Consider the following 85,178-nt stretch of genomic DNA (forward strand, 5'->3'; position numbering starts at 1 on the left):
TTTTAAAGAGAAGCCGATTGATAGCTATCTACAGATTATCCGTATTATCCTGATGATCCTGGGTGCGGTAATTATATTTTCTACATTGACGGGAAAATCACCTGTGGCGTTTTTTACTGCAATGGGTGCCTTATCAGCAGTGTTGCTGTTGATGTTTAAAGATACCATCATGGGCTTTGTAGCAAGCATACAGGTAAGTGCCAATGACATGGTCAGAATAGGTGATTGGATTACCATGTCTAAATACGGAGCTGACGGTGATGTCATTCAGATTAATCTTACTACGGTAAAGATTCAGAACTTTGATAAAACGATCACTACGATTCCAACCTATGCGCTGATCTCAGACTCCTTTCACAACTGGCGGGGGATGCGTGAATCCGGGGGGAGAAGGATCAAAAGGGCCATCTATATCCGTCAAACCAGCATACGCTTCATTAAACCAGAGGAGCTGGAGGAATTTCGTAAGATACAGTCGTTAACCAGCTACATTGATCATCGGCAGAAAGATATTGACAAGAGTAATGCCCGGAATGGCGTTGATAAAAGCTTGTTGGTAAATGGACGCAATCTAACGAATGCGGGTCTTTTCCGTAAGTATATTGATAGTTATCTGGCTCATCATTCTGGTACGAACAAAAAAATGACGATGATGGTACGGCAGTTAGCCCCAACCCCAACAGGATTGCCCATAGAACTTTATGTATTTACGGGTACGACCAAATGGGTAGAATACGAGCATATTATGGCGGATATATTTGACCATCTTTTGGCTGCAGCGACCTATTTTGACCTTAAGATCTATGAACATGAAGGCGTTACCATGAACGATTAAGAGGATTATGGTTCCTGGTTGTTCTCTTCACGATCATCCCAGTCTTCTTTTTGTTCCTTTTCACGATCCTGGCCACCAAAGCGATAGCTGAAGGTTAACATTGCCATACGCAAGGACCTCCGGTCACGGAAGTTACGGATAAACTGTTCTGTTTGCGTGTAGCCGCCGAACCGCCGTTGATTGAACACGTCACGTACATTTAGCAGAAGGCTACCTTTGTTATTCAATATACTCCAACGCAGTGCTGCGTCGGTGGCAAAATTGCCGATTGAGCGTCCTTGTGCCAATACCCTTGGTGCGGAATAATCCGCTCTGATCTGGGCAGAAATATCCTTTGATAGGCGGATGTTTGTAGAAAGGTTTGCATCCCAGTTTATACCTTCACGGGCCGGCAGGTTAAATTCTGGAGCACCTTTGAATTTGTTGTAAAAGACGTTCAGGTTGCCGGTAAGATCAACTGCTTTGCCGATGCTACTTTTTGATATTAATTCAAAGCCTGTCGATTCATTTTTACTGATGTTACGCCATTCTGATATCGTTGCTGCATTTGTGCCTTCGATGCGTTGGGTGATACTTTGGATAACGTCGTTCACCCTGCGGTAGTAGATCGAAGAGGTGAGGGTGGTGGTGCCGATTTCGCGTGTATAACCAAGTTCAAAGGAATGGATGTCTTCTGGTTTTAGATTCGGATTTCCCTGGCGGATGTTCAAGGGATCTGAAATATTGATAAAGGGATTTACCTGCCAGCCATTAGGGCGGTTTACACGCCTGGTATAACTGAGTTGTAGTTGCTGATCCTGTGAAAATGACTGCGTCAGAAATATACTTGGATACAGCCGGAAGTAATCCAGCCTACCTGGCGTAAAACGCTCATTTTCCGGCGTGGCTGGATCTACGTTCTCCGTGATCGTATTGAGGTAGGCCTGTTCTGCACGTAATCCGACCTGATAGCCTAGATTTTCGTTGATCCTGTTCTGGTAATTGAAGTAAGCGGCATGTACAATTTCTTCCAGGTCGAACTTATTGCTAACGTTATAGTCTGGTTGGAAATTCCCACTTATCGGATCGAAGCGCCTTGAAATTTGAGATTCATCATCTTTTTCAATGGTGGTACGATATCCTGCTTCGAATTTGCTGTTTTCACTGATCGGTCGGATATAATCAAGCTGAACATTAATGTTATCGCCACGTTCGTAGGTGTCGTTGATCTGACGATCCGCTGGACTTAGTGGATTACTGAAGGTTTGATTAAAGGTATTCACCCCGTCTTCTTTATTCTTTCCGTACGCGCCATTGATGGTCAATACCTCGCCCTCCCGTTTAAATTCTTTTTTAAAATCTAAATTTAAGTCGTATCCAAAATCATCTTCAGTTTGCCTTGCATACCGCGTACTTGTGCCATCGAGATCAGGAAGGTTCTCATAACGATAAAAGATGTTTTCATTCCGCTGGTTGTCCCGTACACTTATGTTTCCAGACACACCGATAGTAGTCGTCTGGTTTATAAAATAGTCTACACCGAGTTTAGCGGTATGGCCGGTACCTGAACGGTCACCTTCATTTTCGTTATTTATCAGTCCGTTATTTTCAAAGTACCTGGTGTCGCTGCGGCCTTCGCTAAGTCTCCTGAACTTCCTAAAATCATAGTTTCCATAGTAATTGAAGCTGCTGTCGCGATAGTTTAGGGCAATTCCTCCGTTGTAATTTCGATAGGATCCCCCGGAGGCCGTAACCGCCCCATTAAGGCCGGTGCGTTGGTTTTTCTTCAGTACGATATTAATTATACCAGACTGCCCTTCTGCGTCGTATTTCGAAGAGGGGTTGGTGATGACCTCAACACGCTGCACGGAATTAGACGGGAGGGACTGTAGCACCTGGGTGATGTCACTGCCTGCCATCGCTGAAGGCTTACCATCGATGAGTATGCGGACACTGCTGGATCCGCGCAAGCTTACTCCTCCGTCGGCATCAACAGAGATAGATGGAATGTCACTAAGCAGATCAGTAACGGATCCACTCTGTGAAACCAGGCTCTGATCAACATTAAACACTTTTCGATCAATGCCGATCTGCATATCGGGCACGCTGCCCTCCACCACAACTTCTTTTAAAACGTTCGCACCTGATATGCGTAATTTAATCTCGTTTAAATTGAGGGGTACATTTGGATCAACTTTGATTCCTCCACGTTCGTAGGTCTGATAGCCCACAAAGCCTACGCGAAGAATATAGGTGCCGGCTGGAACTGCTTTGAAGTTGAAAATCCCGTTTTCATCGGTTTGGCTCCCATCAACGGGTTTACGATCAGCCTGGTTCAGCAATGCCACGCTAGCGTAGTTCAACGGTTTTCTGCTAAGGGAATCGACTATTTTTCCGCTTATCCCTGCGTTAGTTTGTGCGTAGGTTTTGAGCAGCGAAACCGCGCTCAATAAAAAGGTTATTACAAGAAATCTGGCCATATATATCGAGCTTTCAGTTTATTCAACAAGCCCGAAGGTATAAGGTTCATATTATGATCGTTACATTCAACCTACTGGAGTATGATATCATCAGAAAGCTCAAAAAAATCTTTGAATATTCCGGATGTATGTGGATGAAATCTGAAAGTTTATTTAGTATTTTTAATACGGGGTTAGGATGATTAGCAAACAGACGTTACATATTCTAATTCCGCGAAAATGTCTCTAACAGGCGCCCTCCAACAACAGCTTTTAGATTTCCAATCAGGTATCTTTTGTTTAGGCAATCAGGTTGGAAAACAATCCTTAACGCTTACAGATCTTTGCGACTATATTCCTGGCAGTGTCATGATTCAGGATTTAGATGCTATGACAAATTTGTACATGAATAAATTTGGCTGTGACATCCTGCACCAAAGTAGCGAAGAGCTCACGTCACTTGGCGCAGAATACTTCAGAAAATTTTTCCCGGCCGAAGAGCTACTGGCGCATAAGGCTGCACTTACTGAATTCCTTGCGCTTAATGATCCTGGCAAGGTTCATTCTTTTTTGCAGCGCGTACGTCCGGATGTGGATTCTGAATACGGTTGGTATTTCACAAGCTCACGTCTGATTGCTGCTCCAGAGCATCCATCAACCACAAATCTCGTTCATATTGCTGTTCCAGTGAACACGCTAAACCTGGCTGGTTTTCGAATTGGCACAATGATAACGCATGACGATTATATTCGAAGAAACTTCCACAAGTACAATACACTAAGCACCAGAGAAAAAGAAATCATTGTTTTGATCGTGGAGGGAAAGAGCAGCTATGAAATTGCCACATTACTATTTCGATCCATACACACGATCAATACGCACCGCAAAAACATCATTCACAAGCTTGAAGTCAACTCGCTGGCGGGCCTGATCAAGTTTGCAGTAGCTTTCAATCTGGTATAAACTTCAAATGCCGGCCTTAGAATATGTCGTTGTCTGGCTTATTAAGGCTAAGATCATCCTCCGCAGTATGATTAAGTCCAGGATCCTCGGGGTCTTCAGTCTTCGTTTCGTTTGTCCCTTCGACATCCAAGGGTGTTGCATCGGCACTACTATCAGGTGCTGAGTCCGGATCTTCCGGATCAGCAGACTCATGAAAGTTTGGATCCAGTTCGTCTGTTTCTCCCGTTTCGTTTTCATTGATGATCACCGTCTGCTTGGCAGCGCTGTTGATCTTGTTCTGCTCATAATCTTCTATCGGATTTACCATGGCCATATTCAATAGATTTTAGGTTCTTAATCATTAACACTTTGGACTGGATAGGGTTTGAATTTCCTTTCTTAAGACGGAATTTGCGTATGGCTTGAAATTTCGTCACAGATTTTCTACATGCTTCTACTCGAAATTGAGTCAGAAATTCAAACTAGGAAATGGATTTTCCATTAACTTCGAAATGAACGAGAAAGTTGTTCATTCCTAATCAAATTATAAATACTAATGAACGAAAACCAACAAAACTCCAGAAGAGACTTCATCCGGAAGTCGGCGATAGGACTTGCCGTTTTCAGCATTGTGCCTAGGCATGTACTGGGCGGGCAGGGGTTTATTGCACCTAGCGACAAACTTACTAAAGCTGTAATTGGCGTGGGCAGCATGGGCAGAAACCATTTCCCATACGACGGCACGCAAGTGGTAGCCATTTGTGATGTGGACAAGCGACATATTGCAAAGTCACTGACCATGTTAGATAAGGGTGTTAAAACCTTTAGCGACTACCGGGAGATGATCAAATTGCCTGAGGTTGACATCGTACACATTGCCACCCCGCCGCACTGGCATGGGATTATGGCTGTAGATGCTGCGAATGCCGGTAAAGACATCTGGTGCGAAAAGCCGATGACCCACACCATTGGTGAGGGAAAGCGGGTTATGGAAGCTGTACAGCAACATGGAAGGATATTCCGGCTGAACACCTGGTTCAGGTTTAAAGACAATTTCTATGGAATGGGCACTCCGGTTCGGCCGATCAAAAAGCTGGTCGATAGTGGGCTATTAGGCTGGCCGCTGAAGGTCACGGTGAGCAAACACACCGGTTTCGACTGGAAATTTTACTGGATAGGTAAAGATAACCTGGCACCAGAACCAGTTCCTGCAGAACTGGACTATGAAGCATGGCTTGGGCCAGCACCCTATAAACCGTATAATGCACATCGCGTACACCAGACCTTCCGGGGCTATTGGGACTATGATGGTGGCGGATTGAGTGATATGGGACAACATTACCTTGATCCAATCCAATACTTTTTAGGTAAGGATGATACCAGTCCGGTTTCGGTGGAAATTGATGCGCCACAACAGCATACAGATGCTGTGGGCATCTGGAATAGAATCACATACACCTATGCTGATGGCTGCCAGATTATACTGGATGGGGAAGGTAAAGATGCAAATGTGCCATACATCGAAGGACCTAAAGGAAAATTATACCCTGGATTCAAATCGGATATTCCAAATCTGGAGCGCAAACTTGCGGCATTTCCGGAACCACCAGAGCAAGTGACTGACTTTTCTCAGGCGGTAAGAACCAGGAAGCAGTTTGCCTTAAACGAGCAGAATGGGCATCGTTCATGCACCCTGATCAATATAGGACTTGCGGCACTTCGGCTGGGGAGATCATTAAAGTTTGATCCCGAACAACAAGTGTTTGTAGATGATGATGCAGCAAACCGGATGATCAATCCAGTGATGCGTGCGCCATATATTATATAAGGCTGTTCTCCATTCAGACAATCCATTAAAATACCTTACAATAGAATCATGTTTAAAAGATCAATATTCTTAATGCTGGCATTGGCCTCCTTCCAAATTTCTGTACATGGACAGGCGAGTTCAGACCAGCGTACGGTTACGACTAAGGTGGCCGATCTACTGGCACAGCTGCCCGCCCGGGATGCGAAGCAACTCCAGGGCAATATGCTCGAGATTGAGCAGCTTGGACAAGAGGGTTTTCTGACCCTTATCTCTGGACTTTCCAGTGCGGGGCAGGGCAATAATGCGACCCTCGAATATGCCATCGGTGGTTACTCCGCCTTTGTGACACAAAGAGGCAAAGAAGCCCAACGTGGCCAAGCCGTACAGGCTTACATTACGGCCTTAAGTAAGGCGGGTGATCAGCAGGTTAAATCATTCCTGATCAGCCAGCTTGAACTCATAGGCAAAGAGGATGCAGTCACTACGCTTCAGCAATATTTAAATGATGAAATGCTTGCAGATCCTGCTTCAAGAGCATTGGTGAAGATTAACACCCCAGGTGCAAAAGCGGCCTTGCTTGCCGCACTGCCGACGGCTCAGGGGGCAGCTAAACTTTCCGTGATAGAAGCTCTTGGCCTGAGTGGCAACAAAGAAGCGGCAACGGCCTTGAATAAATTAGTTCAAACTAACGATGTGAAACTACAGAAGGTGACGCTCGCTGCTTTGGCAGATCTTGCTGACCCTTCCTCTGCAGATTTACTTTTTTCAGCTGCAAAAAACGCAAACTTTCACTATGACCAGGGCGGATCAACCGCGGCCTTGCTTGAATATGCGGCTAACCTGCAGAAACAGGGGAACAATGCTCTGGCTTTAAATACTGCTAAGAAGATACATGAGCAGGTACAGGCAGAAAACCAGTTACATGTACGTACTGCAGCCTTAAACATCATGTATCTTGCGGATAAAGCAAAAGGCATGGAGCTGCTTCTTGATGCTATGGGGGATAAGCAAATGGAATACAAGGCTGCTGCATTGAAGTTTGCAAGCGCTGATGTAAGTGAAGCGAATAGCGCTTTGTGGACCAAGAAGATGGGTAAAGCTGATGACCAGACCAAGGCCGCTATTGCTGCTATGTTAGGTCAGGCAAATGCAAAGGCGGCGCTACCTGCACTGGTTAAACTCATGAAAAATAAAGATGCAGGTGTAAAGCAGGCAGCGATACAAAGTGCCTCGCAGCTTGGTGGTGCCTCGGTGATACCAGATTTGTACAATGTGATGCGCAAGGGAGACAGTGCTTCGATCACGGGAGCATCAAATGCTTTATTACGCATGAAAGGCGATGGCATAACCAATCAGTTGGTTGGGTATCTTCCGAAAGCAAAACCAGCGGTGCAGGTGGCACTATTGGATGTGCTTGCAGCAAGAGGAGCTAATGAGCATATTGAAGCAGTTTATACTTACCTGGAAGCAAAAGATCCTGCTGTACGCAGCGCTGCGTTTGCTGCACTGAAACATGTAGCATCAGAAAAGGATATTCCACAACTGTTCAGCCTGCTAAAACAGCGGCCGGCAACGTCAACGGAATCCGTAGCCCTTCAGGACGCAGTGATTTCCGCATTAAAGGATACACAGCAGACCGAAGCACAGCTTGCTGTGGTGCTGCAAGAGCTGGCATCGGCTGCTCCGGAGCATAAGCCTGCCTATTACCGTATCCTTGCTGCCCTCGGCGGAACTAAGGCACTTGAAGCGGTTTCTGCCGCTTATGCCTCAGGAGATGAAACAAGTAAAAACGCGGCAATTTTAGCCTTAGGCTCTTGGAAAGACTTGCAGTCGCTACCAGAACTGCTGAAGATCAGCAGAATGGCGACAAGCACGCAGGCCTTGGATCAGGCATTAACCGGATATCTGCGTCTGGTGCGTCAGGCAGCTTTTACGCCGGAGCAAAAATATCTTAAATTAAATGATGCTATGTCAGTGGCAAAAACAAACCAGCATCGCATGGCGGTCCTTGCTGATCTGGAACAGGCAAAAACCTTCAACGCGGCGGTATTAGCGGGGAAATTTCTTGATGATCCGGAACTGAAACAACGGGCTGCATCAACGGTAATGTCCATCATTCTCGCCGATAGCATCTATCATGGCAGCATCATCAAAGATCTGCTTAATAAAACCATGAATACCCTTCAGGGTGGCGACAGTGAATATCAAAAGCAAGCCATTGTAAAATACATGAACGAAATGGCAAAGGGAGAGGGCTTTGTACCGTTGTTTAATGGTAAAGACCTCACTGGCTGGAAGGGCTTGGTTGAGAACCCCATTAAGAGAGCCAAGATGGATGCTAAGACCCTTGCTGCCGCCCAGGCTAAAGCGGATGAGCTGATGCATAAAGGCTGGAAAGTGGAGAATGGTGAGCTGCGCTTCCAGATCCATGGTGATAACCTGGCTACGGTAAAGAAGTATGGTGATTTTGAAATGCTGGTAGACTGGAAGATCATTGACGATAAAAAGCAAAATGGAGATGCCGGTATTTACCTTCGCGGCACCCCACAGGTGCAGATCTGGGATACGGCACGGGTAAAGGATGGCGCACAGGTGGGCTCCGGTGGCCTGTACAACAACAAGATTCATCCAAGCAAACCATTGAAAGTGGCCGACAATGCCCTTGATGAATGGAATACCTTCCGTATCCTGATGAAAGGTGACCGCGTAACGGTTTACCTGAATGGAGAGCTGGTGACCGATAATGTGATCCTGGAGAATTACTGGGACAGGACGCTGCCGATATTTGCTGAAGAGCAGATTGAACTGCAGGCTCATGGCTCACCCGTTGCCTATCGAAATATCTACATTCGCGAAATACCAAGAGTTAAACCTTTTGAACTTAGTGCAAAAGAGAAAAAAGAAGGTTTTAAAGTACTTTTTGATGGCACCAATATGCATGAATGGATCGGAAATACAACCGATTATGTGATTGAAGATGGCGATATGGCCATCCGCCCGAAACCAGGTAAGGGTTCTGGTGGCAACCTGTTCACAAAAGATCAGTACAGTGACTTTATCTTCCGATTTGAATTCCAATTAACTCCCGGAGCAAACAATGGTTTGGGCATCCGGGCACCGCTTGAAGGCGACGCCGCATATGAGGGTATGGAGTTGCAAATTCTTGATAATGATGCTCCAATTTATAAAGACCTGCATGTATACCAATATCATGGGTCCATTTATGGAACGGCTGCTGCCAAACGTGGCTTCCTAAAGCCAACTGGTGAGTGGAACTATGAGGAAGTTATCGTAAAGGGACCTAAGATCCAAGTGATCCTAAACGGCACCAAGATCCTGGATGCTGATATTACTGAGGCACGTAAGAATGGTGCTGCTGATGGTAAGCCACATCCGGGCCTTAAGCGTGACAGTGGACATATTGGCTTTTTAGGTCACGGTTCGCCGGTGAAATTCAAAAATATCAGAATCAAAGATCTAAGTAAAAAATAATCACCCGATAAATAGAAATCGTTAAAATGACTGAAAAGAAAGAAGATTCAGCTTTAAGTTCAAGAAGAAATTTCATAAAAACAGCGGGTTTGGCGGCCGCTGGTTTTATGATTGTGCCAAGGCATGTACTTGGCGGAAACGGCTTTACGGCACCTAGCGACCGGCTTCAGGTCGCTGGAGTTGGTGTTGGAGGCAAAGGTCAAAGCAACATTGCCAACATTTATAAAGGCGGAAAAGCCGACATCTCATTCCTGTGTGATGTTGATGACCGTCGTGCCGCTGCAACCGTTAAAAACTTTCCTAATGCAAGGTATTATAAAGACTACAGGGAGATGTTAGATCGTGAGGGCAAAAACATAGATGCTGTGGTGGTTTCAACGCCAGACCATAACCACGCGATGATTGCGATGGCTGCCATGCAGCTGGGTAAACATGTTTATGTAGAAAAGCCCTTGACGCACGACATCTATGAAGCACGTAAACTGACGGAAGCGGCTGCGCGTTACAAGGTTGTTACCCAGATGGGTAACCAGGGTGCCTCAGGTGACGGCGTTAGGCAACTACAGGACTGGGTAAATGGCGGTGTCATCGGTAAGGTAAAGGACGTTTACTGCTGGACTGACCGGCCTTCCTGGCCCCAGGGAATTTTGTGGCCACAAACATCTGGGCAGGTGCCCTCCGAATTAGATTGGGATCTTTGGTTGGGCAGTGCGCCCTACCGCCCCTATGTAGAAAAGCTGGTGCCATTTAACTGGCGCGGCTGGTGGGATTTTGGCACCGGGGCAATCGGGGATATGGGTGCACACCTTGTAGAGCCCCCGTTTCGCATTCTCGAACTTGATACGCCAATAGAAGTACAATGCAGCGTTGGAAGTATCTATGTTGATGAATTTAAACGTGGCTATTTCCCAGACAGTTGTCCACCTTCAAGTCATATAATCATGACTTTCAAAAAAACGAAAAAGACTAAGGATGATCTGAAAATCCACTGGATGGATGGGGGTATCAAGCCCGAAAGACCTGAGGAACTTGCCCCAAACGAGGCGTTCGGAGCAAATGGCGTGCTTTTCGAAGGTACCAAAGGCAAAATGATCTGTGACGTATACGGGGCAAATCCACGACTGCTTCCTTTATCACGCACGAATGAGGTGCGGGTAAAACAAAGCGTGGAACGTGTTCCAGGTAGCGTTGACGGACATTATTGGTCCTGGGTGGAAGCTTGCATCGCCGGCTATGGCAAAATGCAGTTAAGTTCTCCATTTGAGATCGCTGGCCCACTTACCGAAACCTTATTGATCGCAAACCTGGCCATCAGGGGAACAGACGTTCAAAAGCCAACAGCGGATGGAAAGCGGTTTACTTATCCTGGTCGTGACATCAAACTACTGTGGGATAAGGAAAATCTACGGGTAACGAACTTCGATGAAGTAAATCAATTTGTTAAAAGAGAATACCGCCAGGGTTGGAGCCTCGGCGCATAAAAGCATAATATGGAACAAGAAATTAAGAACCTTAGGGTACTGGTTGTTGGCTGCGGAAACATGGGTGCATCACATGCCATGGCATACCACCTTTTGGATGGCTTTGAAATCTGCGGTCTGGTGTCAACCGGCACTAGCAAAAATAAACTAAACGACAAGTTGGGCGGGGGATATGAATTGTTCTCCGACTTTGAGACAGCCATTATTGCAACAAAGCCCGATGCAGTTTGTATTTCAACTTATCCGGATACCCATGAAGCTTTTGCGATCCGGGCAATGGAACAAGGTTGTCACGTGTTCATTGAAAAACCACTGGCAGATTCCCTTGAAGGTGCTAAGCGTGTGGCAGCGACGGCAGTTAAATTTAATCGTAAACTTTTGGTAGGGTACATTTTACGCTATCATCCATCCTGGCAAAAATTCATTGAGGTTGCACAGGAAATGGGTAAACCTTTAGTTATGCGGATGAACCTAAACCAGCAAAGCAAGGGTTCTAAATGGACAGTTCATCGTAATCTGATGAAGAGCTTAAGTCCTATCGTTGACTGCGGGGTTCACTACATTGATGTTATGTGTCAGATGACGAACTCGAAACCCGTGGAAGTTACTGCAATTGGTGCACGTTTAACAGAAGAAATCCCGGCTGGAAATTACAATTACGGACACCTGCAAATTCGCTTTGAGGATGGTTCTGTGGGTTGGTATGAGGCAGGGTGGGGGCCGATGATCAGTGAAACGGCTTTCTTTGTAAAGGATGTGTTTGGACCAAAAGGCGCAGTATCCATCGTGGCAAAGCAAGCAGCATCCGCTGGAAACTCAGATGTTATCGATGCACATACCAAAACAGAATCGCTGAAAGTTCATTACGCAGATCTGGATGAGCATGAAGAGTTCTCCAGACCAGATGATTGGATTGATCTTAGTGATGAACCAGACCATCAGGAACTCTGCAACAGGGAACAGCGTCACTTCTTAAAGGCAATAAAAGAAGATCTTGATCTTAGTCAGCCGACGGCAGACGCGATCAATAGTTTGATGGTTGCATTTGCAAGTGACGAGTCTGTAAAAACAGGCCAGGTTGTTCGCTTACATTAAGCAAACATCACAACCAAAATATTAGCGATTAGTGGCAGATGGTCCTACAGCTGACTGATGTAACCACTAATCGCTAATCCCAAACGTTCTACCAGCTCATCTTCTACAAGTCCGTCTGTTTGTTCCCAACATTCAGGTGCATCACAGGTCTTCTGCAGCGTACAGAGGTGTTCATCACCCGAAACCACGATATAGGTGTCATTACATGGTACCACCAATAAGTTACTATGATCACCTGTTTCATAGAGATCTACCTCAATATGAAAAGCCTCTTCAGGTTGTTCTGAAGCTTCAAACTCAAATTCGTCCATTTCGTTCATATTTCGATAACAGTTAAGTTTTTAAATAGTTCAACTTAAATCCGGTCAAGCTGTTTATCCAGTTCCAAGGCTGCACTGATCAAGGCCAGGTGGGTAAAAGCTTGAGGGAAGTTACCGAGGTGTTCACCGCGTTTTCCAATCTGCTCACTGAACAGGCCCAGGTGATTGGCATATCCAGTCATTTTTTCAAAGTACTCCAGTGCTTTGTCGGTTTCCTTGTTCTTGGCAAGTGCTTCTATAAACCAAAAAGAACACATATTGAAAGTGCCTTCCTTTCCATTGAGGCCATCTTCACTATGATAGCGATAAACCAGCACGTCTGTGCTAAGCTGTTCTTCAATCACGCGCATGGTGGAAAGCCACCGCGGTTCGTCAGCAGTTATAAAGTGTGTAAGTGGCATGAGCAGGGCAGAAGCGTCCACAACTTTTGCGCCTCTATATTGCACCCAGGCACCGAGTTCTTCATTCCAGAAACCATCATAGATATCTTTATAAATTTTGTCGCGGATGGATTTCCATTCCGGACCTGGATAAGGGAAGGAGCGATCTGTGGCTATTTTAATTGCGCGATCCATAGCTACCCAGCACATCAGCCGGCTGTGCAAAAACTCTTTTTCTCCATTTCTAAACTCCCAAATACCATGGTCGGGTTTCTCCCAGTAATCGATAACACAGTCGATGTGTTTTTGAATGGTAAGCCAAAGTTCATAATTGATCTTCGTATGATTCTTATTATAGATGTAGATGGTGTCTATAAGTTCGCCATAGATATCCATCTGAAACTGGTCACGTGCGGCATTTCCAATCCTCACCTTTCCACGCCCCATATAGCCTTCAAAGTTCTCCAGCTCAGTTTCTTCCATGACCTTTTCGCCATTTATGGCATACATCAGGTGCAGCACCGGATCGGCTGAACGCAGCTGAATCCATTTAAGAAAACTTGCAGCTTCTTCAGTGAATCCCAGGCGAAGAAAGGCATACATGGTAAATGCAGCGTCTCGAATCCAGGTAAATCGGTAGTCCCAATTGCGATCTCCTTCCATGCTTTCCGGGATGCTGAATGTAGGTGCAGCGACCATGGAGCCATGCTCAGTAGAGGTTAAAAGCTTCAGTGTAATTGCTGAGCGTACGACGAGATCTGTGTACCGGCCGGAATAGGTAGATTTGCTGATCCATTTTTTCCAATAATGAACCGTATCCTGATAAGATTTATGTTGATAAAATTCCAGATCATGTAAAAGATCTGACTGTGTTCGTTTTACAGATTCCAGCACAATGAGCGCTTCTTCACCGTGATTCAGCGTGACCTCCGCGAAGCCGTCTCTTTCATTGTGCTGCAATGGAAAGTCTGCGAGTAGTCGAACCATAGCGTCGCCGTCGTTAACCGCACAAAAATTCAGTTCGTTAGCACCTTTTTGGTGAATGTCGTGTGCTGCACGGGCATAATCGAACCGAGGTTCACATCTGATTTTATAGGTAACTTTCCCCCTGATGGTTTTTATTTTACGTACAATGGCGCAGAAGCTGTTTCCATTATTTCCAGTTACCGGCATGTAATCGGTGACTTCAGATATCCCTTCATCGGAGAAAAATCTGGTTAGTAATATTGCCGTACCTGGAATATAGAGTTGTTTTGTTCTACTAAATCTAAGTTGTGGGGTAACAGAAAAACTACCGCCATTATCATGATCCAACAGCTTGGAAAATATTGTTGGGGAGTCAAAACTCGGGAAACACATAAAGTCTATTGCGCCCTCTAAGGAGACAATTGCAACGGTTTTCATATTCCCGATAATCCCGTAGTCTTCTATAGGAAGGTAGTTCTTTGTCTTTGCCATAGTTAAAAGTTAACATCCACGAAAACAAATTTGTTTGCGGAAGCCGAAGGGCGGGATCTGGCATTCCAGCAGGACTTGGTTTATTTTAAAATATTTGTAATTTAACCAACCATTTACCGACCCAAATAAACCAGATATTTCATGCGTCAACGGCGTTTCGTCCTACTGCTATTTGTCTTAACGACTGTACTTATTGTCATTGTACAATGCACACAAATACAAAGCAGCGATCCACGAGGGGTGGCCTACGCCGGGAGTACGGCCTGCATGAAATGTCATCAGGACCTCAGTAGCAATTTTGCTCATAATGCTCATTTCAGAACTTCCAGGGATCTGCTGGCTGACAGTGGAACGGTAAGAGATGGTAAATATCTGGACAGTTTAGCCTTACCGGTAAGTGAGTTTATTTTTAATGCAGGCACAAGAGTGGGCATTGAGAAAAGGAATGGCAGCCTGTACCAGGTTGCGTACGTGAATGGTCGTGAAGTTAAAGCGGAGCGTACTGAAGTTGTTTTTGGATCTGGCAACCGGGCTTTCACTTTTGGTTTCTGGTATGGAGATCAGATGATGCAAATGCCACTGAACTACCTGAGCAGAGCACATCAGTGGGTAAACAGTCCTGGTTTTCCTGATGACCAGATCTACTTTGGACGGCCGATAATTGCACGTTGTTTAGCGTGTCATAGCTCCTATATTGAACAAAAGCCACAGCAACCGGATAGATTAAACGCAGAAGAGCAATTTGTAAAAGGCTCAATGATCTCAGGTATAGATTGCGAGCGGTGCCATGGCCCTGCTGCCGAACACGTAGAATTCCACCTTGATAATCCAGAAGAGAAGCGGCCATCGCACATGATCAGCTATAAGGATCTGCCTTTAAGTCGAAGGTTAGACATGTGTGGTTTATGCCATTCAGGTACTGAAGTTCAAGCCAACGGATCAAAGTTCGCCTTTGAGCCGGGAGATACACTGAACCATATCCCCCAGTTTAACACCTTTAATGGCGGTGAACCCGATGTACACGGCAACCAGATGCAACTGCTCAAAGCCAGTCCCTGCTTTATTGTTGGGAAGGCCGACTGCATTTCCTGCCATGATATCCATGATGATAAGCCAAAGAACATTGCCCTATATTCGAACAAGTGTATGACCTGTCATGAGGCTGACAACCATCCCAAGTTAAAAGGTGTAGGGGAGGCGGTGCTCAAGCAAAACTGCATTGACTGCCATATGCCAGAAAAAAGCTCTAGTGTAATTGGGTTTCAGAAAAGCGACAGTAAAGAGAAGATCCCTTATCAGCTCAGAACCCATCGAATTGCGATATACAAAGATCTCGTAAAATAGCTGACCCGGACCGGTTAACGGCTTTGAATAACATCTAAGTCTACGATTTGTGCCTTGTAATCCTTAGGAAGAATAATGTTCCTCAAGCGTTGATCCAGCTTAAATAGTCTGCTGAATTTATACAGCACCAACATTGGCTTTAATAGTTGTAACCTGCCCAAGTTGAGTTCCCCACGAACCTTTTCAGGCACCACCAGCAATTGTGCTTGCTTTAAGATCCAATACCGGATTGTACCAAGGTGTTTTCGATACTGCTTATACAGGTCTGTAGTTAGGCCGCTTTTCTGAAGATCCTGCTGCAGATGTTGATGCCGTGCGGGTAACCATTCGTGATAACTAGATGGTAAGTTCTCTATCCCCATCCGCATACCCATACGATTGAAGACCTCGAAAACCTCTTCCTTTTCCTCGGGCTTAAGTTTCCGCTCCAGTAGTTCAAAAGATCTAATGGAATAGTCAATCAACATGAATAAGACATCGCGATAGGCCCATGCTGGTATTTCTGCTCCACGGCTATTTTCAACTGTTTTGTGAATGTGGGAGATCCTGTCTATAACCTGCAATGCTTGCTCATATTCAGCGAAAACAATGCCGCGCGCGTAAGAAACGGTTGAGAACAATCTGCCCAGTGGATCCGCAGGGAGACGACCTGTAAAGTACAGCCAATCTACAGCCTTGTTTAGCGCAAATTCGGCAGAAGCACCAGCGAAAATAAATAATATGGTGTCGCCTTTACCCCATATTCTTCGGACAATAGAATTTTCATCTACAAAATAGCTCATGACCAATCGTTTGCAACTTGTTCCAATGTATATGCCAAATTCAATTAACGACCTCCAAATTGGACCTGTACTTATATCAATTATGTATATTGAACATCAAATTTAAATTACAACAATATGCGTTCATCTTTTTACTTCATTCGAAAACTCTTGCTGTGGATTGCGTTACTGGGAACGGGCAATTTAGCTCTTGCACAGCTCCGCCTGCCGAGGGTTTTCAGTGATCACATGATTCTGCAACGGACCAAGCCGATCCCGGTCTGGGGGAGTGCAAAAGCTGGTGAACGAATTACCATTGAATTTGCTGGGCAGCGTTATCATACAAGAACTGGAAGAGATGGCAAGTGGCGGGTACAAATGGCAGCAATGAACGCAGGGGGGCCATATGTAATGTCGGTGTCTGGGGAAGAAAGTACAAAGGAAGCTTTGACATTTAAGGATATTTTAATTGGGGATGTATGGATTGCTTCAGGTCAGTCCAACATGGAATGGCAAGTGTCGCAGAGCCAAAATGCGGAGCAGGAAATTAAAAACGCCAACTATCCAGCAATACGGTTTTTCAATGTGCCACATGCCAAGCAAGTAGTCCCACAGGATACATTGGCTGGCGGATCCTGGGTTTCGATGGATACTGCTGGTATTAAGACTGCATCGGCGGTCGCATATTTCTTTGCACGATCGCTGCATGGAAACTTAAAGGTGCCGATCGGCATTGTGCAGTCAACCTGGGGTGGCACACCGGTTGAAGCCTGGACAAGCAGGCCCAAATTGCTCGAGTCGCCCATAACAAAGTCGCGGGTGATGACGAACGATTCTATTACAGCGGCTCATTTTGTCAAAGACAGCCTGGATCTTCTTAAATTTTGGGACATTGTTTATAAGGCCGACACTTCGATTGTCAGCAGCGTAACTGGTATGGCATACAACGATAGCCATTGGAGAACCATCGAGATGCCAGCAACACTTAAGGACATGAATATGCCGGGCTATGAAGGCATTGTCTGGCTTAGAAAAGAGCTAGCTGTGGGCGCCGATATACCAGAGGCACCAGAGGCAGTGGACCTGAGCATTGAACTTGGACATCCCGAGATGAACTACTCTGTGTATATCAACGGGCAGGAGATCGCAAAAACGGTATGGAACGCCAATCTCAGTCATAAGTATACCATACCGAGAGGCTTGCTTAAGAAGGGCAGAAACGTAGTCGCCGTACGAATGGCTTTCCTATGGGGCGGAGGCGGCTTTAATCCCGCTTCCGATGGTATGTACGTTAGCGCCGGAAATACCCGGTTCAGTTTGGCAGGCACCTGGAAATTCATGACTGATTTGGAGGCATCTCTACCGACCATAAAGAACTATCATCGCTATCCAAGTTACCTGTACAATGCGATGATCAATCCCATTGTTTCGTATGGTGCAAAAGGATTCCTTTGGTATCAGGGAGAAGACAATGCATCTGCTCCAGATGAATATAGAAGTTTATTTCCAATGATGATCAGAGACTGGCGCGAAAGATGGGGCCAGGGTAATTTGCCATTTTTGTATGTACAGCTCGCAAACTACATGAAACGCCAGGAGATGCCCGGCGAAAGTGACTGGGCAGCGTTACGGGAGGCACAAACGATGACGTTATCGGAACCTAATACGGGGATGGCTGTAATTATCGATGTCGGTGCGGCCGATGATATCCATCCAAAGAACAAACAGGAGGTTGGGCGGCGCCTGGCGTTGCTGGCTAAGAAGCAGGTTTATCAGCAGAATATACAGGCACAAAGCCCGGTTTACAAAAACCATCAAATTGAAGGGCAGCGGCTGCGTGTTACTTTTGAAGAGACAGGGAAAGGATTGAAGACCAGCGATGGCAAAGAAGTAAAGGGTTTTGCTATAGCTGGCTCTGACGGCAAGTTCCATTGGGCGGAAGCAAGTATACAAGGTAATAATGTGATTGTGTCCGCACCCGGCGTAGCCAATCCCGTAGCGGTAAGATATGCTTGGGCAGACAATCCTGTCTGCAACCTGGTTAATAGCGCCGGACTTCCTGCGGTACCGTTTCGTACAGACCCGCCAAAAAATAAGTAAATTATAGCGCAGCTTTAACACCTGGTGATTAGCGCCTTCGGATCTGTGAAGATCATCATAGAGCGAAATGGCTGCTGTAAGTTTGTGGTGTTCAATTCAGGATTGTTATCTTGCAGCAAAACTTAATGAATATACATGTTTGACCCCAGTGCCAGAACCCAAACCCTTCCGTCGAAACATCATTTTGACACCTTAGATGGATTACGCGGGGTGGCCGCGATAGCGGTTGTAATCTTTCATTTTATGGAAATCATATACCCGGATCCCAGCCAGAATTTTATCGGGCACGGATTTATGGCGGTTGATTTCTTCTTTTGTTTATCGGGATTTGTTATGGCCTATGCTTACGATGACCGGCTTAAAAAAATGGGTTTGTCGACCTTTTTTAAGGCAAGAATAATCAGGTTACATCCTTTGGTTGTATTTGGATCGGTTTTAGGATTATTGGCCTTTTTGTTTGACCCATTCGGCGGAAATCCAGAAGCTTACAGTGCTGGTCGGCTTATGTTGATTTTTATCTGCTCGATGCTGATGATTCCTTTTCCAGTGATGGAAGACCGGTTTTTTAACCTGTTTGGCTTGAATGCGCCTTCATGGTCATTGTTCTGGGAGTACATTGCGAATATTGTTTATGCATTAGTTTTGGTTAGACTGCCTCGCAAAATCTTGTTGATTTTGCTCGTATTCTCGGCAGCTTGGCTGTATTATGTTGCATCCAGTGCCGGCTCGCTGTTAGGTGGATGGGCTGGATCAAACTTTTGGGATGGCGCAGCTCGGATTTCCTATTCTTTTCTGGCAGGCATGCTCATTTTTCGTTATAACCTGATTCTTCGAAACGGACTCGGGTTTCTGGGTATGACGGTTTTGTTGAGTATTGCATTTCTGATGCCTTCAAACTGGGGCTGGCCAGCGGAGCTTGCCATTGTTCTGGTATATTTTCCGCTGATGATTATGTTGGGTGCCGGTGCAATAACGGGCTTGGCGGCTAAGAACATATGCAAGTTATCTGCAGACATATCTTATCCGCTATATATGACCCACTATGCCGTGATGTTTATGTTTTTGCATTATTACACCGCTAACAAACCTCAGGGATTTTTTCTTGGCGTTATAGTTATCGTTGGATTGCTTTTGCTGCTGCTTTTTGCGTACTTGACCATGAAGTTTTATGATCTTCCAGTTCGACGATATTTGAGTGATAAAATAAAAAAGTAAAATGCAATTAATTTGCCTCGGAGATATTCGTAATTACCTGTGTAAGTTCCTCTGGCAGTTGTTTGCTCGCAGCAATTACACTTTCCTCTTCACTTTCAGTCGCCGGAGTATAGAGGATGTAAAAAGCATATTCAGCTTTTGCGCTGTCTGAATGAATGCCCCTGCTTGCAGAAGTCAGGCTCGTTAAGTTGGTTTCGAGAATATGAACATCTTTGTTTTCAGCCAACCAGCTGTTAATATCAGCCTGAAGCATTGCCGTATCAAGGGAGGAGAAAAGCTTGATTTTTTTCATGGTATAGGTGTTAGTTGTACCTGTATTTCACAATTTTCAATCCACTTTGCTGGAAATAAATTGGATACATACCACGTTAGCCAACAAAGTGCCAAGTTTTACGTTAAGTTATAATATTTACAGAGGCCTATATAAAAATTGAGAACGTATGAAAAAGATTTATCTTTTACTTTTTTCATTTATCATGTTCAGTTGCAACAATCAGGAAGCGCAGCAAATGAAAGCTCGAGGCATTGCGCTTGAAAAACTGCGGGACTCGCTTTTGGTTAAGGAACGCGAGCTTGATCTTAAAGCTCAGGAGTTGGAAAAACGAGAGCAAATGTTGGATACTACAAACAGCAATGTTCCTGAAGGCATTATTAACCCAAACCTTACCGGCAAATGGCAGGTTAAGATGACCTGTGTTGAGACCAATTGCTCCGGCTCAGCAATAGGAGACGTAAGGAATGAGCAATGGAATTTGTCGTACAGAAATGACCTGTTCATTGTTGAGGGGATGACTAATGGGGCTGTAAATACGCTTTACACCGGACTCTATAACGGGAGTGAATTGCAGTTGAATGCGGACAACCAGGCAACCGGAACTGTAATTTCAATTGTCCTGACACCAGCTGAAGGTGGAGTCATGGTTGGACGCCGCGAGGTTACCCAAGCAGGAGGATGTAAGATCTTCTACAGGCTAAACTTGAATAAACTATAGAATCGGATATTTATGATATTATTGAACATAGACTATTCGTTGCCATTTGCAAACCCGGTGATCATTTTCACCATTGTACTCTTTATAATTCTTTTTGCTCCGATCATCTTTAGTAAAATTAAGGTTCCTCATATTATTGGGCTGATTTTAGCCGGGGTGATCATCGGTCCGCATGGTTTGAATCTCCTTAGGCGGGACAGTAGCATTGTATTATTCGGTACCGTTGGTTTGCTGTATATCATGTTCCTCGCTGGATTGGAAATTGATCTCTCGGAGTTCAAAAAAAACCGGAACAAGATTATTTTCTTTGGGCTTACTACATTTGTGCTACCCTTAACGGTCGGGATCTTAGCCTGCTACTATATACTTGGTTACGGATTTCTTTCTGCGCTGCTTCTTGCATCGATGTTTTCTACCCATACGCTCGTATCTTATCCAATTGCCAGTCAGTATGGACTTGCCAGTAAACAGGCTGTCACGCTTACTGTAGGGGGGACGATGATCACCGACATTTTAGCTTTACTTATCCTTGCAGGTGTTGCGGGCATTACAAAAGATGATGTTTCAGGAGCTTTCTGGATTCAGCTTGGCCTTTCCTCAATAGTGTTCGTTTGTATTGTATTCTTCTTATTTCCGGTCGTTATCAGATGGTTTTTTAAGAAATATGAAGATAGTGTTTCACAATATGTGTTTGTACTTGCCACGGTCTTTCTGGCTTCTTTCCTGGCCGAAGCCGCTGGACTGGAGGCAATTATCGGGGCGTTCTTTGCGGGGTTGGTTCTAAACAGCTTTGTTCCACATTCCTCTCCGTTGATGAATCGTATTAACTTTGTTGGGAATGCCTTGTTCATACCATTTTTTCTCTTAGGGGTTGGAATGCTGGTTGATGTATCTATAATTGTACGCGGTTGGGGGGCGATGAAAGTTGCGGGGGTGATTACCGGGGTAGCTATAATAACCAAGTACATCGCTGCTAAAGCAACTCAAAAGGCATTCAAGCTAAGTAAAACAGAGGGTAACTTGATATTTGGACTGAGTACCTCGCATGCTGCAGCGACATTAGCCATTATACTCGTTGGCTACAACATTATCATTGGAGAAGCACCAACCGGTGAACCAATAAGGCTCTTGAACGAAGATGTATTAAACGGAACAATTTTACTGATTCTGGTAAGTTGTGCGGTAAGTTCCTTTGTCGTAGAAAGTGCATCGAGCAAACTAGTATTAGAAGCCAATGATGTTCAGGAGAACATTCCCCAATTAGGCGACAGGAAGATACTACTTTCGTTGGCTTATCCAGACAGTGTCGCGAGCATCGTAGACCTTGGACTTATGCTGAAACCTAAGAAAGCCATGAGCGACATCTTTGCCTTGCATGTGGTAAATGAAGAAGCTATAGATGGTGCAAGCCATGAAAAAGGGAAAAAGCTACTCGATCGAGCAATAAATCATGCTTCTGCTACAGATAATACGATCATTCCCCTTACCCGATTTGATGCAAGTGCGAGCAATGGTATTGTATATACGATTAAGGAATACAACATCACGGATGTCGTCATTGGATTACACCAGAATGCCGGCAGAGATGATTTCCTAGGGCTTAAAGCAGAAAACATTTTGAAACGAGTACGCGAAACAGTTCATATCTATAAGCCACATCAGCCCATAAATACCATAAAGAGGATGCTGGTTGTGGTGCCGCCAAATGCGGAACTGGAACCTGGATTTATCCACTGGCTCAGCAACATTATTACCTTGGCTGAACACAGTGCGCTTTCGACAACATTCTATGGGGCGGAGCGGACATTAACGCAAATTCGGCAGGCCGGGCTGCGCATTTCCCCTCAACTTTCCATGATGTTTAAAGAATTTAATGACTGGGATGACTTCTTAATCTTTTCTCGTGAAATCAGAAAGAATGATTTGTTTGTTATTGTATCCTCGCGGAAAGGTCATGTTTCCTATTTGAGGCAGCTAAATAAATTGCCTCATTATTTGATCACCTACTTTGATCAAAATAGCTTTTTAATTATCTATCCAAAGCAGCTGGATATGGGGCTTGACCTTGCGGATATTCAGCCTGCAAAGGACAATGTGATCGAAAGTATCGGAAACAGACTTGGCACCTTGGGTAGATTCAGGCGCGTGATTCAAGGTCGACTTGGCAGAAAAGAGAAGCGGCAATGATCTCCGACCATTACCGCTCCATTTAATTAACGCTCTCGTGTAATATTACGCCGGATAAACATCAATATTATATCAGATGCAAAATATATTTTGAATTATTTTACCGGGCGTCAGTCGATGTCCTGATTTGCTGCTGGCAGTGTTACCTGGTGTTCCAGGTAATCTCTGCTAAGACAAAGATTTTCTTGCCGGCATATTTGCAACAGCTTGTTTGGTGATAATCCTGTGAAGTATCTAAAATCCTTGATCATATGGCTTTGATCATGATAGCCAAATCTCAGGACGAGGTCCATCCAACTGAATTCTGATGTATGATTAACGACTAGCCATGCGATCAGCCGCTTGAAGCGAAGATACCGAAGTAAAGCCTTAGAAGAGTATCCGGCATATTTTTTAAAGCGCATCTGAACTGTGCGCGATGACACGGAAGCTTTAGCAGCAACGACATCAACAGGATTCAAACTGGAATGATGGATTTCTGTAATGCTGTCTACCAATGAATGAACTTCCGGATCCGATGAAGCGGCATGAGCAAGCAGGTACGCATTTAGTACATCTATCCGGTCTTCATCCTGAAATACCTCCTTCAAGGCACTCCAAAGGACATTCAATTCATCCAATAGTTTACTGGAGCCTATCGAGGATTCAAGTCGATAAAAACCATCATTGATGAAACAACAAACCAGCAAATCAGATCCCGGAGTAAGCAAGGCATTGAACATCTGACGCACTGGCCCTAATATCACAACGCGGGCGGAAACATCCTTAAAAGCTGCGTCTGGACCCGCCGCACATTGATAGGTGCTGCCAAAGCTGAATACAATCATTCGCTCCAAGCTTGGCGCGATGTGATAAAGCTGTGCTTCTGCATGATCAGGGATAGAGATCGTATAGATGTATTCTATCAATGCTGAAAGAGCTGCCGATGCGGTGTATTTATGACCAGCATATTTCATAGATCATTCGTTTTCTTACAATTTCGATGTTGACCTTACTTGTAGATTTGTAAAGTAACAAACAAAAGTAACACTTTAATTTACAAGAACATGGGACTTCATACTTTACTTGGTGCCAATGGCACCATTGCAAATGCACTCTTTCCAATTCTAAGTGCGAAAGGACATCAGATCAGATTGGTATCCAGATCATCGAGATCAGTACCGGGCGTGGACAACATGTCGGCTAACCTGCTTAACCGGGAGCAGGTCTTTAAGGCTGTTGAGGGATCGGAAATCGTTTATCTACTTGTTGGAATAACCTATAATGCTAAGGTATGGCAAGCAGAATGGCCTGTAATAATTCATAATGTTATAGAGGCCTGTAAAGCATCAAACGCCAAGCTAGTATTTTTCGATAACGTTTATATGTATGGTAGAGTAGATGGTGTGATCACGGAAGAAACACCTTATCATCCATCGAGTAAAAAGGGGGCAGTTAGAGCGGAGGTGGCAGCAACCTTGCAATCAGAAATGCGAGCGGGCAAAATTAATGCGGTTATTGCACGGGCGGTTGATTTCTACGGACCTGAAGTCGTAGACAAAAGTGCCGCAGGGCTTCTTGTCTTTACGAATATGGCTAAAGGGAAAAAAGCACAATGGTTTATAAACCCAGATGTACCAAGGTCCTACAACTACATCCCGGATGCCGCTCGTGCATTGGACATTCTAAGCCATGATGAAAGTGCCTATGGACAGGTCTGGCATCTGCCTAGTGTCCAACCAGCTGCAACCGGTAGACAGTTCATTAAAATCGCGGCAAAATATATGAACGCTTCAGATAAGGTAACGGTGTTACCTAAATGGCTGTTAAAGATGATCGGCTGGTTTAACCCATTTATGCGTGACGCTTATGAGATGAACTATCAAGATGAATTCCCATTTCTATTTAGTTCTGCAAAATTCGAAAAGGCCTACGGATTTGTTCCAACTCCCTATGAGGAGGCAATTAAAACAACAGCAGATTGGTTTAAGCTTAATTATCGACCATAAATATCTATATTGTTGTGCTAAAGCTCTTGCATAATGCGCACGATTAAAGGATTATTTCTGTTCTATAAAAGGATTGTTTTCCCAGCGCTCCTATTTTCTGCTGTACTCTCAAGTTTCGGTATGACCCTGGTTAATTTTTTCGGCGGGCTTGGTTTCTCCTTTTTCTTTTTACTTCCACTATTCCATTATTTGAGCTATGAAATCAGATATCCTGGAGAATACTATTTTTACCACAACCAAGGACTTAATAAGCCTTTTCTTTGGTTAACTACAGTTGTCATCAGTTCGCTTGTGGGATTGAGTTTTATGCTATTATGAACGGGTTACATGTCGATAGTGTTAGGAAGCACTTTGGGGACACACAGCTTCTTAGCGACATTTTTCTTTCATGTAAAACCGGGCAGATTGTCGGGTTGCTTGGACGAAATGGTTCAGGGAAGTCGACTTTGATGAAGATCATTTTTGGGACAATCAGGGCGGAGAACAGGTTTGTTTCTGTGGATGGTGTTAAAGTCGGCTCGTTGTATAATAGCCATAAAATGATACAATACCTTCCACTTGAAGGCTTCCTACCAGGTCACGTGAAAATTAAGGATATCATTAGCTGCATTTGTACCGAGGCATCAAGACAGCGAGTCAAGCAGAACGAGTTTGTTAGGCCCTTTTTGAAGCATAAGCCTGGACAGTTGTCTGGAGGAGAGCGGCGGCTGGTCGAAATTGTGATCATGCTACATTCAGGTGCAAAATATCTGTTGCTTGATGAGCCATTCAGTGGCATATCACCATTGTTTATTGAGGTAATCAAAACATTAATCAAAGAACATGCTAAGGACAAAGGTTTTATCATTACTGACCACGATTATCAAAATGTTTTAGACCTATCTACGAATGTGGTAATGCTTGATAATGGAAATACAAAACCTGTAAAGGAGTACAGGGATTTAGTGGCACTCGGATATTTGCCGGCTACAGCGCTTCCGGATACATAAGCACATTTAACAAAGACCAATATTAATATTCCTGGCGCTACGCGCGCAGTTGGCAAGCCTGACTTTATAGAGGAAGCGCCTTATGATGTAGAAAGTATCTGGCAAGCATTTCGTAAATGTTAAACAAAAGCATCTATTTCTAAAATTTTGTTTCGGGCTAAATTCAGGTCGGTTCGGTGGGCTAGCCTGGAGAATTGGAAATAAGATTCGAAATGTAGATAAATGGGCGGATTCTAGGCTTCCAAATGTCCGTTGAGACTTGGGTCAAATGCACTGTGGAACACGGAGTTACAGATAACGACGACTACTTTACCCTGAATTTCACAGCTTCACCATAAGTAATTACACAGGTACACCTGAAATTTCTCGAATTACGCAGGTATTTACACAATAATTAAATTGATTCTTTTATTTATAACACATGAGGTAAATTCACTAACAACAATTAAGTCTTTAGTTGCTTTAAAAACAAACCTTCAGATCAACAAGTAAATGTGACTGAAAGTGGGCGAAGCCATGCAGTCGAAGTAGAAATTCTCAGTGATGCTCAGCATCAGGAAGAAATTAACGCAAATCAAACTACTTACATAATTATGAGATTTTTTACTAAGCTTTCCAGCTTCCTTGTTTTAATAAGCTTGCTATTTATTTCTTGCAACTCTTACAAGAAAGCGACCTATTTCCAGGATCTTAACCGAGAGTCGACAACGCGGGAACCGATCAAAAACTTCAGTCCGATTACGATTCAACCTGAAGATGTTTTAGCGATCAGCATCAGTAGTCTTAATCCTGAATCATCAGCAATATTTAACTTTGCTTCAAACAGCGTATCAGGTGCCACAGCAAGTTCTGCCGGATATACTGTTGACCAAAATGGAGAGATCCAACTTCCTGTAATTGGATCCATGCAGGTGGCAAATTTAACAACTGCACAGGTACGCGAGCGGATTCAGGTCAAATTGCAGCCTTATCTGAAAGAACCTGTAGTTATCGCGAAGTTGCTGAACTTCAAGATATCTATAATTGGTGACGTTGGTAACCCAGGACTTTTCAATGTACAAAGCACTAGGTTGTCCATTCCTGAAGCCTTGAGTCTGGCAGGCGACTTAAATATTACTGCAATCAGGCGTTTAATTCTTATTCGCGAGCAGAATGGGGAGCGCGAGTACATCCCTGTCGATCTTCGCTCTAAGGATTTATTTAATTCACCCTATTACTATCTTAGAAATAACGACATCATCTACGCGGAAGCCGGAAAAAGTAAGTTTGCTTCACTCGATCCAACTTACCAACGGATAGGTCTTCTATTGTCTATCGTATCGGTTGCAGCAATTTTTCTCACACGATAATTTTTAAATCTAAATAATAATTCTCTTACGCTCAAACCACGCTTTATGGAATATCAATGGCATGCCGTGTACACAAAGTCACGCTGGGAAAAGAAAGTTGCAGAACAACTAAGCAAACTTAACATTGAAAACTATTGTCCCCTAAACAAAGTCGTCCGACAATGGAGTGACCGTAAAAAAACGGTGGAAGAACCGCTTTTTACGTCTTACGTATTTGTTAGAATTTCAAACAAGGAATTAGCCAAGATCCGGCAGGTATTAGGGGTTGTTAACTTCGTGTACTGGCTTGGTCGACCTGCGATCATCCCAGCTAAGGAGATTACCATCATCAAAGAATTTTTGAATAATTATGTAAATGTGAGACTAGATCCGCTTTTGCTTAATGTGCAGGACCCTGTTAAAATAATAAATGGGCCTTTTGCGGATATCGAAGGGAGTGTGATTTCAATCGGCAAAAAGTCTGTGCGTGTTTCACTACCCTCCTTAAGATACTTCATGACGACAGAAGTTGAAATCGATAACGTAAAAAAGATAACTAAGCAGGGGCAGATGATCCAACGGATTGCGATTTAAAAATAAGAGAAAATGAGTAACGCCCCATATAGCTTGCCCGTAGGGTTGAAGAATGCTCCATCTGACCATAGTCCGATAAACCTAATCGGTGTATTCAAGGCCTATTTTCGTTTTTGGCCTTACTTTGTGATCAGCATCTTGATTTGCTTAGTGGCTGGATATGTCTATTTAAAATCCGATACGCCCATTTATACAGTGCAGGCGAAGATTTTGATCAATGATGAGAATGTTGGCCCAAGCGTAAAAATGGAAGGCCAACAGTTATCGGCGGCAAAAAAGGTAGAAGACGAAATTGAAATTCTAAGATCAAGAACGATCATGGAGAAAGTAGTTAAAGACCTGGATCTAGCAATTTCGTATTATACCATGGCCGACTTCAAACCGATTGATGTATACGGCAGTACTCCAGTAAGGCTGGTTATCAATGAGCCCCGACGCGACCATTCCACGCAGTTTCTGGAAATCATTATTCACGATAAAAAATCATTCTCTTTAAAGCAAGCCAGGTCGGAAACTGTCTATTCGTTCGGTGAACCGCTTAAGAGTACCTGGGGCTCATGGAAACTTTTACCAACTGAAAACATTGAAAGATACTTAGGCCAAACAATTCGAATCTATGTAGAAGACCCAAGCGCTGTTACGGAGAGCTATCTTTCGGGCTTCAATGCCGTAATGCAAACCCAACAAAGCGCCATTGTACTGCTAAGTATGTATGAGACTGTTCCTGAACGTGGTGCAGACGTAATTAACGGAGTCATCAGAGCCTACAATATGGCTTCCATAGATTATAAAAACAAGGTAAACCAGAGTACCCTGAATTTTTTAAATGACCGGCTGAATTCGATCACGGCTGAGCTGAACAACATAGAAAAACGGATTGAAACGTATAAAAGTAGTAGAGGAATCACGAATTTGTCTGCTGAGTCTCAAGTATACCTGGAAAATGTAAAATCTAATGATTCCAGGTTGAATGACGTAAATGTACAGCTTGAAATCATTAACGAAATTCAGAAATATATCAATTCTCCTGTGAGTGATGGTAATGCACCTGCGATTACTGGGATCTCTGATCCAGGACTGGTTTCCCTAATTGATCAGCTTATCAAACTTGAAACCCAACGAGAACGCTTACTATCGAATACTCCCGAGAAAAATCCTTTATTTATTCCCATTAACCGCCAAATCAGCATCACAAAAAACGCGATCAGGGAAAATATAAAAGGAATTAAGCGGAGTTTATTAGCAACCCGAAACCAACTTAGGGGCTTCAACAAAACCTTTGAGCATTCTATCAAGAAGTTGCCTGGGCAGGAACGAGAATATATCAATATTAAGCGCCAACAAAGTATTAAGGAAGAGCTGTACATTTTTTTACTTCAAAAGCGAGAAGAGGCAGGGATGAATAATGCATCTAAGCTACTCGACAGTAGAATTGTAGATCAGGCACATTTTGGATTTCCAGAAACACACAACGCAAACTTCACTTATGCATTGGCTTTCATTTTTGGTTTGGTATTTCCTGCTGGAGTTATCTTTGCAAGACAGCTATTGAATAATAAAGTTATAACGGCAAGTGAAATTGAAGCAATGGTGCAGGTACCGATGATCGGTGAGTTATCCTACCAAAAGTCAATGCCTACGATGCTGGATGCAGCAAGTTCAAGAACAATGATGGCTGAACAGTTTAGAACGTTAAGGACCAAACTTAGTCATATAAACGGTAGAAATGGATATGGCAAAGTTACCATGCTAACTTCTGGAATTCCTGGTGAGGGAAAGAGCATGATATGCAGAAATCTGGCTGCAGTAATGGCAGCTGCCGGACGCAAGACGGTAATTGTGGATGCGGATCTAAGAAAGCCTCAGCTTGCCAATTCATTGCAGCTTCGCGAACAACTTGGGCTGAGTGACTATTTGGATGGAAAGGCGTTTAAAGAACAAATTGTACAGTCTTCAAACTCCCATCCAGATCTCTTTGTAATATCCGCAGGAGCAAGTAATGAAGATCCTTCGGAAAAGTTAGAGCGACCCGCAATGGATGACCTTATTGCCTGGCTCCGCCAGCATTTTGACGAGATCCTTGTTGACACACCACCCGTTGAACTGGTGACGGACGCCCTGATATTGACAAAATATAGTGATTCAACATTATTTATTTTACGCCAGAACTATACACTCAAATCTCAGCTAAGGTCTATCAACCAACTTAACTACGATGGAAGTTTAAATAACCTTCATCTTGTGTTTAATGGGGTGGTAAGCGGGGAAGGCCTTGCCTATTCTAAGAAATATGGCGCTCAATATTATACGGGAGATCAGAACAAATTGAGTTTTTCAATTTTCAGAGCCAACTGATTCGATCCTAATGTGCTTCGAGCCCGTATATTTTGAATATTAACCTAAAGAGATGAAAATACTCATGGCTCATCCGACCGGAAACGCAAACGTCCGAGCAGTTATAAGCGCTTTAGAACGCACGAATATGCTTGCGGAGTTTAATACCACGATTGCTGTTCACTCCGGTTCTAAATGGCTAAACTTTATGAGCTCCAATATTAGGGAGCAACTTCTTAGGCGGCATTTTCCGGTTTCGTCAAACCTGTTAAAGTCACACCCGATAGTGGAACTGGCACGAATCTTACTTCCTAAATTTGGCCTTGAAAGATACACAACAAAGGAAAATTCCTGGGCGGGTATTGATGCTGTGTACCGAAAATTAGACCATGAAGTGGCATCGCGGGTATGCAGATTAGGAAAGCAAAAGCAAGTAAGTGCCGTATACGGATATGAAGATGGTTCATTGCAGACATTTAAACGAGCCAAGGAGCGCGGACTAACCTGTATTTATGATTTACCAATTGCATACTGGGAAACCGGGCGATTGCTAATGCAGGAAGAAGCAGATCGACTTCCTTGTTGGGCGGTGACTTTAGGCGGAGGTATAAACGACTCCGAGGAAAAACTTGAACGTAAAACCCAGGAAATGGCATTGGCAGATGTGGTAGTTACGCCTGGTGGGTTTGTAAAGGAGTCTATTCCAGACTGGGCGGAAACAAAACAAATTATTGTGTCACCTTTTGGTTCACCTGATTGCTCAATAGCAAACATAAGTGCCCATCGCTCAGCTAATGAAGGAAAATTAAGAGTGTTGTTTGTGGGGTCATTGTCCCAAAGGAAAGGTTTAGGAGATCTGTTCAAAGCATTAAAGTTGGTGAATAGCCCTCATATAGAGCTGGTCGTCATGGGCTCTTTAACGGCTCCACTGGAATTCTACCGCGCTCAACTTCCATCATTCACCTATATGACAAACCGGCCTCATCATAAAGTTCTGGATCTTATGCGATCCTGCGATGTGTTATGCTTGCCTTCAATTGTTGAGGGGCGCGCCTTGGTGATGCAGGAGGCCATGAGTCAAGGGCTTCCTTTAATCATCACCCCAAATACTGGGGGCGCAGACTTAATAGTAGAAGGAGAGACAGGGTTTCTGGTTCCAATACGTTCAGCAGAGGCAATCGCAAATAAGCTCCATTGGTTTTTGGAAAACAGATCTAAAGCAAAGGAGATGGGGCGTATCGCACAAAAACATGCCGCTAACTACACCTGGGAGGCCTATGGGTCTCACATTGTTTCGGAACTTCTGGAACATTCCGCGAGCTAGACTAACCCCTGAAACATTTACGGTTTATACAGATGAATACGCTCAAATATCCAGCAGGTGTCCAAACAAATACTGCGGTAGATGTCAAAATCGAAAAAAGGGAAATTGCCAAAGACCGCATTGTTACTGCGGTATGGATCTATTTTCTTTTAGTCCTATTTGACGGCGCATTGCGCAAGTGGTTTTTGCCTTCCCTATCTGGACCTTTGTTGGTGCTAAGAGATCCTCTGGCCTTGTGGATATTGATTGCTGCCTGGAGGCAAGGTTACATTGAATATAACCAATATACCATGTCGACAGCAATAATAGGATTTCTGGCGATCTATACTGCATTCTTTGTGGGACATGGTGACCTGTTTGTTGCGATTTATGGCTCCCGCATTTTCCTGTTGCATTTCCCGCTGATATTCGTTATTGCCAGGGTGTTAAATAGCGAGGACATACTCAAGCTTGGTCGGTGGACAGTATTTATCAGTATTCCCATGGTCATGTTGATTATCACCCAATTCTATAGTCCGCAAACAGCATGGATTAACAAAAGTGTTGGTGGGGAGGCCGGTGGTGGGTTTAGCGGTGCAATGAATTTTTATCGGCCGCCGGGGACATTTTCATTTACAAATGGGACCGCACTTTTTTTCAATTTCGCAGCGTGCTTTGTGATTTATTTTTGGTTTCATGTCAAGGAAATTAACCGAATGTTGCTGGTGGCTGGAAGCATTGCCATTCTACTTGCAGTTCCATTTTCGATTAGCCGGACTTTGCTATTTCAGTTGACAATTTCCTTGTCTTTCGCATTTATAGCAATATTACTTAATCCAAAGTATACTGGAGGATTGATCTTGATTATCGCTGCAATTTTTGGTGCATTGGTGATCCTAAGTTTCACCCCATACTTTAGTACGGCTACGGCAGCATTCACCTCGCGATTCGAGAGTGCGAATGCGACCGAAGGGGGGCTGGACGGCGTTATTCTCGACCGTTTTCTCGGGGGCTTAATTCATGCCATCATGTTATCTCCAAATCAGCCGTTCTTCGGCAATGGTGTCGGTATGGGCACAAATGTTGGCTCAATGCTATTAACCGGCGGCAGACAATTTTTGATTGCTGAAGGTGAATGGGGCAGAATAATAGGGGAAATAGGTCCTGTTTTCGGACTGGCAATCGTCTTCTTAAGGTTCAAACTCGCGATCCGTTTGGTCATTATGAGCCTGAATAAGGCAAGACATGGCGTTGTTTTACCATGGATACTCTCTAGTGTAGGTGCACTTTCAATCGCTCATGCCGGATGGGCTCAACCGACCTCATTAGGTTTTTGTATTATCGTAACAGGCTTAGCATTGGCAAGTCTTCATAGTCGCGAAAATCATGGTATTCCAGCCAGGGTCTATTAACGTATTCTCATCATCGACTTTAAAGAATTTAGAAGCGTGGATATCGTATTTTTTGCACACCCCTTATTTCTGAAGTTACGTTCCATGGATGACTTTACAAGCATCTTATACAGCGGCATGCAGGAACGAGGACACAACGTTCAAATTTGGCGACCTGAGGCTGAATTCTCCAAGTTTTCAGCTGGTGGGGGAACCCGTAAATGGCTTGGCTATCTCGATCAGTTTATCATTTTTCCAGCAATCGTGCGCCTAAAAATTAGTAGATGTAAGAAGGATACCTTATTTGTCTTTACTGATCAGGCACTTGGACCTTGGATACCGCTCGTTTGCAGGAAAAGGCATGTAGTCCATTGCCACGACTTTTTGGCACTGCAATCTGCCTCAGGGTTGATTGAAGAAAATTTTACGAGCTGGACGGGACGGTATTATCAGAATTTCATTAAAAGAGGCTTCTGTCGTGCAAAAAATTTCATTGCAGTCTCGAAAAAGACCAGTGAACATTTGAAGCATTTTCATGCAGAACGCAACATAATGAATGAAGTCGTTTATAACGGCTTGAAAGATAAGTTTTATCCACTTGATCCTATGTCGGCAAGAACATACATCCACACGAATACCGGCATAAAGGTGTCCAACGGTTACATCCTACATGTGGGTGGAAATCAGTGGTACAAGAACAGGCGAGGAGTTGTTGAAATATATAGTGCTTGGCGTTTGATCACCGACTTTAACGTACCCTTGCTTTTAGTTGGCGACTATCCATCTGAGGAACTAATTGAAATCGTTTGTGGATCACGCTATCGAAAAGATATCCATTTCATTACCGGAAGAAATGATGATTTTCTTCGGTACGCATATTCCGGTGCTCGAATACTACTCTTTCCTTCTTTAGCCGAAGGTTTTGGTTGGCCGATTGGAGAGGCTATGGCTTGTGGATGTGTGGTGATAACCACCAACCAGGCACCTATGACTGAGGTAGGCGGAAATGCCGCATTGTACATTGACCGCAGACCTAAGGGCGGTCGAGAAGTTCGATTTTGGGCCGATCAATCTGCTCAAGTAGTGGAAAAGGCCATCTCCGCACCTGAACATGTTATTATTATCAGGAGGGAGGCTGGTTTTGAGAATGCAAAACGCTTTAATCTTGAATCTACATTGAATAGGATCGAGAAAATATATTCAGAGGTTGTATAAAATCCAAATATGAAGTTGCTGCATGTAGTAGACACGATTGACCCGGAAAGAGGAGGTGTTAGTCAGGCGGTGAGAACCATGGCCGCTGAAATTACCAGATTAGGCATATACAATGAGGTTTTAACCCTGGATGCACCCGTTAGGCAAGAAACTGGTGTGAACTATCGAGTAAACAACCTTGGCCCCTCCAGCGGAAGGTGGAGTTATTCAGACGCATTGATTCCCTGGCTCCTGAATAATTTCAGCCGCTTCGATACCGTAATCGTTCATGGATTGTGGCTCTACTCCAGTTTTGCTGTTGCTAAGGCCCTATCAAAGTATAAGAGCCTCGTTGATTCCGGGCGAGAGAAAAACGAACAAATACCAAATCTCTTCATTATGCCACATGGTATGTTAGACCCGTATTTTCAACGTTCAAAAGTGAGAAGAGCCAAAGCGCTTAGAAATTGGTTGTATTGGAAAGTAATTGAAGGAAGTATTGTCAACAACTCTAATGGCTTGCTCTTTACGTGTAAACAAGAATGTATGCTTGCCAGACAACCATTCCGGCCGTACCGTCCGAAAAAGGAGCTCATAGTTGGCTTAGGTGTTATGAATCCACCTCGTTTTGAGTTCAGCATGATTGAACACTTCAGTAAAATTTGCCCAGATGTTCAATATGGAAAATACATTCTCTTTCTCGGCAGGATTGACAATAAAAAGGGTGTGGACCTGCTATTACAGGCTTACGACAAGTTGCTACTGCTTTATGATACAACACAAGTGCCCCAGCTTGTAATTGCAGGACCTGGAATGAACTCTTCTTATGGGATGATGCTGCAGAATTTTACGGCGGAAAGACCAAGGCTAAAGGCAAAGGTTCGATTTACAGGTATGCTTGCGGGCGCAGATAAATGGGCAACACTATATGGATGCGAAGCATTCATTCTGCCAAGCCATCAGGAAAATTTTGGGATCGCAGTTGTAGAGGCACTAGCATGCGGTAAGCCAGTTCTAATTTCAAGCCAGGTAAACATCCAGGCTGAAATTCTACAAGAAAAAGCGGCAATCATCGGCGATGATACGATCGAAGGAACATTCGATATGCTATTTCGCTGGATGTCGACAAACCAGGGTGTTAGAGCAATGATGCAAGAAAGAGCACGAATTTGTTTTCAGCGGCACTTCGCCCTTACATCGGCTACAGCTAATTTAATTGATGCACTCCAATAACCATTCAAATACATTATGATAAACAGTGACACGCATGTTGGAGCTTCTTTTTCTTTAAAAAACAGAGTGATAAGGGTTATTTGGGGGATTGTCGCTACCCTGTTTTTTGATCCCTCACCACGTCCATTTCATCGGTGGAGAGGATTCCTATTACGCATTTTCGGAGCAAAAGTCGGTAAAGGCGTTCATGTTTATCCGGGTGTAAAAATTTGGGCCCCATGGAATCTGATACTCGCAGATGAATGCGGCATCGCAAAAGGCGCGACCCTCTATTCGCAAGGTGAAATATCAATAGGTAAGCGAGCAGTAGTATCCCAGGGAGCTCATTTGGTCACTGGAACTCACGATCATAGTCGCAGTGGTTTTCCGCTGATCACAATGCCTATACACGTCGGAGATCATGCTTGGATAGCTGCAGATGCATTTGTCCATCCAGGAATTACCATCGGCAAGGGCTGCGTAATTGGTGCTCGTTCCGTGGTTACCAAGAATATGCCAGACTGGACAATTTGTGCTGGTCACCCTTGTAAGCCAATAAAAGCAAGAATATTCAACGATAATTCCTATGATAAACAATACCATACTTTTAGAAAGTGAAAAAAAAGATCCTTCAAACGCGCAAACTTTACCTGTGCTGTCGAATAACGACCTTCTTGATTTAACGATTGCCATTCCAGCAAAGAATGAGCAAATAAACCTACCTAAATGCCTTGAAGCTATTGGTAGAGATCTGGCTGCAAATGTTGTTGTACTTGACTCTGGTAGTACCGATCGGACTAAAGAAATTGCTGCAAGTTATGGGGCAAAGGTGATTGACTTTGAATGGAATGGAAAGTTCCCCAAAAAAAGAAACTGGTTTTTAAGAAATCATACGCTGTCTACTAAATGGGTCCTTTTCGTCGATGCAGATGAATATCTCACACCCGAATTCAAGGCAGAGCTTCGATCAACGCTACCCAAGAGCGAAAAAAGCGGGTACTGGCTAAACTATACGGTTTACTTCCTTGGGAAAGAGCTTAAAGGCGGTTACCCGTTGAAAAAGCTCGCATTGTTTCAGGTGGGCAAAGGCGAATACGAACAAATTGATGAGGATAGGTGGAGCAACCTTGATATGGAAGTGCACGAACACCCGATTATTCTTGGCGAAATAGGAAGCATTAAATGCAAGATCGATCACAGGGATTTAAATGGAACTTCAAAGTTTGTGATCAAACACAATGAATACGCAAGTTGGGAAGCCGCGAGGTTCTTGAAAGCCATTCAAAAGCAAAATGCATCTGAGCACTGGACATTGAAGCAAAAGGTAAAGTATCGCTTGATGAAGAGCATTTTTATTATACCTCTTTTTTTTTTAGGAACATATATTCTATTCCGCGGATTTCGGGATGGTGCCAGAGGGTTTGCACATGCGATACTCCGGACTTCTTATTACACCCAGATTTACTGCAAAATAAGAGAAAGCCAGCTCTAAATCACATCTCCAGCACGTATCTCGTGAACTTAATACTTATCTGTTTAAACCCTTAATCAATTATTATGAAAAAAATGACAATGAAAATTCTCCTGGTGTCATGTTTAACCTGCATGACAATGGCGGCAAGTGCGCTTAACATTCCGCCGAAGACCAACCCGGGTAATCCGGGACACCATGGTGCACCTTTTGATGGTGGCGCCAGCTTATTAATCGCTGCCGGCGTGGCATATGGTATTAAAAAAGCCTATAACAAACGCAAGGCAAATCAGAACTAACCTTTAACCAACAATAGTCTTTAGTAAACCAACCCGGCTGATAAGGACTATTGTTTTACTACAATGAAATGGAATGGATAAAACACTTCAGTTTTAAATTTTTTCTGAAGCTCACAGCGCTTACCTTGGTTCTAAACTTCTTTTCCATTGGTTACCACGGAATAGTATCGCCGGAGGGGGCACAATATAGCCCGTTTCTTGACAGCTACCTTAACTACATTCAATGGATTCGGAGCATTTTGATGGTAGCCGCTAATGTTATCGCGAATGCACTCGGAACCGAGTCCTATATCTCCGGCGCCCAGATGATGAAAATAGGAACTGATATAGAAGTAGAGATATGGCTTCCTTGTTTGGGAATTGGAATCATGAGCTTCTGGACGGCCTTTGTTATCGTAAACTCGGGAAATTTGAAAAAGAAACTTCTATGGTGGATTGGCGGAATATTTTGTATTTACCTGGTAAACTGCTTTCGAATAGCACTGTTTCTGGTTGCATTAGACAGAAACTGGGCTCAGAACTCCTCACTTGATCACCACGATCTCTTTAACATTGCCGCGTATACCCTAATAGGATTATTGATGTATTCCTATTCTGAAGACAAAGTTGAACCTACAACTATTACAAAGAACATTCAATCTGCGAATTAAACAACTGCTACTCTAGCGGTCAAATTGCTCAACGTGACTAAATCTTTTTTAATGTTCATCACAAACATCTCAAATTATGCAACCTCGAGTACTATTAATCGGAGGCAACTTCTATCCAGAACCCATCGGAATTGGAAAATACAATGGGGAGATGATAGACTGGTTAGCACAAAATGGATATGATTGTACAGTCGTTACGTCATTTCCCTATTATCCACAATGGAAAGTTCAGCAACCCTACGCAGAAAAGGCGTTTTGGTACCGGAAAGAGGTCAAATATTACAAGCCTTTTTATGAAAGGAATGTGAGTATTTACAGATGTCCGCAATATGTTCCAAGTACCCCCACAGGTGCTAAGAGAATGCTTAATGGTCTTTCATTTTTCGTTTCATCGTTCCTGATCATTTTTGCCCTTTTGTTTAAGAAAAAGCACGATTATGTTATTTCTGTGGTTCCCTCGTTTGAAACGGGCCTTCTGGCAATATTGTACAAGAAGATAAAGGGTGCGAAATTTCTGTATCACATTCAGGATCTACAGATTGATGCTGCACGGGATCTAAATATTATAAAATCCAAACCACTTATTGATATCCTTTTTGGCATTGAAAAGTACATTCTGAAAAGGGCAGATGTTGTTAGCAGTGTCTCCGCTGGCATGATGGAAAAGGTTACGTTAAAATGCGGACGTAGGGTTCAGTTCTTTCCAAACTGGGTCGATTACAAGGTGATTTTTCCCGAACATGATAAATCTTCGCTGAAGGAAGAGTTTAATTTTAAAAAGACCGATAAAATTGTGCTCTATTCCGGTGCAATTGGTGAAAAGCAGGGCTTAGAAAACATCCTTTATGCTGCAGCTTCCTTTTGTGACCAACCACAAATCAAATTCGTTATTTGTGGTTCCGGTCCATACCTAAACAAACTTTTTGCCATCAAGGAAAAGCTAAAACTTGACAATTTAATTTTTCTTCCAACACAGCCGATTGAAAAGTTAAACCACTTTCTCAACATGGCAGACCTGCATTTGATTATTCAAAAAGCGAATGCCACTGATCTGGTCATGCCTTCTAAGTTGACTAACATATTAGCAGTCGGGGGCGTACCGGTTGTAACTACAATTAAAAGTTCCTCATTATACAAATTAGTAGCCGAACACCACCTTGGTTTGATTGCTGTTCCAGAGAATGTCGAATCCTTGATTTCGGTTATTCGAACTGGGCTGGAAAGTGACATCAGCGAGCTAAGTAACAATGCTAAGCGCTATGCTTCGGAAAATTTTTCTATCGCAAACATTATCTCCCAGTACTCATCGCACCTTGAACCGGCCTATGAGTTTGATGTTCCTGAGACGATTCAATATAATATGAACGCTCAATTCGCACCGATGGAGGTTAAGGTTTGAGTACCAGGGCACATCATTAAATCACAATTTAAAAATTACCAAATAACAAAAAAACCGAGTATGAAAACGATCATTAGTCCTTACCTCAAAGCAGGTACTGAAATCAATGAAGTGGGCAGTTATCTAGAATGTTCGATTCCAAACCCATCAGAAGCAATTAAGGCAAACGCCTACTATTTTGGAAATTTCGATTGGGCCGAAGAATACTTAATTTATTGCCACAGAAATGAAAACTTCAGATCAAGATGGACAGCGGCCCTGGGCGACTGGACAGACAAAGTCGTTGTAGATATTGGTTGTGGTCCTGGAAATATCTTTGCGACCTTGAAGGGTAAACCTAAGGTTCTTATCGGCATCGATGTGGCTCCAAAATCTCTTGAAATTGCAGCGGACCTTGGGTACACGCCATTGTTGGCCGACGCTACTAACTTGCCACTGATATCTGGATTTGCCGACATCGTAACTTTGAACGCGGCATTACACCACTGTGAAGATATGGAAGCTGTATTAAAAGAAGCGGCCCGCCTTGTTAAGCCCGGAGGTTTATTAGTAACCGATCATGATCCTCAAAAAAGTGCATGGAATTATAAGGGTTTAGCAAAGTTGCTGTGGAATGGTCGGCTGTACTACTATAAGCTAATTGGCCACGGATTTCACAAGACCGATAATCAGCAGTACTGGGCACTCGCCACTGAAATACATCACAAACCCGGGCATGGTGTAACACAAGATATGTTTAAAAATCTCCTTGGCCCGCTCGGGTTCTCGGTAAACGTTTACCCTCATAATCATGAGGTAGGAGCTGATGCACTAAAAGGAAAACTTGGCAAAGCCGACTTGAAATACCGAATCGGAAATATTCTGTCAGGAAGAAATCCGGGCGCAAAAACCAGTGCTCTTTCACTGATGTGTGTGGCTAAGAAATTTGCCAATTAGCAGACAAGAATAGCTGTTACTGATTAAATGGAAACACAAAAGGTTTTTATCGGTGAAAGAGAATTGAAAATCGCTTTCCTAAGTGCAGGTTTAGGTAACATTTCCCGAGGTTTTGAAATTTCGACGAGCACCTGGTACAATCATATCAAGCTTCAAAAGCAAATCAACGCGAAATTATTTTCTGGTGGCAAGTTCCCGGGTGCTAGCAGAATTTGGAACTTACCCAGAAACGGGAAAGTTGCCCAGATCCTGAGGATTACAGGCGTAATCCATGATGGGTGTAGACTTGAGCAACTGACGTATAGTTTCGGCTTCCTACTTCAGCTGCTTGTCTACAAACCCGATATCATATGGCTCCAGGAAGCTACGCTTGCTAAAATGCTGTTGAAATTCCGGAAAGCATTTAAGCTGAAGTATCGCTTGATGTTTTGTGATGGTGCTCCTGTTGGACACGATTTCGCAAAGCAATTTGACTATCAGATTTATTTACACCAATTTGCCCTTCAGGAAGCATTAGTAGCCGGCACAGCGGCAGAAAGATGTGCTGTTATCCCTCATATTTGTAAAGAACCGGATTATGCATACACAAAGTCTGAGGCCAGAAATGCACTCGGCGTTCATGAGCGTCAATTTGTATTGTTGTGTGTAGCAGCATGGAACATTCATCATAAGCGCATAAATTACTTACTTGAGGAAATGGCCAACGGCTTAAATGACGTTTTGTTACTCCTTTGTGGTCAGCCTGAAAATGAAACGCCATATCTAAAAAGACTAGCTGCGGAACTGCATATTAACGTTCGATGGCACACGTTTAATCAGGACGATTTGGGGAAGGCATATCGCGCGGCAGACCTATTTGTGTTACCAAGCTTAAATGAGGGGCTAGGTGCAGTGCTAGTAGAAGCCGGTTTGCACGGACTTCCTATTATCTGTCACCCACATAAAGCTGCTCAATTTATTTTAGGTAACGAGTACTCTGGCTTTGTAGATCTGAGTGTGAAGGGGAATTTATACAAAAAAATCAAAGATTGTACGGTGGTGAATGGAATAAACATCAAATCGGCGCAAATGAACAGACTAAGCATTGAAGGGGAAAGAACAAGGAGGATTGTAGTTGAGAAATTTGCAAGCAAAAAGCTTATACAGGATTTTATCGATTTTTTAAACAGAACTTATCCTCTGAAAACAGCCTAACTGATAATGGAAATCGTTTTTATTTGTGGTACGCTTGAGCCCGGGTGTGATGGTGTAGGAGATTATACCATTAGGTTAGCTGAAGTGCTCAGTGGCGTCGGGCACAAGGTTAGTATTCTCTCCATAAATGATTGGTTCATAAACAATAGTGACGTAAATGATATTGTGCCAGGATTGCTACACGAGGTACGCACGTTGAGAGTTCCTTCGACTCTGCCAGAGAAGCACCGCCTTGAACTTTCTAAAGCTTGGCTTAAGCAGTTGAATCCAGATTGGGTAAGTTTGCAATTTGTACCGTTTTCCTTCCAAAGCAAAGGGCTGCCATTGGCTCTAGGATCCTTTTTGAAAAAGTTAGAGGTCGGATTCAAGTGGCACATCATGTTTCATGAACTCTGGGTTGGAATGCCTAAAGGCACATCCAGAAAACATGTTATATGGGGTTGCCTTCAGAAGCAGATTATAAAGGCTTTAATCACCAAGTTACGGCCGAAAAGCATTCATACTCCTTGTCAACTATATCATGCACAATTGATTCACCTGGGACTTAATGTCAGACATTTGCCACTATTTTCCAACATTCCAGTAAAAGCTAGGGCGTATCAATTACAGCACGTTGAATCGGCTGTACCTGATATTAACTGTGACGATAACTGGTTCAATAGTCCAAACTTCTCCGAAATTTCCCTGATTATCTTTGGGACAATACATCCTCAAGCACAGTTGACTAAGTTTATCGAACTGGCATCTAAATTTATGGAACGACATGGCCTTAAGATCAAGCTGACGTTAGTCGGTAGATGCGGAACATGTCAGGAGCTTTGGGTATCGTCCTGTATGTCAGCGGGAATCTCTGTTGATGTGAAAGGCGAACTACCTGCAGAAACAATTTCCTATTTGTTAAGCAACGCAGACGTCGGAATTTCAACAAGCGCATTTGCGATGATTGATAAAAGCGGTACGGTTGCAGCAATGCTGGAACATAAACTCCCGGTGATCTGTGTAGGGCAAACCTGGATTGCAAGAGACGTTGATACGCCTAAATTTTTTGATGGCATCTACGCGCTTCATGATGGATGCATTGAAGCATGCTTGAGCCCTGCAAGACCAAAAAAGCCGTTTTGCGCGGTAGAAGCAGCCAAAAAACTGATTAAAGACCTAGAGCATAGTGATCCTTATGGAAAAAAATAGACCAACGATCTCCGTCTGTATTTGCACGTATAATCAAGATGTCTTTCTCGAGCAAGCGATCCGAAGCGTATTGGAGCAAACCTCAAGGCCATTTGAAATTATTGTTTGCGACGATTGCAGTACAGACTCAACCTGCATGATTCTGGATAGACTTTCGGAAGAAATCTCTTGTCTGAAGGTTATAAGACATTCGTATAATCTTGGTATTGCCAAAAATGTTGACGCCTGCCTTCGCATGGCCTCAGGTGAATTTATAGTTCGTCTAGACTCCGATGACTACCTGAAGCCAGCCTACATTGAGCAGCTCGCCACGGCATTATTGAGACATCCCAATGCAGGCTATGCGCATGCCGCAGTGCAAGAGGTGGATGAAAATGGATCGAACTTGAAAGAGCGAAAGCTTTTCAGACAAGCTGGATTTCAGTCCGATGTTGAAGCACTAAAGGAGGCCCCTAAAGGCTACAAAGTAGCCGCAAATATTATCATGTTTAGAAAAAATGCGCTTAAACGCGTGAACTATCTTTCAGACAGACCCAACTTTGGGGAGGATTATCACTTAGCTACCGCCATTTCAGCTGCTGCCTATGGGAACATTTACATCTCAGATACCTTGGCCTGCTATCGTGTATGGACGGATCAACAAAAGCTGAGAACCCGACGCAAGCGAAGTGAGATAGAAGGAATAAGGAGGGTTTTTGATGAGGTGATTGGGCCAGCTTACAACGCTCGAAGCTGGACTCAGCAGGCGTTAAATCAAAGAAAAACTCATCTGGCTTGCAGTCATGCCAACTGCCTAGGTTGGGACGTCTATGGTAATGAAGAAAAAATGCTTTTGCTGGATGAACTTCACAAGCTATCACCAGCAATTCGCGTGAGACTCTTTTCATGGCTCTACTTAAATGGATACGGAGGTGCGCTGGATTACTACAACGAGATGAAAGGCTCGTTAAAAGGTATACTAAAGTCTTTTTTGACACCACTATTGTTACGACTTAAAATGTGAGTTGACCTGAATAGTAGGTGTTTTTTGTTCAGCATGTATCAATGATAACCATTGACATGTTTTTTCATCCCATATAGGATTTTACACTTGAAACAACCGGAAGGTAATTTCGGAGACATACCGCAACCAGTTAAGTGATACTTTGTATCACACCCATTAAAATTAAACACAAAAACTCCTCATGGTATAACAATATTTGAAACATTTCTGCCTTCTAAAATCTATAAAGCCCTGATCACTAGTAGATTAAATTAATATTTTGATAACTTTATGTCTGAATGACTATTTAACCTTGACATTTGATTAGATTTGAATCAATTCTTTTAAATCAACTTAATTTATCATGGAAATAGCAAATCGGTCTAAAGAGGAAGTGACATATACTGCAGATGAAGCATATAGAGCGTCACTTATATATTTCAAGGGGGATGATCTTGCCGCCAGAGTGTGGGTGAACAAGTATGCGTTGAAGGATTCCTTTGGAAACATCTTCGAGAAAACTCCCAATGACATGCATCGACGAATAGCAGGAGAGGTGGCTAGAATTGAACAAAAGTACTCTAACCCTTTGTCTGAGGAAGCTATTTATGAGTTGATTAAAGATTTTAAATATATCATTCCTCAGGGTAGCCCAATGACCGGAATTGGTAATCCCTACCAGATTGCCTCTTTATCTAACTGCTTTGTAATCGGGAACGAAGGTGATTCGGATTCTTACGGAGGCATCATGAAAATAGACCAGGAGCAAGTGCAGCTGATGAAGAGGCGCGGTGGTGTTGGTCATGATCTTTCCCATATCCGCCCCAAAGGGTCGCCGGTTAAAAACTCGGCGTTAACCTCAACTGGTATTGTCCCTTTCATGGAACGCTTTTCAAACTCCACTCGTGAGGTAGCCCAGGATGGAAGAAGAGGTGCCCTCATGCTTTCAGTTGCGATTAAACATCCCGACTCAGAGGGTTTCATTGATGCTAAACTGGAACAAGGAAAGGTTACTGGTGCCAACGTTTCTGTACGGATAGATGATGAATTTATGGAAGCAGTGCAGGCCGGGAAAACCTACAAACAACAATATCCAGTTAATTCTGCAGATCCACTTTATAGCAAAGAAATTGATCCAGTGGCACTGTGGAAAAAAATAGTCCACAATGCATGGCGTTCTGCGGAGCCAGGCATTTTATTCTGGGATACCATTATCAGGGAATCCGTTCCGGACTGCTACGCAGATTTAGGTTACAATACAGTTTCAACGAATCCCTGTGGCGAGATACCACTTTGCCCATATGATTCTTGCAGGCTACTTGCAATAAACCTATTTTCCTATGTGGAGGCCCCATTTACAAAAGAGGCTTACTTTAACTGGGACTTGTTCAAAGAGCACATTCATGCCTCTCAGCGCATCATGGATGACATTATCGACTTGGAACTTGAGAAGATTGATGCGATTTTACAAAAGATTGCAGATGATCCTGAAGATGAAGAACTTAAACGTACAGAAAAAAACTTGTGGATAAACATCAAGAATAAGGCTAATGAAGGCAGAAGAACCGGAATTGGCATTACCGCAGAAGGAGACATGCTTGCGGCAATGGGACTTCGATATGGCAGTGACGAAGGAACCGCCTTCGCAATCGAGATCCACAGGTTTATAGCGATCGAGGCGTATAGAGCTTCTGTAAACACAGCGAAAGAAAGAGGAGCCTTCGGAATATTCGATGCTGAAAGAGAGAAGAAAAATCCTTTTATACTCCGTTTAAAAGAGGCCGATGCTCAGTTATATTACGAGATGCTAGAGCACGGTAGACGAAATATCGCCCTGCTCACCATTGCACCTACGGGTACGACCAGTTTGATGTCGCAAACCAGTTCTGGAATTGAACCTGTATTTATGCCGGTTTACAAACGCAGGCGCAAGGTTAATCCGAATGATAAAGATGTTCGTGTAGACTTCGTCGACGAAGTTGGTGATTCTTGGGAAGAATATGTGGTATTTCACCATAGATTCAAGCAGTGGATGGAGGTCAATGGAAAGGATCTTACCAAAAATTACACACAAAAAGAACTTGATGACCTTGTTGCACAATCTCCATATCATAAGGCAACATCTAACGATGTAGATTATCTTAAAAAGGTGAGAATGCAAGGTGCTATTCAAAAATGGATTGATCATTCTATTAGCGTCACGATCAACATGCCGGCTGATGTTACAGAAGAGGTGGTAGGTGAACTTTACATGGAGGCGTGGAAGTCTGGCTGTAAAGGTGTCACTGTCTACCGAGACGGTTCACGTGCAGGTGTACTGATCTCGAACACAGAGAAAAAGGAAGAAGCAGTAGCCGAAACTGCAGAACGTGTTTTTCCGACTACCCGGCCCGTGATATTGGAAGCTGATGTAGTTAGATTCCAAAATAGTAAAGATAAGTGGATTGCTTTCATTGGCCTAATAGACGGCAAACCATATGAAATATTCACGGGATTCGCTGATGATGAAGATGGAATTCTAATTCCACGCTGGGTAAATGATGGAGTAATAATTAAGAATCGTGACGCAGATGGTAATTCACGTTATGACTTTCAGTACAAGAACAAGCGTGGACATAAAACCACGATAGAGGGATTGTCCTACAAGTTCAACCCTGAGTATTGGAATTACGCAAAGTTAATATCGAGCACACTTAGACACGGCATGCCAATAGAGAAAGTTGTTGACCTGATAAATAGTTTACAGCTGGATGAGGCGATAAACACCTGGAAAAATGGGGTAGCACGCGCCCTAAAGCGTTATGTACCTGATGGTACGGAAGCAAAAAAACAACTTTGCCAAAATTGCAACTCTACAAACCTTCAATATCAGGAAGGTTGCCTGACATGTAAAGACTGTGGGTCTTCTAAATGCGGCTAAGATCAGTCGGATGAAAGCAGAAAAGCAGATGTGATTAATATTATATCTGCTTTTCTGTTTTTTAGTATTCTCTTGTCACGACATTTAACACTTAGCCGCCCGAGCAAGTTGTACCACTTTATTGCTTAAGCTTTCACTAAGTCTATCAAAACTAATTCCGACGCTATGTTTACACCGGCACGGTATACCTGTAACTCAACAGCAGATATAAAGCTGAAATGAAGACAGTTGCACATCATTTCACAATAACAGCCACACACTTCACAATTCCCAAAAAGGTTCGTTTATTTAAAGTTCTTAACTTAAATTCACATCAGTAAGAAGCTCAAAAACTGATTCTGAATCCATAATACAGAAAACGAGTCCTGTTGGGACTGACAAAGGGCGAAGCCGTGTTTCAACATCTAACAAACCTCCAAAGGACGAATATGCAGGTCTGCAAACGCTCCTAATAACTCAATAGTTTCACCATCAATACAACTTAGCACATTCACAAATCTTAGTTCCACACGGATTTGAAACGGCTATGATCAGCCATTCTCAAAGATGTAAGCTGAACCGATTCTGCTAGCAACAACAACTTCATATAGACAATCTTATTATGGTCAATGTAGGAATAATTGGCTTCGGCTATTGGGGCCCCAACTTAGTTAGAAATTTCAACCTTGCAACCAATTGCAGAGTTGTCGCTGTCGCTGATCCACGTCCAGAACGATTAATGAGCATGAGCAAGCTGTACGCGAATATCAAAGGGTACAAGGACGCTAATAGTTTAATTTACAGTAAGGATATTGATGCTGTAATCATTGCTACACCAGTGTCGACGCACTTTCAGCTCGCAGAATTGGCTTTGATGCAGGGAAAACATGTGCTTTTGGAAAAGCCGATGACATCCTCTATAGAGGAGGCTGAAATCCTTATAAATCTTGCCCGGGAGAAAAATTTATTGCTGATGGTAGACCACACCTTTCTTTACACTGGGGCGGTTACAAAAATGAAACAGTTAATCGACAGTGGTGAACTCGGAAGCATTAAATATCTAGACTCTACACGAATAAACCTGGGACTGTTTCAACCAGACATTAATGTACTATGGGATCTGGCACCACATGACATCTCTATCCTGAACTATTTAATTGATGAACAAGCGTACAGCGTGAACGCAACTGGAATTACACATACCAGCAATGAAATGGAGAATATTGCCTACTTAACTGTCAACTATAAATCAGGCTTCATAGCACATTTCAGTTGCTCATGGACCAGTCCCGTGAAGTTGAGGACAATGCTAATTGGAGGCGACCAAAAAATGATCTTATACAACGACCTGGAACCGACAGAAAAGGTAAAGATTTATGATTCAGGATATAAACATTCCAGGTTGCAAGACAAAAATAGTATTCTGGTCGACTACAGGATCGGGGACATACATGTACCAAAATTAAATACAAATGAAGCACTGCTGGAAATGGCAAACGACTTCATTTTCTGCATAATAAACAATAAAGAGCCAAAATCCTCTTCAAACCTGGGTTTAGCGGTCATAAAAATCCTAGAGGCATCCAACAAGTCTATTAAGCACAATGGATGTGAAGTCCTTTTAAACGAACTGTTGCCTGAAGAAAACCATGTACCTGCACCTATTTTAACTAACTAGATGAAAAGAATTACCATAAACAACGAGCGACAAAGCATTATAGACGTGGATTTAGGAGATAATGTTCACATCTATAATTTCGTTAACGTCTACGGCTGTTCCATAGGTGATGGAACCAAAGTCGGATCCTTTGTGGAAATTCAAAAAGGTGCCAAGATTGGCAAGAACTGCAAGATATCCAGTCACAGTTTTATTTGTGAAGGCGTGCACATCTCGGATAATGTTTTTATCGGCCATAATGTCACCTTCATTAATGACCTTTTTCCGCGCGCCACGGACCAGAATGGGGCTCTTCAAACTGAGGAAAGCTGGACTTGTATCGAAACCTTCATAGCTGAAGGGGCTTCGATAGGTTCTAGCGTCACGATCCTATGCGGGGTTAAGATCGGAAAGAATGCATTGGTTGGTGCTGGTTCAGTGGTCACCAAAGATATTCCAGCAGACACCGTTTACGCAGGAAATCCCGCCAGATTTATCAAATCACTAAATCAAATAACAGCTTAGATGGAAACAGTAGCATTCAGGGACACGATATCCTGCCTGGACCTAAAGAAACAGCATCAACAAATAAAAGAGGAGATGTTTCTTGCTTTCGAGAAAGTTTATGATAGTGCCGCTTTCTCCGGGGGCACATTTGTTGAGGAATTTGAGCAGGCGTTTGCTACTTTTTGTGGCACTAAACACACTGTTGGAGTAAACAATGGCACATCGGCTTTGCAACTCGCGATGATTACGTTGGGCATCGGGCTGGGCGATGAGGTCATTGTACCGGCAAATACCTTTATTGCTACAGCCTGGGGAGTAACATACAGCGGAGCAACGCCCGTATTTGTCGATTGCACACCGGACACGTGGCAGATAGATGTAAATGCAGTTGAAGAGCAGATCAATTCCAGAACCAAAGCTATCATTGGGGTGCATCTATATGGACAGCCATTTGATATAAAAGGCATTCAGGAACTGTGCATTAAACACAACTTGCATTTCATCGAAGATGCGGCCCAAGCTCAAGGTGCTAAATTCCTTGGTCAGCCTGTAGGGAGCTTCGGTAATCTGGCATGCTTCAGCTTCTACCCCGGGAAAAATCTGGGTGCTTGCGGAGAAGCTGGCGGAATCACTACAAATGATGACCGCATTTATAGGCAATTGTTAAGTCTGCGTAATCATGGATCCTTGATTCGATACTATCATGACGAGATAGGGTACAATATGCGAATGGGGGGGCTTGAAGCGGCATCCTTGCAAGTTAAGCTAAGGCATCTTCCAGGCTGGAATCGCCGACGAAAGGAAATTGCTGCACGGTACCAGTCCGAAATCTACAATACCAAGATAACCATGCAAGCGCAACCTGACTGGGCAGATTCTGTTTATCATTTGTTTGTGGTACTCACTGAGGACAGGGATGGACTAAGCGAATATCTTAAGAAACATCATATACATGCCGGTTTACACTATCCTGTACCTTGTCATCTACAAAAAGCCTATTCACATTTGCAGTATAATTCAGGTGCATGTCCAAATGCTGAATATCTAGCTCAACACTGTCTTTCACTCCCTATGTACGCTGAATTGAGTGATTCGGAGGTGTCCTACATAATCGAAACAGTAAACACCTTTTAAACTGCAGATACTAAGCAAGCTTTTGCAGAATCCTAAAATTTTGGAATATGAGACTTTCTGTGATCATTCCTGTTCTGAACGAGCAGGATAATATTGATATGTTGGTCGGGGAACTAAATACTTTTTTTCTCCAAAGAACTGATTACTCCGCAGAGGTCCTCTTTGTAAATGATGGCTCAACCGACAACACCGTCGAAAAGCTAAAAACTGCAAAACACTTCTCGTATGTTGCCAGAATTATCAGCTTATCCAAGAACTTCGGTTCACATGCAGCTTTGAGAGCTGGGATTGAACGTGCAACTGGAGAATACATCACCTTTATGTATGCAGACTTGCAGGACCCGATAGAGCTGTTAGACAGCATGGTTGCCAAAATTAAAGATTCTCAAGCCGATATATGCTGGGCTTACCGCAACTCAACGGAAACGACTAGAACGGAAAAGCTTTTTTCCAAAGGATACGCATACATGATGCAAAAATATGCTGTATCGAACTTTCCAAAAAATGGATTTGATATTGTGATGTTCAGCCGAAAGGTTCAGAATTGCCTCAACAATAATATTGAAAGTAATTCATCCATCTTCATTCAGGTACTTAGCCTCGGTTTTAAACAATCAGCTGTCACCTATTACAAAAAAGCGAGACTTGTCGGAAAATCTAAATGGACGGTTTCTAAAAAGATAAAGCTATTCATCGATTCGTTTGTAGCGTTTTCGTTTGCACCGATACGGCTGGTATCGCTAGTCGGCATAACATTCTTTATTCTCGGTCTAATTTGGACTGTCTATATTGTTGTTCGCACGCTCCTGTTTAATGATTTGGCAAGTGGCTGGCCTGCACTCATGTCCGTTCTTATGCTTGGCTTCGGAATTACAAATATATCGCTTGGCATTATTGCCGAATATTTATGGCGGACACTTGATGCGAGTCGAAAGCGCCCAGTGTTTGTAATTGAGGAAGCAACGGACCTAAACATTTTATCCAAGGCTAAGGCGCCTGAAGAAATACACGTTTTGTAAGATGCAGTTAACAATTTTTTATATACTGGTTTACGCCACCTTTAATGTCTGTGGTGCGGCTATTGTCAAGCTCCAACTAAAGCATATTAAATTGGCCGGCTGGCAAGATTGGGTGAGCCTTTTTTTAAATGGCCATTTTGTGGTTGCCGCACTATTCATCATTTTCTCTGCGCTAGCCATGTTTAAAGCACTATCAGGCAGTCAGTTTTCATTTGTAATTCCTATCGCCACGGGCATAAATTTTTTGTTAACCGTCGTGGTCGGCTACTACTTATTTCAAGACCGCCTTTCTTTTGGCTCTTACGTGGGGCTCCTGTTCATAATAGCCGGAATTCTGATACTGAGCCTGAATAACCAGGCGCAAGCCTAAACGCGACATGCGCTGGTTCAATGCTCAATTCCCTGAGGTTAGAACGACTTCACATGAGACTAAAATTAACCGAACGACTAATGGCGAAACGAAAGCTGGTAATCTTCCCCTATAATGGGAATGGGATTGAGGCCCTGGATTGCATAGACCATGAGGTATATGAAGTGATTGGCTTCATTGATGATGACCAAGGAAAGTGCTCTTCCAACCACAAGATATTCCGGAGATCGATTATCGAAGATTATTCCGAGTTATTGGTGTTGGCAGTGCCCGGGAGTCCATCTTCATTCCGGAACCGTAATGAAAACATCAACTCGCTAAAGCTAAACCCGGATCGGTTTATCACGGCAATTCATCCGAGAGCTTCTATCGGAAGAAACGTAAGTATCGGTTACAATTGCCTGATCATGGCTGGCGTTGTTATTACAAGTAATGCAATAATCAAAAATCACGTATGCATATTGCCAAATTCAGTCATTCATCATGACGTCAAGGTGAATGACTATACGCTTATCGGCAGTAACGTGGTGATCGCCGGTGGCACAAGCATAGGGAAGAACTGCTACATCGGAAGTGGTACAAACGTCATTAATGGAGTACAGATTGGAGATAAGGCCTTGGTTGGCCTTGGAAGTAATGTTATTAGAAGTATATCTGAGAACACTACTGTCGCAGGAAACCCGGCGCTGTTACTTGAGTCCAAAAATAATCTCCATACCCTTCCACCAAGGGCACAGCTAGAAGGGTTAGAACAGATCCCAAAACATTAAGTCAACATGAAACATATTTTAGTAACAGGAGGTGCTGGCTTTATTGGCTCTCATTTAACAGATAGACTGCTGGAGAGCGGTTACCGCGTGACCGTGTTGGATAACTTATCCAACGGATCTTTGGAAAATCTCGATCATGCGCAAAGTTATAGGGATTTCAGCTTTATTCAGGGAGATATTTTAAGTAAATCTACTTGTAGAGAAGCTATGCAAGCGGTAGATTTCGTGTTTCACTTGGCATGCCTTGGCGTACGTCATTCCATTCATAGTCCATTCGAAAATCACAGGGTAAATGCTGAGGGGACTCTAAACATCTTAGAAGCGGCCCGAAATGTAGCAGTCAAGCATGTTTTTTATATATCAACTTCAGAAATCTACGGACGTACGACTAACTTCCCCATAACAGAAACGGCTCCGACCCATCCGCTGACAGTCTACGGGGCGAGTAAACTTGCTGGAGAACACTATGCCAATGCCTACTACGAGTGTTATAAACTTCCAATTACCGTTCTAAGGATCTTTAATAATTATGGACCTAGAGCCCATTATGAAGGTGACGCAGGCGAGATCATCCCCCGGAGTATCGTCAAAATACTATATGGCGAAGCCCCAGTTCTATTTGGCAAGGGGGACATCACAAGAGATTTCTTCTTTGTAAAGGATACTGCATTGGCTTTACAGACGCTGCTTGATATTGCTGAAAGTGGTCAGCAAGATGAGCTGACAGGCAAAACTTTTAATATCGGGACTGGGCGGGAGGTCTCTATGAAAGACTTACTTGAAAATATACTTGCTAAAATGAGGAAATCGGATCTTGGAATCAATTTCAGGCCTGAACGACCCGCTGATGTACCTCGCTTGTGGGTGCGACCAGATAGATTTAAGGCACTTACCGATTTTGAGCCTTCTTATTCATTTGACCAAGGCATTCAAGAGACAATAGCTTACTACACGGAAAGGGTATCCTATCAAAATCTTCTGAGTGATGTTCAAGAAATAAACTGGATAAAGTAGAGATTATGATACCAATAGCAAAACCTTACATTACCGAAGAAGATGCGAAAGCAGCTTACGACACCATTTTGACTGGATGGATAACACAGGGTCCTAAAGTGCAGGAATTTGAAGAGAAATTTGCTGCCTATACAGGAGCGAAATATGCCGTTGCCGTGTCCAACTGTACAACAGCTCTACATCTTTCCATGATCGTAGCCGGCATCACGGTGGGCGACGAGGTAATTTGTCCCTCCTTAAGTTATATTGCAACGGCAAACGCTATAACCTACGTTGGTGCCTCCCCAATCTTTGCGGAAGTGGAACCCGGAACATACAACCTTGATCCCGTAGATGTTGAACGACGCATCACTTCAAAGACAAAGGCCATATTAGTAGTTCACCAAATTGGATTTCCTGCAGATTTGGATGCCTTTCAAGCACTGTCAATTAAATATAATCTGACAATTATAGAAGACGCGGCCTGTGCTGCAGGATCAGCATACAAAGGAGGTAAAATCGGCAGCCATTCGGACCTTGTATGCTTTTCATTTCATCCACGCAAGGTCATTTCTACTGGTGATGGTGGAATGATCACAACAAGTAAGCAAGACTATTATGAGCGGCTTAAAATGTTACGCCAACATGGAATGTCTGTAAATGACAGAATTCGGCATGAGTCAAAAGAAGTTGTTTTTGAAGATCATGTAGAAGTTGGTTACAACTATCGAATGACAGATATCCAGGCGGCGATAGGAATAAAGCAGCTGGAGAAACTGGATTGGATCGTGAATGAACGACGCAAAGTTGCAAGGTTTTATAATGAAGCGTTTCGGGGATTACCATACATAAAACTGCCGACTGAGCAGAATGGGCGGTTTAGTAACTATCAATCTTACAGCATCTATTTGAAAGCGGGCTACGGGTTAAAAAGAAACGAACTCATGCAACTGTTGCTAGACTGGGGCATCGCTACGCGGAGAGGAGTGATGACCACGCACAGGGAATCGGCTTACAAACGGTCCCACAAAGAGGTTGTACTACCTATATCGGAGGATATGCAGGATAATTCTATCATACTACCATTATACGTACCTATGGAACAGGAGGAGGTAATTTATATTGCTGAGACATTTTGTGCCCTGATTAAGAATCCAAAAGCATTTTCGGCGAAGGTTGAAAATTTCTAGGCCTCCTAGTGATCTAAAATGCAATATGACGGCACTCGCGATTAGCGGAACCGTAGTCACCATTAAGATGCAAGAATTGTGGGGAGGAACTGCTCACACATGATCCCATGCCAATTAACTATTTATAGCCGAGATCATACTTCACAAATCAGGTGGCCTTTGCGATCTATCCAGAGAGCGGCACCAAAAATTTAACAAATCGAAAAGCTTTCAAATTCAATGATGATCATAAAAGCGCTTCAAACGAATAACTATAATCCGATTCGCCACAAGTACGAAGATAAGGCAAGCATAACTAAACTGATTTTCCTCACTTGGTTCATCCTAGCAGCCATTTTGTGTTTGGTAGAAGCAAGTACGTTAGATGTCTTACCTAGCTTAATGCAAGATGAAGCACAGATTACCGACTACGGCAGACTCACACTGGATCCACTAAGCCGGTGGTCTGTAACCTGGTGGGTCGCCGGCGACAAACCGCTTCTACTCTGGTCTTATTTGGGGCCGGTCTTTGCAGAACTTGGTTATCAGTTTGGCGGTACTTCCGGAGTGGGGCCCCGTATTGTTGCCTTAATTGGTGGCCTTGCAGCAGCGACAGTTGCATTAGCCTGGCTTATTCAACGAAAGGTTCCTGCAGCGTTCGCGGGCTTACTCGCCTTGGCTTTTTTGCTCGATCCTTTATTCACGCTTTCACAGCGGATGGCCAGAACAGATAGTTGGGTGATTGCTTTTTGCTTAACATCATGTTGGCTGCTGCGGCTTTCCAGCAATAAAGAAAGAACAACGAGAATACTTCTGGTGATGCTTGCAGGCGTACTCGCTGCTTTATCCGCTTTTGTATGGCCTTCCGCTTTGTTCCTTTTTCCACTGATCCTTGCAGAGTTTTTAAGCTCCTTTTACGACGGACATTTTACCAGAAGCTCTTTACAAAAAACAGGCAAGCTATTTCTATATTTCGTTATTGGAGGCTTACTTACCTCGATATTGCTTCTTATCCCTATCCGGCATCAACTAACGACAATTTTAGAGGATATGAAAAATATGGTTGCATTGAATGTTAATGCAAGCAAAACATCCTTCGAACGCATCTCTGGTATTTTCAATTATCAATCCTGGGCTAAAATCGCGAAGGCATTTATAAAAACGTTAAGCCCTTTTTTACCATTACTAGGTGTATGGGCGCTGTTCTTCAGACGGGAGCGGGGTATCATACTAGCTTTCATATTTACGTTGATCATTATTTTAACGACCCTTGTTTACGAATTCCGTCTTTTATACCTCTTGCCATATTTTATGGTGCTAACGGGCAATCTTTTTCTAAAAGCAGAGCGTAAATCAGTCAAACCTGCCGTGCACCGAGTAAGTGCCGGTTTGTTAGCTTTTACAGTGCTTTGGTCCATATGCATCTCGGTAGTTCTCCGGTCAGCCTTCGCTTACCAGGATGGTGCCCAACGTGAAAGGAACCTAATAGAAGCGGCCGCAAGATCAGCAATTGGCAGTGGTAATCACAAGGTTTTTTTAGCCTTTACCTACGAATTCTACTTCACGGGCAGATCACTTGGCTGGGAAATGTATACCCCATACATTCAGTTTAGTTTTGACGATGATGGTAATTGGATTAGGGAAAATGATTTCAAGCCAAAAGACAGGTTCATGAAACTCCTGGCACAGATGGATTATGCAATTTTCTCCGGAAGCGAACTTGATGAAGATCTCAGCGCCCAGCTGAGGTCTTCTGGACTAGATTATCATGGCGCCATTCATATCGGCATGCAACAAACTAAAGGTAACATTACCAGTTCCGATAGGAGCATAGGAGGTATTTTTAGCTGGTATATACAAGGTGCTCCAAGCTATGGGCCATACATGCTTTTTGCACGTGCTGACAAGAAAGCACGCCCATCAACGATCCTGGTACAAAAAAGCCAATAGTTAGATTAATAATTCTCCATCGTCGTTACGATCGCAAACCACTGTGGAATTGTAATCATATAATCAAAAACCAAAGAACATATGAATATTGCTTTTTGTAACAATAGGTTAGGCTTAACGGGACTTCGCGTTGCGCTTGCCTCGCTTATTCAAAATTGTTCGGATTCAAGCAAGTTGGCCCTTTGGTTTCTTTGTGCAGGTCATAGCGAAAAGGATAAGAGGAACATCGAAAAGCTCTTGAATCAGGAAAGATTTGGAGGCAAGTTCTCCTTTATTGATTTCGACCCTTACTCAACATTTGGTTCCTTCCGGTCCTTGCATGGTGACTGGACAAGTTACGGTAGATTATTACTCGTTGACTTCATTCACGAAGATCAAGTCCTTTATCTAGACTCTGACCTGATAGTAGAAGAAGATGTTTTGAAAATTGATCAATTTGATTTCAAGGGATACTTTTTAGCAGCAGTAGGAGGAGGAAAATTTAAGTTTACCTATGGAAACACTTTCTATACAGAAAAAGTAGGTTTAAATCCAGAATTAGAATATTTCAATGCTGGTGTATTGCTCTTGAATTTACGAGCATGGAGAATAAGGAACATAAAGGAAGAGTGTTTGAAAATTGGAAGACAACATGCATTGGAACTCCCATCAGTAGATCAATCTATACTTAATATTTTGTGTTCCGGTCAGTTCGCAAAGCTTCCAAAATCATTCAATTGCGAATGGTCTCCAGTTGCTCAAAGGCCAGAAACTTCCGCGAAGATGATACTTCACTTTGTCGGCTCCCCTAAGCCTTGGGACCCTTTTGCATTTCTAATTCACAGTGGCTACCAAACCTGGTTGAAGTACGATCGTAAAAACTGGATCTCAAGATTAGGTAGTGTAACTACTGCTGATCTCGTAAGAGCATGGAATATTCGAAGATCATACGTCCGTTCATTTAAGGACAAACTTGTTCACTAAGATCTAAATACTATTGGTCTATGGAGACCTTAGGCGTACAAATCAAGGCTGACACTTCTTTGCAATAAGCCTTGTAATCATACTATTTCTTTTAAATCTAAATACTCCCAAGGCCACCCTCAGCTTCGTTTCCTGCCCGCGGTGTGACTTTCCTAAAAGAGTTAACCTCTTCATTTACCAAACAACCTGTTTGTCCTTCACTATAGCTGCTTTTCATCTACATCGGTAGATTCTATTGCTTCCCAAGTAAGCTGATGGGTGTTATGCTTCCAGAACTGCCGCCGCAGGCTTAATAAATCAAACCTTTCCCTTGCTAATTTCTTGGCATTTTTTGATATCAAAGAGTAACCATCCAACAAATTGGTGATTGTTGCTTTCAATTCTTCCGCATTCAATGAGCTACAATTTTTAGAGGCGTTGTAGTTTCTCAACAGGTTACAAGCTGCACTGTCTTCTGGCCCATGATACAAGATCGACCCAGACGCACCGAGATAACTCACCATTTTAGTAGATAAACTATACAAGTAGAAATCCGGAAGATTGAATTTCATGGGTAAATATAATATATCGGCCTCGTCCATTTCACGCTTTACATCTTCATCAGACACGAAGTCTTTAAGGTAGCGAGTTTTGAAAGATCTGTTTCTTAAAAAGGCTAACTCCTGCGTTCCCCTAAGTATAAGTTCACACGATACTCCATCTCTATTTAACAGTTCAATTGCTTCTGCTAATGTTTGAAATAGTGGATGATAATCGTTATGCAGTAAACCTGCGAAATATATGCGAATAGGTGAATTCTGGATAGTTTTTGGGGTAGAAATTTCAGCTTCCAACACGCCATCTGTAATTAATTCATAGTCCTTTGTACCAAATAACTTCTGATACTCTAAACCTAATTCGTTTGAAATCATCAACCGCCGATCTGCTCTCTGCCAGAGTTCATGCGTCCCCTCAAAACTCCCTACTGTCGAAAAGTGATCATGAAAGGAAACCCAAAGGGGCTTACCGGAAAATTGTTGATTGCATAGTACACTAGAATAGGACCCGTGGTCAATAATATGAATTACATCACAGTCTATCAACGACGCAGCACGAACAATCCTCCTAGCATTATAATTGTGGAAGACATTATCCCTCAAAAATGCCACAAAGGTTCTTAAATGCCATCGCATCCAACTTCTATGTAATGGGAATGCCGGTACGGCTACCTCCCTGATAGATCCCTTTCTTACTGGACCTGCAACTGCCTTAGCGTATAATGTAGTAACATCCTTTTCGTGACCTGCATAAAGGCGTCTTAAAACCCGGCCAGCACCTCCATTTTCGTAAAGAGAACCAGGTTGAAGTGAAAGCAGCTTAATTGGCATATAACTGAATGATTTAATGCTAGAATATACAAGTTTTAGCTTATAGTTTTTGAATCATTTTGACGAATGTTCACCTGTCAGGTGAATCTTGTAAATGGCAAAGAAAAAATGCATAAACAGTTGAGAACAACTGATAAATAGTGTAAACCAAAGCACCCCAATTAATGTAGATACGTTGAAGAGAAGCACACCAATTACTAGAAATAAGATATTGTAGGAAATCGAAATCATTGGCTTGATTATCCAGCCCCGGCTAGCATATAATCCAAAAGCCGTTGAAACTAAAAGCGTGACATTACACCCTAAAAAGTAAACGAACAGTTCTCTTTCTAAATGGAAGTAAGTCGGCCCTAGCACAAAAAGTAATTGGCTGGAGAAAGTAAAGACAAGCATTTGTACAATACAAGTAATGGCTGCCATGCAAGTAAAAATCTGCAAAAATCTAGTCAGCAGGAGTCTTCGATGAGGCAGCAATCTGGCGAATCGGGGAACGACAAGCGTACCCATCATAACCAAAAGTACATTTAAGGCCATTCCTAGTCTGGAAAGCGCCCCACTGGCCGCCAATGATGAAGTATTTCCGAATATGGAAAGAATCCAGATGGTAATCTGTCCTGATAGGCAGTAATATATCAGACCTGGTAAACTTCTCTTAACTACAGCCATAATTTCAGCTTCAACCAAAGGGTCAGCAGCTCTTGCCTTGGCGACAAATTTATCTGCGATAGTCCTAAGTTTTATGTTACCGATGATCCTGGGGATACCAGCCGCTATCACAGCAATAAAAGCCCAGGGAAAGAAAAACAAGAGAACTGCAGATAGCAACAACCTTGATAGACCAACCGCCATTTGATTTTGTTGTAGGGGTTTAATGTCTTGATGTAGCTTCGGTACGATTTCCAGAAGTGAGTCCGACAAGGATGCATAATACGCAGGAATAACGGAAAGGATGATCAATAAAGTTACCAATAAACTTGCATTTTGATGGAGTAGAAGGTAGGCGAAAGCAGGCACAATTAGGACTAACGTGATCAGCGAGAATTTCCGTCTTAACTTCATACCGGTGAACAACACGGTGCCCAATTTCTCCGGATCATCCCAGACCTTCCCGCCCTGTGACATCACGCCAGTCGAAATGCCTCCATCAGCCAAAAGTGACATCATTCCGATCATGGCATTGGCTAAGGTGTAGAATGCATACTCCTGAGGTGGAAGAAGTCGAATTATTACGATACCTGAAATTAAACCAACAACTTGGATAGAAAGCTGAGCGCTACCCGTGATTAGCGTCAGTTTAAGAAATGTTAAAACTTGTTCATACTTAGGATGCGTCTTAATTTTATGGAGCGATAGAATCATTTTTGCTTTTTAATGATTGTGAATAAATCAGACAGAAAAGATCTCCTTGCACAATAGCTGGATTATCTGTTACAATGCCAAATTAACTTAACACAGATCCATTTTGAAAGCAATAACACACTCGCTAATAGGCACATCAATATAGTCATCTATTATCAGATGTATATCTTACTTGTGAAAAAAAAGGGATGGAAAATAGAACTTACTTAAACTGGTTTTTAGATGATGTATGCCATCCTAATCAAGGTAATTAACGGCCGATTCTAGAATACGCTAATGCTGCTGCGGGCATGATCAAACGTATACCCAAATGAATTCCAATTCAAATTCGGTAGGCTATAAACCTTTGATTTTTGAGCGCAAAAAAAGTCATCCTTTAGCGTCAAGACCGTTGCATTTCTGGTTACTTCCTCAGGATTTTATCCATCTTTTTTCCCTTCGCCAATTCATCAATCAGCTTATCCAAATAACGCACACGCTGCATCAATTCATCCTCAATTTCCTCTACCCGGTAGCCGCAAATAACACCCGTGATCTTAGATACATTCGGGTTTATCATCGGTGCCTGATCAAAAAATGTCTTAAAGTCAGTGCGATCCTCCAGGTGCTTCTGCAACTCATCTGCATTATACCCCGTTAACCAAAAGATGATCTCATCTACTTCATCCTTTGTGCGCCCTTTTCGCTCTGCCTTGTTGATGTAGTGCGGATAGACACTTGCAACAGACATCTTATATACTCTTGATTGATCCATTTATATAACGTGCTGGTTTGGTAGTAACTATAATAACCAAAATAAAGAATTTTCTTCTTACCGGAAAAGTAATCAATATTAGGTGCTGCTCTTTGCCGGTTCTTCTATCAGCAAGTACCCTAACTACGCATCCAAAAAAATTCAATAACTGACGACTTGCCAGTTAAAATGGGCATTGCCATGATGACCAGCCGCAGTTAAGACCGCATACACCTCAAAATTGGATCTATGTCAGCGGAAATAAACAATGTGACCAGGTCTGCCTAAAAGAGGCTATCACCAACCCACACAAGGGTAGGTAAATATCAATTGAAAGACTGTCGAAATTCCAGCGGAGAAGTGCTAGTTTTGGATTTGAACAGCTTGCTAAAGGACTGTGGGTGCTCAAAGCCCAACCCATATGCAATTTCGCTTACGGAAAGGTCCGTCGTCGATAGCCGCTCCTTTGCTTTTTCGATAAGTTTGTCGTGAATGTGCTGCTGCGTACTCTGTCCGGTCAACACCTTCAGCAGTCCACTTAGATAACCAGTAGAAACATTCAGTTCATCAGCGATATACTGCACCGTTGGCAGCCCTTTCTTCACAAGCGCAGGATCTTCAAAGTATGCCTTCAGTAACTTATCCAACCTGTCCAGAACCTGGTGATTCGTGATCTTTCGCGTTATAAACTGTCGCTGGTAGAAGCGTTCAGCATAATTCAAGAGTGTTTCCAACTGGGAGATAATGATGTTCTGACTAAAACGATCAATATTCGCATGGTATTCTTGCTGGATGTTTTGGATGATGTTATTCAGTATGGCCTCTTCCTTATCTGACAGGAATAATGCCTCATTAACGGAATAGTCAAAAAACTCCCACCGCTTAATGATAGCAGCAAGGTTGCTGTTCCAAAGAAAGTCTGGGTGGATCAATAATATCCACCCAGACGCATGATGATCCATATCGGTTGACGGTGTTGCATGTAATACCTGCCCGGGTGCAAGAAAGTACATCACGCCCTCATCGAAGTCATATTCCTGCTGACCATAGCGCATTTTCTGACTCAGTCCACGTTTAACTGAGATCGAATAATAATCTGAAACCGTTACGGTAACGTCACTGTTTCTTTTCGCTACGACAAGTTTAGCATAATCAACCACACTGATCAGCGGATGTTCCGGCTTCGGCAGATTGAAGATGTTGTGAAATTCACTTATCGATTTTATCCTGTAAGGTTTCATAATATAAAGATAACTATTGCTGCCAGATCACGAACGCTAAATGCTTGCGCCGACTAGCTGGATCATTCGTTATTAAATCGCCTGGCCACCGGAAACTTCAATCCGCTGCGCATTAATCCAGAATGCTTCATCGCTGCAAAGGAACGCAACCACACCACCGATGTCATCTGGTAAACCTACACGGCCCAGTGCTGTTATGCTGGCAATTTGAGCATTAATCTCTTCGTTGTCCCGTACGCGACCGCCTCCGAAATCCGTCGCAATTGCACCCGGAGCTATGACATTCGCGCGGATTTTTCTGCTGCCGAGTTCTTTCGCCAGGTATCTGGTAAGCGTTTCTACTGCAGCTTTCATCGAACCATAAACAGACGATCCCGGCATTGCAATACGAGTAAGGCCAGAAGAGATATTCACGATTCCGCCCCCGTCGTTGATCAGAGGCAGTAACTGTTGTGTTAAGAAGAACACGCCTTTAAAATGAATATTGAAAATTCCGTCCATTTGTTCCGGAGTTGTGTCTGATACAGGCGCATATAGGGCTGTTCCAGCATTATTTACCAGATAGTCAATTTTTGAACTTCCGGTTTCCTCAAGCAGATACGCACTTATCGTATTCACGAAGGCTGCGAAGTTGCCAATATCACTTGTGTCAAGTTGAAATGCTGCAGCGTTCTGACCCATAGACTTAATCTCTGCGACAACCTCATCTGTAGCCTGTCGATTTGCATTGTAGGTAATTATTACATCCAAGCCTTTTTTTGCGACCGCCAATGCCATGTTTTTTCCTAAACCTCGACTACCACCGGTAATCAACGCTATTTTGCTTCTTTTTTCCATTTTATTTCGTTTTTATACTGTTATTCTGATTTGCTTCGCTGTTATTTTTTTGACTTCTGTCTCTGGTGCTTACTCGCATCCTATTATATTATGATCCCTGGTAAATGGAACTAAACGTTTCAACGAATGCTTCCAACTTGACCTTTCCGGGTTGAACATTCTGCTTATCAAAATCTTCCCGCAGCATACCGCTATGTGTAGCCCTTGCGAGTTCTACTAGGCTCTTCGCCAATTCCTCCGAAATTCCCTGATAACGTAAGGCTTGAAGCACCTGTTCTTCAGGTAAGATATGCCATTTTAAATCCGGTTTTCCGATGGCTTGCCCTAGAATGGAAGCGATTTCATTGCAGGTTCTTTCATCACTGGCAACGTAACGTACTTTGTTCATCCCTTCAATCTGCGTAATTTCGGCTGCAATCGCCGTAGCAATATCATCAGGAGCCGCCATGGCTAATAAATCTTCTTCACCGTACAACGATCCGATATAGCCTAAAGATTTGATCATCGGAATAAAACTTAAAAGATTGTAGTAGAAATAAGCCGGCCTAATATGCGTCAGGCTTATACCAGAGATTGCATTGAGGATTTGCTCTGCCTTATACGAACCTGCGATAATGCCCGTACCTGCTGGAAGAGCACCATAGCTACTTAAATGAACTACACGCTTAACACCAGCAACACGGATCGCCTCCGCATAGGAATGTGCAATGCGCTCGTAGTAGGCACCTTGGTCAACTGCGAAAAAGTTCGGGGGTATCATACAATAGACCGCATCAGCGCCAGCAAAGGTCGAGGCTACAAATTGCCTGTCTTCAACACTGCCGATGGCTGCGCTGGCACCCAATGCTTCAATATCCTTTGCTTTCTCCAGCTTTGAACTGATTAGGGTAACGGAGTGACCCATACTCAACAGCTTAATGGCCAGTAGGCTACTGATATGTCCTAAAGATCCTGTAACAATAATTTTCATGTGCTCCTTTTGATTTATACAAAAGTGTACAACATTCACAACGCTGAAGTAGCCGAATCTCCTGTCCTTGTAGCCAAATATCGTCCAGGATAGCAGCCAATAAGAACAATGAGGAACAAATCCGGCCACGCCGTTTTGATGATGATAAATCCGGAATAGATGCATATACTGAAACTATACTCTAGAAGTAGAAGAGCAACTAACAAATCGTTTGACATCTAAGAATTAATCTTTGATTATTAATTAAATACATTGATATTTAATTGATGACCATACTCACCGTACTCCTCTGCATCTTACTGCTGATCGTTATGATCTCGGTATTCAAGATCAACGCCTTTCTTTCCTTCCTCATCGTATCCATAATCGCCGGCATCACGTTAGGCTTACCACTGCCCAAAATTGCCGGGGCGATAGAGAAGGGGATGGGTGATGTACTCGGATCGCTCATCATCATCATTACAACAGGAGCGATGCTTGGTAAGCTCGTCGCGGAAAGTGGTGCAGCGCAAAAAATTGCAGAGGTCATGATGAGCACTTTCGGCAAAAAATACATCCAATGGGCAATGGTTATTACCGGATTTATCATTGGCATACCGCTATACTACGGGATTGGATTTGTGTTAATGGTTCCGCTGATCTTTTCCGTGGTCTACCGTTATAAGCTCAATGCCATTTACATCGGTCTACCGATGCTGGCAGCATTGTCTGTCACCCATGGTTTCCTTCCCCCGCATCCATCACCGGCTGCGCTAGTCGTACAGTTTGATGCCAATATGGGACTAACCCTATTCTACGGTATGATCATCGCCATACCTGCAATTGTTATTGGCGGGCCGATCTTCGCGAAATCACTTAAACATATAGAAGCACAGCCACTGGCGGCATTCCGGACTAAAGAATTGCCGGAAGAAGCCTTGCCAGGAAGTTGGGTAAGCCTCTTAACAGCACTGTTACCCGTAATCCTGCTTGCGCTTGCGTCCTTTCTTCCCTTAACCTTACCGGCCGGATCGCCCATTACGCCAGTCGTAACCTTCCTAGGCAATCCTTCGATTGTCATGTTGTTTGTGGTGCTGATCGCGACCTACACACTCGGCCTAGCCAGAGGAATGAAAATGAATGCCATCATGAATCTGTACAGTGATGCGGTAAAAGATATTGCGATGATCCTTTTGATCATTACCGGATCGGGCGCTTTGAAGGAGATTCTGGTTCAAACAGGCGTTAGCCTGGAAATCGCAAGATACCTGGAGGGCATTGCGGTCGATCCTTTGATCCTGGGTTGGCTGATTGCGGCGCTTATCCGATTTGCGGTAGGATCCGCCACTGTAGCAGGCCTTACAACGGCAGGTATCATTTTCCCGCTGATGGGCGCTGCACACACGGATCCGAACCTGATGGTGCTTGCCGTTGGGGCTGGCAGCCTGATGTTCTCACACGTAAATGACTCCGGTTTCTGGCTGTTCAAAGAATATTTCAATTTAAGCCTTAAAGACACCTTCCGGTCCTGGGCACTCATGGAAACCATTGTCGGCACAATGGGTTTGATTGGCATTTTGATTCTCCATGCGCTTTTGTAACTTGCCGGTAACGCCACTCCTTAATAAATCAAAGAACTACAACTTATATGGAAAATTTAACAGCAGATCAACGTTTTGAGAAACTGGGATTAAACCTGCCGCCAGCACCTGCACCGCTCGGGGTGTATAAACCTTGCCTTATTGATGGTAAATACCTTTATTTAAGTGGACACGGACCTGTAAAAGACGACAAATCATTGATCATCGGCAGAATAGGTGCCGGGATGAGTCAGGAAGAAGGCAAGCTTGCAGCAAGACAGGTCGGACTCACGATGCTATCAACCATAAAGGCCAACATAGGCAGTCTCGACAAAGTAAAGCGTGTAATCAAAGTACTGGGCATGGTGAATTGCAGTCCAGACTTCGAAAAGCACCCTTTCATCATCAATGGCTGCAGCGAGCTGTTCGCAGAAGTATGGGGACCTGAGCATGGAATTGGTGTAAGAAGCGCCGTTGGTTTCGGATCCCTGCCGGACAATATTCCAGTGGAAATTGAGGCGCTTTTTGAACTTCATTAAAACCAATAAAAATCATCCATGATAGAAGTAAACTGGTATCCATTGGAAGATCCTGCAAGCGTAAACTCGCCGGGACTCATCTTTTATGAAGATCGAATTCAGGAGAACATCAACCTGCTCATCAGCATGATCGATCAGAAAAGCCGTTTACGCCCACATGTTAAAACCCATAAATCAGCTGAAGTGACCAGAATGATGTTGGCTGCAGGCCTGCAGAAATTCAAATGTGCAACCATCGCAGAAGCGGAAATGCTAGGTACTTGTGCGGCGCCGGATGTTCTGCTGGCTTATCAGCCGGTTGGACCAAACCTGACAAGATTCCTGGCTTTACAGGAGCAGTTTCCGAACACCAAATTTTCCTGTCTGGTTGATAACGAGGAAACAGCTAGAAGCATCGCCAAACTTGCAAGGCAGCACCATAGAACGTTCCAGGTCTACATTGATTTGAATGTCGGCATGAACCGAACTGGCATGCGGCCGGACCGGGCAAAGCTTCTCTACGAGAGCTTGCTCAATGTAGAAGGCCTGAATGTGCTTGGTTTTCATGCCTATGATGGACACATCCACGACGCTGATTTCAGTATACGGCAGGAAAAGGCAGCGGAAATCATCATCGCACTGCAGACCTTAAGACGAGCAATAGAAGAAAAGCATCAGCACAAACCAATCATTATTGCCGGGGGTACACCCACCATGCCTATTTTCGCAAAGGATACGGATTTTGAATGCAGCCCGGGAACCTTTGCGCTTTGGGACGAAGGCTATCAGAAAGCATTTTCAGAGCAGCCTTTCTTACCTGCAGCCTTGGTTATCTCCCGGGTTGTCTCTCTGCCGGATGAAAGGCTCATCTGCCTGGATCTTGGGCATAAAGCGGTTGCGGCTGAAAACTCCTTATCAAACCGGATCACTTTTTTGAATGCACCAGAACTTGTGCCGGTTAGCCAAAGTGAAGAACACCTGGTAATGGACGCCGGCGAGAACCATCAGTACAAAATTGGCGATGTGCTATATGGGCTTCCATTCCACGTCTGTCCAACTGTAGCACTATATGACCAGCTAATAAGTGTTTCCTCGAGAAGAGCTCCAGAAAGCTGGCAGATTATTTCGAGAAAAAGAAAAAACACGATCTAAGAAGCCAATACATGATCTAACTAGAATATAAGATAATCTAACCCAACACCGATGTTTACAATAGATGCCCACCTGGATTTGAGCATGAATGCGATGGAATGGAACCGCGACCTTCGCCTCCCGATAGAAACTATAAACAGCCGGGAAGCAGGCTTAAAGGATAAACCCGACCGTGGTAAGGCGGTGGTTAGCCTTCCAGCGCTGAGAAAAGGGAATATCGGTTTGGTTGTCGCCACGCAAATCGCACGCTATGTTGCACCAGACAACCCACTACCTGGTTGGCATTCACCAGAGCAGGCATGGGCGCAAACCCATGGGCAGCTGGCCTGGTACAAGGCCATGGAAGCTGCAGGGGAGATGCTGCAAGTGAAGGACCTGGATGGTCTGGAAAAGCATATAAAACTTTGGCAGGAGGACAATACCAGCGAGCATAAACCCATTGGCTATATCCTGAGCCTTGAAGGTGCAGATTCGCTGGTAGATGTTGGCCATCTGGAAATCGCCCATGCCTATGGCTTGCGTGCAGTTGGTCCTGCACATTATGGGCCTGGCAGGTATGCGCAGGGTACCAATGCAACCGGGAAAATGGGGCCTCATGGTTATGCTTTACTGGCGGAAATGGAGCGTTTAAACATTATTCTGGATGCCACCCACCTGAGTGATGAAAGCTTTTGGGATGCAATGGATCATTTCAACGGCGCAGTCTGGGCTTCACACAACAACTGCAGGGCACTGGTAGATCATAACCGGCAGTTTACAGATGAGCAGATCAAAGAATTAATAAGCAGGGGTGCTGTAATCGGTGCTGCACTGGATGCCTGGATGATGGTGCCAGGTTGGGAGCGGGGCCTCTCAACGCCAATAAGTACGAATTGTAATTTGGAAGTGATGATCGATCATATAGATCATATCTGCCAGCTGGCGGGTAATACCGATCATGTTGGCATCGGCTCAGATCTGGATGGTGGCTTTGGCAAGGAGCAATGTCCTTATGATCTGGAGACCATCGCAGATCTGGGCAAAGTTCCCGAATTGTTTGCCGGGCGCGGCTATAGTAACACAGACATTGAAAAGTTGATGCATGGCAATTGGTTACGGTTTCTAAGAAAGGTCTGGAGCTAAATAATCCCCATGTCTTTGCAGAAGGCGATCAGTTGTTCATTCTTCTTGAAATTCAACACCGTCTTAATGTGGTTCAGCCGCTTCTCCATGCTGCTCATGCCATTGGGCGTTATCCTCAACTCTGAAAGTTTAGCCGGAATTTCCTTCAACTGCATGCCAGCGGCCAGGAGCGATATAACCGTTAGATCATAATTCGTAAACTGGTGACTGTTGCTGGGACTGATCTGCTCTTTTATCCTTGGAGAAATGAAGGTTTGGCCTTTGACAATCGCCCGAACCGCTTGTTCAAGTTCAATGGCGTCCAGGCGTCCCTTTTGTACAAATCCGTTTATCTGCAACGTTGAGAAGAATGACTTAATCAAGGCCGGGCGACCTTCTACAGAAAAGATGATGACTTTTAGCAAGGGTTGTAACTCCCGTGCTGCTTTAATGAGGTCTATTCCGCTTTTAAGGTGTTGCAACCGGTGGTCTTCGATGAATGAAAGGTCAGTAATTAGCAAGTCATAAGGCTTTCCAGCTGCCAGTTCTTTCTTAATTCTGGTGTATGCATCATCGCAATAATAAACATAATCAAAAACCGGAATTGCCAGATCTTGGATGGTCTTAGCTACGGCTCTACTGCTGGTTTGGTGATCTTCTGCGATAAGTACTTTTTCAAACATTTAAATCGACTTTAAAGGAACGCGAACAATTATTTTGAGTCCGCCATCTGCATGATTTTCAAAGGTAATTACTCCTTTCAAAGCAGCAATACGGCTTTCCGTATTGCGCAAACCCAATCCCTCTGAAGCATCAGCTGCCATTCCGATGCCGTTATCACGGTATTGGATCTTCAAACTTCTATTGGTCGTTTCAAATCGAAGTACAACCAGGCTTGCCTGGCTATGTTTATGCATATTCACCAGCAATTCCTGCAAGATCAAAATGACTTCATCTTTAAGTGGTTCGTCCAGGATTGCGTTAAGTTCATCATTTAGCCCTGCCGTTACAATTTTCACCTCATCTGTAGAGAAAGAGGAGATGAGCTCGTTGAAACGTGCTAAGAAATCCGCGGGTTCGGCGATCACCGCATGTGAAATCTCCCGCGACTTAAAATATAATCCCTCGATCTGCGTCAGAAGCCTATCCTTATTGATTGTTGTACCATATTCCACCTCCGACATCATCCGGTAGAGACCGTTTGCAACCACATCATGAATGTCTTTTGAGGTGCGTAATTTACTCTCGCGAACAGCTTTCTCGGCTTCTTCTGCTAACCGCCGTTTCCGCTTCCGATAGATCATTATCGATATAATGATTGTTGCCAGCACGATAATCGCTGCCATTCCTAAAGCATAGGAACGGCGACTAATCTGAATTTCCTTCTCCGCATTTTCTTTCTCCAGCCGGAATCGTTCCGATTTATGTTTTTCTGTTTCATAGCGGATCAATGCGAATTGGTTTTTTGCTGCATTACGCACTTTGGCAACGCTGTCTTCGAGCCTGCGATAACGTCTAAAGTAGTTCAATCTATGCTGACCATCCAGATCTGCCAGTTTACTAAGTGCTTCCAGTTGATTGTCGGGGTTCCTGAGCTTCACAGCAAGTTCATACATTAACCTGCTGTAATGTAAGGCAGCCTCCGGTTTTATGGTCCAGTAATAGTTTGCAAGGTGCGCGTAACTTGAATTCTGGCCCCAAAGATCCCCAATTTTCCTGCGTATTTCCAGAGCCCTCAGGTAAGACGGAACCGGATCATACGTAGGTGAGTACCGCCATCGGGCCTCTGCTAAGTTGGTAATTGTTCTAGCTCTTGTACCATCCGCCGGCGCCTTAGCCAAAACCTCCTGGTAGAGGCGGATAGCCACCTGGTGTTTGCCCAGTTCCCTGTACGCGTTGGCAATATTGTTTTTCGTGATATGTAAACTTGAGCTATCTGTGATTAGAGGGAGTGACTGATTGTAAAACTCAATCGACTGATTATATTTTTTCAGGTCATAGCAGGCGATCCCGAGATTGTTCAGGTTGGAAAGGATGTAACGATGGTGTTCCGCATTTGCTCGATCCAAATACTTCAATGCCTCCATACTGTACTCCTGGCCATCAAAGTTGTCGCCGGCTTCTGTAGCAATTAGGGCCATGTTAGTCAACGTGCTGGCCAGCATAATACTATCCTTGGCCTTAAGATAAGCCTCTTTGGCCTGTGCAAAGGCAAGGAAGGCGCTATCAGACTTTCCAGCATCCTGAAATGCATATGCCTTATCGGTAAATGGGGATCTTGTTTTCGGATTCTTTACATCCTTATGGGACTTATCCTCATGTTTTGCGCAACTTGAAAGTAGTTGAATTACCAGAATTAAAAAGCCTATTATTATCGCAGGTTTCAATGATCATGTTTTTGCCTAAATTAAGAAAAACAGCGGAACGCGCTTAAACTAATTTGATGCATAGAAAAAGCCCATGTCCGATCTTTAGGAAAGCAGTAGTGCCACCCAGCGGGCAGGCTAACAGCTCTGCAAGAAACCCCTGGGACCCATAGGGGAGAAGTACGAACAAAAGCAGTAAAAAAGAGGTGGAAATTCGCTTTATACAGGTAGGTAAAAGGTGTGAGTGACAATAAGGTGCCTGCGTTTACATGCAGATAAATGTTGAGTTGAATAAGTAAACAAGCCCAACGACTGCAATCATGAGCATGAGAGCACATATATTTCCTTTCATCATTTCACGATTGCTGGACCTGTAGGCACTTACAACTTGTCTGATCTTTTTGGAAATTAGCACAATTGCGATAAAGCTGAAGAAATAATACATCATTGTAGGCCTTTATAAGGCATTTAGGTAATCACGTTAATTGAATATCATCTACAATATAGAGGTTTTAAATTTTCAGAACAATCTATCTTCAACCATATTCAATTAACGTAATCCCGCCTTATCTACACCTTTTTCGGCGGAAGATCAAATGCAACCGCTTCATGCTCAAAATGCCCGTTGTGTGCACCATCACAGAAAGGCTTGTTCTTAGACATTCCGCAACGGCAGATGCCTAAAACCGTACGTCCCTGAAGGCCGTAGACATTGCCATTTTTGTCAACGATTTCAAAATCGCCTTCTATTTTCACAGATCCATTATTATTGATCGTAAGTTTCGTTTTTGCCATTTGAATGAGATTATTCATCAAAAATAGGCTATTGAAACCTGCCGCTGGAATATCATTCTAATTTAGAAACATTCAACCTTGACAAGGCCAGCCAGGTACACAGGTTCAGGCGCAGTATTAGTCAGGTGCGAGCATATACAATCCGATGGCTACTTCATTAAGCTGATGTTGGTCATACCGCCGTCGACCAGAACTTCCGTACCCACGATGAAGGAAGAATCGTCTGAGGCAAGAAATACCGCAGTTTTGCCAATTTCAGATGGCAGGCCCTGGCGGCCCACTGGAATGATGTCCGTCCAGAGCTGTTTCACCTGCTCCAGGTGTTCTTCAGGCACAAGTTTACCAAACACGGGTGTATCAATCGAGCCTGGAGAAAGCGCATTAACCCGGATATTCCTGGAAAGCAAGTCGAGCGACAAGCCTGCCGCTAGAGATATCACTGCAGCTTTAGCTGCCGCATAAATGGACATGCCTGGTGCGGCACGGTGTGCAGCGCTGGAAGCAATGAGGATGATCGAGGCTCCATCATTCAGGTACGGAAGTGCTTTCTGAACCGTGAAGTACGAACTTTTCAAGTTCAGGTTCATGTATCCGTCATAGTTACTTTCAGTCACCTCAGCGATACCGGACAAGGGGCTACCGTCTACCACGCCACCGGCGTTAACCACCAGTGCATCTATTTTGCCGAATTTTTCATAGGTCATCTTAAAGGTCCTTTCCAGTGCCTCCAAATCGGTAACGTCACCAGCAATGGCCATAAAACCGGCGCCAAGTTCGCTAACAGCACGGTCTAGTGTTGCCTGGTTTCTTCCGGTGATCACCCCAACTGCGCCTTCATTTCTGAAAGCTTCTGCAATCCCGTATCCGATGCCGCTATTACCACCTGTAATTACGGCTACCTTATTTTTTAATTTGCTCATGATATGATTATTTAATCTTTGAGCTGCAAATCTAATACATGTTTGTTTACTAAAGTAACTATGTACCATAAAGTAACAGTAACTTACAGGTAACAAGGTTACATCTGCCGGACCGAAATACCGCAACCGGGGGAGCGGAAGCAGCTTAGGCTAAGGACGTTTAGCAAATAACAAGAAGCAGTTGATGATCATGATCAAAGCCGTTATGCCGTGTACGAGCAGGTGTTCGAGATCGCCGGAACCATTGGTTGCCGCGATGATGAGGAAGTCGCCCAAGGGCACGACAGTTGCAGCTGCAAATACCCAAGCCGTTGCTTTGCGCATCCGCATGATCAGCAAGGGCAGGAGTACGATGCCGGAAAAGATGTCCCGAATTCCTTTAACCTGACCATAGGCCGCATCACCAGCGTCACGGAAAGCTATTCCATAGCCAAGCGCCCCAACCTGCGGCTGCAGGATAAAGCGGATCCCGATAAAAATGATGCCTAGCGCCAGTAAAAGTGTGATCCAGTAAGAGGTTGAATGCATGCCCCATTGAGGCTGTTCTTTAATTTGTGTTTCCATGATTGGTAAGTTTTATGGAATCAAATTTCCGCTTCTGAACAGCCTGGTTCGTTCACCTCGGTTAACTAATGCAAGAAGGGCAATTATTTTGAGCTCAGCAGCCGCTTTCGAATCCTGGATAGTGACTGGGGTTTGATCCCCACATAAGAAGCAATATGGTACTGCGGGATTCGTTCTGCCAAGCTGGGGTAGGATCGCAGGAACTCCTGGTAACGCTCAGCCGGGGAATCCTTGTAAAAAGACTTTAGCTGTTGCATGCTGGTTAGAAAGAGACTTTCAATCGCCAGGCGACCAAGTTTTTCACCCTCGCCGACAGCGGAATACAGCTTTTGCAAGTTGTCATAACTGATTACCTGCAATGTAGTATCCTCAATAGCTTGTATACTGGTGTTTGAGGGTACACGCGGAAGGAAACTCTGGTAGTTAGAGACAAATTCACCTTCCTTATTGAAGTACAGCGTTTTCTGAACGCCATTATCGTTCATGTGGTAACGTACCAGGCCCGATTCGATAAAGCCAACATACCTGCATAACTGTCCCTCTTCCAGGAAGTACTCGCCGGACTTCAAGCTGAGTGGTTTGAATAGACCAGCCAGGATGATTTCCTCTTCCTGGCTGATCTGAATCAAATGCTTTATTGTGGCTATTAAAAGACTCATACTTAATGATACTACCTAATCTGAAAGGGAACACCGGTTATTAATTCCGACCATTTCCAAAGCTTGCCGGCGCTGGCCACCTCCAGGGAGTACGGCTTAACACCATTCGGTACGGATGCATTAACGGCCAATTCTGCAACATCTACATCCTCCAGGTAAACGCCACCAATCTCCTCTAAGGCTGGACTAGTCGCTGCCCAGATGGTTGTCGCTGCACCCTGAGGAATGCTTTTAAGCGAATCCAGAACCTCTTGCACCGGATTTCCTTGAGCATCGTAGAAGCCAAACTGCTGCAGGATTTCCAGAGGAGCTTCTCTCGTCAATTCGGTTCCCCAGATGTTTCCAGGATGTACGGCATAGGCACGTACACCGAATTCCCGGGCCCGGTTATCAAGTTCGAGCGTAAAGAGATTTACCGCGGTTTTGGATTGGCCATAAGCCTGTAAGGTTTCGTAACTGCGATGCTCAAAATTTGGGTCTTCAAAGTTGAAAGCTGCAAATTGGTGGCCCAGGGAAGAAACATTTACGACCCTTGCGCCATTCGCTTTTTTCAGGGCCTCCCATAATCTTGCGGTCAGACGGAAGACCGAAAGGTAATTGGTTGCCAGTTGCGACTCATTGCCGGCCGCATCACGGCGTAGGGGTACGAACATGATACCTGCGTTGTTTATCAGCAAATGCAGTGGTCTGCCCGAAGCCAAAAACCGCTCTGCAAAACTGTCGACAGCCTGGGGATCTATCAGGTCCAGTGGTTCGATTTCCACATTAGGAACACCCTGCAGGTTCTGTTTTGCTTTGTTGACGTCCCTGGCACCCACAATAACTGTAGCTCCAGCGTTTGACAGGGTTTTAACCGTCTCCAGTCCGATACCCGTGCCACCCCCGGTGACAATCGCGAACTTTCCGGTCAGATCAAAACCTTCAATAACATCGTTTGTAGTAGAAGAGGCGTTAAACCCGGAGTTAATGGGATGCTGTAATGCGCCTCCATAATTTTGCTGTTTCATAGCTTTATGATTTTCGTTAAGAATCCATACAAACCCGCAAGTCAATTTAAGCTATTTCCCTCACGAATTTGGTGCTGCAAATTTAGTCTATTCCATATATCTTCGTAACTTTGTATACAAAAGTAACAGTAACATTCAGGTAACCCCGTAACCTATGACATGCACTATTGAATCTCCGCAGGATCGTAAAAAAGAGATGATGGCCATCCATGACGCTATGGATGTGCTTAGCGGAAAATGGAAGATCTACATCATTTCTTCGATCTGTCACTACAATAAGAGGCGGTTTTCAGACATCCTGAATGATGTCGTTGGCATATCCAACAAGATGTTAAGTAAGGAACTCAAGGAGCTGGAAACAAACAAGTTGATCAAACGAAGCGTGTTAGACACCCACCCGGTAACCGTGCAGTACGAACTTACCAAGCATGGATTAACGCTGCAAACCATCATCAACAACCTCACCGAATGGGGCCTGGCGCATAGAAACGAGATCATTGGAAAAGCAAAAGCACCGGTTAATAGCGAAATGACGGTCTGAAACCAGCACCACTTCCTACCAAGGTATTTCACCTATACCGTCAGGATTTGTTTCTTCACAGAAAAGTTTCCCCGTTGGACCATCCTGACCGATCAAAGCATATTTAATCACACGCTTAGCAGCCACTTCAATGGAGCCGCCATTCTTACCCGTGAAATCCGTCGCTGTAAAACCAGGACTAACGGCATTCACCTTGAAAGCGGTATCACGCAGCTCATAGGCAAGGTTAACCGTGTACATATTTAGGGCAGCTTTTGAAGAAAGGTACACGACGCCTTTTACATTGTAGTAGAGGTAATTCGGATCGCTGTGTAGCGTTAGGGAACCTTGACTTGAACTTAGGTTCACGATCCGCGGTTCAGGTGAATAATGTAGAAGGTCAATGAATGCTTTAGTCACTCTTGCCGGGCCGTAAACGTTGGTATCATACACTTTCTGATAAACGGCTATTTCGGTATCTACGGCGGTCTGAGGAACCATTTGTCCATTACTGTCCAAGTCAATGCCACTGATACCGGCGTTGTTAATCAGCACATCTAGTGCGCCAACTTTACTTCCAATCTCCTTGCGGGCGGCCTTGACCGACTCTTGGCTGGTTACGTCAATTTGGACAGCTTCTACGTTGACTAGCCCTTCAGCCTTCAGCTGCTCCGCGGCGTTCAGCCCATTCTTTAAATCACGGGTACCTAGAAATACACGGAATCCATTTTGCAATAACTGGCGGGCCGACTCGAAGCCAATACCCTTATTTGCTCCGGTAATTAATACTGTTTTCATTTTACTTGATTTTATTTATCACAAAGATGGCTGGGTGATAAATAAGATATTTTGACTTTTGTCAAAAAATGAAATGCCTCACCGGAGGTAATATCCGGGCTTCAGGAAACAACGGTCATAAGGATCAGCGCTTCCGCAGCCGGCTCAGGGTCTCCGGTTTAATCCCCAGGTAGGAGGCGATCATGTTTTGAGAGAATCTTTGGAAATATTCCGGATGATGCTTGAGGAGGTCCTGGTATCTTTCTTCGGCATTCATGCTGATGGCGGTATGTATTCGTTTTTGCGTGGTAACCGCTACCAACCTTTGCTCAAGCCGGAGGAACTCGTCTATAGCCGGTATCTTCGCCTCTAAAGCATGTAGCTCCGAAGGCGAGATCTGCAGGATCTCCGAGTGTTCCACCGCATCAATATAGTAGCGGCTCGGGCTCTGCAGCACAACGCTTTCCCAATCCGAGATCCATTTCCCCTCCAGGGCAAAGGCCACAACGGCTTCCTGTCCCCGTTCGTTCACCGAGTAAATTCGTACTGCCCCAGATAGTACAAAACAAATGTATTTGCAAACATCGCCTTCCTGCACAACGAACTGTTGGCGGCGCAACTTTTTGAGTTTAAAGGCATCTCTGATCAATGTCTCGTCTTCCAATGAGAGCGGAAACTTGGTGTAGTTCCGGAAATATTCAAATAACGCGTTATAGACATCATCTTTATGCGCCTCCACTTTGTTCCTTACTGATGCTTTCTTGCCCGCCAGGCCATTTGTTGTAGCCGTAACTGTTACATCATTGTCTAAGGTCGAGCGTATTGTCATATGTTCCTTGATTTCCGTCACTAAAATATACAAATATATGCTTGATGCATAATCCCCTTCTCTTAATTGTCCGGTAGGCAGGGCATATCTTTTAGATTGAGTTTAGCTTTGAGGCTTAATCAGCTCATTTCGAGGTTATAAACCCGGTGCTATCTATCGAAGGCATTCAACTAGCTTTGAACGGTCCGCAGCTGGAAGCAGGCACTTGCAAGTGTCGACTTCTTGATAAAAGTCAAGGGAATTTTATGCCTTTTGTCAAAAGTGGGGGAGCTAATCTTCCACAACTTTGGGATCAGGAAATAACAAATATGGCGTCTATTGCGCTCAAAGATAAAAACTGAGAAAACACCGCAACAATTCCGGTCAATAATTAGCAATTAGATCACCAAAAAAGAGATAAAATATACTTCTTAAAATCCTATTTCCGTACTTGTAAATAAATAACAGAATTTGAAATTAGCATAAAGCAATTTGTTATGGAACATAAATTAGATCAACAGGATGAATCATCCGCCAGCAATGCAACTGTAATCGCTGGAGCAATGGAGGCTGAGAAAGCTGCTGCTTCGCCAAGCGAAAGGATGAAAGCCTTATTTGCTACGGCGGACCAGGTTCCGGAAGACATCCGCATCAAAAAACAGCTGCACCAAACGAGAATCCTTGTAAATGGAGAACTCCGGGAATGGAAGGGGGATTTTCATAAGGTGTACTCGCCCATTTTAATCGCCAATCGGGAAAGCGGGGCAACCGAGAAAATGCAGATCGGGAGTTATCCGATAGCGACCACAAAGGAAACCCAGGAAGCCCTGCATGCCGCAGTACACGCGTATGACGGTGGCCGTGGTGAATGGCCTGCAATGCATATCAATGAACGCATTCAGCACCTGAATCGATTTGTTGGCGAAATGAAGACTCAAAAACAGGAAATCGTCAAGCTTATTGTTTGGGAAATTGGTAAAACCGTGGCCGATGCAGAGAAGGAATTTGACCGGACCATTGACTATATCAATGAAACGGTCCGCTCCGCAAAACAGCTTTCTAACCACACCAATGCCTTCCAGGTTACACAGGGTTTTATTGGCCAGACCAAAAGAGTTCCCCACGGTGTCGTACTGTGTATGGGACCGTTCAACTACCCGCTCAATGAGACCTTCACGACCTTGATTCCTGCACTGATCATGGGCAATACCATCTTATTTAAACCACCAAAACACGGCACGCTATTATTCGAGCCCTTATTAGAAGCCTTTTCAACCTGTTTCCCGAAAGGCGTCGTGAACACCGTCTATGGCAGAGGCAGGGACATTGTTCCAATGCTGATGGAAAGTGGGAAAATCGATGTGCTTGCACTGATTGGATCCAGCAGAGTTGCGGATGCCCTGAAGAAAATGCACCCTAAATCCAATCGTCTGAAGTCTGTTTTAGGGCTGGATGCCAAGAATGCGGCGATCATCCTTCCTGATGCAGATCTAAAACACACCGTTAAAGAGGTTATTGCAGGGGCACTGTCCTTCAATGGGCAAAGGTGTACCGCTTTGAAAGTGCTCTTTGTAGATCAAGAAGTTGTTGATCGCTTCAATCAGCTGTTGGTAGAAGAAATGCAGCATATCGGCATAGGCATGCCCTGGCAGAAAGGTATTACGATCACACCTTTGGCTGAACCGGAAAAACCGGCTTACCTCAGGGAATGTATCGATGATGCCATTGCAAAAGGCGCTAAAATCCTCAATGAAGCGGATGGGGGTGGAGCCATCTATGAATCTTTCGTACATCCAACGGTACTTTATCCTGTAAACAGCGAAATGAAGATCTACCACGAAGAGCAATTTGGTCCTGTCATTCCTATAGTTCCCTTCAGCTCACTGTCGGAGCCTGTGGAATACATTATGAATTCCCCATATGGGCAGCAGGTGAGTATTTTCAGCCAGGATACAGCAGCCGTGTCATTGCTCATTGACACACTGGCGAACCAGATCGGAAGGATCAACTTGAACAGCCAATGTCAACGTAGTCCTGACACCTTCCCCTTCAATGGACGTAAAGATTCGGCGGATGGCACGCTGTCAGTAGATGAAGCATTAATTGCTTTCTCTGTGGATTCCGTGGTGGTTACCAAGCAGACACCGGATAATGAGAAGCTTATTCAGTCAATACTGGAGACCGGAGGTTCAAGGCGCCTGACTAACCAGGTATCTTTCTAAGCGGCCCGGGCTGCGAGCTCAGCACCAAGTTGCAAATGCCGCTAAAACGAAGAGCCTTCAAATTCTAAATTGAAGGCTCTTCTTCGATGTCAATCAGGCCCAGTCCATTCATCAACCATGTAATTCCAACTGGGATTTACATCTTATCAATTGAATGCCTGACGGAATTCAAGCGGAGATAAACTGGTCTTCTTCTTAAAGAGGGTGCTAAACGATTGTGCGTGCTCAAAGCCCAAGGTGTAAGCAATTTCACTCACCGATAAATTTGTAGTCGAGAGCTTTTCCTTTGCCTTTTCAATCAAGCGCTGATGTATATGCTGTTGTGTATTTTGCCCCGTATGCATGCGCAGTAAATCACTCAGGTAGTTTGGCGAGAGGTTCATCAGTTCGGCCACCCGTTGAACCGTTAGTAGCTCGGGTTGCGCCGAGGTACTATTGTCATAATATTCATCAACAATGCGCTCAAATTTTGCAAGCAGTTGATGATTGTGGTTTTTCCGGGTGATAAACTGCCGCTCGTAAAACCGGGTGGAATAATTAAGCAGCAGCTCAATTTGAGACAGGATGATGTCCTGGGTATATTTATCAATATGCTGGCATTCCTTATCGATCTTTTTCAATATGGTAATAAGATCCTCTTCCTCTTCCGCAGAAAGATGCAGCGCCTCATTTACCGCGTAAGAAAAGAAGTTATACCTGTTGATTTCGCTTGCCAGCGGATGGGCCAGCAGGAAGTCCGGATGGAAGATCAGCAGGTAACCGGATCCGCATTCTACGGTATTCAGATCCAGGTGTTGAACTTGATTGGGTGCGGTAAAGCTCAGCACGCCCTTGTCATAATCATAATGTTGCTGACCATAGCGTATCTTACCTTTTGCTTCCCTTTTTAGGGCAATACAATAGAATCTGTTGACAAAGCCTTTCCATACATCATCTTCCAGGAAGGTAGTTTCCGCCAGGTTGACCACACTCACCAGTGGATGGCGCGGTTCGGGCAAGGAGAGGAGCCTGTGAAATTCGGAGATTGATCGGATGGCGTTCATAATACTAATTTAAACATTTTAAGTGTAGCGAAGTGCTAATCAATAAGCCCCATGCTAAACTCATCGTAGGGCTTACCCGTGTCGGTACCCAAGGGCACAATGCTTTCGAGTTTTGATAAGTCCGCTTCGTTCAATTCAATCTCCGTGGCCGCTATGTTTTGCTCCAGGTATTTTCTTCTTTTGGTGCCCGGAATTGGTAAAATGCCTTTATTTATGATCCAGGCTAGCGCCAACTGTGATGCGGTGATTTGTTTCTCTTCAGCCATGGCTTCAATTGCTTTAACCAGCTCAATATTCTTGTAGAAATGAGCTTCCTGAAAGCGGGGAATGGATCTTCGAAAATCATTTTCCGGTAAGTCATCTATGGTTCTGATCTGTCCAGATAAAAATCCACGTCCAAGTGGTGAATAAGCAACAAAACCGATTCCGAGTTCATTCAAGGTGTTCAGTATGCCACGTTCTTCTGCTGTCCGTTCAAATAAAGAATATTCACTTTGTACCGCTGTGATCGGGTGAACCGCCTGAGCCCTTTTAACGGTCTCTGAAGATACCTCTGATAGTCCCAAGTATCCTACTTTTCCTTCCTTAACCAAGGTGCTCATCGCCTCTACGGTCTCTTCGATGGGCGTGTTTTTATCAAGCCGGTGCATATAGTACAGGTCGATATAATCGGTGTTCAGATTTTTGAGAGAACGCTCCACCGCCTTTTTCACATATTCTTTTTTGCCATTGATGGTCCAGGTGATCTTGTTGTTGTCATCGATTTCCCAGCCGAATTTTGTAGCGATGATATACTTATCCCTATTACCCGCGATTGCTTTAGCGATCAACTGCTCATTTTTGAGTGGACCGTACAAATCAGCAGTATCTAAAAAGTTGCCGCCCAACTCGAGTGACCGGTGGATGGTGGCGATCGCTTCCTGCTCATCAGCCGCTCCATACGTATGTGCTTCTTCAAAACCAGTCATACCCATGCAACCTAAGCCTATGGTTGGTAGAACCAGGCCTTGGCTTCCTAAATTTCTTTTTTTCATTTCCATACTGTTTAAATTTAATAAGTCAAAGCTCGCTAAGAACAGTTTGATCGCTGTATGCAAAGCCCGGAAAGTTGTATGTAAATCAGGGTTGGCTAAAATGCAAGTGCAAACCTTATCGTATACCAGCGGGACGCTTTGGCACATTTGTAGCTTTAGAGATCGTAATTGATAATGAATCACTTATAGGATTTCAATTTTTGTTACATTTAAAGGTAATCCATCTGTTATGAAATTATGTAAAATTAAGCTATTGTTCTTCATGTTGTTGTATTCTTCAATCTTAAATGCTCAGACCGGCGATCCGGGAACAGCAAACCTCTTTGACCAGAACGAACTTAAATTGATATCCAGTGATTTCAGTTTTACGGAAGGGTGTTCCCCGGACCGGGAAGGAAACGTGTTTTTTACGGATCAGCCAAATGATAAGATCTGGAAATATGGTACAGACGGAAAGCTTACTGTATTCCTTGACAAATCCGGGCGTTCTAACGGAACTTATTTCGATCAGGAAGGCAATCTGGTAGCCTGTGCTGATGAAAACGGTGAGCTATGGGCCATAAAGCCTGATGGAAAAGTGACTGTAATATTAAAAGATTTTCAGGGCAAACAATTTAATGGTCCCAATGACCTTTGGATCAATGACAAAGGGGATATCTATTTTACAGATCCTTACTATAAACGGGATTATTGGACAAGAACAGGAAGAGATTTGAGTAGTAATGACGTTTACTATCTTCCAAAAGGGGCGAAACAGCCGATACGTGTTATTAGCGATTTGAACACACCTAATGGTATTGTGGGAACTCCTGACGGAATGCACTTGTATGTCGCCGACATTGGAGCAGGTAAAACGTACAGATATTCCATTGGAGTCAATGGGGAGCTAGGAGGGAAGCAGCTGTTGATGGAGTATGGTTCAGATGGAATGACCTTGGACGAAAAGGGGAATATTTACTTGACTACAGGCAAGGGGGTTCTGATTTTCAACGCTGAGGGGCAAATGATTGGACAGATTAAGGTTCCTCATGAACCTAGTAATCTTTGTTTTTCAGGAAAAGGTAATGATGTTCTGTTTATTACGGCGCGTAAAGCAATTTATACTTTGCCAATGAAGGTAAAGGGAATAGAGTAAACAAAATCGACATCAACCGCTACGAACAAATTGGTACAGTAGATCTTTTTATAATAGACATTTAGAGCGAAGTAACGTAACAAAGACATAACAGAATACATGCTCGTTGGTTCACAATGGTTCGAAACTTACATCCGTGATGTAAACAAGCACCTTTTGTTTCATACAAGTGCGGCTAGACTAAAAGACTTAGAATCTTTAACTTGGATCTGCTACACCATCTGTAACTCATTTTGAAATCATCTTCAATTTCAAAGCATCAGCTATAACCATCAACCATAGTTTAAAATATAGTATTAAAAGATATTGGGACAAGATAATGTTCAGTTATCCTTTATTTGATCCACTGCCTAGCCATTGCAAACCGCATCCGTGGGTGTTTTTCCGCGAGGGATCTATTTTTGTTTTTCCAGGTTGATCTGGGCAGACAGCTGCGAGCTCATATGGAGCTTTGGCTGAGTAGGAGCCGGATATATACCTGATATCGATTCATTCTAAACATTCAAATGAAAATGTAAACCTCATAGCCTTTCGAAATGAGAATCCAACGAACGATCTCTTTTAACCGATTGAACTCAGTAGTAATTGGCTGAAATGCACGCTGAATCATTCGCTTAAAAGCCCGGATACTCTAGTATTCTCCATACCTTCACTTAAGACGAGCCATCGTTCCAGGCGTGACCGGAATTGATCCAAGAGTTGAGCGGTCGTATTTATTTGCATCAGAATGCTGCGTGTAAGAATATTATTGCGTACCAGGACATCTTCAGGTAGGTCAAAGGCAGACTGACCCCTGCCATCGCAAACTCGAGTTGCCGCTGGCTTTCCAACAACTCGTGAGAACCTATCATAGACTCTCTGACCTGATTCTTAGTGCGGGTTCCCCCATATGCATTAGTACTTTTATTCAGTAACGCGTTGAAGGATGATTCTGGTTTGCTATCAAATGTTCGAATGGACTATAAATTTGACTTTACTAAAGCCTGAAATATTTTCATAATAAACATGACTGGTGTTTTCAGTTAAATAACTCGGGTTACAGTTCAGGCCTGTATGATTGTCGACCAACCGGGCATTTAGTTGCCATTCTTCTCCGGCTTTGACGTAGAGATTAGGTCCATTTGCAAAAACTAGTATATCGCGAGCCACTTGCCGCTAGATCAACCGAGATCTGGCTTGAGGGCCTTGTGGAAAAGTGATAAAAAAAATGCTTTTTCGAGCGACGTTCTCTCCAACGATACCTTTTGACATCGCTGATATTACTATGAAATAAATGCGGCATTTTTCCATCTTGTTTTTCGACTATCGGACTCCGATTGGTCTGGTAGAAGTGGACCGAAAAGTCTGCCACTAAATTAAATCCATGCATTTTAATGTTCTCATAATCATGTATGAATAGGTAAAGTAATCAAATCGGTGAGGTAAAACTTTTAATATTTGTCCGTTATTGTTCGTAAATAATTAACGTTACCTTCCTAAACACCATAATTATCACCAATGAACCATTAGATCAGAACTTTGCTTATAGACCAGGCTCGTAAACATACACCTATTCAATCTCTACACCATCATATTTGCAACTGTCAACGTGACCGGATGCATTTAGAGCCACGCGCTTGACTTCGCGACGTGGGGTTACAATAGACGGAAGTACGTGTCTATCTGATGGGTGTCATAGCATCTTCGTATGTGCGCTCTAATCCAAGGCATACTGCTATGGGGTTAAAGCAGAGCGGAAAAGCACAACACAGTTGCTGGAGCAGGAATAGGTTAGTATGTAAATGCAGTGTCTTGTACCGTACTATCGGTCACTATAGTATCTGCGCTAATTTCAGATAACTCTGAATTCATTTTTCCCGTTTTTGGGAGCCATTCATACCTGTATTTGTTTGGGTTGAAAGCTATAAATGATAGTGCGCCAGTTGCGTTTTCAATCCTTACGGGAGTTGTTCCATCAGTAACATATGTGTATTTCGGTTGTTCCGGATGCGAGTAAACGTACACGAAGGATGCAGCTATAGCTAGCATACCGAATTTAAATACTTGGTCTAAAATTTTCATGCCGCGAAAATAAAAAACTTTCTTCAACAAAATTATGTGCTACATATGACAAGACGCGAATTCATGAGGCTGTAAAATCCTTCTTTTGAAATTACGAGTACCCGCTGCTGAACACTTTCGTTTTTGCCTGGGAGTCCAACTTCTTTGCAATCAGCAAATCTGGATACAGCGTAGAGGTGGAGGTGAGCCGGGCCGACTTCAAGAAGGACTTTACGCACAAGAGTGAGAAGCACAAGATACTAACCAGGCATCAGCATCCTGCAGTGTGCTTACCATTCGAAACAGGCGTAAAGAGCGAGCATTGATATAATCGGGAAACTACGCACGACTTTTGCCTTTAGCCGTTACTTGTGATTGTGTGTTAGCGTCTGGTGGAGCTACAAGCCGTCAGGGCAGTGGATTGACCTTGGTTGAAGCGTTTTGTAGTTGACTGGTTTAAATTCGCATAGGATACGCCTATATGCGGTTAACGAAGAGGTGCGAATTAAATGTACAAATGCAGGTGCTTTATAAGCTTCGCGTTTCTTTACATTATCCATTCATCTGATGATGGTGCTTAATCAGGCCATTATTGGAATTTGTAATAGCAATGGTGTGAAGGGGTTTTGCTGTGTATCCAACAATTGCGCTTTTTGGCTACCTTTTTAGGAAGCAAGATGATTGGGGAGGCGAAAGGAGAAATTGAGTGATTAAAATGCGTAATTTTGTGTGATTTTTTTCTTAACTGACTTGTTATTAGTTGTTGTTCTCATTTATATAAATAACCATTTATATACTAAGGTTATTGAAAGATGGTGTTAGTCATCAAAATAGGAAGTGTATGTCTGATGGAGATAAGTTAACTGGTTTGTAAACCAAAGTAATGATATAATAGATTTGGTTTCCGTAGTGAGACACGTTCCCGTATGTTATAAACAGACGGGAACGTGTCTCTTTTTGCATTTAAATAAATGTTAGATAGGGCATTTTTATCTTTCAAATGCAAACTCTTTAAACTCCTCTTTTCCTAAGAATTCAAATTTCTTTTTGAATAAACTAGCAAACTTTGTGTTTGCTGTAGCAAAGAATATCTGTTTCTTCTCCTTTACAATAAAATATCTTAGAAAATCTAAAAATGATAAGGCATTAAAATCATCAATGAAAGTCACAGGATCATCAAAGATTAATACTTTAGGCCCATCTTGTAATTTTCTATTTAAACTAATAAAAATAGATAAAACTAGAGCACCTCTTTGACCTGTACTTATTTGTGAAATCTCATATGGTTCATCACCTCCTTTAAATAAAACCAATTTCTTGTTTTCAAATTTGATATTAGTAAACTCTTGAGGAGAATGTATAGTTTTAAAAATGTCTTTTATTTCATTTAGATTTGTTTTAAAAAACTCCTGTAATATTGAATCTTCTCCATTATTATTTAATTTTCTAAGAATATTAACTGCTTTATTCAGTCGGCTTGTTAATAGTTCTTGTTTTGGTGATAATTTTTCCAACTCACTATTTTCACTTAAGAGTTTTTTTATTTCATTTTGATTATTCTCTAACTGAGTTAATGAATTCAAGTTATTTCTTAATAGAGACAATTCTTTTGAAATATCGATGATGTTTTTACTATTTGGTATTTCAATGTATTGATTGATTTTTCCAAAACTAAGATTTAATGTATCAACCAAATTTACGTTTGATTTTACGATCTC

73 protein-coding genes (1 of these 73 cut by a window edge) are annotated in these 85,178 nt (G+C 43.5%); 47 read left to right on the plus strand and 26 right to left on the minus strand.

The window, feature by feature from the left end:
* On the plus strand, positions 1-835 hold the 3' portion of the coding sequence (locus AC5WJX_RS03960; RefSeq protein ID WP_440429379.1) for a mechanosensitive ion channel family protein. 425 nt of this gene lie to the left of the window's left edge; only the last 835 of its 1,260 coding nucleotides appear in the window; the start codon falls outside the window, past its left edge; its stop codon occupies positions 833-835.
* 5 nt (positions 836-840) lie between these two features.
* On the opposite strand, the gene AC5WJX_RS03965 is transcribed toward AC5WJX_RS03960, so the two are convergent.
* On the minus strand, positions 841-3,294 hold the full coding sequence (locus tag AC5WJX_RS03965; RefSeq protein WP_494483444.1) for a TonB-dependent receptor: 2,454 nt from the start codon (positions 3,292-3,294) through the stop codon (positions 841-843).
* A gap of 219 nt (positions 3,295-3,513) precedes the next feature.
* Here AC5WJX_RS03965 and AC5WJX_RS03970 point away from each other — a divergent pair, with 219 nt between their 5' ends.
* Positions 3,514-4,236: a response regulator transcription factor gene (locus AC5WJX_RS03970; protein ID WP_494483445.1), complete on the plus strand. Its 723-nt coding sequence runs from the start codon at positions 3,514-3,516 to the stop codon at positions 4,234-4,236.
* A gap of 16 nt (positions 4,237-4,252) precedes the next feature.
* Here AC5WJX_RS03970 and AC5WJX_RS03975 read toward each other — a convergent pair whose 3' ends face one another.
* A complete protein-coding gene (locus tag AC5WJX_RS03975) occupies positions 4,253-4,549 on the minus strand; it encodes a hypothetical protein (RefSeq protein WP_494483446.1) in 297 nt (98 codons plus the stop codon).
* A gap of 222 nt (positions 4,550-4,771) precedes the next feature.
* Between AC5WJX_RS03975 and AC5WJX_RS03980 the strand changes: the two genes are divergently transcribed.
* The 4 genes from AC5WJX_RS03980 to AC5WJX_RS03995 are packed head-to-tail and all read left to right on the plus strand — an operon-like array spanning position 4,772 to position 12,093.
* Entirely contained in the window at positions 4,772-6,043 is a 1,272-nt protein-coding gene (locus tag AC5WJX_RS03980) for a Gfo/Idh/MocA family oxidoreductase (RefSeq protein ID WP_494483447.1), read from the plus strand.
* A 48-nt stretch (positions 6,044-6,091) separates the two neighbouring features.
* Positions 6,092-9,517, plus strand: coding sequence for a DUF1080 domain-containing protein (locus tag AC5WJX_RS03985; protein WP_494483448.1), 3,426 nt, complete (start codon positions 6,092-6,094; stop codon positions 9,515-9,517).
* A 26-nt stretch (positions 9,518-9,543) separates the two neighbouring features.
* The gene (locus AC5WJX_RS03990) at positions 9,544-10,998 is read left to right on the plus strand and encodes a Gfo/Idh/MocA family protein (RefSeq protein ID WP_494483449.1); all 1,455 of its coding nucleotides are present in this window, start codon (positions 9,544-9,546) and stop codon (positions 10,996-10,998) included.
* 9 nt (positions 10,999-11,007) lie between these two features.
* Positions 11,008-12,093, plus strand: coding sequence for a Gfo/Idh/MocA family protein (locus tag AC5WJX_RS03995; protein WP_494483450.1), 1,086 nt, complete (start codon positions 11,008-11,010; stop codon positions 12,091-12,093).
* 44 nt (positions 12,094-12,137) lie between these two features.
* Here AC5WJX_RS03995 and AC5WJX_RS04000 read toward each other — a convergent pair whose 3' ends face one another.
* The gene (locus AC5WJX_RS04000) at positions 12,138-12,413 is read right to left on the minus strand and encodes a hypothetical protein (RefSeq protein WP_494483451.1); all 276 of its coding nucleotides are present in this window, start codon (positions 12,411-12,413) and stop codon (positions 12,138-12,140) included.
* Positions 12,414-12,448: 35 nt separating this feature from the next.
* Positions 12,449-14,251 carry a glycoside hydrolase family 15 protein gene (locus tag AC5WJX_RS04005; RefSeq protein WP_494483452.1) on the minus strand — a complete coding sequence of 601 codons (1,803 nt, stop codon included), beginning with the start codon at positions 14,249-14,251 and terminating at the stop codon, positions 12,449-12,451.
* A gap of 141 nt (positions 14,252-14,392) precedes the next feature.
* On the opposite strand from AC5WJX_RS04005, the gene AC5WJX_RS04010 reads away from it, so the two are divergent.
* The gene (locus AC5WJX_RS04010; RefSeq protein ID WP_494483453.1) at positions 14,393-15,595 is read left to right on the plus strand and encodes a multiheme c-type cytochrome; all 1,203 of its coding nucleotides are present in this window, start codon (positions 14,393-14,395) and stop codon (positions 15,593-15,595) included.
* A 14-nt stretch (positions 15,596-15,609) separates the two neighbouring features.
* Here the strand turns inward: AC5WJX_RS04010 and AC5WJX_RS04015 are convergent, their stop codons facing one another.
* On the minus strand, positions 15,610-16,377 hold the full coding sequence (locus AC5WJX_RS04015; protein ID WP_494483454.1) for an oxygenase MpaB family protein: 768 nt from the start codon (positions 16,375-16,377) through the stop codon (positions 15,610-15,612).
* Between the two features lie 117 nt (positions 16,378-16,494).
* On the opposite strand from AC5WJX_RS04015, the gene AC5WJX_RS04020 reads away from it, so the two are divergent.
* Together AC5WJX_RS04020 and AC5WJX_RS04025 are read left to right on the plus strand one after the other, a co-directional pair.
* Positions 16,495-18,456 carry a sialate O-acetylesterase gene (locus AC5WJX_RS04020; protein ID WP_494483455.1) on the plus strand — a complete coding sequence of 654 codons (1,962 nt, stop codon included), beginning with the start codon at positions 16,495-16,497 and terminating at the stop codon, positions 18,454-18,456.
* Positions 18,457-18,591: 135 nt separating this feature from the next.
* Positions 18,592-19,671, plus strand: coding sequence for an acyltransferase family protein (locus AC5WJX_RS04025; protein WP_494483456.1), 1,080 nt, complete (start codon positions 18,592-18,594; stop codon positions 19,669-19,671).
* 7 nt (positions 19,672-19,678) lie between these two features.
* Here the strand turns inward: AC5WJX_RS04025 and AC5WJX_RS04030 are convergent, their stop codons facing one another.
* On the minus strand, positions 19,679-19,963 hold the full coding sequence (locus AC5WJX_RS04030) for a hypothetical protein (RefSeq protein ID WP_440429393.1): 285 nt from the start codon (positions 19,961-19,963) through the stop codon (positions 19,679-19,681).
* 148 nt (positions 19,964-20,111) lie between these two features.
* Between AC5WJX_RS04030 and AC5WJX_RS04035 the strand changes: the two genes are divergently transcribed.
* Together AC5WJX_RS04035 and AC5WJX_RS04040 are read left to right on the plus strand one after the other, a co-directional pair.
* Positions 20,112-20,663, plus strand: coding sequence for an SPRY domain-containing protein (locus AC5WJX_RS04035; protein ID WP_440429394.1), 552 nt, complete (start codon positions 20,112-20,114; stop codon positions 20,661-20,663).
* A 12-nt stretch (positions 20,664-20,675) separates the two neighbouring features.
* On the plus strand, positions 20,676-22,850 hold the full coding sequence (locus tag AC5WJX_RS04040) for a cation:proton antiporter (RefSeq protein ID WP_494483457.1): 2,175 nt from the start codon (positions 20,676-20,678) through the stop codon (positions 22,848-22,850).
* 110 nt (positions 22,851-22,960) lie between these two features.
* Here the strand turns inward: AC5WJX_RS04040 and AC5WJX_RS04045 are convergent, their stop codons facing one another.
* The gene (locus tag AC5WJX_RS04045; RefSeq protein ID WP_494483458.1) at positions 22,961-23,806 is read right to left on the minus strand and encodes an AraC family transcriptional regulator; all 846 of its coding nucleotides are present in this window, start codon (positions 23,804-23,806) and stop codon (positions 22,961-22,963) included.
* 90 nt (positions 23,807-23,896) lie between these two features.
* On the opposite strand from AC5WJX_RS04045, the gene AC5WJX_RS04050 reads away from it, so the two are divergent.
* The 29 genes from AC5WJX_RS04050 (at position 23,897) to AC5WJX_RS04190 (ending at position 56,733) form a co-directional block, all read left to right on the plus strand.
* Positions 23,897-24,838, plus strand: a complete 942-nt coding sequence (locus AC5WJX_RS04050; RefSeq protein WP_494483459.1) for an NAD-dependent epimerase/dehydratase family protein — start codon at positions 23,897-23,899, stop codon at positions 24,836-24,838.
* A 314-nt stretch (positions 24,839-25,152) separates the two neighbouring features.
* Positions 25,153-25,827: an ATP-binding cassette domain-containing protein gene (locus AC5WJX_RS04055; protein WP_494483460.1), complete on the plus strand. Its 675-nt coding sequence runs from the start codon at positions 25,153-25,155 to the stop codon at positions 25,825-25,827.
* A 593-nt stretch (positions 25,828-26,420) separates the two neighbouring features.
* On the plus strand, positions 26,421-27,176 hold the full coding sequence (locus AC5WJX_RS04060; RefSeq protein WP_494483461.1) for a polysaccharide biosynthesis/export family protein: 756 nt from the start codon (positions 26,421-26,423) through the stop codon (positions 27,174-27,176).
* Positions 27,177-27,221: 45 nt separating this feature from the next.
* Positions 27,222-27,749, plus strand: coding sequence for a UpxY family transcription antiterminator (locus tag AC5WJX_RS04065; RefSeq protein WP_494483462.1), 528 nt, complete (start codon positions 27,222-27,224; stop codon positions 27,747-27,749).
* Between the two features lie 12 nt (positions 27,750-27,761).
* Positions 27,762-30,104: a GumC family protein gene (locus AC5WJX_RS04070; RefSeq protein WP_494483463.1), complete on the plus strand. Its 2,343-nt coding sequence runs from the start codon at positions 27,762-27,764 to the stop codon at positions 30,102-30,104.
* Between the two features lie 52 nt (positions 30,105-30,156).
* Positions 30,157-31,407, plus strand: a complete 1,251-nt coding sequence (locus tag AC5WJX_RS04075) for a glycosyltransferase family 4 protein (RefSeq protein WP_494483464.1) — start codon at positions 30,157-30,159, stop codon at positions 31,405-31,407.
* Between the two features lie 32 nt (positions 31,408-31,439).
* Positions 31,440-32,798, plus strand: a complete 1,359-nt coding sequence (locus AC5WJX_RS04080) for a hypothetical protein (protein WP_494483465.1) — start codon at positions 31,440-31,442, stop codon at positions 32,796-32,798.
* A 36-nt stretch (positions 32,799-32,834) separates the two neighbouring features.
* Complete coding sequence (locus AC5WJX_RS04085) at positions 32,835-33,992, plus strand: glycosyltransferase (RefSeq protein ID WP_494483466.1); 1,158 nt, start codon at positions 32,835-32,837, stop codon at positions 33,990-33,992.
* A 9-nt stretch (positions 33,993-34,001) separates the two neighbouring features.
* Positions 34,002-35,204 carry a glycosyltransferase gene (locus AC5WJX_RS04090; protein WP_494483467.1) on the plus strand — a complete coding sequence of 401 codons (1,203 nt, stop codon included), beginning with the start codon at positions 34,002-34,004 and terminating at the stop codon, positions 35,202-35,204.
* Between the two features lie 15 nt (positions 35,205-35,219).
* Positions 35,220-35,801, plus strand: coding sequence for a DapH/DapD/GlmU-related protein (locus AC5WJX_RS04095; protein ID WP_494483468.1), 582 nt, complete (start codon positions 35,220-35,222; stop codon positions 35,799-35,801).
* Positions 35,770-36,675 carry a glycosyltransferase family 2 protein gene (locus tag AC5WJX_RS04100; protein ID WP_494483469.1) on the plus strand — a complete coding sequence of 302 codons (906 nt, stop codon included), beginning with the start codon at positions 35,770-35,772 and terminating at the stop codon, positions 36,673-36,675. Before AC5WJX_RS04095 ends, AC5WJX_RS04100 begins: the two co-directional genes overlap by 32 nt.
* Before the next feature lie 65 nt (positions 36,676-36,740).
* Complete coding sequence (locus AC5WJX_RS04105; protein WP_440429410.1) at positions 36,741-36,953, plus strand: PID-CTERM protein-sorting domain-containing protein; 213 nt, start codon at positions 36,741-36,743, stop codon at positions 36,951-36,953.
* A gap of 68 nt (positions 36,954-37,021) precedes the next feature.
* The gene (locus AC5WJX_RS04110) at positions 37,022-37,603 is read left to right on the plus strand and encodes an archaeosortase/exosortase family protein (protein WP_494483470.1); all 582 of its coding nucleotides are present in this window, start codon (positions 37,022-37,024) and stop codon (positions 37,601-37,603) included.
* A 76-nt stretch (positions 37,604-37,679) separates the two neighbouring features.
* The gene (locus AC5WJX_RS04115; RefSeq protein ID WP_494483471.1) at positions 37,680-39,002 is read left to right on the plus strand and encodes a WcaI family glycosyltransferase; all 1,323 of its coding nucleotides are present in this window, start codon (positions 37,680-37,682) and stop codon (positions 39,000-39,002) included.
* A 60-nt stretch (positions 39,003-39,062) separates the two neighbouring features.
* Positions 39,063-39,938 carry a class I SAM-dependent methyltransferase gene (locus AC5WJX_RS04120; RefSeq protein WP_494483472.1) on the plus strand — a complete coding sequence of 292 codons (876 nt, stop codon included), beginning with the start codon at positions 39,063-39,065 and terminating at the stop codon, positions 39,936-39,938.
* Between the two features lie 27 nt (positions 39,939-39,965).
* Complete coding sequence (locus tag AC5WJX_RS04125; protein WP_494483473.1) at positions 39,966-41,132, plus strand: glycosyltransferase family 4 protein; 1,167 nt, start codon at positions 39,966-39,968, stop codon at positions 41,130-41,132.
* Positions 41,133-41,138: 6 nt separating this feature from the next.
* Entirely contained in the window at positions 41,139-42,320 is a 1,182-nt protein-coding gene (locus tag AC5WJX_RS04130) for a glycosyltransferase family protein (protein WP_494483474.1), read from the plus strand.
* Positions 42,307-43,323, plus strand: a complete 1,017-nt coding sequence (locus AC5WJX_RS04135; RefSeq protein WP_494483475.1) for a glycosyltransferase family 2 protein — start codon at positions 42,307-42,309, stop codon at positions 43,321-43,323. Before AC5WJX_RS04130 ends, AC5WJX_RS04135 begins: the two co-directional genes overlap by 14 nt.
* 343 nt (positions 43,324-43,666) lie before the next feature.
* Positions 43,667-46,222, plus strand: a complete 2,556-nt coding sequence (locus AC5WJX_RS04140; protein WP_494483476.1) for an adenosylcobalamin-dependent ribonucleoside-diphosphate reductase — start codon at positions 43,667-43,669, stop codon at positions 46,220-46,222.
* 601 nt (positions 46,223-46,823) lie between these two features.
* The gene (locus AC5WJX_RS04145) at positions 46,824-47,879 is read left to right on the plus strand and encodes a Gfo/Idh/MocA family protein (RefSeq protein ID WP_494483477.1); all 1,056 of its coding nucleotides are present in this window, start codon (positions 46,824-46,826) and stop codon (positions 47,877-47,879) included.
* Entirely contained in the window at positions 47,880-48,383 is a 504-nt protein-coding gene (locus tag AC5WJX_RS04150; protein ID WP_494483478.1) for an acyltransferase, read from the plus strand.
* Positions 48,384-49,499, plus strand: coding sequence for a DegT/DnrJ/EryC1/StrS family aminotransferase (locus AC5WJX_RS04155; protein ID WP_494483479.1), 1,116 nt, complete (start codon positions 48,384-48,386; stop codon positions 49,497-49,499).
* A gap of 47 nt (positions 49,500-49,546) precedes the next feature.
* Positions 49,547-50,518 carry a glycosyltransferase gene (locus AC5WJX_RS04160; protein WP_494483480.1) on the plus strand — a complete coding sequence of 324 codons (972 nt, stop codon included), beginning with the start codon at positions 49,547-49,549 and terminating at the stop codon, positions 50,516-50,518.
* Position 50,519: 1 nt separating this feature from the next.
* On the plus strand, positions 50,520-50,888 hold the full coding sequence (locus tag AC5WJX_RS04165; RefSeq protein WP_494483481.1) for a DMT family transporter: 369 nt from the start codon (positions 50,520-50,522) through the stop codon (positions 50,886-50,888).
* A 53-nt stretch (positions 50,889-50,941) separates the two neighbouring features.
* On the plus strand, positions 50,942-51,658 hold the full coding sequence (locus tag AC5WJX_RS04170; protein ID WP_494483482.1) for a NeuD/PglB/VioB family sugar acetyltransferase: 717 nt from the start codon (positions 50,942-50,944) through the stop codon (positions 51,656-51,658).
* A gap of 6 nt (positions 51,659-51,664) precedes the next feature.
* Positions 51,665-52,672 carry an SDR family NAD(P)-dependent oxidoreductase gene (locus AC5WJX_RS04175; RefSeq protein ID WP_494483483.1) on the plus strand — a complete coding sequence of 336 codons (1,008 nt, stop codon included), beginning with the start codon at positions 51,665-51,667 and terminating at the stop codon, positions 52,670-52,672.
* 5 nt (positions 52,673-52,677) lie between these two features.
* Positions 52,678-53,841 (plus strand): DegT/DnrJ/EryC1/StrS family aminotransferase, encoded by a 1,164-nt coding sequence (locus AC5WJX_RS04180; RefSeq protein ID WP_494483484.1) that lies wholly within the window; start codon positions 52,678-52,680, stop codon positions 53,839-53,841.
* A gap of 381 nt (positions 53,842-54,222) precedes the next feature.
* Positions 54,223-55,770 (plus strand): hypothetical protein, encoded by a 1,548-nt coding sequence (locus AC5WJX_RS04185; protein WP_494483485.1) that lies wholly within the window; start codon positions 54,223-54,225, stop codon positions 55,768-55,770.
* 81 nt (positions 55,771-55,851) lie between these two features.
* The gene (locus tag AC5WJX_RS04190) at positions 55,852-56,733 is read left to right on the plus strand and encodes a glycosyltransferase family 8 protein (protein ID WP_494483486.1); all 882 of its coding nucleotides are present in this window, start codon (positions 55,852-55,854) and stop codon (positions 56,731-56,733) included.
* Positions 56,734-56,933: 200 nt separating this feature from the next.
* Here the strand turns inward: AC5WJX_RS04190 and AC5WJX_RS04195 are convergent, their stop codons facing one another.
* From AC5WJX_RS04195 to AC5WJX_RS04220, 6 genes are all read right to left on the minus strand, one after another.
* A complete protein-coding gene (locus AC5WJX_RS04195) occupies positions 56,934-58,100 on the minus strand; it encodes a glycosyltransferase family protein (protein ID WP_494483487.1) in 1,167 nt (388 codons plus the stop codon).
* Between the two features lie 54 nt (positions 58,101-58,154).
* Positions 58,155-59,459 carry an MATE family efflux transporter gene (locus tag AC5WJX_RS04200; protein WP_494483488.1) on the minus strand — a complete coding sequence of 435 codons (1,305 nt, stop codon included), beginning with the start codon at positions 59,457-59,459 and terminating at the stop codon, positions 58,155-58,157.
* Between the two features lie 403 nt (positions 59,460-59,862).
* Positions 59,863-60,213 carry a DUF2200 domain-containing protein gene (locus AC5WJX_RS04205; protein WP_494483489.1) on the minus strand — a complete coding sequence of 117 codons (351 nt, stop codon included), beginning with the start codon at positions 60,211-60,213 and terminating at the stop codon, positions 59,863-59,865.
* A 305-nt stretch (positions 60,214-60,518) separates the two neighbouring features.
* On the minus strand, positions 60,519-61,433 hold the full coding sequence (locus tag AC5WJX_RS04210) for a helix-turn-helix domain-containing protein (protein WP_494483490.1): 915 nt from the start codon (positions 61,431-61,433) through the stop codon (positions 60,519-60,521).
* A gap of 72 nt (positions 61,434-61,505) precedes the next feature.
* Complete coding sequence (locus tag AC5WJX_RS04215) at positions 61,506-62,270, minus strand: SDR family NAD(P)-dependent oxidoreductase (RefSeq protein ID WP_494483491.1); 765 nt, start codon at positions 62,268-62,270, stop codon at positions 61,506-61,508.
* 88 nt (positions 62,271-62,358) lie between these two features.
* The gene (locus AC5WJX_RS04220; protein WP_494483492.1) at positions 62,359-63,240 is read right to left on the minus strand and encodes an NmrA family NAD(P)-binding protein; all 882 of its coding nucleotides are present in this window, start codon (positions 63,238-63,240) and stop codon (positions 62,359-62,361) included.
* A gap of 266 nt (positions 63,241-63,506) precedes the next feature.
* Here AC5WJX_RS04220 and AC5WJX_RS04225 point away from each other — a divergent pair, with 266 nt between their 5' ends.
* Genes AC5WJX_RS04225 through AC5WJX_RS04240 form a run of 4 tightly spaced genes read left to right on the plus strand, consistent with a single transcriptional unit; the run spans position 63,507 to position 67,591 of the window.
* Positions 63,507-64,820, plus strand: coding sequence for a gluconate:H+ symporter (locus AC5WJX_RS04225; RefSeq protein ID WP_494483493.1), 1,314 nt, complete (start codon positions 63,507-63,509; stop codon positions 64,818-64,820).
* A 47-nt stretch (positions 64,821-64,867) separates the two neighbouring features.
* Complete coding sequence (locus tag AC5WJX_RS04230) at positions 64,868-65,338, plus strand: RidA family protein (RefSeq protein WP_440429443.1); 471 nt, start codon at positions 64,868-64,870, stop codon at positions 65,336-65,338.
* Between the two features lie 18 nt (positions 65,339-65,356).
* Complete coding sequence (locus AC5WJX_RS04235) at positions 65,357-66,469, plus strand: D-TA family PLP-dependent enzyme (RefSeq protein WP_494483494.1); 1,113 nt, start codon at positions 65,357-65,359, stop codon at positions 66,467-66,469.
* Between the two features lie 51 nt (positions 66,470-66,520).
* On the plus strand, positions 66,521-67,591 hold the full coding sequence (locus AC5WJX_RS04240; RefSeq protein ID WP_494483495.1) for a dipeptidase: 1,071 nt from the start codon (positions 66,521-66,523) through the stop codon (positions 67,589-67,591).
* Here the strand turns inward: AC5WJX_RS04240 and AC5WJX_RS04245 are convergent.
* From AC5WJX_RS04245 to AC5WJX_RS04275, 7 genes are all read right to left on the minus strand, one after another.
* A complete protein-coding gene (locus tag AC5WJX_RS04245; RefSeq protein WP_494483496.1) occupies positions 67,588-68,253 on the minus strand; it encodes a response regulator in 666 nt (221 codons plus the stop codon). The genes AC5WJX_RS04240 and AC5WJX_RS04245 overlap by 4 nt on opposite strands.
* Positions 68,254-69,957: a tetratricopeptide repeat-containing sensor histidine kinase gene (locus tag AC5WJX_RS04250; RefSeq protein ID WP_494483497.1), complete on the minus strand. Its 1,704-nt coding sequence runs from the start codon at positions 69,955-69,957 to the stop codon at positions 68,254-68,256. It abuts the gene before it with no gap.
* Between the two features lie 549 nt (positions 69,958-70,506).
* Positions 70,507-70,731: a CDGSH iron-sulfur domain-containing protein gene (locus tag AC5WJX_RS04255; RefSeq protein WP_494483498.1), complete on the minus strand. Its 225-nt coding sequence runs from the start codon at positions 70,729-70,731 to the stop codon at positions 70,507-70,509.
* 149 nt (positions 70,732-70,880) lie between these two features.
* Complete coding sequence (locus tag AC5WJX_RS04260; RefSeq protein ID WP_494483499.1) at positions 70,881-71,651, minus strand: SDR family oxidoreductase; 771 nt, start codon at positions 71,649-71,651, stop codon at positions 70,881-70,883.
* A gap of 150 nt (positions 71,652-71,801) precedes the next feature.
* The gene (locus tag AC5WJX_RS04265; RefSeq protein ID WP_494483500.1) at positions 71,802-72,215 is read right to left on the minus strand and encodes a DUF4267 domain-containing protein; all 414 of its coding nucleotides are present in this window, start codon (positions 72,213-72,215) and stop codon (positions 71,802-71,804) included.
* 83 nt (positions 72,216-72,298) lie between these two features.
* On the minus strand, positions 72,299-72,874 hold the full coding sequence (locus AC5WJX_RS04270; protein ID WP_494483501.1) for a Crp/Fnr family transcriptional regulator: 576 nt from the start codon (positions 72,872-72,874) through the stop codon (positions 72,299-72,301).
* 11 nt (positions 72,875-72,885) lie between these two features.
* Positions 72,886-73,881 carry an SDR family NAD(P)-dependent oxidoreductase gene (locus tag AC5WJX_RS04275; protein WP_494483502.1) on the minus strand — a complete coding sequence of 332 codons (996 nt, stop codon included), beginning with the start codon at positions 73,879-73,881 and terminating at the stop codon, positions 72,886-72,888.
* Positions 73,882-74,035: 154 nt separating this feature from the next.
* Here AC5WJX_RS04275 and AC5WJX_RS04280 point away from each other — a divergent pair, with 154 nt between their 5' ends.
* On the plus strand, positions 74,036-74,422 hold the full coding sequence (locus AC5WJX_RS04280) for a winged helix-turn-helix transcriptional regulator (RefSeq protein ID WP_494483503.1): 387 nt from the start codon (positions 74,036-74,038) through the stop codon (positions 74,420-74,422).
* 15 nt (positions 74,423-74,437) lie between these two features.
* On the opposite strand, the gene AC5WJX_RS04285 is transcribed toward AC5WJX_RS04280, so the two are convergent.
* Together AC5WJX_RS04285 and AC5WJX_RS04290 are read right to left on the minus strand one after the other, a co-directional pair.
* Complete coding sequence (locus AC5WJX_RS04285) at positions 74,438-75,199, minus strand: SDR family NAD(P)-dependent oxidoreductase (protein WP_494483504.1); 762 nt, start codon at positions 75,197-75,199, stop codon at positions 74,438-74,440.
* A gap of 124 nt (positions 75,200-75,323) precedes the next feature.
* The gene (locus AC5WJX_RS04290; protein WP_494483505.1) at positions 75,324-76,007 is read right to left on the minus strand and encodes a Crp/Fnr family transcriptional regulator; all 684 of its coding nucleotides are present in this window, start codon (positions 76,005-76,007) and stop codon (positions 75,324-75,326) included.
* Positions 76,008-76,483: 476 nt separating this feature from the next.
* Between AC5WJX_RS04290 and AC5WJX_RS04295 the strand changes: the two genes are divergently transcribed.
* Entirely contained in the window at positions 76,484-78,208 is a 1,725-nt protein-coding gene (locus AC5WJX_RS04295) for an NADP-dependent glyceraldehyde-3-phosphate dehydrogenase (RefSeq protein WP_494483506.1), read from the plus strand.
* Positions 78,209-78,354: 146 nt separating this feature from the next.
* Here the strand turns inward: AC5WJX_RS04295 and AC5WJX_RS04300 are convergent, their stop codons facing one another.
* Positions 78,355-79,251, minus strand: a complete 897-nt coding sequence (locus AC5WJX_RS04300; protein WP_494483507.1) for a helix-turn-helix domain-containing protein — start codon at positions 79,249-79,251, stop codon at positions 78,355-78,357.
* A gap of 35 nt (positions 79,252-79,286) precedes the next feature.
* Positions 79,287-80,285, minus strand: a complete 999-nt coding sequence (locus tag AC5WJX_RS04305) for an aldo/keto reductase (RefSeq protein WP_494483508.1) — start codon at positions 80,283-80,285, stop codon at positions 79,287-79,289.
* Between the two features lie 229 nt (positions 80,286-80,514).
* Between AC5WJX_RS04305 and AC5WJX_RS04310 the strand changes: the two genes are divergently transcribed.
* Positions 80,515-81,420 (plus strand): SMP-30/gluconolactonase/LRE family protein, encoded by a 906-nt coding sequence (locus AC5WJX_RS04310; protein WP_494483509.1) that lies wholly within the window; start codon positions 80,515-80,517, stop codon positions 81,418-81,420.
* A 1,770-nt stretch (positions 81,421-83,190) separates the two neighbouring features.
* On the opposite strand, the gene AC5WJX_RS04315 is transcribed toward AC5WJX_RS04310, so the two are convergent.
* On the minus strand, positions 83,191-83,481 hold the full coding sequence (locus AC5WJX_RS04315; RefSeq protein ID WP_494483510.1) for a hypothetical protein: 291 nt from the start codon (positions 83,479-83,481) through the stop codon (positions 83,191-83,193).
* Positions 83,482-84,449: 968 nt separating this feature from the next.
* Positions 84,450-85,178 (minus strand): hypothetical protein (locus AC5WJX_RS04320; RefSeq protein ID WP_494483511.1); only part of this gene is annotated, 729 nt, incomplete at its 5' end.

Source organism: Pedobacter sp. NEAU-ZC8 (assembly GCF_059278965.1).

Excerpts from the sequence above, each read along its gene's own strand:
- AC5WJX_RS04130 (WP_494483474.1), top strand. The coding sequence starts at position 41,139 with ATGGAAATCGTTTTTATTTGTGGTACGCTTGAGCCCGGGTGTGATGGT.
- AC5WJX_RS04045 (WP_494483458.1), bottom strand. The coding sequence starts at position 23,806 with ATGAAATATGCTGGTCATAAATACACCGCATCGGCAGCTCTTTCAGCA.
- AC5WJX_RS04215 (WP_494483491.1), bottom strand. The coding sequence starts at position 62,270 with ATGGAAAAAAGAAGCAAAATAGCGTTGATTACCGGTGGTAGTCGAGGT.
- AC5WJX_RS04200 (WP_494483488.1), bottom strand. The coding sequence starts at position 59,459 with ATGATTCTATCGCTCCATAAAATTAAGACGCATCCTAAGTATGAACAA.
- AC5WJX_RS04230 (WP_440429443.1), top strand. The coding sequence starts at position 64,868 with ATGGAAAATTTAACAGCAGATCAACGTTTTGAGAAACTGGGATTAAAC.
- AC5WJX_RS04035 (WP_440429394.1), top strand. The coding sequence starts at position 20,112 with ATGAAAAAGATTTATCTTTTACTTTTTTCATTTATCATGTTCAGTTGC.
- AC5WJX_RS04280 (WP_494483503.1), top strand. The coding sequence starts at position 74,036 with ATGACATGCACTATTGAATCTCCGCAGGATCGTAAAAAAGAGATGATG.
- AC5WJX_RS04275 (WP_494483502.1), bottom strand. The coding sequence starts at position 73,881 with ATGAAACAGCAAAATTATGGAGGCGCATTACAGCATCCCATTAACTCC.
- AC5WJX_RS04205 (WP_494483489.1), bottom strand. The coding sequence starts at position 60,213 with ATGGATCAATCAAGAGTATATAAGATGTCTGTTGCAAGTGTCTATCCG.
- AC5WJX_RS04065 (WP_494483462.1), top strand. The coding sequence starts at position 27,222 with ATGGAATATCAATGGCATGCCGTGTACACAAAGTCACGCTGGGAAAAG.
- AC5WJX_RS03970 (WP_494483445.1), top strand. The coding sequence starts at position 3,514 with ATGTCTCTAACAGGCGCCCTCCAACAACAGCTTTTAGATTTCCAATCA.
- AC5WJX_RS04120 (WP_494483472.1), top strand. The coding sequence starts at position 39,063 with ATGAAAACGATCATTAGTCCTTACCTCAAAGCAGGTACTGAAATCAAT.
- AC5WJX_RS03995 (WP_494483450.1), top strand. The coding sequence starts at position 11,008 with ATGGAACAAGAAATTAAGAACCTTAGGGTACTGGTTGTTGGCTGCGGA.
- AC5WJX_RS04110 (WP_494483470.1), top strand. The coding sequence starts at position 37,022 with ATGGAATGGATAAAACACTTCAGTTTTAAATTTTTTCTGAAGCTCACA.
- AC5WJX_RS03985 (WP_494483448.1), top strand. The coding sequence starts at position 6,092 with ATGTTTAAAAGATCAATATTCTTAATGCTGGCATTGGCCTCCTTCCAA.
- AC5WJX_RS04270 (WP_494483501.1), bottom strand. The coding sequence starts at position 72,874 with ATGAGTCTTTTAATAGCCACAATAAAGCATTTGATTCAGATCAGCCAG.
- AC5WJX_RS04305 (WP_494483508.1), bottom strand. The coding sequence starts at position 80,285 with ATGAAAAAAAGAAATTTAGGAAGCCAAGGCCTGGTTCTACCAACCATA.
- AC5WJX_RS04285 (WP_494483504.1), bottom strand. The coding sequence starts at position 75,199 with ATGAAAACAGTATTAATTACCGGAGCAAATAAGGGTATTGGCTTCGAG.
- AC5WJX_RS04095 (WP_494483468.1), top strand. The coding sequence starts at position 35,220 with ATGATAAACAGTGACACGCATGTTGGAGCTTCTTTTTCTTTAAAAAAC.
- AC5WJX_RS04115 (WP_494483471.1), top strand. The coding sequence starts at position 37,680 with ATGCAACCTCGAGTACTATTAATCGGAGGCAACTTCTATCCAGAACCC.
- AC5WJX_RS04145 (WP_494483477.1), top strand. The coding sequence starts at position 46,824 with ATGGTCAATGTAGGAATAATTGGCTTCGGCTATTGGGGCCCCAACTTA.
- AC5WJX_RS04030 (WP_440429393.1), bottom strand. The coding sequence starts at position 19,963 with ATGAAAAAAATCAAGCTTTTCTCCTCCCTTGATACGGCAATGCTTCAG.
- AC5WJX_RS03965 (WP_494483444.1), bottom strand. The coding sequence starts at position 3,294 with ATGGCCAGATTTCTTGTAATAACCTTTTTATTGAGCGCGGTTTCGCTG.
- AC5WJX_RS04005 (WP_494483452.1), bottom strand. The coding sequence starts at position 14,251 with ATGGCAAAGACAAAGAACTACCTTCCTATAGAAGACTACGGGATTATC.
- AC5WJX_RS04180 (WP_494483484.1), top strand. The coding sequence starts at position 52,678 with ATGATACCAATAGCAAAACCTTACATTACCGAAGAAGATGCGAAAGCA.
- AC5WJX_RS04150 (WP_494483478.1), top strand. The coding sequence starts at position 47,880 with ATGAAAAGAATTACCATAAACAACGAGCGACAAAGCATTATAGACGTG.
- AC5WJX_RS04075 (WP_494483464.1), top strand. The coding sequence starts at position 30,157 with ATGAAAATACTCATGGCTCATCCGACCGGAAACGCAAACGTCCGAGCA.
- AC5WJX_RS04235 (WP_494483494.1), top strand. The coding sequence starts at position 65,357 with ATGATAGAAGTAAACTGGTATCCATTGGAAGATCCTGCAAGCGTAAAC.
- AC5WJX_RS04080 (WP_494483465.1), top strand. The coding sequence starts at position 31,440 with ATGAATACGCTCAAATATCCAGCAGGTGTCCAAACAAATACTGCGGTA.
- AC5WJX_RS04020 (WP_494483455.1), top strand. The coding sequence starts at position 16,495 with ATGCGTTCATCTTTTTACTTCATTCGAAAACTCTTGCTGTGGATTGCG.
- AC5WJX_RS04290 (WP_494483505.1), bottom strand. The coding sequence starts at position 76,007 with ATGACAATACGCTCGACCTTAGACAATGATGTAACAGTTACGGCTACA.
- AC5WJX_RS04105 (WP_440429410.1), top strand. The coding sequence starts at position 36,741 with ATGAAAAAAATGACAATGAAAATTCTCCTGGTGTCATGTTTAACCTGC.
- AC5WJX_RS04245 (WP_494483496.1), bottom strand. The coding sequence starts at position 68,253 with ATGTTTGAAAAAGTACTTATCGCAGAAGATCACCAAACCAGCAGTAGA.
- AC5WJX_RS04315 (WP_494483510.1), bottom strand. The coding sequence starts at position 83,481 with ATGAAAATTTTAGACCAAGTATTTAAATTCGGTATGCTAGCTATAGCT.
- AC5WJX_RS04220 (WP_494483492.1), bottom strand. The coding sequence starts at position 63,240 with ATGAAAATTATTGTTACAGGATCTTTAGGACATATCAGTAGCCTACTG.
- AC5WJX_RS04295 (WP_494483506.1), top strand. The coding sequence starts at position 76,484 with ATGGAACATAAATTAGATCAACAGGATGAATCATCCGCCAGCAATGCA.
- AC5WJX_RS03990 (WP_494483449.1), top strand. The coding sequence starts at position 9,544 with ATGACTGAAAAGAAAGAAGATTCAGCTTTAAGTTCAAGAAGAAATTTC.
- AC5WJX_RS04260 (WP_494483499.1), bottom strand. The coding sequence starts at position 71,651 with ATGAGCAAATTAAAAAATAAGGTAGCCGTAATTACAGGTGGTAATAGC.
- AC5WJX_RS03975 (WP_494483446.1), bottom strand. The coding sequence starts at position 4,549 with ATGGCCATGGTAAATCCGATAGAAGATTATGAGCAGAACAAGATCAAC.
- AC5WJX_RS04125 (WP_494483473.1), top strand. The coding sequence starts at position 39,966 with ATGGAAACACAAAAGGTTTTTATCGGTGAAAGAGAATTGAAAATCGCT.
- AC5WJX_RS04190 (WP_494483486.1), top strand. The coding sequence starts at position 55,852 with ATGAATATTGCTTTTTGTAACAATAGGTTAGGCTTAACGGGACTTCGC.
- AC5WJX_RS04060 (WP_494483461.1), top strand. The coding sequence starts at position 26,421 with ATGAGATTTTTTACTAAGCTTTCCAGCTTCCTTGTTTTAATAAGCTTG.
- AC5WJX_RS04195 (WP_494483487.1), bottom strand. The coding sequence starts at position 58,100 with ATGCCAATTAAGCTGCTTTCACTTCAACCTGGTTCTCTTTACGAAAAT.
- AC5WJX_RS04310 (WP_494483509.1), top strand. The coding sequence starts at position 80,515 with ATGAAATTATGTAAAATTAAGCTATTGTTCTTCATGTTGTTGTATTCT.
- AC5WJX_RS04050 (WP_494483459.1), top strand. The coding sequence starts at position 23,897 with ATGGGACTTCATACTTTACTTGGTGCCAATGGCACCATTGCAAATGCA.
- AC5WJX_RS04000 (WP_494483451.1), bottom strand. The coding sequence starts at position 12,413 with ATGAACGAAATGGACGAATTTGAGTTTGAAGCTTCAGAACAACCTGAA.
- AC5WJX_RS04010 (WP_494483453.1), top strand. The coding sequence starts at position 14,393 with ATGCGTCAACGGCGTTTCGTCCTACTGCTATTTGTCTTAACGACTGTA.
- AC5WJX_RS04170 (WP_494483482.1), top strand. The coding sequence starts at position 50,942 with ATGAGACTAAAATTAACCGAACGACTAATGGCGAAACGAAAGCTGGTA.
- AC5WJX_RS04025 (WP_494483456.1), top strand. The coding sequence starts at position 18,592 with ATGTTTGACCCCAGTGCCAGAACCCAAACCCTTCCGTCGAAACATCAT.
- AC5WJX_RS04210 (WP_494483490.1), bottom strand. The coding sequence starts at position 61,433 with ATGAAACCTTACAGGATAAAATCGATAAGTGAATTTCACAACATCTTC.
- AC5WJX_RS04070 (WP_494483463.1), top strand. The coding sequence starts at position 27,762 with ATGAGTAACGCCCCATATAGCTTGCCCGTAGGGTTGAAGAATGCTCCA.
- AC5WJX_RS04100 (WP_494483469.1), top strand. The coding sequence starts at position 35,770 with ATGATAAACAATACCATACTTTTAGAAAGTGAAAAAAAAGATCCTTCA.
- AC5WJX_RS04140 (WP_494483476.1), top strand. The coding sequence starts at position 43,667 with ATGGAAATAGCAAATCGGTCTAAAGAGGAAGTGACATATACTGCAGAT.
- AC5WJX_RS04040 (WP_494483457.1), top strand. The coding sequence starts at position 20,676 with ATGATATTATTGAACATAGACTATTCGTTGCCATTTGCAAACCCGGTG.
- AC5WJX_RS03980 (WP_494483447.1), top strand. The coding sequence starts at position 4,772 with ATGAACGAAAACCAACAAAACTCCAGAAGAGACTTCATCCGGAAGTCG.
- AC5WJX_RS04160 (WP_494483480.1), top strand. The coding sequence starts at position 49,547 with ATGAGACTTTCTGTGATCATTCCTGTTCTGAACGAGCAGGATAATATT.
- AC5WJX_RS04185 (WP_494483485.1), top strand. The coding sequence starts at position 54,223 with ATGCAAGATGAAGCACAGATTACCGACTACGGCAGACTCACACTGGAT.
- AC5WJX_RS04240 (WP_494483495.1), top strand. The coding sequence starts at position 66,521 with ATGTTTACAATAGATGCCCACCTGGATTTGAGCATGAATGCGATGGAA.
- AC5WJX_RS04300 (WP_494483507.1), bottom strand. The coding sequence starts at position 79,251 with ATGAACGCCATCCGATCAATCTCCGAATTTCACAGGCTCCTCTCCTTG.
- AC5WJX_RS04175 (WP_494483483.1), top strand. The coding sequence starts at position 51,665 with ATGAAACATATTTTAGTAACAGGAGGTGCTGGCTTTATTGGCTCTCAT.
- AC5WJX_RS04090 (WP_494483467.1), top strand. The coding sequence starts at position 34,002 with ATGAAGTTGCTGCATGTAGTAGACACGATTGACCCGGAAAGAGGAGGT.
- AC5WJX_RS04135 (WP_494483475.1), top strand. The coding sequence starts at position 42,307 with ATGGAAAAAAATAGACCAACGATCTCCGTCTGTATTTGCACGTATAAT.
- AC5WJX_RS04015 (WP_494483454.1), bottom strand. The coding sequence starts at position 16,377 with ATGAGCTATTTTGTAGATGAAAATTCTATTGTCCGAAGAATATGGGGT.
- AC5WJX_RS04255 (WP_494483498.1), bottom strand. The coding sequence starts at position 70,731 with ATGGCAAAAACGAAACTTACGATCAATAATAATGGATCTGTGAAAATA.
- AC5WJX_RS04055 (WP_494483460.1), top strand. The coding sequence starts at position 25,153 with ATGAACGGGTTACATGTCGATAGTGTTAGGAAGCACTTTGGGGACACA.
- AC5WJX_RS04265 (WP_494483500.1), bottom strand. The coding sequence starts at position 72,215 with ATGGAAACACAAATTAAAGAACAGCCTCAATGGGGCATGCATTCAACC.
- AC5WJX_RS04165 (WP_494483481.1), top strand. The coding sequence starts at position 50,520 with ATGCAGTTAACAATTTTTTATATACTGGTTTACGCCACCTTTAATGTC.
- AC5WJX_RS04155 (WP_494483479.1), top strand. The coding sequence starts at position 48,384 with ATGGAAACAGTAGCATTCAGGGACACGATATCCTGCCTGGACCTAAAG.
- AC5WJX_RS04225 (WP_494483493.1), top strand. The coding sequence starts at position 63,507 with ATGACCATACTCACCGTACTCCTCTGCATCTTACTGCTGATCGTTATG.